Origin of the sequence: Billgrantia sulfidoxydans (assembly GCF_017868775.1) — a bacterium.
GTDB classification, from domain to species: domain Bacteria; phylum Pseudomonadota; class Gammaproteobacteria; order Pseudomonadales; family Halomonadaceae; genus Halomonas; species Halomonas sulfidoxydans.
Window position 1 is genome coordinate 893,779 of sequence record NZ_CP053381.1, and the last position, 109,602, is coordinate 1,003,380.

General features: G+C 66.9%; 104 protein-coding genes and 8 tRNA genes (2 of these 112 cut by a window edge). 71 read left to right on the plus strand and 41 right to left on the minus strand.

All coding sequences use genetic code 11. The annotated features are described in order from the left end of the window. A protein-coding gene (gene plsB, locus HNO51_RS04285) for a glycerol-3-phosphate 1-O-acyltransferase PlsB (RefSeq protein ID WP_209538576.1) crosses the window boundary here: on the minus strand, window positions 1-794 show its start. Its footprint begins 1,648 nt before the window's first position; the window shows 794 of its 2,442 coding nt (coding positions 1-794); its start codon is at window positions 792-794; its stop codon lies beyond the left edge, outside the window. Between the two features lie 123 nt (window positions 795-917). Here plsB and HNO51_RS04290 point away from each other — a divergent pair, with 123 nt between their 5' ends. After that, complete coding sequence (locus tag HNO51_RS04290) at window positions 918-2,039, plus strand: phospholipase D-like domain-containing protein (protein WP_209538577.1); 1,122 nt, start codon at window positions 918-920, stop codon at window positions 2,037-2,039. Between the two features lie 133 nt (window positions 2,040-2,172). On the opposite strand, the gene HNO51_RS04295 is transcribed toward HNO51_RS04290, so the two are convergent. Beyond that, a complete protein-coding gene (locus HNO51_RS04295) occupies window positions 2,173-2,817 on the minus strand; it encodes a YecA/YgfB family protein (RefSeq protein WP_197449791.1) in 645 nt (214 codons plus the stop codon). Between the two features lie 84 nt (window positions 2,818-2,901). Here HNO51_RS04295 and HNO51_RS04300 point away from each other — a divergent pair, with 84 nt between their 5' ends. Both HNO51_RS04300 and acs read left to right on the plus strand, forming a co-directional pair. Further along, window positions 2,902-3,471 carry a SprT family zinc-dependent metalloprotease gene (locus HNO51_RS04300; RefSeq protein WP_197449792.1) on the plus strand — a complete coding sequence of 190 codons (570 nt, stop codon included), beginning with the start codon at window positions 2,902-2,904 and terminating at the stop codon, window positions 3,469-3,471. A 151-nt stretch (window positions 3,472-3,622) separates the two neighbouring features. Further along, complete coding sequence (gene acs, locus HNO51_RS04305; RefSeq protein ID WP_197449793.1) at window positions 3,623-5,569, plus strand: acetate--CoA ligase; 1,947 nt, start codon at window positions 3,623-3,625, stop codon at window positions 5,567-5,569. 60 nt (window positions 5,570-5,629) lie between these two features. Here the strand turns inward: acs and ku (HNO51_RS04310) are convergent, their stop codons facing one another. From ku (HNO51_RS04310) to ligD, 4 genes are read right to left on the minus strand one after another with little or no spacing between them, the layout of a single operon-like run. Beyond that, on the minus strand, window positions 5,630-6,832 hold the full coding sequence (gene ku, locus HNO51_RS04310; protein WP_209538578.1) for a non-homologous end joining protein Ku: 1,203 nt from the start codon (window positions 6,830-6,832) through the stop codon (window positions 5,630-5,632). Next, window positions 6,825-7,604 (minus strand): non-homologous end joining protein Ku, encoded by a 780-nt coding sequence (gene ku / locus HNO51_RS04315; protein WP_242597202.1) that lies wholly within the window; start codon window positions 7,602-7,604, stop codon window positions 6,825-6,827. The genes ku (HNO51_RS04310) and ku (HNO51_RS04315) overlap by 8 nt, the downstream gene beginning before the upstream one ends. Continuing rightward, complete coding sequence (locus tag HNO51_RS04320) at window positions 7,601-7,804, minus strand: hypothetical protein (protein ID WP_197449795.1); 204 nt, start codon at window positions 7,802-7,804, stop codon at window positions 7,601-7,603. The genes ku (HNO51_RS04315) and HNO51_RS04320 overlap by 4 nt, the downstream gene beginning before the upstream one ends. A gap of 32 nt (window positions 7,805-7,836) precedes the next feature. Then, window positions 7,837-10,389: a DNA ligase D gene (gene ligD / locus HNO51_RS04325; protein ID WP_209538579.1), complete on the minus strand. Its 2,553-nt coding sequence runs from the start codon at window positions 10,387-10,389 to the stop codon at window positions 7,837-7,839. A gap of 295 nt (window positions 10,390-10,684) precedes the next feature. On the opposite strand from ligD, the gene HNO51_RS04330 reads away from it, so the two are divergent. Both HNO51_RS04330 and HNO51_RS04335 read left to right on the plus strand, forming a co-directional pair. Continuing rightward, window positions 10,685-11,974 carry an ATP-grasp domain-containing protein gene (locus HNO51_RS04330; RefSeq protein ID WP_197449797.1) on the plus strand — a complete coding sequence of 430 codons (1,290 nt, stop codon included), beginning with the start codon at window positions 10,685-10,687 and terminating at the stop codon, window positions 11,972-11,974. A 17-nt stretch (window positions 11,975-11,991) separates the two neighbouring features. After that, window positions 11,992-14,034 (plus strand): CocE/NonD family hydrolase, encoded by a 2,043-nt coding sequence (locus HNO51_RS04335; protein ID WP_209538580.1) that lies wholly within the window; start codon window positions 11,992-11,994, stop codon window positions 14,032-14,034. 200 nt (window positions 14,035-14,234) lie between these two features. Here the strand turns inward: HNO51_RS04335 and HNO51_RS04340 are convergent, their stop codons facing one another. Next, window positions 14,235-14,753 (minus strand): ferritin-like domain-containing protein, encoded by a 519-nt coding sequence (locus HNO51_RS04340; protein ID WP_209538581.1) that lies wholly within the window; start codon window positions 14,751-14,753, stop codon window positions 14,235-14,237. 195 nt (window positions 14,754-14,948) lie between these two features. Beyond that, a complete protein-coding gene (locus HNO51_RS21240) occupies window positions 14,949-15,236 on the minus strand; it encodes a con-10 family general stress protein (protein ID WP_197449800.1) in 288 nt (95 codons plus the stop codon). 322 nt (window positions 15,237-15,558) lie between these two features. On the opposite strand from HNO51_RS21240, the gene HNO51_RS04350 reads away from it, so the two are divergent. Then, complete coding sequence (locus HNO51_RS04350) at window positions 15,559-16,221, plus strand: LuxR C-terminal-related transcriptional regulator (RefSeq protein WP_197449801.1); 663 nt, start codon at window positions 15,559-15,561, stop codon at window positions 16,219-16,221. A gap of 147 nt (window positions 16,222-16,368) precedes the next feature. Here HNO51_RS04350 and HNO51_RS04355 read toward each other — a convergent pair whose 3' ends face one another. From HNO51_RS04355 to HNO51_RS04370, 4 genes are all read right to left on the minus strand, one after another. After that, on the minus strand, window positions 16,369-20,316 hold the full coding sequence (locus tag HNO51_RS04355) for a hybrid sensor histidine kinase/response regulator (protein ID WP_209538582.1): 3,948 nt from the start codon (window positions 20,314-20,316) through the stop codon (window positions 16,369-16,371). 92 nt (window positions 20,317-20,408) lie between these two features. Further along, on the minus strand, window positions 20,409-20,924 hold the full coding sequence (locus HNO51_RS04360) for a hypothetical protein (protein WP_209538583.1): 516 nt from the start codon (window positions 20,922-20,924) through the stop codon (window positions 20,409-20,411). A gap of 94 nt (window positions 20,925-21,018) precedes the next feature. Further along, entirely contained in the window at window positions 21,019-22,800 is a 1,782-nt protein-coding gene (locus HNO51_RS04365; RefSeq protein WP_209538584.1) for a sodium:solute symporter family protein, read from the minus strand. Window positions 22,801-22,806: 6 nt separating this feature from the next. Further along, the gene (locus tag HNO51_RS04370; RefSeq protein WP_197449805.1) at window positions 22,807-23,067 is read right to left on the minus strand and encodes a DUF4212 domain-containing protein; all 261 of its coding nucleotides are present in this window, start codon (window positions 23,065-23,067) and stop codon (window positions 22,807-22,809) included. Window positions 23,068-23,762: 695 nt separating this feature from the next. On the opposite strand from HNO51_RS04370, the gene HNO51_RS04375 reads away from it, so the two are divergent. From HNO51_RS04375 to ttcA, 3 genes are all read left to right on the plus strand, one after another. After that, window positions 23,763-25,583: a DUF294 nucleotidyltransferase-like domain-containing protein gene (locus tag HNO51_RS04375; protein WP_209538585.1), complete on the plus strand. Its 1,821-nt coding sequence runs from the start codon at window positions 23,763-23,765 to the stop codon at window positions 25,581-25,583. 41 nt (window positions 25,584-25,624) lie between these two features. Continuing rightward, a complete protein-coding gene (locus HNO51_RS04380; RefSeq protein ID WP_197449807.1) occupies window positions 25,625-26,254 on the plus strand; it encodes a 3'-5' exonuclease in 630 nt (209 codons plus the stop codon). Between the two features lie 84 nt (window positions 26,255-26,338). Then, window positions 26,339-27,271, plus strand: a complete 933-nt coding sequence (gene ttcA, locus HNO51_RS04385) for a tRNA 2-thiocytidine(32) synthetase TtcA (protein WP_209538586.1) — start codon at window positions 26,339-26,341, stop codon at window positions 27,269-27,271. A 91-nt stretch (window positions 27,272-27,362) separates the two neighbouring features. Here the strand turns inward: ttcA and fnr are convergent, their stop codons facing one another. The 11 genes from fnr to ccoN form a co-directional block, all read right to left on the minus strand. Continuing rightward, on the minus strand, window positions 27,363-28,109 hold the full coding sequence (gene fnr / locus HNO51_RS04390; RefSeq protein ID WP_197449809.1) for a fumarate/nitrate reduction transcriptional regulator Fnr: 747 nt from the start codon (window positions 28,107-28,109) through the stop codon (window positions 27,363-27,365). Window positions 28,110-28,228: 119 nt separating this feature from the next. After that, window positions 28,229-29,644 carry an oxygen-independent coproporphyrinogen III oxidase gene (gene hemN, locus HNO51_RS04395; RefSeq protein ID WP_242597203.1) on the minus strand — a complete coding sequence of 472 codons (1,416 nt, stop codon included), beginning with the start codon at window positions 29,642-29,644 and terminating at the stop codon, window positions 28,229-28,231. Window positions 29,645-29,747: 103 nt separating this feature from the next. After that, the gene (locus HNO51_RS04400) at window positions 29,748-30,449 is read right to left on the minus strand and encodes a sulfite exporter TauE/SafE family protein (protein ID WP_197449810.1); all 702 of its coding nucleotides are present in this window, start codon (window positions 30,447-30,449) and stop codon (window positions 29,748-29,750) included. Further along, entirely contained in the window at window positions 30,449-30,682 is a 234-nt protein-coding gene (gene ccoS / locus HNO51_RS04405; RefSeq protein ID WP_209538587.1) for a cbb3-type cytochrome oxidase assembly protein CcoS, read from the minus strand. The genes HNO51_RS04400 and ccoS overlap by 1 nt, the downstream gene beginning before the upstream one ends. After that, window positions 30,679-33,168, minus strand: coding sequence for a heavy metal translocating P-type ATPase (locus tag HNO51_RS04410; protein ID WP_209538588.1), 2,490 nt, complete (start codon window positions 33,166-33,168; stop codon window positions 30,679-30,681). The genes ccoS and HNO51_RS04410 overlap by 4 nt, the downstream gene beginning before the upstream one ends. 20 nt (window positions 33,169-33,188) lie before the next feature. Beyond that, a complete protein-coding gene (locus HNO51_RS04415) occupies window positions 33,189-33,698 on the minus strand; it encodes a FixH family protein (protein ID WP_422674251.1) in 510 nt (169 codons plus the stop codon). 5 nt (window positions 33,699-33,703) lie between these two features. Further along, window positions 33,704-35,143 carry a cytochrome c oxidase accessory protein CcoG gene (ccoG, locus tag HNO51_RS04420; RefSeq protein WP_209538590.1) on the minus strand — a complete coding sequence of 480 codons (1,440 nt, stop codon included), beginning with the start codon at window positions 35,141-35,143 and terminating at the stop codon, window positions 33,704-33,706. Window positions 35,144-35,272: 129 nt separating this feature from the next. Then, on the minus strand, window positions 35,273-36,202 hold the full coding sequence (ccoP, locus tag HNO51_RS04425) for a cytochrome-c oxidase, cbb3-type subunit III (protein ID WP_197449815.1): 930 nt from the start codon (window positions 36,200-36,202) through the stop codon (window positions 35,273-35,275). After that, complete coding sequence (locus HNO51_RS04430) at window positions 36,199-36,438, minus strand: cbb3-type cytochrome oxidase subunit 3 (protein WP_197449816.1); 240 nt, start codon at window positions 36,436-36,438, stop codon at window positions 36,199-36,201. The genes ccoP and HNO51_RS04430 overlap by 4 nt, the downstream gene beginning before the upstream one ends. Window positions 36,439-36,440: 2 nt before the next feature. Continuing rightward, complete coding sequence (ccoO, locus tag HNO51_RS04435; RefSeq protein WP_197449817.1) at window positions 36,441-37,049, minus strand: cytochrome-c oxidase, cbb3-type subunit II; 609 nt, start codon at window positions 37,047-37,049, stop codon at window positions 36,441-36,443. A 22-nt stretch (window positions 37,050-37,071) separates the two neighbouring features. Further along, entirely contained in the window at window positions 37,072-38,499 is a 1,428-nt protein-coding gene (ccoN, locus tag HNO51_RS04440) for a cytochrome-c oxidase, cbb3-type subunit I (RefSeq protein WP_197449818.1), read from the minus strand. A 277-nt stretch (window positions 38,500-38,776) separates the two neighbouring features. On the opposite strand from ccoN, the gene HNO51_RS04445 reads away from it, so the two are divergent. The 8 genes from HNO51_RS04445 (at window position 38,777) to HNO51_RS04480 (ending at window position 42,958) form a co-directional block, all read left to right on the plus strand. Next, entirely contained in the window at window positions 38,777-39,394 is a 618-nt protein-coding gene (locus HNO51_RS04445; RefSeq protein WP_338035281.1) for an alpha/beta family hydrolase, read from the plus strand. 128 nt (window positions 39,395-39,522) lie between these two features. Next, window positions 39,523-39,598: transfer RNA gene (locus tag HNO51_RS04450), tRNA-Val, on the plus strand. Between the two features lie 54 nt (window positions 39,599-39,652). Next, a tRNA-Asp gene (locus tag HNO51_RS04455) sits at window positions 39,653-39,729 on the plus strand. A gap of 29 nt (window positions 39,730-39,758) precedes the next feature. Then, a tRNA-Asp gene (locus HNO51_RS04460) sits at window positions 39,759-39,835 on the plus strand. Between the two features lie 46 nt (window positions 39,836-39,881). Continuing rightward, window positions 39,882-39,958: transfer RNA gene (locus HNO51_RS04465), tRNA-Val, on the plus strand. Between the two features lie 3 nt (window positions 39,959-39,961). Beyond that, window positions 39,962-40,038 (plus strand) — tRNA-Asp (locus HNO51_RS04470). A gap of 289 nt (window positions 40,039-40,327) precedes the next feature. Continuing rightward, on the plus strand, window positions 40,328-42,271 hold the full coding sequence (locus HNO51_RS04475; RefSeq protein ID WP_479688692.1) for an FAD-dependent oxidoreductase: 1,944 nt from the start codon (window positions 40,328-40,330) through the stop codon (window positions 42,269-42,271). An 87-nt stretch (window positions 42,272-42,358) separates the two neighbouring features. Then, the gene (locus tag HNO51_RS04480) at window positions 42,359-42,958 is read left to right on the plus strand and encodes an exopolysaccharide biosynthesis protein (protein ID WP_242597204.1); all 600 of its coding nucleotides are present in this window, start codon (window positions 42,359-42,361) and stop codon (window positions 42,956-42,958) included. On the opposite strand, the gene HNO51_RS04485 is transcribed toward HNO51_RS04480, so the two are convergent. Continuing rightward, the gene (locus HNO51_RS04485) at window positions 42,955-43,587 is read right to left on the minus strand and encodes an SCO family protein (protein ID WP_242597205.1); all 633 of its coding nucleotides are present in this window, start codon (window positions 43,585-43,587) and stop codon (window positions 42,955-42,957) included. The two genes, HNO51_RS04480 and HNO51_RS04485, sit on opposite strands and share 4 nt — an antisense overlap. Then, window positions 43,584-44,447, minus strand: a complete 864-nt coding sequence (locus HNO51_RS04490) for a cytochrome c oxidase assembly protein (RefSeq protein WP_197449820.1) — start codon at window positions 44,445-44,447, stop codon at window positions 43,584-43,586. The genes HNO51_RS04485 and HNO51_RS04490 overlap by 4 nt, the downstream gene beginning before the upstream one ends. Before the next feature lie 399 nt (window positions 44,448-44,846). Here HNO51_RS04490 and coxB (HNO51_RS04495) point away from each other — a divergent pair, with 399 nt between their 5' ends. From coxB (HNO51_RS04495) to HNO51_RS04575, 17 genes are all read left to right on the plus strand, one after another. Further along, on the plus strand, window positions 44,847-45,860 hold the full coding sequence (coxB, locus tag HNO51_RS04495) for a cytochrome c oxidase subunit II (RefSeq protein WP_209538593.1): 1,014 nt from the start codon (window positions 44,847-44,849) through the stop codon (window positions 45,858-45,860). Continuing rightward, the gene (ctaD, locus tag HNO51_RS04500) at window positions 45,857-47,767 is read left to right on the plus strand and encodes a cytochrome c oxidase subunit I (RefSeq protein WP_209538594.1); all 1,911 of its coding nucleotides are present in this window, start codon (window positions 45,857-45,859) and stop codon (window positions 47,765-47,767) included. The genes coxB (HNO51_RS04495) and ctaD (HNO51_RS04500) overlap by 4 nt, the downstream gene beginning before the upstream one ends. After that, on the plus strand, window positions 47,767-48,378 hold the full coding sequence (locus HNO51_RS04505) for a cytochrome c oxidase subunit 3 (protein WP_197449823.1): 612 nt from the start codon (window positions 47,767-47,769) through the stop codon (window positions 48,376-48,378). Before ctaD (HNO51_RS04500) ends, HNO51_RS04505 begins: the two co-directional genes overlap by 1 nt. After that, window positions 48,368-48,736: a hypothetical protein gene (locus tag HNO51_RS04510; RefSeq protein WP_197449824.1), complete on the plus strand. Its 369-nt coding sequence runs from the start codon at window positions 48,368-48,370 to the stop codon at window positions 48,734-48,736. The genes HNO51_RS04505 and HNO51_RS04510 overlap by 11 nt, the downstream gene beginning before the upstream one ends. Continuing rightward, window positions 48,733-49,092 carry a c-type cytochrome gene (locus HNO51_RS04515; RefSeq protein WP_209538595.1) on the plus strand — a complete coding sequence of 120 codons (360 nt, stop codon included), beginning with the start codon at window positions 48,733-48,735 and terminating at the stop codon, window positions 49,090-49,092. The genes HNO51_RS04510 and HNO51_RS04515 overlap by 4 nt, the downstream gene beginning before the upstream one ends. Next, window positions 49,089-49,985 (plus strand): c-type cytochrome, encoded by an 897-nt coding sequence (locus HNO51_RS04520; RefSeq protein WP_197449826.1) that lies wholly within the window; start codon window positions 49,089-49,091, stop codon window positions 49,983-49,985. Before HNO51_RS04515 ends, HNO51_RS04520 begins: the two co-directional genes overlap by 4 nt. A 177-nt stretch (window positions 49,986-50,162) precedes the next feature. After that, on the plus strand, window positions 50,163-50,510 hold the full coding sequence (locus HNO51_RS04525) for an NADH-quinone oxidoreductase subunit A (RefSeq protein WP_197449827.1): 348 nt from the start codon (window positions 50,163-50,165) through the stop codon (window positions 50,508-50,510). Then, the gene (locus HNO51_RS04530) at window positions 50,507-51,814 is read left to right on the plus strand and encodes an NADH-quinone oxidoreductase subunit D-related protein (RefSeq protein ID WP_209538596.1); all 1,308 of its coding nucleotides are present in this window, start codon (window positions 50,507-50,509) and stop codon (window positions 51,812-51,814) included. The genes HNO51_RS04525 and HNO51_RS04530 overlap by 4 nt, the downstream gene beginning before the upstream one ends. Then, the gene (locus tag HNO51_RS04535) at window positions 51,811-52,737 is read left to right on the plus strand and encodes an NADH-quinone oxidoreductase subunit H (protein WP_197449829.1); all 927 of its coding nucleotides are present in this window, start codon (window positions 51,811-51,813) and stop codon (window positions 52,735-52,737) included. Before HNO51_RS04530 ends, HNO51_RS04535 begins: the two co-directional genes overlap by 4 nt. A 19-nt stretch (window positions 52,738-52,756) precedes the next feature. After that, on the plus strand, window positions 52,757-53,389 hold the full coding sequence (locus HNO51_RS04540; protein WP_197449830.1) for an NADH-quinone oxidoreductase subunit J family protein: 633 nt from the start codon (window positions 52,757-52,759) through the stop codon (window positions 53,387-53,389). Between the two features lie 45 nt (window positions 53,390-53,434). Beyond that, a complete protein-coding gene (gene nuoK / locus HNO51_RS04545) occupies window positions 53,435-53,740 on the plus strand; it encodes an NADH-quinone oxidoreductase subunit NuoK (RefSeq protein ID WP_167111567.1) in 306 nt (101 codons plus the stop codon). Further along, the gene (locus HNO51_RS04550) at window positions 53,737-55,728 is read left to right on the plus strand and encodes an NADH-quinone oxidoreductase subunit 5 family protein (protein WP_209538597.1); all 1,992 of its coding nucleotides are present in this window, start codon (window positions 53,737-53,739) and stop codon (window positions 55,726-55,728) included. The genes nuoK and HNO51_RS04550 overlap by 4 nt, the downstream gene beginning before the upstream one ends. Further along, complete coding sequence (locus HNO51_RS04555; protein WP_242597248.1) at window positions 55,728-57,212, plus strand: complex I subunit 4 family protein; 1,485 nt, start codon at window positions 55,728-55,730, stop codon at window positions 57,210-57,212. Before HNO51_RS04550 ends, HNO51_RS04555 begins: the two co-directional genes overlap by 1 nt. Next, window positions 57,212-58,618: an NADH-quinone oxidoreductase subunit N gene (locus HNO51_RS04560; protein ID WP_209538599.1), complete on the plus strand. Its 1,407-nt coding sequence runs from the start codon at window positions 57,212-57,214 to the stop codon at window positions 58,616-58,618. The genes HNO51_RS04555 and HNO51_RS04560 overlap by 1 nt, the downstream gene beginning before the upstream one ends. 308 nt (window positions 58,619-58,926) lie before the next feature. Next, entirely contained in the window at window positions 58,927-60,849 is a 1,923-nt protein-coding gene (locus tag HNO51_RS04565; protein WP_197449834.1) for a PrkA family serine protein kinase, read from the plus strand. A gap of 23 nt (window positions 60,850-60,872) precedes the next feature. Continuing rightward, window positions 60,873-62,156 (plus strand): YeaH/YhbH family protein, encoded by a 1,284-nt coding sequence (locus HNO51_RS04570; RefSeq protein ID WP_209538600.1) that lies wholly within the window; start codon window positions 60,873-60,875, stop codon window positions 62,154-62,156. A gap of 17 nt (window positions 62,157-62,173) precedes the next feature. Then, window positions 62,174-63,730: a SpoVR family protein gene (locus HNO51_RS04575; protein ID WP_197449836.1), complete on the plus strand. Its 1,557-nt coding sequence runs from the start codon at window positions 62,174-62,176 to the stop codon at window positions 63,728-63,730. 28 nt (window positions 63,731-63,758) lie between these two features. On the opposite strand, the gene HNO51_RS04580 is transcribed toward HNO51_RS04575, so the two are convergent. Further along, window positions 63,759-64,094, minus strand: a complete 336-nt coding sequence (locus tag HNO51_RS04580) for a high-potential iron-sulfur protein (protein WP_422674252.1) — start codon at window positions 64,092-64,094, stop codon at window positions 63,759-63,761. 333 nt (window positions 64,095-64,427) lie between these two features. Between HNO51_RS04580 and HNO51_RS04585 the strand changes: the two genes are divergently transcribed. Next, window positions 64,428-64,850, plus strand: coding sequence for a CopD family protein (locus tag HNO51_RS04585; protein WP_197449837.1), 423 nt, complete (start codon window positions 64,428-64,430; stop codon window positions 64,848-64,850). Window positions 64,851-64,895: 45 nt separating this feature from the next. On the opposite strand, the gene HNO51_RS04590 is transcribed toward HNO51_RS04585, so the two are convergent. Beyond that, complete coding sequence (locus HNO51_RS04590) at window positions 64,896-65,360, minus strand: DUF2231 domain-containing protein (protein ID WP_197449838.1); 465 nt, start codon at window positions 65,358-65,360, stop codon at window positions 64,896-64,898. Between the two features lie 135 nt (window positions 65,361-65,495). Here HNO51_RS04590 and coxB (HNO51_RS04595) point away from each other — a divergent pair, with 135 nt between their 5' ends. The 5 genes from coxB (HNO51_RS04595) to HNO51_RS04615 all read left to right on the plus strand — a co-directional run bounded on the left by coxB (HNO51_RS04595) (window position 65,496) and on the right by HNO51_RS04615 (window position 70,693). Further along, on the plus strand, window positions 65,496-66,452 hold the full coding sequence (gene coxB / locus HNO51_RS04595; RefSeq protein ID WP_234283582.1) for a cytochrome c oxidase subunit II: 957 nt from the start codon (window positions 65,496-65,498) through the stop codon (window positions 66,450-66,452). Further along, entirely contained in the window at window positions 66,449-68,980 is a 2,532-nt protein-coding gene (gene ctaD / locus HNO51_RS04600; protein WP_197449840.1) for a cytochrome c oxidase subunit I, read from the plus strand. Before coxB (HNO51_RS04595) ends, ctaD (HNO51_RS04600) begins: the two co-directional genes overlap by 4 nt. Further along, a complete protein-coding gene (locus tag HNO51_RS04605; protein ID WP_197449841.1) occupies window positions 68,977-69,327 on the plus strand; it encodes a hypothetical protein in 351 nt (116 codons plus the stop codon). Before ctaD (HNO51_RS04600) ends, HNO51_RS04605 begins: the two co-directional genes overlap by 4 nt. A gap of 129 nt (window positions 69,328-69,456) precedes the next feature. Further along, window positions 69,457-69,732, plus strand: a complete 276-nt coding sequence (locus HNO51_RS04610; protein ID WP_043510462.1) for an Lrp/AsnC family transcriptional regulator — start codon at window positions 69,457-69,459, stop codon at window positions 69,730-69,732. Window positions 69,733-69,808: 76 nt separating this feature from the next. Beyond that, entirely contained in the window at window positions 69,809-70,693 is an 885-nt protein-coding gene (locus HNO51_RS04615) for a DNA/RNA non-specific endonuclease (RefSeq protein ID WP_209538602.1), read from the plus strand. Window positions 70,694-70,815: 122 nt separating this feature from the next. Here HNO51_RS04615 and HNO51_RS04620 read toward each other — a convergent pair. The 3 genes from HNO51_RS04620 to HNO51_RS04630 form a co-directional block, all read right to left on the minus strand. Then, window positions 70,816-70,902: transfer RNA gene (locus tag HNO51_RS04620), tRNA-Leu, on the minus strand. Between the two features lie 45 nt (window positions 70,903-70,947). Beyond that, window positions 70,948-71,034 (minus strand) — tRNA-Leu (locus tag HNO51_RS04625). Between the two features lie 68 nt (window positions 71,035-71,102). Then, window positions 71,103-71,189 (minus strand) — tRNA-Leu (locus HNO51_RS04630). Window positions 71,190-71,466: 277 nt separating this feature from the next. Here HNO51_RS04630 and rnr point away from each other — a divergent pair. The 11 genes from rnr (at window position 71,467) to hemH (ending at window position 82,228) form a co-directional block, all read left to right on the plus strand. Then, window positions 71,467-73,866, plus strand: coding sequence for a ribonuclease R (gene rnr, locus HNO51_RS04635; RefSeq protein WP_209538603.1), 2,400 nt, complete (start codon window positions 71,467-71,469; stop codon window positions 73,864-73,866). Then, entirely contained in the window at window positions 73,866-74,693 is an 828-nt protein-coding gene (gene rlmB, locus HNO51_RS04640) for a 23S rRNA (guanosine(2251)-2'-O)-methyltransferase RlmB (protein WP_242597206.1), read from the plus strand. The genes rnr and rlmB overlap by 1 nt, the downstream gene beginning before the upstream one ends. A 175-nt stretch (window positions 74,694-74,868) precedes the next feature. Further along, entirely contained in the window at window positions 74,869-75,249 is a 381-nt protein-coding gene (rpsF, locus tag HNO51_RS04645; RefSeq protein WP_197449844.1) for a 30S ribosomal protein S6, read from the plus strand. A 24-nt stretch (window positions 75,250-75,273) separates the two neighbouring features. Continuing rightward, window positions 75,274-75,501, plus strand: a complete 228-nt coding sequence (gene rpsR, locus HNO51_RS04650) for a 30S ribosomal protein S18 (protein WP_010629658.1) — start codon at window positions 75,274-75,276, stop codon at window positions 75,499-75,501. A gap of 11 nt (window positions 75,502-75,512) precedes the next feature. Continuing rightward, the gene (locus tag HNO51_RS04655) at window positions 75,513-76,367 is read left to right on the plus strand and encodes a YybS family protein (protein ID WP_197449845.1); all 855 of its coding nucleotides are present in this window, start codon (window positions 75,513-75,515) and stop codon (window positions 76,365-76,367) included. A gap of 15 nt (window positions 76,368-76,382) precedes the next feature. After that, window positions 76,383-76,829, plus strand: coding sequence for a 50S ribosomal protein L9 (gene rplI / locus HNO51_RS04660; RefSeq protein WP_197449846.1), 447 nt, complete (start codon window positions 76,383-76,385; stop codon window positions 76,827-76,829). A gap of 318 nt (window positions 76,830-77,147) precedes the next feature. Further along, window positions 77,148-78,647: a carbohydrate porin gene (locus HNO51_RS04665; protein ID WP_197449847.1), complete on the plus strand. Its 1,500-nt coding sequence runs from the start codon at window positions 77,148-77,150 to the stop codon at window positions 78,645-78,647. 162 nt (window positions 78,648-78,809) lie between these two features. After that, window positions 78,810-80,198, plus strand: coding sequence for a replicative DNA helicase (gene dnaB / locus HNO51_RS04670; RefSeq protein ID WP_197449848.1), 1,389 nt, complete (start codon window positions 78,810-78,812; stop codon window positions 80,196-80,198). Between the two features lie 74 nt (window positions 80,199-80,272). Further along, window positions 80,273-80,566, plus strand: coding sequence for a hypothetical protein (locus HNO51_RS04675; RefSeq protein ID WP_111413247.1), 294 nt, complete (start codon window positions 80,273-80,275; stop codon window positions 80,564-80,566). A 152-nt stretch (window positions 80,567-80,718) separates the two neighbouring features. Continuing rightward, a complete protein-coding gene (locus tag HNO51_RS04680; protein WP_197449849.1) occupies window positions 80,719-81,021 on the plus strand; it encodes a DUF6482 family protein in 303 nt (100 codons plus the stop codon). Between the two features lie 133 nt (window positions 81,022-81,154). Continuing rightward, window positions 81,155-82,228: a ferrochelatase gene (gene hemH / locus HNO51_RS04685; protein ID WP_209538604.1), complete on the plus strand. Its 1,074-nt coding sequence runs from the start codon at window positions 81,155-81,157 to the stop codon at window positions 82,226-82,228. Between the two features lie 13 nt (window positions 82,229-82,241). Here hemH and HNO51_RS04690 read toward each other — a convergent pair whose 3' ends face one another. Genes HNO51_RS04690 through HNO51_RS04715 form a run of 6 tightly spaced genes read right to left on the minus strand, consistent with a single transcriptional unit; the run spans window position 82,242 to window position 88,077 of the window. Next, complete coding sequence (locus HNO51_RS04690; RefSeq protein ID WP_197449851.1) at window positions 82,242-82,634, minus strand: Na+/H+ antiporter subunit G; 393 nt, start codon at window positions 82,632-82,634, stop codon at window positions 82,242-82,244. 8 nt (window positions 82,635-82,642) lie between these two features. Continuing rightward, window positions 82,643-82,912 carry a K+/H+ antiporter subunit F gene (locus HNO51_RS04695; protein ID WP_111413250.1) on the minus strand — a complete coding sequence of 90 codons (270 nt, stop codon included), beginning with the start codon at window positions 82,910-82,912 and terminating at the stop codon, window positions 82,643-82,645. Continuing rightward, window positions 82,906-83,403, minus strand: a complete 498-nt coding sequence (locus HNO51_RS04700) for a Na+/H+ antiporter subunit E (RefSeq protein WP_197449852.1) — start codon at window positions 83,401-83,403, stop codon at window positions 82,906-82,908. The genes HNO51_RS04695 and HNO51_RS04700 overlap by 7 nt, the downstream gene beginning before the upstream one ends. Beyond that, a complete protein-coding gene (locus tag HNO51_RS04705) occupies window positions 83,400-84,905 on the minus strand; it encodes a monovalent cation/H+ antiporter subunit D (protein ID WP_197449853.1) in 1,506 nt (501 codons plus the stop codon). The genes HNO51_RS04700 and HNO51_RS04705 overlap by 4 nt, the downstream gene beginning before the upstream one ends. Continuing rightward, window positions 84,902-85,246 (minus strand): Na+/H+ antiporter subunit C, encoded by a 345-nt coding sequence (locus HNO51_RS04710; protein ID WP_197449854.1) that lies wholly within the window; start codon window positions 85,244-85,246, stop codon window positions 84,902-84,904. Before HNO51_RS04710 ends, HNO51_RS04705 begins: the two co-directional genes overlap by 4 nt. Further along, complete coding sequence (locus HNO51_RS04715; protein ID WP_209538605.1) at window positions 85,246-88,077, minus strand: monovalent cation/H+ antiporter subunit A; 2,832 nt, start codon at window positions 88,075-88,077, stop codon at window positions 85,246-85,248. The genes HNO51_RS04710 and HNO51_RS04715 overlap by 1 nt, the downstream gene beginning before the upstream one ends. Before the next feature lie 257 nt (window positions 88,078-88,334). Between HNO51_RS04715 and HNO51_RS04720 the strand changes: the two genes are divergently transcribed. The 8 genes from HNO51_RS04720 to HNO51_RS04755 all read left to right on the plus strand — a co-directional run bounded on the left by HNO51_RS04720 (window position 88,335) and on the right by HNO51_RS04755 (window position 95,507). Beyond that, window positions 88,335-90,662 carry a putative monovalent cation/H+ antiporter subunit A gene (locus HNO51_RS04720; RefSeq protein ID WP_209538606.1) on the plus strand — a complete coding sequence of 776 codons (2,328 nt, stop codon included), beginning with the start codon at window positions 88,335-88,337 and terminating at the stop codon, window positions 90,660-90,662. Then, window positions 90,655-91,086, plus strand: a complete 432-nt coding sequence (locus HNO51_RS04725; protein WP_197449857.1) for a Na+/H+ antiporter subunit B — start codon at window positions 90,655-90,657, stop codon at window positions 91,084-91,086. Before HNO51_RS04720 ends, HNO51_RS04725 begins: the two co-directional genes overlap by 8 nt. A gap of 15 nt (window positions 91,087-91,101) precedes the next feature. Beyond that, window positions 91,102-91,449, plus strand: a complete 348-nt coding sequence (locus HNO51_RS04730) for a Na+/H+ antiporter subunit C (protein ID WP_197449858.1) — start codon at window positions 91,102-91,104, stop codon at window positions 91,447-91,449. After that, window positions 91,446-92,963 carry a Na+/H+ antiporter subunit D gene (locus tag HNO51_RS04735; RefSeq protein ID WP_209538607.1) on the plus strand — a complete coding sequence of 506 codons (1,518 nt, stop codon included), beginning with the start codon at window positions 91,446-91,448 and terminating at the stop codon, window positions 92,961-92,963. The genes HNO51_RS04730 and HNO51_RS04735 overlap by 4 nt, the downstream gene beginning before the upstream one ends. After that, the gene (locus tag HNO51_RS04740) at window positions 92,960-93,433 is read left to right on the plus strand and encodes a Na+/H+ antiporter subunit E (protein WP_197449860.1); all 474 of its coding nucleotides are present in this window, start codon (window positions 92,960-92,962) and stop codon (window positions 93,431-93,433) included. Before HNO51_RS04735 ends, HNO51_RS04740 begins: the two co-directional genes overlap by 4 nt. 16 nt (window positions 93,434-93,449) lie before the next feature. Then, window positions 93,450-93,719 carry a monovalent cation/H+ antiporter complex subunit F gene (locus HNO51_RS04745; protein WP_197449861.1) on the plus strand — a complete coding sequence of 90 codons (270 nt, stop codon included), beginning with the start codon at window positions 93,450-93,452 and terminating at the stop codon, window positions 93,717-93,719. Next, window positions 93,712-94,116: a monovalent cation/H(+) antiporter subunit G gene (gene mnhG, locus HNO51_RS04750; protein ID WP_209538608.1), complete on the plus strand. Its 405-nt coding sequence runs from the start codon at window positions 93,712-93,714 to the stop codon at window positions 94,114-94,116. Before HNO51_RS04745 ends, mnhG begins: the two co-directional genes overlap by 8 nt. 110 nt (window positions 94,117-94,226) lie before the next feature. Continuing rightward, window positions 94,227-95,507: a lytic murein transglycosylase gene (locus HNO51_RS04755; RefSeq protein WP_209538609.1), complete on the plus strand. Its 1,281-nt coding sequence runs from the start codon at window positions 94,227-94,229 to the stop codon at window positions 95,505-95,507. Between the two features lie 39 nt (window positions 95,508-95,546). Here the strand turns inward: HNO51_RS04755 and HNO51_RS04760 are convergent, their stop codons facing one another. Beyond that, window positions 95,547-96,140 carry a hypothetical protein gene (locus HNO51_RS04760; protein ID WP_197449864.1) on the minus strand — a complete coding sequence of 198 codons (594 nt, stop codon included), beginning with the start codon at window positions 96,138-96,140 and terminating at the stop codon, window positions 95,547-95,549. Between the two features lie 183 nt (window positions 96,141-96,323). Between HNO51_RS04760 and rloA3 the strand changes: the two genes are divergently transcribed. Next, complete coding sequence (gene rloA3 / locus HNO51_RS04765) at window positions 96,324-96,878, plus strand: retropepsin-like aspartic peptidase RloA3 (protein ID WP_209539167.1); 555 nt, start codon at window positions 96,324-96,326, stop codon at window positions 96,876-96,878. Window positions 96,879-96,890: 12 nt separating this feature from the next. Here rloA3 and HNO51_RS04770 read toward each other — a convergent pair whose 3' ends face one another. Further along, the gene (locus tag HNO51_RS04770; RefSeq protein WP_209538610.1) at window positions 96,891-97,604 is read right to left on the minus strand and encodes a 16S rRNA (uracil(1498)-N(3))-methyltransferase; all 714 of its coding nucleotides are present in this window, start codon (window positions 97,602-97,604) and stop codon (window positions 96,891-96,893) included. Between the two features lie 94 nt (window positions 97,605-97,698). Here HNO51_RS04770 and phaR point away from each other — a divergent pair, with 94 nt between their 5' ends. From phaR to HNO51_RS04805, 7 genes are all read left to right on the plus strand, one after another. Continuing rightward, window positions 97,699-98,181, plus strand: coding sequence for a polyhydroxyalkanoate synthesis repressor PhaR (phaR, locus tag HNO51_RS04775; protein ID WP_197449866.1), 483 nt, complete (start codon window positions 97,699-97,701; stop codon window positions 98,179-98,181). Window positions 98,182-98,317: 136 nt separating this feature from the next. After that, complete coding sequence (gene purD, locus HNO51_RS04780; protein WP_197449867.1) at window positions 98,318-99,613, plus strand: phosphoribosylamine--glycine ligase; 1,296 nt, start codon at window positions 98,318-98,320, stop codon at window positions 99,611-99,613. Window positions 99,614-99,663: 50 nt separating this feature from the next. Then, window positions 99,664-100,104: an acyl-CoA thioesterase gene (locus HNO51_RS04785; RefSeq protein WP_197449868.1), complete on the plus strand. Its 441-nt coding sequence runs from the start codon at window positions 99,664-99,666 to the stop codon at window positions 100,102-100,104. After that, window positions 100,104-100,976, plus strand: a complete 873-nt coding sequence (locus HNO51_RS04790) for a phosphoribulokinase (protein ID WP_197449869.1) — start codon at window positions 100,104-100,106, stop codon at window positions 100,974-100,976. Before HNO51_RS04785 ends, HNO51_RS04790 begins: the two co-directional genes overlap by 1 nt. 44 nt (window positions 100,977-101,020) lie before the next feature. Next, window positions 101,021-101,365 (plus strand): histidine triad nucleotide-binding protein, encoded by a 345-nt coding sequence (locus HNO51_RS04795; protein ID WP_197449870.1) that lies wholly within the window; start codon window positions 101,021-101,023, stop codon window positions 101,363-101,365. Window positions 101,366-101,506: 141 nt separating this feature from the next. Further along, a complete protein-coding gene (gene coq7 / locus HNO51_RS04800) occupies window positions 101,507-102,151 on the plus strand; it encodes a 2-polyprenyl-3-methyl-6-methoxy-1,4-benzoquinone monooxygenase (protein WP_197449871.1) in 645 nt (214 codons plus the stop codon). A gap of 9 nt (window positions 102,152-102,160) precedes the next feature. Then, complete coding sequence (locus HNO51_RS04805) at window positions 102,161-102,766, plus strand: DNA-3-methyladenine glycosylase family protein (RefSeq protein ID WP_197449872.1); 606 nt, start codon at window positions 102,161-102,163, stop codon at window positions 102,764-102,766. A gap of 69 nt (window positions 102,767-102,835) precedes the next feature. Here HNO51_RS04805 and HNO51_RS04810 read toward each other — a convergent pair whose 3' ends face one another. From HNO51_RS04810 to HNO51_RS04820, 3 genes are read right to left on the minus strand one after another with little or no spacing between them, the layout of a single operon-like run. Further along, complete coding sequence (locus HNO51_RS04810) at window positions 102,836-103,255, minus strand: OsmC family protein (RefSeq protein ID WP_197449873.1); 420 nt, start codon at window positions 103,253-103,255, stop codon at window positions 102,836-102,838. A 60-nt stretch (window positions 103,256-103,315) separates the two neighbouring features. Continuing rightward, window positions 103,316-103,981 (minus strand): N-acetylmuramate alpha-1-phosphate uridylyltransferase MurU, encoded by a 666-nt coding sequence (gene murU, locus HNO51_RS04815; protein ID WP_197449874.1) that lies wholly within the window; start codon window positions 103,979-103,981, stop codon window positions 103,316-103,318. Further along, entirely contained in the window at window positions 103,978-105,018 is a 1,041-nt protein-coding gene (locus HNO51_RS04820; protein WP_209538611.1) for an aminoglycoside phosphotransferase family protein, read from the minus strand. The genes murU and HNO51_RS04820 overlap by 4 nt, the downstream gene beginning before the upstream one ends. Window positions 105,019-105,155: 137 nt before the next feature. Here HNO51_RS04820 and HNO51_RS04825 point away from each other — a divergent pair, with 137 nt between their 5' ends. The 4 genes in view from HNO51_RS04825 to rsmA are tightly spaced (at most 49 nt apart) and all read left to right on the plus strand, a layout consistent with a single transcriptional unit that may run on beyond the window. Continuing rightward, window positions 105,156-107,579, plus strand: a complete 2,424-nt coding sequence (locus HNO51_RS04825) for an LPS-assembly protein LptD (RefSeq protein WP_209538612.1) — start codon at window positions 105,156-105,158, stop codon at window positions 107,577-107,579. A gap of 49 nt (window positions 107,580-107,628) precedes the next feature. Continuing rightward, window positions 107,629-108,297, plus strand: coding sequence for a SurA N-terminal domain-containing protein (locus HNO51_RS04830; protein ID WP_197449877.1), 669 nt, complete (start codon window positions 107,629-107,631; stop codon window positions 108,295-108,297). 5 nt (window positions 108,298-108,302) lie between these two features. Further along, the gene (pdxA, locus tag HNO51_RS04835) at window positions 108,303-109,358 is read left to right on the plus strand and encodes a 4-hydroxythreonine-4-phosphate dehydrogenase PdxA (protein WP_209538613.1); all 1,056 of its coding nucleotides are present in this window, start codon (window positions 108,303-108,305) and stop codon (window positions 109,356-109,358) included. A gap of 24 nt (window positions 109,359-109,382) precedes the next feature. Continuing rightward, window positions 109,383-109,602: the beginning of a 16S rRNA (adenine(1518)-N(6)/adenine(1519)-N(6))-dimethyltransferase RsmA gene (rsmA, locus tag HNO51_RS04840; RefSeq protein WP_209538614.1), read on the plus strand. The gene runs 593 nt beyond the window's last position; 220 of the gene's 813 nt are visible here — the first part of the coding sequence; the start codon lies at window positions 109,383-109,385; its stop codon lies beyond the right edge, outside the window.

Here is a 109,602-nt window from a genome sequence, read left to right on the forward strand (position 1 = left end):
GGATAGGTCATGTTCGAGGCGATCTCGCGGCCGTAGCGCAGGGCGCGCCGCTGGAGCCGCTGCGGGGAGCGCTTCTCGGCCGGCGCCAGCTCGCCGATCACCCGACGCACCTCGGGGCTCGCCGCCACGCCCTCGATCAAGGTACGGCGGTGCGAGAGGTCGGGGCCAAGCACGCGCGTGCGCATGCGCCGGAAATGAACGCGCAGCAGGCGTGCGCTCTTGCGATTGGCCACGGCGGGGCCTCGCGCGTCCAGCAGGTCGCGAAGCTTGAGCGGCGCGCCGAAGTGCACCTCCACGCTCTTGCCATTGACCAGCACCGACAGCGCTCGGCGCAGGCGCCCGGTCAACTGCCAGCTGTCGGCCGCCAGCAGATGCCAGAAGCCGAAGCGCTTGCCCGGCGCGCGCCCCCAGAACACGCTCACCGGAACGAGCTGGATATCGGCCTCGGGGTGCTCGGCGAGGTACTCCAGCGCCTGGCGGAAGGGCGCCTCCAGGGCGCGCCTGTGCTGCCATAGCCGGCGCTGCCTGGCGGGCAGTGCGACACTGGCCGGCAGCTCGCGATCCTCCAGGCGGATTCTGCCGCGTGACGGCGGAAGCCCATGGCGCTGGCACAGCACGTCGAGCAACAGGGCGTCGGAGAGCGCCGGGTGGGGCAGCACGTAGAGGGTGGGGTGGGCAGGGTCGAGGGGCAGGTCGCCGGGGTCGGGTTCGATGAGGCGGGTCTCGACCCAGGCCTTGATCAAGCCCTTCCAAGGGGCGTGAAGTGCAGCGAGCAGAGTCTGGGCTAGGGCCATCCGATTGCCTCGAGGTCGAATCGAGGGGCCAGTATAGCCATGGCGCCAGGCTCGGGTCAGGTGCTTTCCCTCGACGGGCAAACGTGCGTCAATCACGGCAGGCAAGGAGACGGGAGGCGTGCCATGCATGGCATGTGGCGGGACGGCAATCGGTTCGAGCTGCTGGCGGAGTCGTCGTGCTTCCTGCCGGCGATGTTCACGGCCATGGAGCGGGCGCGCCGTTCGATCCTCGTCGAACTCTACCTGATGGAGTCGGGAGAGCTGGCCACGACGCTGATCGATACGCTGTGCCGTGCCGCGACGCGCGGCGTGACGGTCGCGCTGATGCTGGATGCCTATGGCTCCATGGGGCTGGGCGGCGAGGATCGACGCCGCCTGGAGCAGGCCGGCGTGGCGCTGCGGCTGTTCAACCCGCTGGGGCTGCACTCGCTGGCACGCAACCTGACCCGTGACCATCGCAAGCTGGTGGTGGTCGACGGCGCCGTCGCCTTCACCGGCGGCTTCGGCGCGGTCGATGAGTTCCTGAAAGCCTGGTACGAGGTGGCGGTGCGTATCGAGGGGCCGGTCGTTGCCGATTGGGTACGGCTGTTCTCGCGGGTATGGGATTCGCCGATGACGCGTGGCGCCGGCGATGCGGCTCTGGTACGCCACCTCCAGCTCGAGTTCCACCCACACGAGGACTACCACGCCATGCGTGGCCGCGTGGTGTGGGGGCAGGGCTATCGCTACCAGGCCATCCGCCACTCGCTGTATGGCCGGGTGTCGTCGGCCCAGCGTCGCATCTGGCTGTGCACGCCCTATTTCGTGCCCACCTTCAGCCTGCGCATGCGGTTGGCCCGTGCGGCTCGCCGCGGCGTCGACGTACGCCTGCTGCTGCCCGGCCAAGGCCACGACCACCCCTGGGTGCGCTATGCCGGCCAGCGCTTCTACCGGCGCCTGCTGCGCGCCGGCGTGCGCATCTTCGAGTTCCAGCCCACCTTCATTCACGCCAAGTTCTCGCTGGTCGACCAGTGGTCGAGCCTGGGCTCGTGCAACTTCGACCACTGGAGCCTGCACTGGAACCTGGAAGCCAACCAGGAGGTGGAGGATACCCGCTTCGCCGGCGAGGTGGCGGCGCTGTTCGAGCGCAACTTCACCGCCAGCCACGAGATCACCTACCAGGCCTGGGTGCGGCGCCCGCGCTGGCAGCGCTTCAAGGAGTGGCTGTTCGGCAGCTTCGATGCCTGGCTGACGCGGCTGCGCTAGCCACGAGCCACGAGCCACGAGCTAAACTTCTGCCCGAAGCCCGAAGCCCGAAGCCCGAAGCCCGAAGCCCGAAGCCCGAAGCCCGAAGCCCGAAGCCCGAAGCCCGAAGCCCGAAGCCCGAAGCCGGGAACGCTTACCGCTTGCCCTTGCCTCGGCCCGCGGGTTTCTTCTTGCGCGGCACCGGCTTGGGTGTCTCGGGCGGTACCCGATAGTGCAGGTAGAGGTCCAGCACCAGGTCGGGCAGCTGGGCGGCCAGCGACTCCAGGCGCGCGGTGTCCGCCGTCATGTCGGCCATGTCCGGCTCGTCGTCGAACAGGCCGGAGAGCGCCATGAACGGCAGCAGCAGGGTGGCGACCGTCTCCTCGTCCTGCTCGAACCAGGCGGCCTCGTCGAGGAACACCCCCTCCATGAAGCCGGCGCACCAGTCGCCGATGGGCGTCTCCTCCGGGACCGAGCCGTCCAGGGTGAGTTCGAAGGGCAGCTCGGGCAGGCCGCCCTGCTCCAGGGTGTCGATGGCGTTGCCGCGAAGTTTCTCCAGCAGGCCCAGTATCTCGCTGCGCTCGGCGTCGTCGGTAAAGCTCGGCTCGCCGTGGAACAGCTCGGCCACCCAGGCAGCGGCCTCGATCTCGCGTGGCGCCACGGCCAGGGCGACGAGAAAACCATGGGCCGAGATCAGGTCCAGAGCATCGGGATCGACGCGCTCGGAGTCGAGAAACTCATCGAGGCGCTCGAGTTCGTCGTCCTCGAGCAGGGGCTGGGGCAGGGGCGTATCGGACATCGGGCCTCTCGCATGGCATCGTGAAGGCGGAACGTGGCCGCGCTGGGCTGGACAGCGCCGTGGCGGGACGTCATTTTAGCACCCATGAAACGACCTGCGCTCTCCGATCCCTGCCCCGAGTGGCTGGCAAGTCTCGACGATGCCGCGCTACACCACGCCCTGCTGGAGCGGGTGGAGGTGGCCTGGCAGCTGTGTCGCGACTACCATCCCAGGCTGCCCCGGCCCGGGGTCTGGTGCGACCTGCGTGGCAAGTGCGCCGGCCAGGCCCACTACGGCCGTGGCGGGCTGCGCTTCAACCCGGTGCTGTACCGCGAGAACCGCCATGCCTTTCTCAGCGAGGTGGTGCCCCACGAGATGGCTCACTGGCTGGTCCGGCACCTGAGCGATGGTCATCGGGCCAAGCCCCACGGGCGCGAGTGGCGCACCGTGATGACACGGCTGTTCGGGCTCGAGCCGCGGGTGACCCATCGCTTCGATGTCGAACGCGCGAGCCCCACGCCTTATCGCTATCATTGTGGCTGCCAGGAGCACTTCTTCACTTCACGTCGTCACTCGCTGGCGCGCAATGGACGCCGCTACCGCTGTTTGTCGTGTGCTCAGACCTTGGTCTATCAGCCCTTTGTAGAGCATGGAAAAGTTACTACAAATGTATGATTCATAAAGAAAAAATCGTGATACCAAGGTCTAAGAGTTAGGCCCGCTTCGACGGTATATGCTGAAGGGCGAATCTGATGCCGGCGCAATCCATAACAAGGCAGCCGGTAACATCCACCGAGAGGGTGCATCTCCTGGAAGAGGCTAGCCAATGACCGATCAGAAAGTCTATCCGGTACGCGACGACATCGCCGCCAATGCCTGGATCGATCGTGACAAGTATCAGGCCCTGTACAAGCAGTCCGTCGACGACCCCGAGGGGTTCTGGGCCGAGCAGGCCAAGCGCATCGACTGGTTCAAGGCGCCGACGAAGATCAAGCATACCTCCTACGATCCGCATAACGTCGACATTCGCTGGTTCGAGGACGGCACCCTGAACGCCAGCGTGAGCTGCCTCGACAGGCACCTGGAGACACGCGGCGACCAGACCGCGATCATCTGGGAAGGCGACGATCCCAAGGATTCCAAGCACGTCAGCTACCGCGAGCTGTATACCAAGACCTGCCAGCTGGCCAACGCACTCAAGGAGCTCGGCGTTCGCAAGGGCGACGTGGTCACCCTCTACATGCCGATGATCCCAGAGGCGGCGGTGGCCATGCTGGCCTGCGCCCGCATCGGCGCCGTGCACTCGGTGGTGTTCGGCGGCTTCTCCCCCGATGCCCTGGCCCAGCGCATCATCGGCGCCGACTCCAAGCTCGTCATCACCGCCGACGAGTCGGTGCGCGGTGGCAAGCAGGTGCCGCTCAAGGACAACGTCGATGCCGCCCTGACCCGCAAGGGCACCGAGGTGTGCGAGAACGTGCTGGTGGTCAAGCGCACCGGTGGCGAGATCGAGTGGAGGGAGGGCCGCGACCTCTGGTACCACGACCTGGTCGACAAGCAGGCGACCGACTGCCCGGCCGAGGAGATGAACGCCGAGGATCCGCTGTTCATCCTCTACACCTCCGGCTCCACCGGCGCGCCCAAGGGGCTCAAGCACACCACCGGCGGCTACCTGGTCTACGCCAGCCTGACCCACCAGTATATCTTCGACTATCAGGACGGCGAGGTGTACTGGTGCACCGCCGACGTGGGCTGGGTCACCGGCCACAGCTACATCGTCTACGGCCCGCTGGCCAACGGCGCCGTCACGCTGATGTTCGAGGGCGTGCCGAGCTACCCGACCCACGGCCGCATGGGCGAGATCGTCGACAAGCACAAGGTCAACATCCTCTACACCGCACCGACCGCCATCCGCGCACTGATGGCGCACGGCGACGACGTGATGAACTCGAGCAAGCGCGACACGCTGCGCGTGATGGGCTCGGTGGGCGAGCCGATCAACCCCGAGGCGTGGGAGTGGTACTACCGCGTGATCGGCAACTCCCAGTGTCCGATCGTCGACACCTGGTGGCAGACCGAGACCGGCGGCATCATGATTTCGCCGCTGCCGGGCGCCATCGACCTCAAGCCGGGCTCGGCCACGCTGCCGTTCTTCGGCGTACAGCCGGCACTGCTCGACAGCGAGGGCAACGAGCTGAAAGGCGCCGTGGACGGCAACCTGGTGATCAGCGACTCCTGGCCCGGTCAGGCGCGTTCGATCTGGGGCGACCACGAGCGTTTCGTGCAGACCTACTTCTCCACCTACAAGGGCTACTACTTCACCGGTGACGGCTGCCGCCGCGACGAGGACGGCTACTACTGGATCACCGGCCGCGTCGACGACGTGCTCAACGTCTCCGGCCACCGCATGGGCACCGCCGAGATCGAGTCCTCGCTGGTGGCCCACGAAGCCGTGGCCGAGGCCGCCGTGGTGGGCTTCCCGCACGACATCAAGGGCCAGGGCATCTACATCTACGTGACCCTGACCGATGGCGTCGAGCCCAGCGACGAGCTCAAAAAGGAGCTGACCCAGTGGGTGCGCAAGGACATCGGGCCGATCGCCTCGCCGGACGTCATCCAGTGGGCGCCGGGTCTGCCCAAGACCCGCTCGGGCAAGATCATGCGCCGTATCCTGCGCAAGATCGCCGCCAACGAGACCGATGGACTGGGCGATACCAGCACCCTGGCCGATCCGAGCGTGGTGGATGACCTCATCGAGAATCGCGCCAACCGCTGATTTGTCCAGCGTCCCATTGCTAGAAACGACCTCGCCGGCCTTCGGGCCGGCTTTTTCGTCTCAGCCTGCGCTGGCGATGGCCTTGGCCAGCTCGGCCTTGCTCATGCGGCTGCGGCCGGGCACGTCGAGCTGCTGGGCGCGCTCGTAGAGCTCGTCGCGGGAGAGGCTTTCCAACTCGGCCAGCTCGGCGGGCCGACGCTTGCCGCGTGGTGCCGCCTTGCCGTCGCTCTCTCCGGCGGCCCTCTTGCCCGCGCCGCGCTGGCCTGAGGGGCGCTTCTTGGTCTCGCTGCGCTTGGCCGCCGGCTTGCCGCGCCCATCCGGCTGGCCCTTGCCGGTGTCTTCGCGCCTATCCTGGCCGGGCGGGCGCCCTTCGGCGAGGCTCTGCTTGAGCACCTGCATCAGGTCGATCACTTCGCCGCCCTGTTCCGGCTCGACATCGGGCGCGTCCTCCTCGCCCAGGGCGATCACGTCCTCGCCGCGCTCGAGCTTCTCTTCGGCACGCGCGACGATGCGCTGGCTCTGCCGGTCCTGTAGCGCTTCGCGTTCGAGATCCTCCTCGCTCAGTGCCTCGATGGCCTGTTGCATCGCCTTCACTCTGCTCTTGTCGACCTTGGAAGGCTCGGGCAGGTCGATGTCGTCCGGGGTGCGCAGCTCTTCGGCGAAGCGCAGCGTCTCGGCGCGCAGGATGCCTTTCTCGGCAATGATCGCCACCAGATACTCCTTGCCGCGCATGACGAAGGTGGCGATACCGGCGCGCCCGGTGGCCTCCATGCTTTGCGCCAGCAGACGGTAGGCCTTGGTCACGCCCTTGTCGGGGGTCATGAAATAGGCGCGTTCGAAGTACATCGGGTCGATCTCGTCGAGGCCGACGAAGCGCTTGAGATCGATCTCCTGGGACTTCTCCGGCGCCAGCGAATCGAGCTCGCGATCCTCCACCACCACGAATTCGTTCTTCTCGACCTCGTAGCCGCGGATCAGCTCGTCGTAGTCGAGCACGCGCTCCTCCTTCTCGCAGAAGTAGCGCCGCGCCAGCGGTGTGCCGTCGCGGTCGACCATGCGCAGCGACACCGGCTTGGGGCGGTTGGCCGGGTAGAGGTTGACCGGCAGGCTGACCAGACCGAAGGTGATGGTGCCCGACCACAGCGGGCGCGGGCCGCTGGCGTGGAAGCGTTTGTTCTCCTCGCCCTGGGCCGATTCGTCCTTTTCCTTCGTGCGGCGCTTGTCCTTCGGCGTGGGCTTGGTTTTCGATTTCGGGCTAGGCACGCTTGCGCTCCTTCTTGAGGCTGGCCTCGAGCGCCTTGGAGAGATCGTCGGAAGCTTCGCGCCGGCGAATCGGGGTGACCTTGACGCGCTTGCCGCGCCGCTTGGCCTCGATCAGCTCCAGCACCCGCTCGCGATACTCGTCGTGGTATGCCTCGGGGTCGAACTCCGCCTCCAGCATGCCGATCAGCTGGCGTGCCATGTCGAGTTCCTTGGCGTCGAGTGCCTTGCCCTTGGGGGGCTCCAGTGCGTCGACCGGTACCACCTGCTCCTCGTGGCGCAGCGACATCAGCATCGGTACGCCGCGATGCAGACGCAGGGCGCCGACATAGCTCTTCTTGCGCATGACCCAGCGTGCCAGGCCCTCCTTGCCGCTGTTGCCCAGCGCCTCGGCCAGGGCGAAATAGAGCGACTCGCTGCCATCCGGGCCGAGGAAGTAGGGCCGGTCGTACCAGCGGTGGTCGATCACCTGCGGCGGCATGAAGCGGATCACCTCGATATCGCGGCCCGAGTCCGGCTCCAGCGCCTCGAGTTCCTGCTTGTCGAACACCACCAGGCTGCCCTCGTCGGTGCGATAGGCGCGGCGGGTCTCGGCGTGAGGCACGATCTCCTCGGTGTCGGGATTGACCATGGCCTGCTTGACCGGTGAGCGGTCCTTCTCGTGCAGCAGACGGAAGTGCACGCTGCGATCCTGCACCGCGGAGTAGAGCTTGACCGGTACCTCCACGTCACCGAAGCGGATCACGCCTTTCCACATCGCCCGTGCCGCCATCATCGCTTCTCCTTCTGGTAGGCATCTTCCTCATGACATTCGGGGCACAGCGTCTCGCGGCTCTCGTAGCGTGTCTCGACGCAGACCGGACAGATCGGCCGGTCGCAGTAGATGCAGTGGTAACCCGCCTCATAGTGAAAGGTGCGCAGGCAGAACTGACAGGTCTCGGGGCCGGACTCCATCCACCACGGCGCATCGCTCATCTCGTTCCTCCGGGTCGTGATCCAGGCCGTCGTCACTTCACGCCCACGGCCTTGAGCAACTGGGTATCCAGCGGGCGCGCCGCCTCGTCGAACCCCGCCCAGGGGTCCTCGCCCAGCGCCGAGAGCCGCCGCCGCAGGTTCCCGACGTTGTAGCGGTCGGCGCGTAGCGCGGCGTTGAGCTCGTCCCAGCGGATCGGTACCGCCACCGGGGCGTTCCTGCGTGCGCGCACGGTATAAGAGGCCACCGCCGTGGCGCCGCGGCCGTTGCGCAGGTAGTCGATGAAAATACGCCCTTCGCGCTTGGCCTTGGACATGTTGGTGGTCAGCCGCTTGGGGTCGTCCTTGGCATGCGCTTCGGCCACTCCCTTGGCGAAGGCCTTGGCTTGCTCCCACTCGGCGCTGGGTTCGAGCGGCACCACCAGGTGCAAGCCCTTGCCGCCGGTGGTGCGCAGGAAGGGCGTCAGCCCCAGCGACTCGAGGCGCTCCCGCAGGGTGCCGGCGACGCGCAGGATCTCCTTCCAGGCGACGCCTTCGTCGGGGTCGAGGTCGAATACCAGCCCGTCGGGCTGTTCCAGGTGATCGATGCGGCTGCCCCAGGGGTGGATCTCCAGCGCACCGGCCTGCACCAGGCCGATCAGGTCGGCGGCCGTTTCGACGTAGACGTACTCGGCGCTGCCCTGCTTTTCGGGCACGTCGAGACGCGGCACGCTGGCGGGAATGGCGCGGCGCGGGTGCTTCTGGAAGAAGCATTCGTCGTTGCGCCCTTGGGGGCAGCGCACCAATGACAGCGGCCGGCGGGCCAGGTGGGGCAGCACCCACTCGTGGATCTGCTCGTAGAAACGCGCCAGGTCGAGCTTGGTCAGGCCCTGCTCGGGAAACAGCACCCGCTCGGGGTGGGTGAGGCGTACGCCGAGCAGTGAGGTCTCGTCCCTGCGCTTGCGGGTGGCTGGCTTGCCCAGGCTGTCGTGCTCTTCCGGCGTGCCTTCGGTGGCCATCTCCTTGGTCGGGGTCATGCGGATCTCCTCCGGGTTGCGATCCTCGCGCAGGCCGCGAAAGGCCGGGTGGCGCAGGCGGCCGTCGCGGGTGCGTTCGGTGAACTCCACCTCGATCACCAGTTCGGGGCGTACCCAGTGCACCGAGCGACCGTCCGGCACGCTGCCGTGGAAGGGCGAACGCTTCACCTCGAGTGCCTGCAGGGTGGCGCTCAGCCGCTCCAGCAGGCGGTTGTTGAAGCCGGTGCCGACGCGGCCGGCGTAGACCAGTCCCTGCCTGCCGTAGGCGCCCATCAGCAGTGAGCCGAAGCCGCTGCGCGAGCCGCCGGGGTCGGTATAGCCGCCGACGACGAACTCCTCGTGGCTGACGCACTTGACCTTCAACCAGTCGCGGCTGCGCTTCTGCTGGTAGCGGCTGTCGGCGCGCTTGCAGATGATGCCCTCGAGACCCATCTGACAGGCGCGTTCGTGGAAGGCCCTGCCGTGGGTCTCGAGATGGTCGGAGTAGCGAATCGTGCCGTTTTCCATGTCGGCGGCGTCGAGCAGTGCCGCCAGGGTGCGCTTGCGCTCGAGCAGCGGCACGCCGGCCAGGTCGTAGCCTGACAGATAGGGCAGGTCGAACACCTGATAGACCAGGGCAGCGGTGCGGCCGCTGGACAGCGCCTCCTGCAGGTCGCCGAAGCGGCTGACCCCGTCCTTGCCCATGGCCACCACCTCGCCGTCGAGCAGCGCCGAATCCACCGGCAGCGGCTCGAGCACCCGGGCGATCTCGGGGAAGCGGTGGGTCCAGTCCTTGCCGTTGCGGGTGATCAGGCGCACCTCGCCCTGGTCGATACGCGCGAGCAGACGATAGCCGTCGAGCTTGATCTCGTGGATCCACTCGCCCTGAGCCGGCACCTCGCGGGCCAGGGTGGCAAGCTGCGGTTTCACCTCGCGCGGCAGCTTCGCCCGCCGGGCACCGTCGAGGCCGCTGGGGTCGGGTGGGGCAAGCGTGGCCTCACCCGCATCGTCGGACGAACCCCAGGTGTTATCGCGATCCTCGGCGATCTCGCGCATGCTGCGCCCGCTGGCGACGCTCGCGTCAAGTTCCACCGTGAGCGAATCCTCCATGCGCGCCTTGTCGTCGTGGCGCTTGATCATCAGCCAGTTGCGCCCGTGCTTGTCCTGGCGCTTGCCGCTCATGCGGGTCAGCGTCCAACTGCCCTTGAGCCGCTCACCGTCCAGTTCGATGTCGATTCGATCCGGCTTGGGCTTGCCCTTGAGCTGCCAGGTGCCGCGGTCCCATAGCATAACGGTGCCGCCGCCGTAGGCCTTCTGGGGGATGACCCCCTCGAACTCGCCATACTCCAGCGGGTGGTCCTCCACCTCGACGGCCAGGCGCTTCTCGCCGGGCTCGAGGCTCGGCCCCTTGGGCAGGGCCCAGCTCCTGAGCACGCCCTCCTGCTCCAGGCGCAGGTCGAAGTGGTCGTGGCTCGCCGCATGCTTGTGCATCACGTAGAGATTGCCCGCGGCGGCTTCGCTTCGCGCCTCGCCGGCGGGCTCGCGCGTCCGCGTGAAGTCGCGCTTGCGGCGGTACTCCTCGAGTCGTTCCATCGGCTCCATCCTTGGCCGCTGACGCTCAGGCAAAAGGCCTCGCCTCTCAGCCTAGCCCCGCTTGGCGCGGGGGCCAAATCCGTGGCACGCCGCCGCGGCGTTTCCCGGTCTCACCGGCCCGATTCGCCAGCAAGTCATTGGCCTTTGCGTGCCGTTTTGTTTCCCGGGGTTTGGAAGGGTAAAGAATCGTCTTCCTCATGGAACCTTGGGCGGCGGCTACTTATCTTGAGAAGTGTATGGAACACAGGAAAGCCACTGACTGGCTCTCCCTCGCAACTGTCATGGAGATAGACGGATGAAGCGGAATATCTTTGTCGTGGCGCTGGAAGACCAGCAGCGCCAGGAGCTGGAAACTCTACGGCATTCGGAAAAGGTCAAGGTGCACAGCCTGTTGTCGGTCAAGGAGGCTGTCGAGTCGCCCAACTTTTCGTTCAATGCCCTGTTGGATGAGGCACGTAGCAAGCTCGAGTCGTTTTATGGCTCCGTAGACGCCATTGTGGCCCAGTGGGACTTTCCCACGAGTGTGATGGTCCCGATCCTGTGCCGGGAGTACGACATCCCCTCGCCTTCGGTGGAGAGCGTGCTCAAGTGCGAACACAAGTACTGGAGCCGGCTCGAGCAGCAGAAGGTCGTTCCCGAAGTGGTACCGGAATTTTGTGGCGTCGATCCGTTCGCGGAGGACCCGCTCTCTCAGGTCTCTCTGAAGTACCCGTTCTGGATCAAGCCGGTCAAGGCGTTCTCCTCGCACCTGGGGTTCAAGATCGAGAACGACGAGCAGTTTCATGCAGCCATCAAGGAGATTCGCGAAGGCATCCGTCAGCTGGGCGACCCCTTCAACGAGGCGCTGAATCATGCCGAGTTGCCCCCGGAAATCCAGCACATGGACGGCAATTCCTGTATCGCCGAGCAACTCGTCGCAGGCGTGCAGGGCGCTCCGGAGGGGACCGTTTATCGCGGTGAATTCAACGTGCACGGCATCATTTCCCAGCCCAGCACGGAGATGAGCGATGCGCCTTACGACCGTATCGAATACCCCAGCCACCTGCCGGAGCCCGTCCACCGTCAGATGATCGAGGTCTCCAGGAAGTTTCTCGAGCATATCGGCTACGACAATGGCTGCTTCAACGCCGAGTTCCTCTGGGATGAGTCGCAAGACAAGCTGTGGCTGATCGAGGTCAACACGCGTATCTCCCAGTCCCACAGCGAGATATTCATCATGGTCGACGGCATGTCGAACCATGAGGTGGCCGTCGATATCGCGCTGGGTGAGCGGCCCTCCCTGGCCAACCGCCTGGGCGAGCATGCCGTCGCCGCCAAGTGCTTCATCCCCTACAAGCACGAGGATGGTATCGTCCGGCGAGTTCCGAGCCGTGAGGAGATCGAGGCGCTTGCCGATCGCTTTCCCGGGACCAAGGTGCGGATCGATGTGCAGCCGGGCGATCGATTGGGCGAGCTGATGCACCAGGACAGCTTTAGCTACCGCCTGGGAACCCTCTATGTTGCGGGTGAGGATCACGAACAGGTCGATCAGCGCTACAAGGCTTGCCTGGAGGCGCTCCAGTTCGAGATCGAACCCATTCAATGAACCCGAAAGGAGGAACCGTGAGTGTCGTAGACTCGTTTCCCTACCAGGTTCGCGAGATAGAGAACGTCTTCATCCCGATGCGTGACGGGGCTCAGCTGGCAGCCAGGATCTGGCTGCCGGAGGAGGCCGAGCGCACGCCGCTGCCGGCAATCATGGAGTACATCCCCTACCGCAAGCGCGATATCACCCGCGGGCGGGATGCCGCCAACCATGCCTACCTGGCCGGACACGGCTATGTCTGTGTCCGGGTCGACATGCGCGGCAGCGGCGATTCGGACGGCGTGCTCACCGACGAGTACACCCAGCAGGAACAGGAGGATGGCGTCGATGCCATCGCCTGGCTCGCCGAGCAGCCCTGGTGCGACGGCAATGTCGGCATGATGGGTATCTCCTGGGGTGGCTTCAACAGCCTGCAGGTGGCGGCCAAGCAGCCGCCGGCGCTCAAGGCGATCATCAGCATCTGCTCGAGCGACGATCTCTATGCCGACAACATGCACTACATGGGCGGCTGCCTGCTCGGCGACAACCTGTCCGAGGCGACCGTGATGTTCGCCTTCAATACCCTGCCGCCAGACCCTCAGATCGTCGGCAACCGCTGGCGCGACATGTGGTTCGACCGCATGGAGAACAGCGGGCTGTGGCTCGAGCAGTGGATCGAGCACCAGCGTCGCAGCGCCTATTGGTCCACCAGCTCGGTCAACGAGTACTACTCGGCGATCCAGTGTCCGGTCTATGCCATTGGCGGCTGGGCAGACGGCTTCACCAATACCGTGCTGCGCCTAATGCAGCATCTGGAAGTGCCGCGCAAAGGATTGATCGGGCCCTGGGGCCACAAGTACCCCCATCAGGGTATCCCCGGGCCGGCCATCGGCTTTCTACAGGAATCGCTGCGCTGGTGGGATTACTGGCTCAAGGGCAAGGACACCGGCATCATGGACGAACCCATGCTGCGTGCCTGGGAGCAACACAGCGTGCCGCCGGACACCTCGTACGACGAGCGTCCCGGCCGCTGGATAGGTGAGGCGAGCTGGCCGTCCGACAATATCAGCATGCGGCGCTACGGCCTGGGTCCCTATACCATCGCCATGGGCGAGGGGCATGGCGGCCCCCATCAGCAGGAGGGGCATGAAAGCGCGCTGGCGCTGCAGTCTCCCATCAGCGTGGGGCAGTCGGCGGGCAAATGGTGCTCCTATGCCGCCACGCCGGACCTGCCTGGCGACCAGCGCGAGGAGGATGGCGGTTCGTTGATTTTCAGCAGCCGCCAGCTGGCCGAGCCGCTCGAGATCTTCGGCATGCCGATGGTGGAGTTCGAGCTCTCCTGCGACAAGCCGCAGGCGATGCTGGCCGTGCGTCTCTCCGACGTGGCGCCGGATGGCAAGTCGACCCGCGTCACCTATGGCCTGCTCAACCTGTCGCATCGTGACAGCGACGCCGATCCCGAGCCGCTGGTGCCGCATCGGCGCTATCGGGTGCGCATCCCGATGAACGGCATCGCCCAGTGCTTTCCGGTTGGTCACCAGCTGCGCCTGTCGGTCTCGACCTCCTACTGGCCGCTGGCCTGGCTGCCGCCGGAGCCGGCCCAGGTGGACATCTACCCGGACAGCTGCGCGCTGGTGTTGCCGGAGCGAACGCCGGGCGAGGAGGATACGCGGCTGCCCGACTTCGACGAGCCCGAGGAGGCCCCGCCGCTGGAGACCCATACCTTCTCCGCCAGCGAGCACAACTGGTTGCTGCATCGCGACCTGGCGACCAAGGAGTCGACCCTGGAAGTCATCAACGACCAGGGGCACTTCCGCATCGAGGACATCGGTACCGAGGTGCGCCGCAGTACTCGGGAGTGGTACAGCACCGTCAACGACGACTTCACCTCGGCGCGCGGCGAGACCTATACCGAGCGCTCCTTCAAGCGCGACGACTGGAACGTGGAAATCTACACGCGCAGCATCCTGAGCTGCGACGAGAGCAATTTCTTCGTCCACGCTCAGCTCGATGCCTATGAAGACGACTACCGGGTCTTTTCCAAGAACTGGGAGAAGGTGATTCCCCGCGATCACATGTAGGGCCATGGCCTGCGAATAGCGCCGTCCCCTCGCGGGGCGGCGCTGTTGGCGTGGCGCTGCTGCTGCGACCGCCACGCTGGTCTCGAGTCCCTCACTGGCGCCAGGCGCGCTTGCGACAAATGCCACAAAAAACCCCGGCGGAGCGCCGGGGAAGCGAGGGGCCTACGGAGGGGCATTCGCGATGTGTCAGGAAACGGTGCTCAGGTCTTGGCGCGCAGGTCGCCGTCCTCCGAGCGCTCCAGGAACTGGCGCGTGGTCGCGTCGAGATGCTGGCCGAGCCATTCGGCCATGGCTTCCTCTTCCCTGAGGATATCCTCGCAGATGCGGGCAATTTCCGGCTTGGAGGCCTTCTCCGCCGCCTGGATCAACGCCTTGTAGCTGGCGATTTCGAAATGCTCGAAGGCGTAGCTGGCGAGGCCGCCCTTGACCACTTCGTCACTGGCCATCATGCCGCCCATGGCCTGGCCGAAGGCTGTCAGCTTGCCGCCGAGGTCCTTCACGGTGGACAGGTCGCTACCGAGCAGCGAGATGCACTGTTCGATCTTCTCCGCCTGGCCGCGTGTCTCGCTCAGGTGTTGCTCGATGCGTGCCTTGAGCTGTGGGTAGTGCTCCAGGCGGCTGGCCTGGGCTTCCAGCATCTTCTCCGCCTGCTTCTCCATGGCATGTGCATCGCGCAGCCAGTCTTCCAGGTGCTTGGGAGTCTGCGGTTCGGTGCCCATGGGCTGTCTCCTTGCGGTTGCGATCGGTGAGGTAGCCGAGCACTTGTACGGGCCGAATCGGCTCCGGATCGCCGGAACCAGGCCCGACGTGACCCGGGCCGATGCCTGTCGGCGACCGTTCAGTGAGTGAGAAGAAGCTGCCGGAGAACACGCTCCGGCAGCTTGGGTGGGTCAAGGCGTTCGCGAGAACGGCATTCAGCTGTTCTTGCCGCCCTTGCGCCCCGCCTCGGAGGCCTTCTGACGATCGTTGGCGAAGTTGCCACCGCTGTGCTGGCCGCCTTTCTGGCCGGCCTGGGAGGCCTTCTGCGGGTCATTGGCGAAGTTGCCACCGCTGTGCTGGCCGCCTTTCTGGCCGGCCTGGGAGGCCTTCTGTGGGTCGTTGGCGAAGTTGCCGCTGCTACGCTGACCACCCTTGTGGCCGGCTTCTGAGGCCTTCTTGGGATCGTTGGCGAAGTTTCCGGGATTCTGGTTGCGCTGTGCCATGGTAATCTCCTTGAATCCTTTCCGCATGAGCATTCATGCATGTACTTCCATTTACCGGGAATCCGGCACTGCTGGCGTTTGCCATCGTCTTTGAAGATAGAAGCCGCTTTTAACGCTCATCAAGGGGGTTGCTGTTTCCAAGTGAAAAGAAAGTTGTCCCGGTTCGCTTGCGGTTCCCTCGCCGCCGGCGTTGGCCAAAGCGTTGTCGACAACATGCTTCATTCGCTTGGGAAGCGCCTTGGCATGGGGTAACATGCGGTGAACAGTTAAGAGCCCAAGTGGCGGCCCCAGGCCCCGAGCTCGAGGAACCGGAGGAGAATCCATGGCCTTTGCCCAGAAATTCATCGTTGCCGATGACCATCCGCTGTTCCGTGCAGCGCTGACGCAGGCACTGCGCCAGCTGGCGCCCCAGGCCGAGATCGTCGAGTCCGACACCATGGAGGCCACCTGCGAGGTCGTCACGCGCCACCCCGATGCCGACCTGATTCTGCTCGACCTGCATATGCCGGGTGCCCATGGTTTTTCGGGCCTGATCCAGCTGCGTGGCCAGACCCCCGACATTCCGGTGGCGGTGGTGTCCGGCAGCGACGAACCCCATGTGGTGCGTCGTGCCATCGATTACGGGGCCTCGGGCTTCATCCCCAAGTCCTCTTCGTTGCAGCTGATCGCCGAGGCGGTGGGCGAGATCCTCGACGGCGAGGTGTGGCTGCCCCAGGAGCTGGCCGATGCCCTGGGCGATGCCAACGAGGAGGAGACCCGCTTCGCCGAGGCCATCGCCTCGCTGACGCCGCAGCAGTTCCGTGTGCTCAACATGCTCACCGAAGGCCTGCTCAACAAGCAGATCGCCTATGAGCTGAACGTCTCCGAGGCCACCATCAAGGCCCATGTCACCGCTATTCTGCGCAAGCTGGGCGTGCACTCACGCACCCAGGCGGTCATCGCGGCGCAGAAGCTCGAGGTGGAGCCGCCCAAGGTCGAATCCTAGCTTCGAGCTTCGAGCTTCGAGCTTCGAGCTTCGAGCTTCGAGCTTCGAGCTTCGAGCTTCGAGCGAGGGGCCCACGATCATGTCGTGGGCCCCTCGTGTTTTGCATGCTGCCCGTGGCCCGTGGCCCGTGGCCCGTGGCCCGTTGCGTTAGGCGCTGGGCGCCCGGCTGGCCTGCAGCGTACGGGTCAGCAGGGCACGCAGCGCGGCGGGGCGCACCGGCTTCTGCAGCAGGTGGTAGCCGCTGCGGCGAATCTCCTCGGCGACCTCCTCGGTGCGATCGGCGGTGATCACGATGCCCGGCACCGCGCCCTGCAGCCGTTCGCTGAGCGCCTCCAGCGCCATCAGGCCGGTGACCTCGTTGTCGAGGTGGTAGTCGGCGAGTATCGCATCCGGCTCGCCGTCGAGGTTGCGCAGCACCGACTTGGCCCCGCCGATGGTGGTGGCGGTGTAGACCTCGCAGCCCCACCCCGACAGCATGGCGCGCATGCCCTCGAGGATCAGCGTCTCGTTGTCGATGCACAGGATGCGGGTCCCCGCCAGCTTGTTGCCCACGCGGCGCGGCGAGGCGGCTTCCTCGGCACGCTCGGCGGCGCTGCGCGGCGCCACGACCGGCACGCTGACCGAGAACATGGTGCCGACGCCTTCCCGCGAGAAGACCTTGATCGGATGGTCGAGCACGCGACTCATGCGATCGGCGATCGACAGCCCCAGGCCCAGGCCCTTCTCGCTCTCCTTGTGCCGTGTGGCCTGGTCCAGACGGCGGAACTCCTGGAAGATCTCGGCCTGCTTGGACTCGGGAATGCCCGGGCCCGAGTCCCACACCTCGATGGTCAGCCGCGAGCTGCGGCGACGGCAGCCCAGCAGCACCCGGCCCTCCTGGGTGTAGCGCAGCGCATTGGAGAGGAAGTTCTGCACGATTCGGCGCAGCATCTGCGGGTCGCTGTCGACCCATTGCCGGGTCGGCACCACCACCAGGTCGAGGCCGCGATCCTCGGCCATCACCTCGAACTCGGCGCGCAGCGGCTGGAAGATGTCGGCCAGGGCGAAATGACTGCGTCGCGGGGTGAGGGCGCCGGCATCGAGCTTGGAAATGTCGAGCAGGGTGCCGAGCAGTTCCTCGGCCGCCTGCAGCGAATTGTCGATGTGGCCGATGGTGCGCTTCATGTCGTCGGCGTCCATCTCGTGAGACAGCGCCGAGGTGAACAAACGGGCGGCGTTCAACGGCTGCAGCAGGTCGTGGCTGGCGGCGGCGAGGAAGCGCGTCTTGGAGGCGTTGGCGTCCTCCGCCACCTGCTTGGCCTGGCGCAGGGCCTGCTCGGCCTCGGCGCGCACGCGGTTCTCCTGGCGCAGGGCGGTGTTGGCCTCGGATAGCGCCTGGGTGCGCTCGCGCACGCGCTCCTCCAGGGTCTCGTTGGTCTCCTTCAAGGCGATCTCCGCCAGGCGCCGCTCGGTGATGTCCTGGTAGAGCGCAAAGAAGCCGAGGATGGCGCCGCTATCGCCGAAGTGCGGGGTGTAGGTCACCAGCATGTAGCGCAGGTCGTCGGCGATACGCATCGACACTTCGAAGCTGACCCGCTCGCCGGCCAGGGCGCGGCGGATCCAAGGGTCGCGCTCGCGGGCCATCTGCTCGCTGATGACGGTCTCGAGGGGCTTGCCGATGACCTCGTTGCGGTCGATGCCGAAGGCCTGCTCGTAGGCGCGGTTGGTGAAGAGGTAGCGGCACTCCTTGTCGAAGTAGGCGATCAGTGCCGGCACGTTGTCGGTGTAGATGCGGATATTGTTCTCCGAGCGGATCAACGCCTCTTCGATGCGCTTCTGCTGGGTGATGTCCTGGTAGGTGTAGACGAAGCCGCCTCCCGGCATGGGGTTGCCCTGGACCTCCAGCACGCTGCCATCCTGGCGGTAGCGCACGTAGCGGTGGGGCTGGCCGTCGCGGATATTGTCGATCAGCAGTTGGACGTGTTCCTCGGGGTCGCCGGGACCGTACTCGCCGTTATGGGCGTTGTAGCGGAAGATCTTGTCCATCGGCGCGCCTACCCGGATCAGGTGATCGGGAAAGCGGAACAGCTCCAGGTAGCGCTGGTTCCACACCACCAGGCGCATGTTCTGGTCGACCACGCTGATGCCCTGGTTGATGTTCTCGATGGTGGCCTGCAGCAGGGCACGGTTGAACTCCAGCACCTGGGAGGCCTCGTCGACGATCGAGATCACGTCCGAGATGCCGATGCCGCGCCCCTGCAGCGCCGAGTTGACCACGATGCGCGCCGAGGAGGCGCCGAGCACCGAGGCCAGGAAGCGTTCGGTGAACTGGATCACGTCGATGGAGGCGCGGTTGCCGTCCTCCAGCGGTTTGCCGGTGCGCCGCGCGTAGTCGTCGAAGGCGCGAGTCACCTGGCCGGCGGCGAGGAACCGCTCGCACAGCACCTTGAGATCGCCGACGGTGGTGGCGCCGGTCCAGGGGCGGTTGACCGAGGTCTGGCGGGTCTCGACGCTGTCGACGAACAGCGAGGCCTGGATGCGCTCGACCACCCGCTGCGAGGTGATCTGCGAGACGAAGATGTAGCAGAACAGGTTGACCCCGAGCGAGAGCATCACCCCATGGGTGAAGGAGTCGCCGAAATTGAGCCCGAACAGCGCGGTCGGGGTCAGCCAGGGATGGTCGAAGGGGCCGCCAACGAGCCACTCGGCCGGTAGCACGCCGGCCTGGATCATGCCCGGCATCAGCAGGCTGTAAGCCCAGATGGCGAACCCGGCGTTCATGCCCACCACCACGCCGAGGCGGTTGCCGCGCTTCCAGTAGAGCCCACCGAGCAGGGCCGGGGCGAACTGGGCCGCCGCGGCGAAGGAGAGCATGCCGATCGAGGCCAGCGAGGTGAACTCGCCGATCAGGCGGTAGAAGCCGTAGGCCAGCGCCAGGATCACCCCGATGGTGATGCGCCGTGCCTGGAGCACCAGGCGACCGTAATCGCGCGGACGGGCATCCAGCCAGCGCAGGCGGAACAGCAGCGGGATCACGATCTCGTTGGAGATCATGATCGAGACCGCCACCGTGGCCACGATCACCATGCCGGTGGCGGCGGAGAAGCCGCCGATGTAGGTGAGCAGGGTCAGCCACTGCTGGCCGGCGGCCATCGGCAGCGCCAGCACGAAGGTGTCGGGTTCCACCGAGCCGTCGGGGAACAGGGCCAGGCCGGCGGCGGCGATGGGCAGGATGAAGAAGGCGAAGGCCACCAGATAGAGCGGGAACAGCCAGCGCGCCTTGGCAGCATCATTGGGGTGGGTGTTCTCCACCACGGCGACGTGGAACTGGCGTGGCAGGCAGAAGATCGCCAGCATCGCCAGCAGCGTCTGGGCCCAGAAGCCGCGGCCGAAATCCTGGTCGGCGAGCTGACGCTGCAGCTCCATCTGGGTGTCGGCGATGGCCATCAGCTCGCCGAGGCCATCGAACATGCCCCAGGTGACGTAGGCGCCCAGGATCAGGAAGGCCAGCAGCTTGACCATCGACTCGAAGGCGACGGCGTGGATCAGCCCCTCGTGGTGCTCGGTGGCGTCGGTGTGGCGGGTACCGAACAGAATGGCGAAGGCGGCCATCACGATGGCCACGAAGAAGGCCGTATCGCCGAAGAGCGGGGTGTGGGTGATGTCCGCTGCTTCCGTCAGCACGGCGAACGAGGTCGACACGGCCTTCAACTGCAGGGCGATGTAGGGCAGCGTGCCGATCAGCGCGACCAGGCTGGCGAAGGCGGCCAGGGACTGCGCCTTGCCGTAGCGCGAGGCGATGAAGTCGGCAATCGAGGTGACGTTCTGCCGCTTGGCCACGCGGATCATCTTGGCCAGTATCGGCCAGAACAGCAGGAAGGTGAGGATCGGGCCGACGTAGATGCTGGCGAAGGACCAGCCCGCGGTGGCGGCTTGGCCGACCGCACCGTAGAAGCTCCAGGAGGTACAGTAGATGGCCAGCGCCAGGATGTAGATGACCGGGCGCTGGCGGCTGGCGCCGCGCCGACGCGCGTTGCGGTCTCCCAGCCAGGCGATGCCGAACAGGATGGCGATGTAGAGCAGTGAAACGGCGATCAGCAGCCAACCGGCAAACATGTTTCCTCCCCCCGGCATGTGCCGACCATTCTAAAGGGATATCGGCCCGAGGACACTCGGGCCGAGGGGTGGCGTTGGCCGGCTGCGGCGATTCACTCGGCGGCGCAGACTGCCCGATAGAGGCCGGACTCACGGTCCAGCTCGCGCAGGGCATCGATCTGCGGCTGGCGGCTACCGTTGATGAGCGGCACCAGTTCGGCCGAGGAGCAGTTCATCAGGTACGGCTGGTGCTCCAGGCGGTCCACATAGTCTTTCTCGAAGCGATACAGAATGAACTCGACCAACGGGTGGTCGTCGGTCTGGCGTCGCTCCATGCTGCTGTGATCGACCACGCTGAAGCCGACCGTCAGGGGGACGGCGTAGGTCCACGGGCGCCAGAACATCCGGTCCTGCTTGGTTTCGACCACCTGCGCCGTCGCCGGCAGCTGATCGCGCTTGTGCTCATACCAGCTGTACTCATGGTTGATCTGATAGCCAAGGATGCCGAGGCCGGCAAAGACCGGGACGATCCAGCGGGGCAGCCGCTTGCCGCTCAGGGTGCGCAGCAGAAGTCCGATGCCCGCGGCGCCCAGTCCGGCGAAGACCGCCGCGATCAAGTGCCAAATCATGTTGGGAGCTTCCTGACAGCCATCGGGCTTCCCGAAGGAAGCCCGATGGGGGATGGGTTCCGGCGCCGGGACGACGCCGGGGTAGGATTATGACTCAGTGGTCGACCGCCATGCCAGCTCCCTTGGGATAGCGAACGCTCTCCACCAGGTCCTGGATCTCCTGGGGCGGCTCCTGGGTGGCCTTGGAGAGGGCGAAGGCCACGGCGAAGTTGATCATTGCACCCACCGCACCGATGGAGAGCGGCGAGATACCCAGCACCCAGTTGTCCGGGGTGTCCGGCAGGTTGTTGGTGCCGGGGATGAAGAACCAGCCCTTGTAGATGAAGATGTAGACCACGGTGAAGATCAGACCGGCCAGCATGCCGCCGATGGCACCGACGTTGTTCACCCGCTTGGAGAAGATGCCCATCATCAGCGCCGGGAACAGCGAGGCGGCGGCGATACCGAAGGCCAGTGCCACCACCTGGGCGGCGAAACCTGGCGGGTTGGCCCCGAGGTAGGTGGCCACCACGATGGCAACGGACATGGAGATTCGCGCCGCCAGCAGCTCGCCCTTCTCGGAGATGTTGGGATTGATCGAGCCCTTGATCAGGTCGTGACTGATCGCCGAGGAGATGGCCAGCAGCAGACCCGCGGCCGTCGACAGGGCAGCCGCCAGACCGCCCGCGGCGATCAAGCCGATGACCCAGCCGGGCAGGTTGGCGATCTCCGGGTTGGCCAGTACCAGGATGTCGTTGTTGACGGTCAGCTCGTTGCCTTCCCAACCGCGGTCGGCGAAGTCGGCGCTGCCGTTGTAGAACTGGATGCGACCATCGTCGTTCCTGTCCTCGAAGGAGATCAGGCCGGTCTCCTCCCAGGTGCGGATCCAGTCGGGACGATCCTCATAGAGGATGGGGTTGGTAGCGGCTTCCTCCATGTTCCCGACCTGTCCGGCCATTTCCGGGTAGATGGTGGTGGCGAGGTTCAGTCGCGCCATGGAGGCCACGGCGGGAGCGGTCAGGTAGAGAAGGCCGATGAAGACCAGGGCCCAGCCGGCGGACCAGCGAGCGTCGGCTACCTTCGGCACGGTGAAGAAGCGGATGATGACGTGGGGCAGACCGGCGGTACCGATCATCAGCGTCAGGGTGAACAGCACCATGTTGAGCTTGTTGTCCACGTCCGCCGTGTACTCGTTGAAGCCCAGTGCGGTGACCACTTCGTTGAGCTTGGTCAGCAGCGGTACGCCGGATTCGACATGACTGGAGAACAGGCCCAGCGGCGGGATCGGGTTGTTGGTCAGCTCCAGGGAGATGAACACCGCCGGAATGGTGTAGGCGACGATGAGCACGATGTACTGTGCCACCTGGGTGTAGGTGATGCCCTTCATGCCGCCGAGTACCGCGTAGAAGAAGACCACTACCGCCGCGATGATCAGGCCGGTGGTGGCGTCGACCTCCAGGAAGCGCGAGAAGGCCACGCCGGCCCCCGCCATCTGGCCGATGACGTAGGTCACCGAGGCCACGATCAGGCAGATGACCGCGACCAGTCGGGCCTGCTTGCTGTAGAAGCGGTCACCGATGAATTCGGGCACGGTGAACTTGCCGAACTTGCGCAGGTAGGGCGCGAGCAGCATGGCCAGCAGTACGTAACCACCGGTCCAGCCCATCAGGAACGTCGAGTTGGCGTAGCCGCCGGCGGCGATGAGGCCCGCCATGGAAATGAACGAAGCGGCCGACATCCAATCGGCGCCGATCGCCATGCCGTTGGTGACGGGGTGAACCCCGCCCCCGGCAACATAGAAGTCTTTGGTCGAGCCCGCCTTCGCCCATATCGCGATGCCGATGTAGATCGCAAACGAGCCTCCGACGAAGAGGACGTTGATGGCAAATTGACTCATGCTGGCTTACTCCCCGAGGCCGAACTGCTGGTCGAGCCGATTCATCTTCCAGGCATAGAAGAAGATCAGCACGATGAAGGTCAGGATGGATCCCTGTTGGGCAAACCAGAAGCCCAGGTCGGTACCGCCGACAGGAATACCTGACAGCAGGGGGCGAAACAGGATGGCGCAGCCGTAGGAGACGAATGCCCAGACGATCATACAGCCGGTTATCAGGCGTAGGTTCGCCTTCCAATATGCAGTCGCGTTGGATTTGTCATCTGCCATAGTGATGCTCTCCACTTGTTGTTAAGGTTGGGAAGTCGCCAAGAGAGTTGTTACCAAGGTCATCAGGGGGAGGCACCAAGCGAGTCGAGCGGTTAGTCGATGACGCCAGCCAGCGCCTGTTGATCCCATGATCCCTGCGGACGAGCCGCACTTCCCACCACGTCTGGTCATCTATCACCGAGCCGCGTTAATTAGGCGCTTTTTCCCCGATGGCTCATTGGCAATAGTGGTCAATAAAACAGAAAAATAAAATCCCAGACTTTCGTATCATGAGCAAACTATAATGCTCTTATCTTCATTTTAATTCTTTAAGATCAATGGGTTGGTTTCTTGTTGCATGGCGGGTGCGGTGGTGCTCCCTTTGGTGATAGGACGATTGTCTAGCCTTGGACTTTTGTCTATGCCTTTCGCCTGTAAGACCAATGTCTAGTTCTAGTGGCAAGCTTTCGAAAGCCGTTCTCTTTGACGTTGGTCTAGGTTATGTCTGGAAAGTCGGGACTGTTATTCTGCCTCGGTAAGACCGGTTCGATGCGAATGGCGTTGAGCGGGGCGAGGTGTTTCTACAAGTTCGGGCGACAGGGACGTACATGCCCAGGATGGGTGCTCCCTTGGTACCGCGACCTGCCAGCCAGGCCTCACTTTCCGACTCGTTCGAGCGCTGACGGCGATGACGGCCGCACCACGAGGGTTACCACATGGTCGATGTCGATCTTACTCAGCCCCCGTTCTCCTTTTTGAATGAAGAGGGGCGTGAGCGTGTGCGTCATGGCATTGACCTGGCCTACTTCGATCGCGACGAGATCATTCTGGAGACCGGCCAGCCCGGGGAGTATGTGTTCCTCATCCACAAGGGCGAGGTGGCCGAGCTGGATACCACCCAGCCGGGAGCCCGCGAGCGGATCGGCCATTACACGGCAGGCGACCTGTTCGGCGCCATCAGTATTCTCAACGGCAAGAGTCGCTATCGCTTCCGTGCCGAGCAGGAGTGCCTCTGTTACCTGATGCCGAAGGCGCTGTTCCTGCAGCTATGCGACGATTACCCCGCCTTCGCCGAGTTCTTTCGTCAGACCCTGGCCCACAAGACGCGCCTGCTGACCGAGCAGCGCGCCGAGGGCGGGGTGACCATGGCCGGCTTCATGCTGGCCAAGGTCAGCGAGTGCATGCGGCCGCCGCTGTGCATGGGGGCGGAGGCGACCATTGCAGAAGCGGTGGCCAGGCTGCACGAGAGCCACGCCGACAGTCTGCTGGTGGAGAGCGAGCAGGGCGCAGGCATGGTCACCAAGACCGACCTGCTCGAAGCGCTGGTGCTGCAGGGGCGCGAGAAGCAGAGCCCGCTGCGGGACATCGCGCATTTCGCGCTGGTCACGGTGCGCCCCGATCAATACCTGTTCGAGGTGCTGGTGACGATGACCCGCCACAAGGTGGAGCGAGTGGTTGTCCTCGAGCGGGAATCTCCTGTCGGCGTGGTCGAGCTGACCGATGTGCTGAGCTATTTCTCCAGCCGCAGTTACGTCGTCAGCCTGCAGGTGGAGCAGGCCGATAGTCTCGATGCCCTGTTTCGTGCCAGCCGTCGGACCCCCGAACTGGTCAAGGCGCTCATGGCGCAAGGCGTCAAGCTGCGCTTCGCCATGGGCCTGCTGGCGGCACTCAACGGGCGCATCATGTCCAAGGCGTGGGGTTTCTTGATCGACGAGCGCTATCACCAGGAGAGCTGCCTGATGGTGATGGGCAGCGAAGGGCGTGGCGAGCAGATCCTCAAGACCGACCAGGACAATGGCCTGATCCTGGCCGATGGTCTCGAATGGCCCGAGGTGGGCGAGCAGATGCAGCGCCTCACCGAGACGCTGATCGAGCTGGGCTACCCGCCTTGTCCGGGCAACATCATGGTCAACAATCCCGAGTGGGTGGGCTCCGTCAGCCAGTGGCGCGAGCGCATTGCCCGCTGGGCTCGGAGACGCGATGGCGATAGCCTGATGAAGCTCGCCATCATGCTCGACTCCCATGCGGTAGCCGGCAACCCGGCGCTGCTCGAGCGGGTTCGCGAAGCGCTGTTCGAGGAGTGCTCGCGTGACGAACTCCTGCTCTCCTATTTCGCCCGCACGGCGCTGCGCTTCTCCACGCCGCTGACCCTGTTTGGCTCACTCAAGAAGCCCCAGCACGGCATCGACATCAAGAAAGGCGGCATATTTCCCATCGTGCATGGGGTGCGCACCATGGCGCTGGAGCGGCGTATCAAGCCCACCTCCACGCTGGAGCGCCTCGAGGCCTTGGCGGCGGATGGCAGGCTGGAGGAGCGCGTCGCCGAAGATCTGGCCGAGGCGCTGTCGCTATTCACCGAGCTGCGCTTGAAACAGCAGCTCGAACGTCTCGATGGTGACGGCGACGGCAAGAGCCCGGACCGCGTCGTGGTCCAGCAGCTGTCATCGCTGGAGCGCGACCTGCTGCGCGAAGCGCTGCATATCGTCAAGGACTTCAAACAGAGCCTGTCGCAACGCTATCACCTCGAGTATTCCTGAGGGCGCTAGCGGCTGGGCAGGTAGGTACAGAGGAGGTAGGCATGTTTCGAGCGCTGCGCCGGGCCCACGATCGTCGGCGTCATGCGGGTGGCGAGTATGGCTGGCTGTTCCGCCCCTACACCGGGGATGAACTCGTCGCCATCGACTGTGAGACCACCGGGGTCGATACGCGTACTGCCGAGCCCGTCTCCATCGGTGCGGTCAAGGTCCGCGGCGACAGGGTGCTGACCAGCGAGTCGCTCGACCTGCGCCTCCGGCGCCCCGCCACGCTGACCGGCGATTCCATCCGCGTGCATGGCCTGCGCGGCGTCGACCTGGACGACGGCATCGGCCTGGATGAGGCCCTGGCAACCCTGCTCGACTTCATCGGCAACCGCCCGCTGCTGGGCTGGCGCCTCGACTTCGACCTGGCCATTCTCAACCGCCAGCTACGGCCGCGCTTCGGCTTCGACCTGCCCAACAGCGGCATCGACGTGGCGCAGTTGTATCACCGCCAGCAGCGGCGCAGCGTGATGGAGCCCGAGCCGCGTGCGCAGCGCTTCGAGGCGGTGGCCGAGGCGCTCGGCGTGCCGGTCATGGGGCGTCACACCGCGCTGGGCGATGCCGTGACCACGGCGCTGATGTACCTGCGCCTGGAGCGGGCGGGGATGCAGGACCGCCGCGAGGCGTGAGTCGCTCCACGGCGTCGCCTCCGGGCGGCGTCGATGGTAGGATGTGCGGCCTCACCCACCGTTCGCTCTGGCAGTGCCCCGACCATGCAAGACGCCGTCACCTTCGACCCCCGTGCCGTTGCCGATCTCGATACTCCTCAGCAGCAGAGAGAGGCGGAGCCCCCGCTGGAGCAGCTCGACGCCAAAGGGCGGCGTGAGTTCAACAAGTTGCAGAAGCGCCTGCGTCGCCAGGTGGGCAACGCCATCATCGACTACGGCATGATCCACGAGGGCGATCGGGTCATGGTCTGCCTGTCGGGCGGCAAGGATAGCTATTCCCTGCTCGAGATCCTGCGCAACCTGCAGCGCAATGCGCCGGTAAACTTCTCGCTGGTCGCGGTCAACCTCGACCAGAAGCAGCCGGGCTTTCCCGAGCATGTGCTGCCCGAGTATCTCGAGACCACCGGCGTCGAGTACTACATTCTCGAGCGCGACACCTACTCGGTGGTGAAGGAGAAGACGCCGGAGGGCAAGACCACCTGCGCGCTCTGCTCACGCCTGCGGCGCGGCTCGCTCTACGGCTTCGCCGAGGAGATCGGTGCCACCAAGGTGGCCCTGGGACACCACCGCGAGGACATCCTCGAGACGCTGTTCCTCAACATGTTCTATGGCGGCAGCCTCAAGGCGATGCCGCCCAAGCTGCTCTCCGACGACGGCAAGAACATCGTCATTCGACCGCTGGCCTACTGCCGCGAGGCCGATATCGCCGAGTTCGCAAGGCTGATGGCTTTCCCCATCATTCCCTGCAACCTGTGCGGCTCCCAGCCGAACCAGCAGCGCCAGGTGGTCAAGGAGATGCTGGCCGAGTGGGAGCGCAAGCACCCGGGACGCATCGAATCGATGTTCAAGGCGGTGACCAACGTGGCGCCGTCGCAGCTCGCCGACCGCGAGCTGTTCGACTTCGAGGGGCTCGAGGCCAAGCAGGTCCGGCTGCGCGAGCGGCGCATCGATGCCCTGAACGTTTCCAACGATAGCTGAGTCGCGTCCGGTGGCGAATCGAAGAGGCCCGCCTGGCTAGCCAGGCGGGCCTCTTCTCGTTTCGGGGTCAGCGCGCGTGGGATCGACCGCTTCAGTGGTCGTCGTGGGCCTGGGCCACCAGCGCCTCGAGGTTGAGGATGTTGACCTCGCGACCGGAGACCTCGACCAGCCCCTGCTGCTGGAAACGCCCGAGAATGCGGCTGACCGTTTCCACGGCCAGGCCCAGGTAGTTGCCGATATCGGCCCGCGACATGGAGAGGCGGAAGCTGTAGGGCGAGTAGCCGCGGCGGCGGAAGCGATCCGACAGGCTCGAGAAGAAGCTGGCCAGGCGCTGATCAGCGGTCTTGCGCGACAGCAGGCGCATCATCTTGCGGTCGTCGCGCAGCTCCTTGCTCATGCTGCGGTAGAGCTGGCCGCGCAGCTCCGGCAGCTGCTCGGAGAGCTGGTCGAGCCGGTCGAAGGGGATCTCGCACACGGTGGTGGTCTCGAGCGCGATCACGCTACCGGGGTAGAGCTGCTCGTCGATCCCGTCGAGGCCGACCAGTTCGCTGGGCAGGTAGAAGTTGGTGACCTGGTCCTCGCCCGAGCCCTCGGTGGTGACCTGCTTGAGGCTGCCGGAGCGCACCGCGAAGACGCTGCTGAAGGCACTGCCCTGGCGGAACAGCGATTCGCCCTTCTTCAGCGGCGAGCGGCGCCGGATGATGGCGTCGAACTGTTCCATGTCCTCGAGTTCCAGAGCGAGGGGCAGGCACAGCGAACTCAGGCTGCAGTTCTGGCAACGGGTTTCATGCAGCAGCGAACGCCGCTTGCCGAGCGCATTGGCTGCGTTGACCGGCATGCTCCACCTCCTTGATCGTCGTCATGGAGGCATTATGGAACATTAATGAAGCAGGTGAAATGCCCCTTGCGACCTTTGGCCGCAATTCGATTAGGCCGCCTCGAGCGATTGCGCCCCGCTCAGACGATGCGCGAGAACTCCGGACCAGGCTGCGGCGGCAGCCGGGCATCGAAGGCCATGGCGAGGTGCCGGATCAACAGCCGGCCGATGGGGGTGGCAATGAGCCGGTGCCCCTCCAGGGAGACCAGACCGTCACGCTGGAGCGCTTCCAGGCGCGACAGGGCGCCGGCCAGGTAGCGCGGCGCCTCGATGCCGAAGGTCTCGCTCAGCTCGTCGAGGTCGAGCGCCATGTCACACATCAGGCGCTCGATCGCATGCCGCCTGACCCGGTCATCGAAGGTCAGCCGGATACCCCGCGCGGTAGGCAGACGGCTGGCATCGAGGGCCGCTTCGTAGTCGGCGAGGCGGGTATGGTTCTGGGCATAGACGTCATCGATGCAGGAGATGGCCGAGACCCCGAGGCCCACCAGGTCGCACTGGGCATGGCTCGAGTAGCCCTGGAAGTTGCGCTGCAGGGTACCCTCGCGTTGGGCAATCACCAGGCTGTCGCTGGCGCGGGCAAAGTGATCCATGCCGATGTGCACGTAGCCGGCGCCGGTCAGCATGGCGATGGTGGTGCGCAGTATCGCCAGCTTCTCCTCGGGCCCGGGGAGGTCTTCGGCGCGAATGCGGCGCTGCGCCGTGAAGCGCTCGGGCATGTGGGCATAGTTGAAGACCGAGATTCGCGCCGGCGCCATGGCGATGACCTGCTCCAGCGTGGCGGCGAAGCTGTCCCGGGTCTGCAGCGGCAGCCCGTAGATCAAGTCCAGGTTGAGCGAGCGAAAGCCGAGCCGGTCGGCCTCGTCGAGCAGCGCCTCGGTGAGGATGCGCGGCTGGATGCGGTTGATGGCCCGCTGCACCCGCGGGTCGAGGTCCTGAACGCCGAGGCTCAGGCGATTGAAGCCCAGCGCCTGCAGGTGGCGCAGGGTGAAGACGTCGGCCTCGCGCGGGTCGATCTCGATGGCGTAGTCGCGGTCGCGGGCGCTGGAGAGGCCGAAGCGGGCGTCGAGGCGATCGATCAGGTCGCTCATCTGGTCGAGGCTGAGAAAGCTCGGCGTGCCGCCGCCCCAGTGCAGCTGGGCGACTTCGCGACGCGTATCGAGGTATGGCCTGAGCAGCACCATTTCCCTGTCCAGTCGCGAGATGTAGGGCTCCGCGACCCTGGCGTTCTTGGTGGCGATCTTGTGGCAGGAGCAGTAGTGGCAGGCCTTGCGACAGAAGGGAATGTGCACGTAGAGCGACAGCGGCCTGCCGTCGGCGTTGCTGCGAGCCAGGGCCGCCTGATAGGCCTGTTCGCCGAAGTCGTCACGGAACGAATAGAGGGTGGGATACGACGAATAGCGCGGGCCGTGGGTATCGTAGCGCCTCAGCAGGGCCTCGTCCCAGGCGAAAGGATCGGCCATCGCTCGATGCACGGACATCGCGGGAACGGACATGATGGCACTCCGAAAGGCTAACATGGACACAATGTAGCGGTACGCTGGCCCAAGCGGATTGAGCTGCGTCAAACGAAGTGAAGGTCGTGTCTCGGCCGCGCGTTCAGTGGCCTGGCGCTCCATGCGGCAACAGGTTCGCCACCTGCCACAGGGCGAAGGCGATGATCGCGAGGGCGGCCAGGGTGCGGGTCGCCGGGTGGCGGATCAGCGTGCCGAGCTGACGCGCAGCGAAGCCGGTGACCAGCAGCGCGGGCAGGGTGCCGAGGCCGAAGGCCGCCATCAGCGCCGCCCCGCGCCAAGGGTCGGCCGTGGCCAGGCTCCAGGCCAGCATCGAGTAGACCAGCCCGCAGGGCAGCCAGCCCCATACCGCGCCGAGGCCAATGGCCTGGGGGATCCTGACCACCGGCATCAGCCGCTTGCCGACCGGCTCCAGATGGCGCCACAGGTGGCGGCCCAGAGCCTCCACCTTGAGCAGCCCCTTCCACCAGTTGGCGATATACAGCGCCATCAGGATCAGCATGACGGCGGCGAGCAGCTGCAGGCCGATGCGTGCCCCCGGGGTCAGCGCCACCAGGGTGCCGAGCGAGGCGACCAGGGCGCCGGCGGCCGTGTAGCTGGCGATGCGACCCAGGTTGTAGCCGAGCAGCAGCCCCGAGAGCCGGGCCGGACTGCGCATGCTGGGCGGCACGGCGAAGGTCAGCGCGCTCATGATGCCGCCGCACATGCCGATGCAGTGGGCGCCGCCGAGCAAGCCGAAGACGAAGGCCGCCAGCAGCGGCGGCAGGCCGAGTCCGGTGGGATCCATCAGCGCTCCGCCGGGCCGTCGTCACCCTCGCTGGCCGGCTTGCGCCGGCCGGCCTGGCGCCGCCGTTCGCGCTCTTCCGGCGTCAGGTCGTTGTCGTCCTCGTCGAACAGGATGCGGTGGGCCGGCCCTTCGAGATCCTCGAACTGATCGTTCTTCACCGCCCAGAAGAAGGCCCATACGGCCAGGCCGAGCAGGATCAGCGAGAGCGGGATGAGCAGGTAGAGAATGGTCATGCATTCACCATTTGGGCGTCGCGGTCTGGGGGCTGGCTGGGGCGCAGGCGGAAGCGGTTGAGGCGCAGTGCGTTGCCCACCACCACCAGCGAGCTGCCGGACATGCCCAGCGCCGCGACCCAGGGCGGTACGACGCCGATGGCGGCCAGCGGCAGCGCCGAGAAGTTGTAGCACACCGACCAGATCATGTTCTGGCGCATGATCCGGCGGGTGGCACGGGCGATCTCGATCGCCTCGACGATACGCATCAGGCGCGGGCTCAGCAATACCGCATCGGCGCTGGTGCGGGCCAGGTCGGTGGCGCCGTTCATGGCGATAGACACGTCGGCGCCGGCGAGCACCGGCACGTCGTTGATGCCGTCGCCGATCATCGCGACCTTCTCGCCGGCCGCCTGGCACGCCCGGATGCGCTCGAGCTTGCCCTCGGGGCTGACGCCGGCGTGCCAGGTCTCGAGTCCCAACTGGCCGGCCAGGCGGCGTACCGCCTCGCGGGTATCGCCGGAGAGCAGTTCGACGCGTATGCCTCGCGCCATCAGCTCGGCGATGGCCTGCTCGGCATCGTCGCGCAGTCGGTCGCGCAGGGCGAACCAGGCGCGCGGCTCGCCGCCCTCGCTGAGCAGCAGCCACTGGCCGTCATCCGGCGCCGTGAGGGCGTGGCCGGGGGCGGCGAAGTCGGCGCGCCCCAAGCGCCAGCGCTGGCCGTCGAGCGTGCCCTCGACGCCCTGGCCGGTACGGCTGCTCCTGTCGCTTGCGTCCACCGTCGCCTCGCGCCAGGGGCGGAAGGCGCGGGCGATGGGATGCTCCGAGTGGGCCTCCAGCGCCGCGCCGATCACCCTGGCGCGCCCGGCCGAAAGCCCGCCGAGCGGGCGGGTGTCGACCAACTGCATCTCGCCGCAGGTCAGGGTGCCGGTCTTGTCGAAGATCACCCGGTCGACCTGGGACAGCGACTCGATGGCGTCGGCGCGGGTGATTAGCACCCCGCGCCGGCGCAGCTGGCCGTGGCCCGCGGTGAGCGCGGTGGGTGTGGCCAGCGCCAGGGCGCAGGGACAGGTCACCACCAGCACCGAGAGTGTCACCCACAGCATGCGGCTGGGGTCGATGAACCACCAGGCGGTTGACACGCAGGCGGTCACCACCAGCAGGCGCAGCACGAACAGGTGCGACATGCGCGCGGCCATCTGGGCCAGCCGCGGGCGGCTGGCGAAGGCGCGGTCGGTGAGATCGACGATGCCGGCCACCCGCGCCTCCTTGCCGGCGTGGGTGACGCGCACCACCAGCGGACTCTCGATGTTCTGGCTGCCGCCGGTGACGCTGTCGCCGATGCGCCGGGTCACCGGCAGGTACTCGCCGGTGAGCATCGACTCGTCGAGGCTCGACTCGCCCTCCTCGATCACGCCGTCAGCGGGCACGCCGTGGCCCGGCTTGACCACGACGCGGTCGCCGGCGGCGAGTTCGCTGGCAGGCAGGATGCGCTCCTCGCCGTCGGCCTCGAGGCGCACCGCGGAGAGCGGCAGGGCGCCGGTCAGGGCGTTGCCGGTATGCCCGCTGCGCCGCCGTGCGCGGGCCTCGACGTAGCGGCCGAAGAGCAGGAAAAAGGTGAACATCGCGACCGAGTCGAAATAGACCTCGCCGCTGCCCGAGAGCACGGCATAGCCGCTGGCCAGGTAGGCGCCGCCGATGGCGATCGAGACCGGCACGTCCATGCCCAGCACACGCGCACGCAGGTCGCGCGCGGCGTTGCGGAAGAAGGGCACCGCGGAGAAGAACACCACCGGCGTGGCCAGGGCGAACGACAGCCAGTGGAACAGTGCGAGGAAGTCCTCGCTGATCTCGCCGGGGCCGGCTGCGTAGATGGGAATCGAGAACATCATCACCTGGGCCATGCCCACCGCGGCCACGATCAGCCGGCGGATGTTCATGCGCTCCTCGAACTGCAGCCGCTGCTGGGCGGCATCCGGTTCGTAGGGCTGGGCAGCGTAGCCGATGGCGGCCATCTCGGCGAGGAGCCGCGACAGCTTGAGCCGCGCCGGGTCCCAGGCTACTCGCACGCGATGATGGGTAAGGTTGACGGCGCTGGCGGTCACGCCCTCCAGGGCGTTGAGGCGATGCTCGATCAACCAGGCGCAGGCGGCGCAGGTGATGCCGTCCACCGCCAGCGTCGCATGGACCTCACCGTCGTCGCCCTCGGCATGCACGAACTGGCGCTGCAGGCCCGGGTCGTCGAACACCGCCCAGGTCTCGGCCTTGACCGCCTGGCGCTCGTCGGGGCGCTCCGGCAGCTCGGTGCGGAATCGGTAGTAGCTGGCGAGCCCGCCGTCGACGATGGCGTGGGCCACCGCCTCGCAGCCGGGGCAGCACAGGGGGTGGGTCGCCTCGTCGAGGGTGATCGACCAGGGGGCCTGGGCGGGCACCTGGCTACCGCAGTGGTAGCAGCTCTGGCTGGGCTCCGCCTGGCCGGCGGTCGGGCTCGTGTCGTTATGCGTCAAGGGTCGTCACTACGCTCGTGTCAGCTGCGCCGCTCGACGCCGGGCGTGAGGCTGAAGCTCTCCTCGCTGGGAAAGCGAGCCTCTCCCACCAGGCGCCACTCGGGCGATTCGGTGCCGGGCTGCAGCTGCAGGTACCAGCGATGGCGCAGGTTGTCGGGCGCCTGGCCCAGGTAGCGGCCGTCGCGCACGTGCTCCAGCGTCAGGTCCTGGTCGCGGTCGTCCTGGGTGGGGAAGATCAACCGCAGGTGGAGCCGCTCGGGGCGGTCGTCGCCGTCGAGCTGGACGATGATGTCGCTGGTCAGCGGGTCGATGCGCAACTCGGCGTCGAGGTTCAGCTCGTTGGCGCGTTGCTGCTTGGCCAGCACCATGTTGATGGCGCGACCGTGCTCGTAGTAATCCTCCTGGACCATGCCGTCGAAGGAGCGTACCGAGAGCACGGCGAAGGTCGAGCTGACGCCGATCGCCGAGAACAGCAGGCCGAGCAGGAACCATGGCCAGAACTGCTTGTACCAGGGGGTGGGGGAGGTCATGTCGGTCATCTCCGGATATTGCCGATGAAGCGGGCCTCGCGCTCGAGCGCGATGCGCTCGTCGTGCTGCGATTGCAGCAGCAGCTCGATCGGGTGGCTGGGCAGCTCCAGCACGGCGGGGTCGGCGGTGACCTGCACGGCGAACAGCCGCGAGCTGCCGGCCGGTACCTGTAGCGTCTCGGTGTCGAGTTCGAGGCCGGGCAGGCCGCGAGCCGCGAGCTGGTAGTCGTGGTCCCGGTCGTCGAGGTTGCGCACGGTCAAGGTATAGACGTTGCTGATACGCCCGTCACGGGTCATCTGGTAGAGCTGGCCGCGCTCGCGCTCCACTTCGAAGTTGAGCGGCGTGCGGTCGCCCAGCGTCCAGGCGAACAGGCCGATCATCACCATCAGGGCGGCGAAGTAGCCGAGCAGGCGGGGACGCAGGATATGGGACCGTTTTGCCTGCAGGGCGTTCTCGGTGGTGTAGCGGATCAGCCCGCGTGGATAGCTCATGCGATCCATCACGCTGTCGCAGGCATCGATGCAGGCGGCGCAGGTGATGCACTCGTACTGCAGGCCGTCGCGAATGTCGATGCCGGTGGGGCAGACCTGTACGCACAGGTCGCAGTCGATGCAGTCGCCGTGGCCGGCTTCGCGGGCCTCGGCGTGGCTCAGGCTCCTCTTGCGCGACCCGCGGGGTTCGCCGCGGGCGGCGTCGTAGGAGACGATCAGGGTGTCGGCGTCGAACATCACCGACTGGAAGCGCGCATAGGGACACATGTAGATGCACACCTGTTCGCGCAGCCAGCCGGCGTTGAGGTAGGTGAAGACCAGGAAGAAGCCGACCCAGAAGTAGGACCAGCCATGGGCCTCGAGGGTGGGCAGTTCGGCGACCAGCGCGCGAATCGGCGTGAAGTAGCCGACGAAGGTGACACCGGTGGCCAGCGCAATGGCCAGCCAAATGGCGTGCTTGGCCCCCTTGCGCCAGGCCTTGTCGAGGCTCATGGGTTCGCGGTCGAGCTTGATGCGGCGGTTGCGCGAACCCTCCAGGCGATGCTCCACCCAGATGTAGAGGAAGGTCCACACGCTCTGGGGGCAGGTGTAGCCGCACCAGACGCGTCCGGCGAACACGGTGATGAAGAACAGGCCGAAGGCGCAGATGATCAGCAGCCACGACAGCAGCACGAACTCCTGCGGGTAGAAGGTGGCGGCGAAGATATGGAACTCACGCCCGGGCAGGTCGAACCAGATCAGCGGGCGATCGCCCCAGGTCAGCCAGGGCAGGCCGAAGAAGGCCAGCATCAACAGCCAATTCGCCGCGCGGCGTACCCGCTGGAAGAACCCCTTGATCTCGCGCACGTAGATGTGACGCCGGCTGGCGTACATGTCGTGCTGGACCGTCGCCTGGGGCGTGTGGTGGCCCACGATTTCCGGGGTCACGTCTCGAGTGGGAATCTTGTCGCTCATGTCGGACTCGCGGCGGGCCGCGCTGGCCCGCAAGGGGAAGGCAATGAAGAGGGCTTCATTGTATCGGGAGCCCGTCGCGTGGCGGGGCAGTGCGACGGTGGGTCGCACTGCCCGCCCGGGCGGGAGCCGTCAGTCGCGTAGTCGCAGGCTGTAGATGTAAGCGGCGACCAGGTGGACGCGCTCTGCACCGATGTAGGCCTCCTGGGCCGGCATGTGGCCGTTGCGGCCGTTACGCAGGGTCTGGCGCACCGAGTCGGCAACGCTCTGACCGGGCGCCTGGTAGAGCCAGGTGTCGTTGGTCAGGTTGGGCGCGCCAAGGGCCTGGTTGCCGGTACCGTCGGGTCCGTGGCAGGCCGCGCACACCGAGGTGAAGACCGCCGAGCCCAGCTCGGCGCGCTCGGCGTCGTGCTCCAGGCCGGAGAGTGCCAGCACATGGTTGGCGACGTTCTCGATGTTCTCCTCGCCGAGCTGTTGCCAGGAGGGCATCAGGCCGTTGCGCCCGCGTACCAGGGTGGTCTGGATCTGCTCCGGCTCGCCGCCATACAGCCAGTCGTCGTCGGTCAGGTTGGGGAAGCCGTAGCCGCCCTGGGCGTTGGCGCCATGGCACACCGCGCAGTTGTTGAGGAAGATCCGCTCGGCGACCTGCATGGCCTCGGCATCCTGGGCCAGCTCGGGAATCGGGATCTCCTCGTACTGGGCGAAGATCGGCGTGAAGCGCTCTTCCGCCTGGGCGACCTCCTCCTCCCATTGCCCCTCCTGGGTCCAGCCGAGCAGGCCGGCGAAGTTGCCAAGCCCGGGGTAGAGCAGCAGATAGCCGAGCGAGAACACCACGGTGGCGACATACAGCTGGAACCACCAGCGCGGGAGCGGGTTGTCGTACTCCTCGATCTCGTCCGCGGCATGGCCGGTGGTTTCCACGTTGCCGTCGGCATCGGGCACCTTGTCGGTCTTGCGGTTGGCATACAGGATCCAGAAGGCGAAGGCGATGGAGCCCAGCGTTATCAAGATGATCCAGGCGCTCCAGAACCCGGAAAGGGAGTCATCCCATAGATTGCTCATGCGTTTTCGTCTCCCCTGTCTTTACGGGAATCGGCTTCGCCTGCCTGCTCGCGGAGCGAGCCCTGCTGCGAGGCGCTGCGGTCTCGGTTCGATTGTTCGTCTTCATCGGCGAAGGGCAGCTGGGCCGCTTCGTCGAAGTCCGGCTTGCGCCGCCGGGAATAGGCCCACCAGACGATGCCGAGGAAGGCGATGATCAGCAGACCGGTGATGATGCCGCGAAAGGTACCGGTATCCATGATCAGCGCGTGCCCTCGAGCACGGTCCCCAGCTGCTGCAGGTAGGCGACCAGGGCCGTGATCTCCTGCTGGCCGCGTACCTCGCGGGTGGCACCCTCGATCTCCTCGTCGGTGTAGGGCACGCCGAGGCTGCGCAGGACTTCCATCTTGCGCGGGGTGTCCTTGCCGTCGAGGGTGCGCTCGAACAGCCAGGGGTACGCCGGCATGACCGACTCCGGCACCACGTCGCGCGGGTTGTACATGTGGGCGCGATGCCAGTCGTCGCTGTAGCGGCCGCCGACGCGGGCCAGGTCCGGCCCGGTGCGCTTGGAGCCCCACAGGAAGTTGTGCTCGTAGACCGACTCGCCGGCCACGCTGTAGTGACCGTAACGCTCGGTCTCGGCACGGAACGGGCGCACCATCTGTGAGTGACAGCCCACGCAGCCCTCGCGACGATAGATGTCACGCCCCTCCAACTCCAGAGCGGAGAGGGGGCGCAGGCCATCGACCGGCTCCGTGGTCTGCTTCTGGAAGAACAGCGGAACGATCTCGGCCAGGCCGCCGAAGCTGATCACCACCAGAATCAGCACGGCAAGCAGGCCAACGTTCTTTTCGACGATCTCGTGTTTCATTGGTGTCGGTTTCCCCGGTTACTCAGGCAGACTGCGGAATCGGCTGCTGGCTGGCGGCTTCACTGCGCTTGACGGTCATGAAGACGTTGTAGGCCATGATCAGCATGCCGGTGACCCAGAACAGGCCGCCGATCAGGCGCACGATGTAGCCCGGTCCGCTGGCCTCGACGGCCTCGACGAAGGTGTACATCAGCGTGCCGTCCGGGTTGATGGCGCGCCACATCAGGCCCTGCAGGATGCCGTTGACCCACATCGAGGCGATGTAGAGGACGGTGCCGATGGTGGCCAGCCAGAAGTGCACGGCGATCAGCCCGACCGAGTGCATCTCAGTGCGGCCGAACAGGCGCGGAATCAGGTGGTACATGGAGCCGATGGTGATCATCGCCACCCAGCCCAGGGCGCCGGCGTGGACGTGGCCGATGGTCCAGTCGGTGTAGTGGGACAGCGCGTTGACCGTCTTCACCGCCATCATCGGCCCCTCGAAGGTCGACATGCCGTAGAACGACAGGGCCACGACCAGGAAGCGCAGGGTCGGGTCGGTGCGCAGCTTATGCCAGGCGCCGGAGAGGGTCATCATGCCGTTGATCATGCCGCCCCAGGAGGGCGCCAGCAGGATGATCGACATCACCATGCCCAGCGACTGCGCCCAGTTGGGCAGGGCGGTGTAGTGCAGGTGGTGTGGGCCGGCCCACATGTAGATCATGATCAGCGCCCAGAAGTGGACGATCGACAGGCGATAGGAGTAGACCGGGCGCTCGGCCTGCTTGGGCACGAAGTAGTACATCATGCCGAGGAAGCCGGCGGTCAGGAAGAAGCCCACCGCGTTGTGGCCGTACCACCACTGCACCATGGCGTCGATGGCGCCGGCGTAGATCGAGGTGGAGTACATCCACGACACCGGGATCGCCGCGTTGTTGACGATGTGCAGCACCGCCACGGTCAGGATGAAGGCGGCGAAGAACCAGTTGGCCACGTAGATGTGGGAGGTCTTGCGCTGCTTGATGGTCATCAGGAAGACGATGGCATAGCTGACCCAGACCACGGCGATCAGGATGTTGATCGGCCACTCGAGCTCGGCGTACTCCTTGGTGGTGGTATAGCCCAGCGGCAGCGTGACGACCGCCGACAGGATCACTGCCTGCCAGCCCCAGAAGGTGAAGGCGGCCAGGCGGTCGCAGAACAGCCGCGTCTGGCAGGTGCGCTGCACCACGTAATAGGAGGTGGCCATCAGCGCGGAGCCGCCGAAGGCGAAGATGACTGCGTTGGTGTGCAGCGGGCGCAGGCGGCCGAAGCTCGTCCAGGGCAGATCGAGGTTGAGTTGCGGCCAGACCAGTTGTGCGGCAAGGATGACACCGAGGAGCATGCCCACGATGCCCCACACCACTGTCATGATCGCGAACTGCCGAACTACCTTGTAGTTGTAGGTCGGATGCTCTAGTGCTGTGCTCATGTCAGGTTCCCGTCGAACGCGAATCGAGAGCTCGCGGTGGCGCAGGCCACGGCAAGATTCCCGGTTGAGGGTGATGCAGGTTAGAAAGCAGGGCGGATTCTAGCGCAGCCGCCTGACAGACTGAACCAAGGATACAAGCGAAACTCGTATAGGAAATTGACGTGTGTCCAACTTTGCACGATTAAGTGCGGTTCCCATTGAGGTAGTTCAGAGGCATGTACAGGGCGGCGTACGACAGCCCGGGCGCTGGTTTGTCGAAGGGCTCGGCCCGCTGGAAGTGCGCGGTGACGGCAGCGTCGGGCGCCTGCTGATCGCCCATGGCGCGGGGGCTGGACAGCATTCTCTTTACATGAATCAATTGCGAGGTGCGCTCGCCGAGCAGGGCGTGCAGACCCTTGCCATCGAGTTCGCCTACCTGCAGCGTGCCGAGCGCGAGGGCCGACGAATCCCGCCGCCACCCATCGACCGCTTGGTAGAAGAATTATCGCGCTGGTGCGACATTCTGACACATCCTCATGGAGGTACCCCCTGGCTTGGCGGCAAGTCCATGGGCGGGCGTGTGGCCAGCCTGCTGGCGGCACGTGAAAAGGCCGCCGGCCTGGTACTGTGCGGCTACCCCTTCCATCCGCCGCGCCGGCCTGATCGCCTGCGCCTCGCGCACTGGCCCGACATCGACTGCCCCACCCTGGTGGTGCAGGGCAGCCGCGACCCGTTTGGCACTTGCGAGGAGGTCGAGGCCTATTCGCTGGGCGAGCGGGCATGCGTCCACTGGCTGGAAGATGGCGACCACGACTGGAAGCCGCGGCGGCGATCGGGGCGTACCCAGGCGAAACTGATCGAGGAGGGGGCGGCCGCGATCGCCGCTTTCATGAAAGCGCATCGGGTGCCACAGTGAGCAATGACACGAACGACGCGGGCTTGAGCCATTTACGTCTCGAGAAAACGTGCTGCCGAGGCCGTTTTGCACGGCCAGGGCATTGACAACCAAGCCGATCCCTGTAGAATTCAGCGCCACGTGACCAGGGGTGGTTAGCTCAGCTGGGAGAGCACCAGCCTTACAAGCTGGGGGTCACAGGTTCGAACCCTGTACCACCCACCATCGCGCCCGGACACGGGCGATGGCGAGATCCTGAACACGTAGGAAGCATGCAGCGGACCGGTAGTTCAGTCGGTTAGAATGCCGGCCTGTCACGCCGGAGGTCGCGGGTTCGAGTCCCGTCCGGTCCGCCATCGTTTCCGTCGCTGGTGTCATCTGTCGTGGACCGGTAGTTCAGTCGGTTAGAATGCCGGCCTGTCACGCCGGAGGTCGCGGGTTCGAGTCCCGTCCGGTCCGCCATGATGTCCCGGCCTGCAAGTCCTCATCGCAGCAGTGCGATATGCGTGGGTGATTAGCTCAGTTGGTTAGAGCACCAGCCTCACATGCTGGGGGTCACTGGTTCGAGTCCGGTATCACCCACCACGCGGACCGGTAGTTCAGTCGGTTAGAATGCCGGCCTGTCACGCCGGAGGTCGCGGGTTCGAGTCCCGTCCGGTCCGCCATTTCGATTTCAGGCCCCGAGCCCAGGCTCGGGGCCTTTTCGTATCGTCTATACTCCCTCCGTCTCGCCTTCGCCCGATGGGCACGAGCTGCGGCGTCTCCTGTCGCGAGAGCCCAGCGCACTTCGCCTTTGGGCGAAAGCGTCGCTTTTCCTTTGCGCCTGTCGTCCGGCTATCATACAGTTGTTTGAAATTATCGTGACTCGACCCCAAGGAGGAGTTCGGCGTGCGCTATCCTCATCTCTTTCGTCCGCTCGAGGTGGGCCATCTGACCCTGCCCAACCGCGTGCTGATGGGCTCCATGCATACCAACCTCGAGGAGGCGCCCAATGGTTTCGCGCGCCTGGCGGCCTTCTATGCCGAGCGTGCCCGTGAAGGCGTGGGACTGATCGTGACCGGCGGCATCGCCCCCAACCCCGAAGGGGCGGTGTTCCAGGGCGCGGCCACGCTGGAGCGGGCCGAGCAGGTGGCCGATCATCGCGGCGTGGTCGAGGCGGTGCATGCCGAGGGCGGGCGCATTTGCCTGCAGATCCTGCATGCCGGGCGCTACGCCTACTCGCCCGAGCTGGTCGCACCGTCGCCGCTGCAGGCGCCGATCAACCCGTTCGTGCCGCGCGAACTCAGCGACGCGGACGTCGAACGCCAGATCGCCGACTACGTACGCTGCGCCTCCCTGGCCCGCGAGGCTGGCTACGACGGCGTCGAGGTGATGGGCTCCGAGGGGTACCTGATCAATCAGTTCCTGTGCCTGCGCACCAACCAGCGCGACGACCGCTGGGGCGGCTCGCTCGAGAACCGCATGCGCTTCGCGGTCGAGATCGTGTCGCGGATCCGCGCGGCGGTGGGCGACGACTTCCTGATCCTCTTCCGCCTGTCGATGATCGACTTGGTGGAGGAGGGCAGCACCTGGGAGGAGGTCGTGACGCTGGGGCGTGCCATCGAATCCGCCGGCGCCAGCCTGATCAACACCGGCATCGGCTGGCACGAGGCGCGCGTGCCCACCATCGTCACCAGCGTGCCGCGGGCGGCCTTCACCGAGGTCACCCGACGCATGAAGGCCGAGCTCGCCATCCCGCTGATCACCACCAATCGCATCAACATGCCCGAGGTGGCGGAGCGGGTGCTCGCCGAGGGGCACGCCGACATGGTCTCCATGGCGCGCCCCTTCCTCGCCGATCCGGCCTGGGTGAGCAAGGCGGCTGAAGGACGCGACGACGAGATCAACACCTGCATCGCCTGCAACCAGGCGTGCCTCGATCACACCTTCCAGGGCAAGCTCACCTCCTGCCTGGTCAACCCCCGGGCATGTCACGAGACCGAGCTCGTCATCGAACCGGCCGAGACGCCGCGTGACGTCGCCGTGGTCGGCGGCGGCCCGGCCGGCATGGCGGCGGCACTCACCGCCGCCCAGCGCGGCCACCGGGTGGTGCTGTTCGAGCGCACCGGCGAGCTGGGCGGCCAGTTCAACCTGGCGCGCAAGATCCCGGGCAAGGAGGAGTTCGACGAGACGCTGCGCTACTTCAAGGTGATGCTCGACAAGCATGGCGTCACGCTGAAGCTCGGCAGCGAACCCGACGTGCAGGTCCTGCGCGGCTTCGACGCGGTGATCCTGGCCAGCGGCGTGCGCCCGCGCCGGCTCGACCTGCCGGGCATCGAGCATCCCAAGGTAATGAGCTATCCCATGGCGATCCTGCATCCCGAGCGGGTCGGGCGGCGGGTGGCGATCATCGGCGCCGGCGGCATCGGCTTCGACGTGGCGGAGCTGCTCACCCACGTGGGGCATCCTTCGCTGGACCGCGAGGCCTGGTGCGCCGAATGGGGCGTGGACCTCGGCGTTGCCGAGCGCGGCGGCCTCCGCCCGCCCGAGCGCCCCGACACACCGCGCCAGGTCTTCCTGCTGCAGCGCAAGCACTCCAAGCCCGGCAAGGGGCTGGGCAAGTCGACCGGCTGGGTGCACCGGGCGTCGCTGCGCCATCGCGGCGTCGAGGCCCTGGCCGGCTGCGAGTACGTCGGCATCGACGACGAGGGCCTGCACATTCGCCACCACGAGGAGCCGCGCCTGCTCGAGGTCGACAGCGTGGTGATCTGCGCCGGACAGGATCCGGTCCGCGAGCTGCTCGAGCCGCTCCGGGAGGCCGGCGTGGCGGTGCACCTGATCGGTGGCGCCGACGAAGCCGCCGAGCTCGATGCCAAGCGCGCCATCGACCAGGGTACGCGGGTGGCGGCGGGGCTGTGAACGGCCGTCGGGGCGAGGCGGGTGGCGAAGTCGGCGCGGATGGGCGACCCTGGGGCCAGGGGGAAAGCCGACGACAGGGAGGTGCGAGTGACCCAGCCCGACGAGCCTCACGACCTGGAACAGATGCTCGACCGCTTCAAGCGTGCCGGGGGTGACGAAGGTGCCGGCCTGGTCAGCCTCGGCGACCTGCTCGACGAGGTCGGCCGTCGCTCCTTTGCCCCCCTGCTGCTGGTGCCCGGCATCATCACCCTGATGCCGGTGGTCGGGGACATTCCCGGCGTTCCCACCCTGATGGCCCTGTTGGTCCTGCTGGTGGCCGTACAGCTGCTGTTTAGAGCGCACCACTTCTGGATCCCGGGGTTCCTGTTGAATCGATCCGTCTCCAGGCAGAAGCTCGACAAGGCGATCGGCTGGAGCCGTCGGCCCGCGCGCTGGGTGGACAAGTGGCTCAAGCCGCGGCTGACCTTCCTGACCCACGGCGCCGGAATCGTCGCCGTTGCCCTGGCCTGCATCCTCATTGCCCTGGCCATGCCGCCGATGGAGGTGGTGCCGTTCACCGCCAACGGTGCTGGCTTCGCCCTCACGCTATTCGGCCTGTCCCTGATGGCTCACGATGGGCTCCTGGCCGCCGTGGCGTTCGCCGTGACGCTCGCCACCCTGGTCTTCGTCTACCTGGGGCTTTTCTAGCCCTTGGCCAGGAGCCGGCGCAGGTCGCTCACCACCGCCTCCCTGGCGTCGTCCTGGCGAATGAGCAGCTGTGCCTCGCCGTGGCGATCGAAGGCGAAGATCGCGCTGGGGTGGGACACCGTGTAGCGTCCCCCGTCGTCCTTCTCGCCATAGCCGTAGGTCACCCGGTAGCGGCGGGTCAGGGCATCCAGCTCCTCCTTGCTGCCGGTGAGGCCGACGAACTCGGGGCCGAAATTCGCCGTGTACTCGCGCAGGGCCTCGGCATCGTCGCGGGCCGGATCCACCGAAACGAACAGCACTCGCAGGTCGTCGCGCGCCTCCTCGCCGAGCTCGTCGAGGATCGAGTCGAGGTGCGCCATGGTGGCCGGGCAGACGTCGTGGCACTGCGTGAAACCTAAGAACAGCAGCGTCGTGTCGCCGCGAAAGGCCTGCGCCTCGACCCGCTCCCCCGACTCGCTTGTGAGCTCGAACGCCAGGGGCGGCATGAGACCGGCGATGTCCTTGGTCTGCCAGCCCGGGTCGGAGCAGCCCATCAGCACGCTGCCCAGCGCGAGCAGCCCCGCCAGAACCCGGGTGCGGCGCAGCGGGGGACGGCTTGGCGAGTCGGGGCGGGGCGTCGTGGGTCTCATGGCTGGGGGACTCCTTCTGGCTGTTCCGGTTGGCCCGGGCGCGCGTCGCCCTTGCCGGATAGAATGGCGCGAATCACGATCAGCACACCTGCCACGCTCATCATCGAGGCGGGGATCCAGGTGATCAGCCCGCCCAGTTGCTGGTCGGTCAGTGGCGCGATGGGCCAGGCGCGACCGCAGACGGCATAGACGTCGAACAGCACGTTCTCGCTGAAGGTGAGGTAGGCCCCCAGCAGGATTTGCGGCGGAATCACCAGCAGCAGGGCCAGGATGCGCATGCCGTACCCCAGCCCGCCCTGGCGCGGCGTGCGTGGGTCGAGCACCAGCCACCAGAACAGCAGGCCGTCGAGCAGCATGCTCCAGTTCATCACCTGGTAGCGTTGGCGGCTGAGCATGGCATCGAAATGGACCTCGGGGATGAGCCAGAAGTAGATCAGCCCGACGAACAGCAGGGGGGCGACTGCCGGATGCTGCAGCAGACGGTAGATCGGCCGCAGGAGCCGGGCTGCCGCGGCCCGCCCCGGGAGGTGGCGAAGGCGATTCGGCATGCCGGCCGCCAGGACCGGCAGCGGCGCGGCCAGGGCGATCAGGAACGGCGCTGCATGATGCAGCACCAGGTGCTGGGCGCGATGGATGAAGAACATGTACTGCGAGAGGTAATCGAAGTGGGTCTGCGTCACCGCATAGATCGCGCCGACGCCCAGCAGATAGGCGAGTGCACGCCAGGTCCCCGCTGCCTGCCGCCGATGTCGCTGCAGGCCGCGCAGGTACAGGCCCGCCGCAAGCAGGCAGGCGGCGCTCCACGACAGGGAAAACTCCCAGGGCTGCAAGACGCCCATGATGCGCTCGAACTCGAGCATTTGCCTTCCTTTGCCTTCCTTTGCCGAGGCGGCGGCAGTCGCCGTCTGGAAGTGTGTCCTCCAGCATAGCGAACTTGACCGGCCAGGAAACACCCGGGCGACAGCGCCGGAGGGATGCTCTGCCATCGCTTCGTGTGAAGGAGCGCATTGCTGCGGAAGGCGTAAGGATCGGTGGCCACGCTCGGCAGCGACGAGCAGGCCGCGCCATCCTGTACTAGGGTGAAGGCGAAACAGGGTCGACGCGCCGGCTCTGATCCGGTATCGGCGCTGGCGACGCTTTCTCGCTGCCTCGCCGGAACCGAGCCGTCTGAACGCGCCCCACGGCGCGTCTATCGGATCTTGCATGGAATGCGCCGCGGTAGCGTTTCGCGCACGCATCAGCAATGGATTGTCACGCCAATGCCCCTCAGCAAGTACGTTCGCTCAACAGGGCTGGCCGGGGCCGCCGCTCCGCTTCTGTCTGCCTGCGAAGGCCCCCAGTCGGCCCTCGACCCGGCGGGCTCGGCCGCCGCGCTGATCGCCAGGCTGTGGTGGCCGACGCTGTTCGTCGCCGCCCTGGTCACGCTGCTGGTGCTGACGCTGCTGGCCGTGGCCGTGCTGCGTGCCCGTCGCAAGCAGGCCGCGCTGCCGCTGAACGCCAGGCAGAGTCGCAACCTGATGATCGCCGGCGGCATTCTCCTGCCGTTGGCGGCAACGATTCCCTTCGCTCTCTCGAGCTTCTCCATCGGCCGAGTGATCGAGGCCCCCGTGCCCGACGATGCCATGACCGTGGAGGTCATCGGCAAGCAGTGGTGGTGGGAGGTGCACTACCTGGACGAGACGGGCGAGCGCATCGCCACGACCGCCAACGAGATCCACGTGCCCGTCGGCGAGCCGGTCCGCTTCCTGCTCAAGTCGGACAACGTCATTCACAGCTTCTGGGTGCCCAACCTGAAGGGCAAGACGGACATGATGCCGGGGCGCACCAACGTCACCGCGATGACGGCGGACGAGCCCGGCGTCTATCGCGGCCAGTGCGCGGAGTACTGCGGCACGCAGCATGCGCTGATGGCCTTCCTGCTGGTGGCCGAGGCGCCGGAAGCGTTCGATGCCTGGCTGGAGGGCCAGCGCCGGTCAGCGATGGAACCGGAGACGGGTGCGCAAGCCCAAGGGCGCGACGTGTTTCTCGATGCCGGCTGCGCCGGCTGCCACACCATCCGCGGCACGCCGGCCGACGGCGATCTAGGCCCCGATCTGACTCATCTTGCCGGTCGGCGCACGCTGGCCGGCGCCACGGTGCCCAACCGAATCGGACACCTCGGCGGCTGGATCACCGACCCGCAGCACGTCAAGCCGGGCAGCAGGATGCCGCCGAGCGACCTGACACCGGAGGAGCTCAAGACCTTGCTCGATTACCTGGAGAGCCTGGAATGACGCTCGAGACACCCGCCACCCCCCACGACAGGATCGATTCGGCGGAGCAGGCCACGCAGCTGGAGCGCACCTGGCATTCGCCCGGCGGGTTGCTTGGCTGGTTCACCCACGTCAACCAGCGCATGATCGGCAAGCGCTTCATCATTACCGCCTTCATCTTCTTCCTGCTGGCGGGGATTCTCGGCATCCTGATTCGCCTGCAGCTGGCCGGCCCCGAGCAGCAGTTCATCGGGCCGGAGCTCTACAACCAGTTCTTCACCATGCACGGCACGGTAATGATGTTCTTCTTCGCCATTCCGGTGATGGAGGGCTTCGCCATCTACTTCGTGCCGCTGATGGTGGGCACGCGCGACATGGCCTTTCCCCGGCTCAACGCCTTCGGCTATTACGTCTATCTGATCGGCGGGATCGTGCTGTTCGGCTCACTGCTGCTGAGCATGGCGCCCAACGCCGGCTGGTTCAACTACGTGCCGCTGTCGAGCAAGCTCTACTCGCCCGGCTACGGGGTCGACGTCTGGACGACCATGATCACCTTCATCGAGGTCTCGGCGCTGACCGCGGCGGTGGAGCTGATCGTCACCACGCTGCGGATGCGCGCGCCGGGCATGTCGCTGAATCGCATGCCGCTGTTCGTCTGGGCGGCGCTGGTGATGTCGTTCATGATCGTCTTCGCCATGCCGGCGGTGATCGTCAGCAGTACGCTGCTGATCCTCGACCGGCTGGTGGACACCCAGTTCTTCATCGTCGAGGGCGGCGGCGAGCCGCTGCTGTGGCAGCACCTGTTCTGGTACTTCGGTCATCCCGAGGTCTACATCATCCTGGTGCCGGCACTGGGCATGATCTCGACGATCATCATTACCTTTACCCGACGGCCGATCTACGGCTACACGGCACTGGTGCTGTCGGTGGTGGCCATCGGCTTCGTCAGCTTCGGCCTGTGGGTGCACCACATGTTCACCACCGGCCTGCCCCAGCTCGGCATGAGTTTCTTCACCGCTGCCAGCGTCACCATCGCCATCCCCAGCGGGGTGCAGATCTTCTGCTGGATCGCCTCGCTGTGGGGCGCCAGGATCCGCTTCGCCACGCCGATGCTGTGGGTGCTGGGATTCTTCGCCATCTTCGTCATCGGCGGGCTGACCGGCGTCATGGTGGCCTCCATTCCCTTCGACACCCAGGTGCACGACACCTTCTTCCTGGTTGCCCACTTCCACTACGTGCTGATCGGCGGGGCGGTCTTCCCGCTGATCGGCGCGACCTATTACTGGTGGCCCAAGATCACCGGCCGCATGATGAGCGAAACGGCCGGCAAGTGGAGCTTCTGGCTGGCTTTCATCGGCTTCAACGTGACCTTCTTTCCCATGCATCAGCTGGGGCTCGAAGGCATGCCGCGGCGCATCTACACCTATGTCGAGGAGATGGGCTGGGGCGATCTCAACCTGCTGGCGACGATCGGCTCCCTGGTGCTGGCGACGGGCTTCGGCGTCACGCTGATCAATGCCATCTGGAGCGTGCTGCGCGGCCGGCGGGCCGAGCCGAACCCCTGGGGCGCGCCGACCCTGGAGTGGGCGGCGGACTCGCCGCCGGCCTCCTACAATTTTCGCCATATCCCCGTGGTTGAGAGCCGCTGGCCGCTGTGGGACTGGGAGCAGGCGGGCGAACGTGCCGTCGTCACCGGCCTGCGTCATGACCGTCGCGAGGTGGTGCTCACCAGCGTCCTCGATGCCAAACCCGTGGGCGTGCAGGTGCTGCCCGCCCCGACCATCTGGCCGTTCGTCTCGGCCGTGGCCGCCTCGATGGGGTTCATCGGCATCATCTTCCATCCGATCTTCTTCGTGATCGCCTTCTTCCTGGTGGCCTTCACCCTGGTGGCCTGGTTCTGGCCACGCCGACCCTGGAGGGACGATTGATGAAAGTCGTGCAGGGGTTCGACGTCTCGGACATGACCCGTTTCAACCCCGACCAGCGCGCGCCATTGTGGTGGGGCATTCTCGGCCTGATCACGATCGAGTCGGCGGTGGTACTGACCTTCTGCGTCAGCTACATGTACTTGGCGGCCTACGCCGACACCTGGCCGCCGCGCGGCGAGTCGGCCCCGCCCATGCTGTGGCCGAGCATCAACCTGGGGCTGCTGATGCTGAGCAGCCTCACCATGTACCTGGCCGGACGCGCCATCAAGCGCGGCAACCAGCGCGGGCTGGCCATCGGCGTCACCGCCAGCGTGCTGCTGGCGACGACGGTGCTGGTGCTGCGCTCGCTGGAACTCATGGCCTACGAGTTCAGTTGGAAGGATCACGCCTACGGTTCGATCGTCTGGACCATCTCCGGCTTTCACTACGTTCACGTGACGTCGATCGTCTTCGGCAGTGCGGTAGTCGCCATCCTGGCCTGGCGCGGCTATTTCACCCGGCAGCGACAGATCGGCGTCGTGGTGGATACCAACTACTGGTATTTCGTCTGCTTCGCCTGGATTCCCTTTTATCTACTCTTGTACTGGGGGCCGCGCGTCTATGGCCAGTGAACCGGATCGCGGCGTGCTGCTGCACCCCCTGATGTTGTGGCTCGGCTGGGTGATCGGTCCCGCTGCCTGGGCGCTTCACCTGCTGGGCAGTTACCTGCTGGTGGCCCGGGCCTGCGAGAACGGCGTCATGTGGATGCTGCACGCCACGACCCTGGTCACCTTGTTGCTGAGCCTGGCCGGCGCTGCGATGGCCTGGCGACAGTGGGGCCGCGCCGGGCGGCACTGGCCGGGCTCCGGCGATGGCGAGGCGGGGCGCATGCGCTTCATGGCGGTCATGGGGCTGCTCATCAGCGCGTTGTCCGCGCTGCTCGTCGTGGCCGAAGGTGTGCCCAACTTCTTTCTGGGGCCGTGCCTATGACAGCGAGAACTGTGCTCCTCTTGCTGCCGCTGCTCATCGCCAGCGGCTGCAGCAGTGACGAAGCCGAGCCACCGCCGGGCGACCCGGAAGTGGGCCAGGCGGCGATCCGTGAGTACGGCTGCGGCAGCTGTCATGTCATCCCCGGCATCGGCGGAGCAGATGGCCGCACGGGGCCGTCGCTCGAGCGCATCGCCAGGCGTGTCTACCTGGCTGGCGTATTGCCCAACACGCCCGACGACATGGTGCGCTGGATTCGCGAGCCGGAAGCGGTCGACCCGCGCACGGCCATGCCGAACATGGGTGTCGGCGAGAGTGACGCCCGAAATATCACCGCCTACCTGTACACGCTCAAATGAACGATCAGGAACGCCAAGACTCCGTCCGTAGGATCCGCAAGCGGATCGAAATCCATGTCGGCCTCGCTATCGCGGCGCTGGTCGTCGCCATGGGAGTGGGCGCGGCCGGCTTCGTCTATTGGGGCGCTTATAACGTCTCGGCGCTGCAGCAGCATACCGAGCCCGTCTTCACCCTGCTCAACCTGGCGCTGGACCGCTCCATCCGCCAGCGAGCCGAGGAGATCGAGGTCCCGTCGTTGACGCCGGACATGGCCGAGGAGGGGCGACGCCTCTACCAGGCCCGCTGCGTGCAGTGCCATGGCGCGCCCGGCGTGGGCCGCGACGATGTCGGCAAGGGCATGACGCCGGTGCCGCCCAACCTGGCGCATACGGCGAAGGCCAAGAGCGCCGCCGAGCTCTTCTGGCCCATCAAGCACGGCATCAAGATGACCGGCATGCCGAGCTGGCAGTTCAAGTTCACCGACGAGCAGATCTGGACCATCGTCGCCTTCATCATGCAGATGCCGGAGATGTCCCCGGCCGATTACCAGGCGCTGCGCGGTGGTGATGCGCGCGAGCCGCCGCGCGACGTGACGACCGTGAGCGCCTCCGCTCCGGCACGTGCCGCCGCGGAACCCGATCCCGCCCGCGGCAAGCTGGCCCTGTATGGCTATGCCTGCATCGCCTGTCATCGTATTCCGGGCACGGTGGGACCGCATTCTGACGTCGGCCCGCCGCTCGCGGGCATCGGCGGGCGTCGCTATATCGCCGGGGTGCTGGCCAACACGCCCGAGAACATGGTGCACTGGCTGCGCCACCCCACCGAGGTGGATCCGCTCACTGCCATGCCGGACCTGGACGTGACGGAGCAGGATGCCCTGGACATGGCGGCCTATCTGGAGACGCTGAAATAGGTCTGCGGGCACCACGTTCGCAGCGATCCTGGACGCACCACCGGGTGAGTGGCGTTTGTTCCTGCCGGTGGCCGCAACTACGCTGTGTCAAGGGGCGCCCGGGCCTGATATTCGCTCAAGGAGAGGCAAGGTCCGCGTATACACACTGGGCTTTTGAACGCAACGCGAGGGATTCGCATGGCGCTGCTCACCCTGACAACCGTCCTGTTGACGACCTTGGGCCTTGGATGTCTGCTGCAATGGCTGCCGGCCCGTGGACAGCCAAAGCCGACCTACCCCCAGCGGGCACCTTTTCTCGGTGGCGGCAGCCCCGATACGCATGCCTGGAACCGCTATCACATTCGCTACTACCCCATGACGCTGCTGCTGATCGCCTTCGAGATGGAGATGATGTTCATGTATCCATGGGCGGTGGTATTCGTCGAGAAGGGGGCCACGGCGGTCATGGAAATGGGCATGTTCCTGGCCATCCTGGCGGTGGGCATCGTCTACGCCTGGCGTGAGGGGGTGTTCCGGTGGCAGTGAGCTGGCAACGTCGCCTGGCGGCTCGCGCGCCGGCGGCCGTCTTCCTTGCCGAGGCGGCGCGTATCGGCCCGGTGCGCGAAACGCTTGCGCTCGTGCCCGGTATTCGTCTCGTCGACACGCCTCGCCATGCCAGCGTGCTGCTGGTGGCGGGCGTTATCCCGACCGGCTGGCGCGACGACCTGCGCCGTATCCACGATCAGTTGCCCGCCCCGTTCGCCAGCGTGTGGTGTCGTTGCGAGCCATTCGAGGCACTGCGCAACCCCATACGTATCGATGTCGTCGAGGCGTTGCCCCAGGGCGTGGTCGAGACGCATCGCGAGCTGATGCTGGGCAAGCGCGACAGTGCGCCCCGGCTGCTACCGGACGAGCCGCCGAATCCCTGGGAGGGGCTCGGCGACGATGGCCATGGCGGCGAGGGCATGATGGGCGGCACGCCCTACGGTCGGCCCATGGCCATGAACATGCAGGACGATCGTCGCGATGGCCTGACGCTGGATACGCTGACCTTCCGGCTGGGGCCGTTTCATTCCGCGTTGCCGCCGGGTCTTCAGGCCGAGGTCAGCCTGCAGGGTGATCTGGTGCAGGCCTGGACGGTCACGCGCAAGCCCTTCGCCGGCGTCGTCGAACCGATCTTTCATGCGGCTCGCCAGTCGTCGGTGCCGATCGCCGAGCTCGAGCTCGCTCGCGCCCGTCATCACCTGCACCGGCTTTACCGGGGGCTGTGGTTGGCAGGCTGGCCGACAATGGCGGAACGGGCCCTGCGCCTGGCCGAAAAGCTGGGTCCGAACAGCGATGTTGCGGGCCTGCGCCGCGAGCTGGAGCGCGGGGGGCTGTGGCGGCTGGCGCTGCCCGAGCCTGGTCGCGGCGTGCTGGACGAAGCGCAGGCGCGGCAGCTCGGTGGTCCGGCGGCCCGCGCGGCGGGCATCGATGCGGACCTGCGCAGCGAGGATGCCAGCTACCGTCGGCTCGGTTTTGCACCGACCTGCCGAGAAGCGGGCGATACGGCGGCTCGCTGGCGGCAGTGGCTCGACGAGATCGAGCAGTCCCTGTCGCTGGCCGGCCGGGCCGCCCGTTACGACCTGAAGACCGCCGAGACCGCTGCCGTCGAGACCCCGCGCGGCCCTTGGGCCGAGGGCTTCCCTCACGATATGAGCGACCTGCTGGGTGAGGTGCTCCCGGAACTGGAGTGGGGCGAAGCGCTGCTGACCCTGGCCAGCCTGGACGTCGCTGCCCTTGATCCGCTCCCCCTCGCTAACGACTGGCGGACCGGCTTCGCCGAGGCGAAACGGGAGGGGAGTCCATGATCCTCGATCAGTTGATCCTGCCGTGGCTGCTGGCCTGGCTGATGGCTGGCCTGGGCGCCTATCTCGTGGCCGTGCTCGACCGTTGGATGGCGACGGGCTCGACCCAGGCGGGAAGCGTTTGGCTCGCTCCCCTGGCCAGCGCCGCCTGGCTGTTGACGCAGCAGGCCACGACCACCGAGGCACCGGACGCAGGTGCCTGGCGGTTGGCGCCGGCGCTCTACCTGGCCCTGGCCGCCACGGGGCTGGCACTGGTGCCGTGGTCGCCGACGCTGGTCGGGGTCGACCTGGCGACCAGCCTGGTGCTGTGGGGCAGCCTGGAGGCGCTGGCCACGGTGGTGATCTTTTTGCATGGGTGGTCGGCCAATTCTCACCTGGCGTTGATCGGCGCCTACCGCTACGTCGCCTTGGGGATCTCCTACCTGCTGGTCAGCATGTTCGTGCTGATCGGCGTGGCGCTGCCGGCCGAGTCGCTGCGCTGGACCGAGGTGGTCGCAGCGCAGGAGTCGCTCTGGCACGTGGTGTCCCAGCCGCTGGGGCTGCCGCTGTTCCTGGTGGTGGGGCTGGGTCTGACCTTCTGGGGACCGCTCGACCTGGCCGACTCGACGGATCTCTCGACGGGCACCGCGGTCGAGCGTTCGGGCCCGCCGCGTCTGGTGTGGGCGCTGGCGCGCGCCGCCATGCTGGTGGCCTTCAGTGCGATTGCCGCCACCGCCTTCCTCGGTGGCTGGATGGGTCCCTGGCTGCCGGGGCCGGCCTGGCTGCTGCTCAAGAGCCTGGCGGTACTGGTGGTGCTGCTATGGCTGGGGCGTCGGCTGCCCAGGCTCGCTCCCGAGCGCTGCCTGACGCTGATGTGGGTGGTGCTGCTGCCGCTCTCCTTCGTCGACCTGATCTGGGCCGGGGCGGTGGCCCTGTGGATGGCCTGAGTGAGGCCAGGGAGCCGACATGACGCCAAGTCTCGCTACGCATATTGCCTTTGTGGTGCTGGCGGCGCTGGCCGTGCTCAGCGGCTGGCGGGTGTTCTGCACCGATTCGATGGTGCGGGCGTCGTTCTTCCTGTTGCTGTCGTTCATCGCCGTAGGCGGGATCATGATCCTGCTCACCGCCGAGTACCTGGGGGTGGCGATGTTCTTCATGATGGCCGTCGAGATGATGGTCATGGCGCTGTTCATGGTCATGTTCATGATGAACCCGGCCGGCCTCAATCCGATGAAGATGGTGCACCAGGAGAGAGTTGCCATCGTCGCCGGTGTCGCTGTCTTCGGCGTGCTCTCGGCGGTGGCCGTGCTCGGCGATTTTCCCGATATGCCGCTGCCGGCGGAGCATGCGCCGGTGATCTCGCTGGGCCGTGAGCTGCTCGGCGATTCGATGCTGGTCTTCGAGACCGCCGGCGTGGTGCTGCTGACCACCATGGTCGGCGTGGTGGTGCTGTCGAGCCGACGTGGCCGCTATGGCCGCGCCGACGAGGGCTCGGTACCGCCCGGGCTCGAGCCCGGCGGCGAGCCGGCAGGCCGGCCAAAGGAGAGCGAAGAGGAAAAAGGAGAAGAGGGCGGCCACGCCCACCAACACCACCATTAGCGATGACGCGGTGGAACGACGCGTAACACAGGCCAGGAGGGCGACATGACACTCACCACGCTACTCGTTCTTGCAGCGGCGCTGATCGGCATCGGCTTCTATGGGGCGCTGTCGCAGCAATCGTTCGTGATGCTGATGATGGGCCTCGAACTGATGCTCAACGGGGCGATGTTGGCGGCCGTGGCCTTCTGGGCCTATAGCGGCGCCGGTGCCCCCGAAGGGCAGCTGTTGACCATCGTGATCATGGCAGTCATGGCGATCGAGATGGCGCTCGGCTTCGCCCTGGTGGTGGCGGTGTTCCGCGCCAAGCAGGCCGACACGACCGAAGCCCTGAGCGAGTTGAAGCAATGACGCTCTGGGCCGTACCGCTGACGCCGTGGTTGCTGTCGCTGCTGCTTTACGGGGCCGGGCGGCGATTCGGGCCGCTGGCTCTCGGGCTCTCGGCGGGGGTGGCGCTATTGCTGACTCTTGCCGTGACGGGGCTTTCGCTGAACGCCGGGGTAGTGGCGAGCTATCGCTGGAGCGAGTCCCTGACGCTGGGGCTGGAACGCTCCCTGGCAGGCGACGTTTTCGCCTGGCTGGTACCGCTGGTGGCATTGCCGGTGACGCTCTATGCCGCGATCCATGTCAGACAGGCGCCGCACCGCCTGGTGGCCCTGCTGCTGGCCTTTGTTGGCGCCATGCAACTGTTGGTGCTGGCCAGTGACCTGCTGACCCTGCTGGTAGCCTGGGAGCTGGTCGGGGCCTGTTCCTGGGGCTTGATCCTGCATCGCTGGCAGGAGGAGGGCATCCCGAGCCAGGCGATGCACGCCTTCCTCGCCACCCGGCTGGGCGACCTGGGGCTGTATGTTGCCGCAGGGGCGCTGTTCGCCGGCACCGGCGGTTTCGGCTATGCCGCCCTCGACGATCTCTCGGGTGGGCTGTTGCACGTCGCCGTGGCCGGCATCGTACTGGCGGCGGCGGCCAAGTCAGCACAGCTGCCGTTCAGTGCTTGGTTGTTTGCCGCCATGGCCGGGCCGGTGCCGGCCTCGGCCCTGCTGCATTCGGCGACCATGGTCGCCGCCGGAACCTTCCTGCTCGCTCGGCTGGCGCCGCAGCTCGAGCAGGCCGCCTGGTTTTCGCCCCTGGTGATTTTCCTGGGGCTGGCCACGGCGCTGACAGGCGGCCTGGTGGCGAGCTGCCAGGGCCACGCCAAGCGGCTGCTGGCCGCTTCCACGTCGGCGCAGTATGGGCTGATGTGGGTCGCCGTGGGGGCGGGCTTCCCCGGTGTGGCACTGCTGCACGCCGTCACCCATGCCTGCCTCAAAGCGGGGCTGTTCCTGGTCGCGGGGCTGGCCGAACGGCGCGTCGACAGCTACCGGCTGGCGGACATGCGACTGGGGCGACAGCTGCCGGGCGTGGCGGGGGCGAGCCTGGTGCTGTGCCTGGCGCTGGCCGGCGTGGCGCCGCTGGGGGCGGCCTGGAGCAAGGAGCAGATCGCCTCCGCCGCCGTCGATATCTCGCCCTGGCTGGCGCTGTTTGTGGCCATCGCCGGCGGGCTCAGTGCGCTCTATGCCACCCGCTTCCAGCGGCTGGCCTTCGGTCGCTCGCCACGGCGACTCGTCTCGGGCCGGCCGCCGGCCGGGGCGGAGCGAATTTCGCTGGCGGGGCTGGCGCTTGCCACGCTGATGCTCTCGCTGCTGTGGTGGCGGCCGTTCTCCGAGTCGATCGCGGCGAACTTGGGGGTCGTGCTGCCCAAGGAGCATGCGTGGCTGATGGTGGTGTCGCTGGCGCTGGTGGCGCTGGGCATTGGCATGGGGCTGTGGTTAACCCGTGGGAGCCCGCGTGAGGCGGAACCGGCCTGGCAACCGGTCCTGGCCGACTGGTTCGGCCTGCCGACGTTGCATAGCGGCGTGGGATTGGGTGTCATGCGGTTCGCCCGGGCCCTGGCTCGCTTTGACGATCGGGTATTCGACTTGCCATTGACCCGCCTGGCGCAAGGTGCCAGTGCCGGTGCAAGTGGCCTGGCGCGTGGCGACGACGCCCTGCTGGCCGTGCCTATCAACCAGCTGGCAAAAGGCATTCACGCAACCGCACGAGGCTTGGCGCGCGGAGACGATCGGGTCGTCGACTCCGGCTTGATGATCACCGCGCGCTGCGCGCAGTGGCTGGCCGACGTCAACACTCGGCGCGGCGAATGGCTGGCCGACGGCCTGCCCAGTGCGCTGGCACAGGGGGTAGAGGCCGGCGGGCGCTGGGCCCGGGCGACGCAGTCCGGCCAGACCCACCACTACTACACCGCCATGGCCGCCGGCCTCGGTACGTTCTTCCTGCTGCTGCTGATAGGAGCCTCGATGTGATGCTGACCGTCGCGCTGTTCGCTCCCCTGCTGGGCGCTCTCCCGCTTGCCTTGAATTCGCGCTGGAGTGCCGCTCAGGCGCGCTGGATCGCCGTGGTAGCATCCGGCGCCTCGTTGCTGGCGCTGGCGCTGGCCTGGCTGACGTTCGATCCGGCCGGTCCGCTGTTCCAGCATGTCGACGAGGTGCAGTGGGTGCCGTCGCTGGGCATGGCCTACCGGGTTGGCGTCGATGGTATCGCCCTGGCCGTGGCGACCATGAGTGCGGTGCTGTTCGTTGCCGCCGTCGTCTATCCCTTCGATACCCGGGGGGAGGCGCGCCAGTACTATGCCTGGCTATTGTTCCTGCACGGCGTGTCGCTAGGGGTCTTCCTGGCCCTCGATCTGCTGATGTTCTATGTCTGCTTCGATCTCACTCTGGTGGGCATGTACTTTCTGATCGGGCGCTGGGGTCACGGCGACCCCCAGCTCGCCGCCTTCAAGTTCTTCCTCTATACCTTTGCCGGCTCGCTGGCACTGCTGCTTGGCATCATCGGGCTCTATCTCGCTCTCGAGACGCCGACATTCGACATGCGCGCCATCATCGAGCAGCAGCCGCTGGCGGGCAGGGGCACCTATGCCAGCCTGGTATTTCTGGCGATGATGGTGGGGCTGGCGGTCAAGACCCCGCTGGTGCCGGTGCATACCTGGCTGCCCCAGGCCCACGTCGATGCGCCAGGGCCGGCCTCGGCGATTCTTGCCGGGGTACTGCTCAAGATGGGTACCTACGGCATGATCCGGCTGCCGCTGGCCATGCTCGGCGAGACCTTCTCCCGTTTCGCCCTGCCGGTGGCAGTGCTGGCGCTGGTGGCGATTCTCTACGGTGCCCTGGTGGCGCTGGGGCAGACCAACCTCAAGCGGCGTATCGCCTATACCTCGATCAACCACATGGGCTACACCGTGCTGGGGATTGCCGTGGCCGCTTCGCTGATAGGCGGGCATGACGAAGCACGGCGGCTGGCGCTGACCGGTGCCACGGTGGAGATGGTTGCCCACGGCCTGATTACCGGCTCGCTGTTCCTGATCAGCGGCTCGCTGTGGCAGCGTTCGGGGGATTATGCCATGGCGCGTTATGGTGGCCTGGCTCGCCGGGCGCCGCAGCTGACCGCATTGACCGTGCTGGCCGCCTTCGCCAGTCTCGGCATGCCGGGGCTGGCCGGCTTCGTCGCCGAGTTTCAGGTGTTTACCGGCACCTTCGCCGTCTATCCCTGGCTGGCGGTGCTGGGGGTGCTGGGCATCGTGATCACCGCGGCGCTGTTCCTCGACCTGCTGTGGCGGCTGTTCTTCGGCCGGCTGCCCGAGCACCTGGCACATTTCCCCGACCTCAACCGGATCGAAATCGGGGTGCTCGGTGTGCTGGCACTGGGGGTCGTGGCGATCGGTGTGGCGCCACACTTCCTGCTCGAGGTGGTTGAGGCCTCGGCGAGCCTGCTGGCCGGAGGACGCTGATGCCCGTGGCGGACCTGACCCCCGAACTGGCGCTGCTGATCGGGGCGGTGATGATCGTGTTGGGTGCCGCCTTCCTGCCGCACGCCCGCCAGGGCTGGCTGGCCGGTGCGGCTCTGGTGACGCTGACGATCGCCCTGGGTGCCGTCGTCGTGCAGTGGCCGGCAGCGCCTTCGCTAACGTTCTCTGGGGTGTGGATCCTGGATGCACCGGCCTCGCTGGCCAAGCTCGTCATTCTGGGTAGCGGCGCACTTGCCGTGGCGATGTCGCCCGACTGGATGCGCAGCGACCCGCGGCATGGCGAGTACTATGCGCTGTGCCTGTTCGCGCTGCTGGGCGCCGTGGTCATGGCGGCGGCTGGCGACAGCATGGAGCTGCTGCTCGGCGTGCTGCTCTCCTCGGCGGCGAGCTACCCGCTGGTGGCCTACCACCGCGGGTTCGCGCCGGCGCTGGAAGCGGGCATGAAGTACTTCCTGATCGGCGCTCTGGCCAATGCGCTGCTGTGTGTCGGGGTGGTCATGCTGTTCGGCCTGGTCGGTGACACCGACTACCGCGTCCTGGCCGCGTTTCTTGCCCAGAGCGACCGGCTGGTGCTCAGTGTGGCCGTGGGCTGCGTGATCCTGGGGCTTGCCTTCAAGCTGGCGGCGTTTCCGGCGCATGCCTGGATGCCGGATGTCGCCCAGGCGGCCCCGGCGCCGGTTGCGGCGATGCTCAGCGTGGCGCCCAAGGTAGGAGCGGCGCTGGCGCTGGCGCGTCTGGTGGCGCTGTTGCCGGGAGAGCAGGGGCTCTGGCTGGTAGCGCTGGTCTCGGCGGTCACCATGACCCTGGGCAACCTGGCGGCGCTTCGCCAGGTCGACGTTCGCCGGCTGCTGGGCTGGTCATCGGTCTCCCAGTCCGGGTATGCGTTGATGGCGGTGGCCGTGATCGGGCGCGCCGAGGGTGCCGTGTCGGCATTGCTTGTCTTCCTCGTCGCCTATGCGCTGGCCAACCTGGCCGCCTTCGCCGTGGTCACTCATCTGCGCGGACGCACCGACCTTGCCGATTATCGCGGCCTGGCCAGGGCGCAACCCTTGGCGGCTGTGGTGCTGATCGTTGCCATGCTGTCACTGGTGGGCATTCCGCCGCTGGTGGGTTTCTTCGGCAAGTTCCTGCTGTTCGAGGCTACGCTGGCGGCCGACCATGCCTGGCTGGCCATAGTCGCGGCGCTCAATACCCTGGTTTCGCTGTACTACTACCTGCGAGTGGCTGCCGTCATGGTCTTTACGCGCCCAACCGGGCCCGTCGCGGTGTTGGGGGGGCATTCAAGGCTCGCCATGCTGGCAGGGGGCGTGGGAATCGTGGCGTCAGCCCTGCTCATGGAGCTCCTCCTGGGGGCGTCAGGCGTAGTCATGCTCCCCCTGCCGTCCTGACACCTCGGAGACAGGGGGCGGGGCTGGCGGCGAGAATGGGAGCGCAGGGAGGTCCTCCTCATGCGATCCGGCTGGCGAGACGAGGCAGAGCGGGGGCGGCGGGGAGCCCTGCGCTGCCTGCGTCCAAGCAGCGTTTAATTATCGCCATGCGCTGATCGAACCCTTGGCACGCCCTGCGTTCTCATGATTATCCTTACCTTGCGTTGATTCTTTGCCACCCACTCTGCCCCGAAGTGTCTAGGCTGATGAGTAACCCACGGTGGTCATACGGATCGATGGCCAGGGGGTAAGGCAAACAGGAGGCTTCGATGAGCATCTTCGATCATGTGCAGAACCGCTTCTCTCGTGTCCAGCAGGAGGAAATGAGCCTGCAGGAGTACCTGGAGCTGTGTCGTGAGGACCCCATGGCCTACGCCAGCGCCGCCGAGCGGATGCTGAAGGCCATCGGCGAACCCGAGGTGATAGACACCGCCAAGGATCCGCGGCTCTCCCGAATCTTTTCCAACAAGGTGATTCGCCGCTATCCGGCCTTCTCCGAGTTCTACGGCATGGAGGAGGCGATCGAGCAGATCGTGGCCTACTTCCGCCACGCCGCGCAGGGGCTCGAGGAGCGCAAGCAGATCCTTTATCTGCTGGGCCCGGTGGGCGGCGGCAAGTCGTCGCTGGCCGAGCGGCTCAAGCTGTTGATGGAGCGAATCCCGTTCTATGCCATCAAGGGCTCGCCGGTCTTCGAGTCGCCGCTGGGGCTGTTCTCGCCGGAGGAGGACGGTGAGCTGCTCGAGAAGGAGTACGGCATTCCGCGGCGCTACGTGAAGAGCGTGATGTCGCCCTGGGCGGCCAAGCGGCTCAAGGAGTACGGTGGCGACATCTCGCAGTTCAAGGTGGTGCGCCTGTATCCCTCGCGGCTCAACCAGATCGCCATCTCCAAGACCGAGCCGGGCGACGAGAACAACCAGGACATCTCCTCGCTGGTGGGCAAGGTCGACATCCGCCAGCTCGAGCTCTACTCCCAGGACGACCCGGATGCCTACAGCTTCTCCGGGGGGCTGTGCAAGGCCAATCAGGGGCTGATGGAGTTCATCGAGATGTTCAAGGCACCCATCAAGGTGCTGCATCCGCTGCTGACCGCGACCCAGGAGGGCAACTACAACCCCACCGAGGGCATGGGGGCGATCCCCTTCGACGGCATCGTGCTGGCCCACTCCAACGAGAGCGAGTGGCAGGCGTTCCGCAACAACCGCAACAACGAGGCGTTCCTCGATCGCGTCTACATCGTCAAGGTGCCGTACTGCCTGCGCGTGACCGAGGAGATCAACATCTACAAGAAGCTGCTCGAGCACTCTTCGCTGGCCGAAGCGCCCTGCGCGCCGGACACGCTGCGCATGCTGGCACAGTTCTCGGTGTTGTCGCGCCTCAAGGAGCCGGAGAACTCCAGCATCTATTCGAAGATGCGCGTCTACGACGGCGAGAACCTCAAGGACACCGACCCCAAGGCCAAGTCGATCCAGGAGTATCGCGATGCAGCGGGGGTCGACGAAGGCATGGACGGGCTCTCCACCCGCTTCGCCTTCAAGATCCTGTCGAAGGTGTTCAACTTCGACAACCACGAGATCGCCGCCAACCCGGTCCACCTGCTCTACGTGCTGGAGCAGCGCCTCGAGCAGGAGCACCTGCCGAAGGAGACCTTCGAGCGCTACCTGCGCTACATCAAGGAGTTCATGGCGCCGCGCTACGTCGACTTCATCGGCAAGGAGATCCAGACCGCGTATCTCGAATCCTACTCCGAGTACGGTCAGAACATCTTCGATCGCTACGTCACCTACGCCGACTTCTGGATCCAGGACCAGGAGTACCGCGATCCGGAGACCGGCGAGCTGTTCAACCGTCAGGCGCTCAACGAGGAGCTGGAGAAGATCGAAAAGCCGGCCGGCATCTCCAACCCCAAGGACTTCCGCCACGAGGTGGTCAACTTCGTGCTGCGGGCGCGGGCCCAGAACAACGGCATGAACCCCAGCTGGCAGTCCTACGAGAAGCTGCGCGGCGTGATCGAGCACAAGATGTTCGCCAACACCGAGGAGCTGCTGCCAGTGATCTCCTTCAACGCCAAGGCCTCCACGGCCGACCAGAAGAAGCACGAGGACTTCGTGGCCCGCATGAAGGAGCGTGGCTATACCGAGAAGCAGGTGCGGCTGCTCTCGGAGTGGTATCTGCGGGTGCGTAAATCGCAATAACCGGCGCGAGCCAGGAGGTCGGCATGACCTATTTCATCGATCGACGCGCCAACGCCAAGAACAAGAGCGCCGTGAACCGCCAGCGCTTCCTCGATCGCTACCGGACGCACATCAAGCGTTCGGTCGAGGAGGCCGTCAACCGCCGTTCGATCACCGACATGGAGCGTGGCGAGAAGGTCTCGATTCCGACTCGCGACATCTCGGAGCCGGTGTTCCAGCACGGCCCGGGCGGCAAGCGCACCATCGTCAGCCCCGGCAACAAGGAGTTCGTCGAGGGAGATCGCCTGCGCCGCCCCAGCGGGGGCGGCGGAGGAGATGGCTCCGGCGAGGGCGGGGCCTCCAACCAGGGCGAGGGCATGGATGAGTTCGCCTTCAGCCTGACCCGAGAAGAGTTCCTCGACTTCGTCTTCGATGGCCTGGAACTGCCGCACCTGGAGCGCAAGGCGCTCAAGGACCTGGACGAAGTGAAGCCGGTGCGCGCCGGGGTGACCCGCGATGGCGTGCCGGCGCGGATCAACATCGTGCGCTCCATGCGCGAGGCCTATGCCCGGCGCATCGCCATGCGCGCGCCCCTGCGCCGCGCGCTGCGCGCTGCACAGGAGGCGCTGGACGAGGAGGAGCGCAAGGACCCGGTGCTGCGCAACCCATCTCGCATCGCCGAACTCAAGGCCGAGATCGAGCGCCTCGAGAAGCGGCTCGAGGCGGTGCCCTTCATCGACACCTACGACCTGCGCTACAACAACCTGATCAACCAGCCGCAACCCTCGAGCAAGGCGGTGATGTTCTGCGTCATGGACGTCTCGGGCTCCATGACCCAGGCCCACAAGGACATCGCCAAGCGTTTCTTCCTGCTGTTGTACCTGTTCCTCGAGCGCAACTACGAGAAGGTCGAGCTGGTCTTCGTGCGCCACCACACCGCGGCCAAGGAGGTCGACGAAGAGGAGTTCTTCTACTCCCGGGAGACCGGCGGCACCATCGTCTCCAGTGCCCTGACCCTGGTCGACGAGATCATCACCCGGCGCTATCCGCCGACCCAGTGGAACCTCTACGTGGCCCAGGCCTCGGACGGCGACAACTGGGACGACGACTCGGTGAACTGCCGCGAACGGCTGATGAAGTCGCTGATGCCGCGCCTGCAGTACTACACCTACGTGGAGATCACCCCCCATGCCCACCAGGCGCTGTGGGAGGAGTACGAGACCGTGGCCGCCGAGTTCCCCGACCGCTTCGCCATGCGCCAGATCGTCGAGGCGGGCGATATCTATCCGGTGTTCCGCGAGCTGTTCAAGCGCCGTGCCGCCCATTGACGCGACGAGGAGGCATCATGACCCGACGCAAGCCGATCGCCACCGGTTCCGACTGGAACTTCGAGATCCTCGAGGCGTATGAGCACGAGCTGGCCAGGCTGGCCGACGAGTATCGGCTGGACACCTATCCCAACCAGATCGAGATCATCACCACCGAGCAGATGATGGATGCCTATGCCAGCGTGGGGATGCCGGTGGGCTATCATCACTGGTCGTTCGGTAAGCAGTTCCTGGCGGTCGAGCAGGCCTACCGGCGTGGCCAGATGGGGCTGGCCTACGAACTGGTGATCAACTCCGACCCCTGCATCGCCTATCTCATGGAGGAGAATACGCTGATGATGCAGGTGCTGGTGATGGCACACGCCTGCTATGGCCACAACTCCTTCTTCAAGGGCAACTACCTGTTCCGCACCTGGACCGACGCCAGCTCGATCGTCGATTACCTGGTCTTTGCCCGCAAGTACGTGGCCGAGTGCGAGGAGCGTCACGGCGTGACCGCCGTCGAGCAGCTGCTCGACGCCTGCCACGCGCTGCAGAACTACGGCGTCGACCGCTACAAGCGGCCGTCGCCGATCTCCGCCGAGGAGGAGGTGCGGCGCCAGGCGGAGCGCGAGGAGTACCTCCAGGCTCAGGTCAACACGCTATGGCGCACGATTCCCGGGCGTCAGCGGGCCGATGCCCTGCCCAGCGACCTGGACAGCGAGGAGGACCCCCTGGGGCTGCATGGGGGAGGGCGCTATCCTCCCGAGCCGCAGGAGAACCTGCTCTACTTCCTCGAGAAGAACGCGCCGCTGCTGGCGCCCTGGCAGCGCGAGATCGTGCGGATCGTGCGCAAGCTGGCGCAGTACTTCTATCCCCAGCGCCAGACCCAGGTGATGAACGAGGGCTGGGCCTCCTTCTGGCACTACACCCTGATGAACCGGCTCTACGACGAGGGCCTGGTGGACGAGGGGCTGATGCTGGAGTTCCTGCAGTCGCACACCGCGGTGGTCAGCCAGCCCGGCTTCGATAGCCCTTTCTACAGCGGCATCAACCCCTATGCGCTGGGTTTCGCCATGTTCAGCGACATCCGGCGCATGTGCGAGAACCCCACCGACGAGGATCGCGAGTGGTTCCCCGACACCGCGGGCAGCGACTGGCTCGAGGCGGTGCACTTCGCCATGCGCAACTTCAAGGACGAATCCTTCATCCAGCAGTTCCTGTCACCCAAGGTGATGCGCGACCTCAAGCTGTTCAGCATCGTCGACGACGACCAGGAGGAGATGCTCGAGGTCACCGCCATCCACGACGAGCGAGGCTATCGCCGGATCCGCGAGGCGCTGGCGCAGCAATATGCGCTGTCGCTGCGCGAGCCGAACATCCAGGTCTACGAGGCCAACATCCGTGGCAATCGCTCCCTCACCCTGCATCATGTGCAGGACAGCCGGCGTCCGATGGGCCGCAGCGTCTACCCGGTGATCCGCCACCTGCACCAGCTCTGGGGCTTCCCGGTGCGGCTGGAGTCGCTCTCGGAGGACGGGGCGGTGGTAAGACGCTACCAGTGGCCGTTACCCGACGAGGAAGGCAAGGAGTAGCCTGAGGGTTGGCGGGCCATGGGCCCGCTCACTCCCTGGTAACCCAGGACTGGCACCAGCCGCCGGGTTCGACGCTGTTCTGGGGAAAGAGCTGGCAGCCTTCGCCGCGGCGCTGGAAGAACATGCAGTTACTGCAGGTTTCGCCCTCCTCGTAGGCGGGGTGATCGCTGGCCTGCTCGGCCGCTTCGACGTAGTTCAGCGCCTGTGCCTGCTCGTCGCTGGGGTCGAGCCTCGGCAGGTCCTGGGCATAGGCTTGACGCGAGAGGACACCGATCCCCAACGGCAGGGCAGCGACACCCAGCAACCCACTGCGAAGAAACGTTCGTCGGCTCTGTCGTTTGGCCATGCAAGGTTTTTCGGCCATGGAAAGGTCTCCTGCTTCGACACGGTCCTATGAGAGGAAGAATACCCGTTTCAGGCCAGGCTGGCGCCAGGGTTGCTGCCGGCATGCACCAACCGCTCATCTGACCCGGTGAGAGGCCTGAAGTTCTGGTGTCAAGCAGGGAACACCTTTTCTATCCGGGTCGCAATTGCCGAATGTATCGCAGCGTTGCCGTCCGGTGTCGGTCGGTTTCGGAAAGCCGGGCGCGCCAGCGGCGTGGCCCCGTCGAGGTGGACGCATCAGCGGCGGTAAACCTGGCCCCGCTGCCCTACATTGGTTAGGGTGGGTTCACACTGCTGCTGCAAGGATGCCGTTATGCCGTGGATCAAGATCCTGCACATCGCCACGCTGCTGTGCTGGTGTGCGGCGCTGCTCTATCTGCCGGCTCTGCTGCTGGCAAGCGCCAGGGCGCGTGGAGGAGAGGCCACCTTCGACGTGCCTGCTCCGGCTCTGCTGCGCTTCTTCTTCACCCATGTCGCCACCCCCTTCGCCCTGCTGGCGATCATGAGCGGCACGCTGCTGTTCATCGTCGGGCGGTTGACCGGCGGATGGCTGGTGCTGAAGTTGATGGCGGTGAGCGGCATGGTGCTGTGCCATGTCCTGTGCGGTGCCCTGATCGTGCGACTGGAGCAGGAGCAGTATCGATTCCTGGCACCTGCCAGCGGGCTGCTCGCTGCCACCTCCGCGGCGCTGATGCTCACCGTGCTGGTGCTGGTGCTGAGCAAGCCATTCGACTGAGGCATGACAAGGAGAGTCACGATGCCGGATCCCACCCAGTCTGCCTCACTTGTCGTCGATCTCGACGCCCACCGCCTTCTCGTAGACCAGCGTGCCGCCAAGGGCGCCGGTGAGGCCGACCAGGACAGCGGTGAGGAGGGACAGGGCGATGGCCCAGGGCAGCAGGTCGGCGGCGTCCAGGTAGCGCCACAGCCAGTTGAGCGAGGCCAGAGACAGCATCATCACCGCCACGATGGCGTGACACCAGCCGAGAAGCTTGCGTCGGATCCGATAGATCGTGACAAGGTCGATCAGGCCCACGGTGCTGGCGATCCAGCCACTCAGTGCGCCGATACCGGCCAACCACAGGCTCGCCTCGGCCCAGAATGGGTTTCCGGAATAGAGGTAGGCGGCATCGCTGCCGACCAGCAGCAGCAGGCAGGCGACGGGAAAGTGCACCAGGGTCGGATGCATGGGGTGGCCGAAGATGGCAATGCGGCTATTGATGGTGCGGATCGGTTGGTCGGCCATGTTCGCGTCCTTTGCGATCGGTTCAGGGCTCTCCCTGGCATTCAACGCCCTGGCCGGCATCGGGTCAACTGCCCGGGCCGGCCCCCTTGGTGGACCCTGTGGCTGCCAGGCCTGCTGGCCGGCTGCGGCGGCGAGATGTCGATCCTGGACGCCGCGGGGTCGGCCGCTCGCCAGCAGTTCTGGATCTGGTGGGCCATGCTGGGCGTCGCCGTCGCCGTCTCGCTCGGGGTCTATGCGCTGTGGTTCTACACCTTCCGTCGCCGCGAGCCGCCGCCCCGCACGCCGCGCGAGGAGCGGCGCATCATGCTGCGCTGGGTGCTGGGCGGCGGCATTGCGCTGCCGGTGGCCAGCATCATAGCGCTGCTGGTGTTCGCCGCACCTACCGGCCGCGGCATGCTGCCGCTCCCGGATGACGGCGCCGAGCGCATCGAGGTGATCGCCCACCAGTGGTGGTGGGAGGTGCGCTATCCCGGCGAGGAGGGGGAGCGCGACGTGGTCACCGCCAACCGCCTGGTGATGCCGGCCGGCGAGCCCGTCGACTTCCGCCTCACCAGCACCGACGTCATCCATGCCTTCTGGATACCGCGCCTGGGCGGCAAGCGCGACATGATCCCCGGGCGGTACAGCAGCGTTCGCCTCGAGGCCGACTCGCCTGGGGTGTTCGGGGCGCAGTGCGCCGAATACTGCGGTGCGCAGCACACCCACATGCTGCTTCACGTCGAGGCGCTGGAGCGCGGCGACTACGATGCCTGGCTCGCCGAGCGGCGCCCGCCGCCGGGACCCGGCGAAGGCTTCGCCGAGGCGAAGGAAGCCTTCGGCGAGCACTGCGCGGCCTGTCACACGGTGGGGGGATTCGCCGAGGAACTCGTCGACGACGACCTGGAGCACGACATTCGCGGCCCCGACCTCAGCGACATCGGCTCCCGCCCGACGCTGGGGGCCGGCGTGCTGCCCATGGAGGAGGGCGCCATCGCCTACTGGCTGCAGCACCACCAGACGCTCAAGCCCGGCAACAGGATGCCGGCCCATGACCATATCGATACCGAGACGTTGCAGGCGATCGGTGCCTGGCTGGAGACGTTGGAACCATGAGTGATGCCAAGGACGCTACCCTGACTCCCGAGGTTCGCCGCCTGCACAAGGGCATGGCCGAGGTCTGGGCCAATCCGCGCGGCCTGGGTGCTCTCACCGTGGTCAACCATACCAGCGTCGGGCTGCGTTTCATGGTCACCGGGGCGGCGTTCTTCCTGATCGGCGGGCTGTTGGCAATGTTGATCCGCACCCAGCTCGCCTTCCCCGACAACGACTTCATGTCGCACGAGATCTACAACCAGGTCTTCACCATGCACGGCACGGTGATGATGTTCCTGTTCGCCATTCCCATCCTCGAAGGGGTGGCGATCTACCTGATCCCCAAGATGATCGGTGCGCGCGACCTGGTCTGCCCGCGGCTCTCCGCCTTCGGCTATTTCTGCTACCTGTTCGGCGGCATCATCCTGGTCTCGAGCCTGCTGTTCGAGATGGCGCCGGCCAGCGGCTGGTTCATGTACACCCCGCTCAGCAGCGGCGACTACTCGCCCGGGCGCGGCTCGGACTTCTGGCTGCTCGGCATCACCTTCGTCGAGATCTCGGCGCTCTCGGCCGGGGTGGAGCTGGTGGTGTCGATCCTGCGCACGCGCACCGAAGGCATGGCGCTGCACAAGATGCCGCTGTTCGCCTGGTACATCCTGGCCATGGCGCTGATGATCGTGGTCGGCTTCCCGCCGCTGATCCTCGGCAGCATCCTGCTCGAACTGGAGCGCGCCACCGGCATGCCGTTCTTCGATGTGGCCGGCGGCGGTGACCCGGTGCTGTGGGCGCACCTGTTCTGGCTGTTCGGCCACCCCGAGGTCTATATCATCTTCCTGCCGGGGGCGGGCATCGTCTCGACCCTGATCCCGGTCTTCGCCCGGCGCCCCATCGTCGGCTATGGCTGGGTGGTGGCGGCCATCGCCATCATGGGCTTCGTCAGCTTCGGCCTGTGGGTGCATCACATGTTCACGCTGGGCATCCCGCAGCTGGCGCTGGCCTTCTTCTCGGCGGCGAGCATGCTGGTGGCGATTCCTACCGGCATCCAGATCTTCGTCTGGCTCTCCACGCTGTGGCTGGGGCGGCCGGTGATGTCACTGCCGATGCTGTGGGTCGCCGGTTTCCTGGTGATCTTCGTGCTGGGCGGGCTCACCGGCGTGATGCTGGCGCTGGTGCCGTTCAACTGGCAGGTCCACGACACCCACTTCGTGGTCGCCCACATGCACTACGTGCTGGTGGGCGGCATGCTGTTCCCGCTGATCGCCGGGCTTTACTACTGGCTGCCGCTGATCTCGGGGCGGATGCCCTCCGCGCGGCTGGGCAAGTGGAGCTTCTGGCTGATCTTCCTCGGCTTCAACACCACCTTCCTGGTCATGCACTGGACGGGGCTGTTGGGCATGCGCCGGCGCGTGTTCACCTACGACACCACCATGGGATGGGACATTTACAACCTGATCTCTTCCGTTGGCGGGTTCATGATGTCCGCCGGCGTGGCGCTGCTGATCCTCGACGTGGCGCTGCATTTCCGCTTCGGCAGGAGGGCGCCGCAGAACCCCTGGAACGCCGACGGCCTTGAGTGGGCCATGCCCAAGCCGCCGACACCCTACAACTTCGTCAGCCTGCCACGGCTGGAGACGCGCCACCCGCTGTGGGAGGACCCGGCACTGCCACGTACCATCGTCGAGGGGCGCCACGGCCTCGGCACCATCGACCACGGCCGGCGCGAGACCTGGGGCAGCGACCCCCTGACCGGCAAGCTGCGCGAGGTCGTCCATCTACCCACCAACTCCTGGTGGCCGTTCTTCGCCGCCCTGGCGCTGGCGGTGGTCTGCCTCTGCCTGCTGGCCAGGCTCTATCCGCTGGCGGGTATCGCCACGCTGGTGGCCGGCGTGTTCCTGCTGCGCTGGTCATGGGAGAACGGGGCTCACCCCAGGGCCGCTCCCGATGCCAGGGTGGCCCCCGGTCAGCCGCCGCTGCATTCGCGCACCATGAACGGCCCCGGGGTCTGGGCCATGTCGGTCTCGCACCTGGCCAACGGCTCGTTCTACCTCTCGCTGCTGTTCGGCTGGTTCTACCTGTGGACCGTGGCGCCCGAGTGGCAGATGCCGGCAACGTCGCCGCTCTCGTTGCCGCTGCTGGTGGGGGCGGGCCTCGCCCTGACGCTGGGAGGCGTGTGGCTAGCCAAGCTGGTACGCCGGCTGCGTCGGGGCAACGACTCGGGGCTTGGCGGTGGCATGTACCTGGCCGCCGGGCTCGGTGCACTGCAGTCGGCGCTGCTCGGCCTGGCGATCTGGCAGGCACCGCTGGCGCCTGGCGAAACCGCCCACGATGCCACTCTGCTGGTGGCGCTGGTCTACGTCCTGATCCATGCGCTGCTGGGGGCGCTGCTGTGCCTGCTGCAGGGGCTGCGGGTCGGCTATGGCTACGTTGGCGCCGAGGCCCCCATGGAGCCGGTAGTGGTGCTGCGCCTGTGGTACTACAACCTGGTCGTCTACTGGTCCCTGCTCGTCGCCCTCTGGCTGCTGCCGACGGTATTGGGAGGGGCGTCATGAAGCGCTTGCTGAGACTGACTCATCCGATTCACCTGGTCAGTGGCCTCACCATCTGGGCCGTCTGGTTCGTGGCGATCTACGCCGGGCTCTCGGTGGCCTGCTCGGTGGCGCCCCCCGACCCCGGACGCGACATGCTGACCGGCATCAATCTCGCTGTCGGGGTGGCCACGCTCGCCACCACCGCGCTGCTGCTGTGGTTGAGCTGGGCCAGCGTGGCGGCGGGGCGCAGGGCGGAGCGGCGGCGCGAGTGCTACTTTGCCTATCTGTCGGCCGGGGTCTTCCTGTTCTCGGCGGGCGGCACCCTGTTCGTCGGCTACCCGGTGGTCTTCCTGCCGCCCTGCGTCTAGCCGGCGCGAAGCATGCGCCGGGCCAGGGCGCGATTCAGCCGACGCCGGTGGCCTGCTATACTCGCGCCAGGTCGCGGCGAATGCCTGCCGCGGTGGAACCCGACTGGGGGCAAGACGAGGGAGAGCCTGATGCAGAATGCCGTGATCCTGATCAATACCGACAAGGGCCAGGTCAAGGCGGTGGCCGAGCGGCTCGCCGATGTCGAGGGAATCAGCGAAGTCTACTCCACCTGTGGCCGCTACGACCTGGTGGCGATCGCCCGCACCCGTGACTTCGAGAGCCTGGCCGAGCTGGTCACCGAGCGCCTCAATGCCGTCGAGGGTATTCGCGACACCGAGACCCTCAATGCCATGCAGGTGCACTCCCGGCACGACCTTGAGACCATGTTTTCGCTGGGTTGGTAGCCTGGCGCCTTTCCCATACTGACCGAACCTGCCGCTGCCGCCATGTGTCGGCAGCGGCGCCCCCTTGGATCGATCCATGGCCCTAGCACGTTCCCGCAGCCGGCGCCGCCGCACCTCGCTGCCACGCTGGCGCTCTCGCGTCCGCCAGTTCGCCGTCACCCTCGTCTTTGTCGCGGTCGGCAGCGGCCTGTGGTACGCCCAGGAGCAGGAGTACCGCGACCAGCTGAGCTGGATGGGGGTGCCCGCCTGGGAAAGCCCGACGCCGCTGAGCGTGCACCGCGTGCTGCGCAACGACGGCTTCCTGGTCGGCTGGTCCGACGTGCGGGTCAACCCGCTGTGGGTGAGCTACCTGCTGCATGAGGTGGAGGACCCTCGCGCCGGCCCCCGGTCCGAGTTTCGCCAGGATTGGCGCACCCTGTGGCCGATCGGGGCCGACAGCTACTTCGGCAGCGGCTACGACCGCGGCCACCTGGCGCCGAACTACGCCATCGCCGCGGTGCATGGGCGGCGTGCCCAGGAGCAATCGTTCCTGATGAGCAATATCTCGCCCCAACGGCCGGATCTCAATCGGCGGCTCTGGCAGCGCCTCGAGGAGGTGGTGATCGACCACTTCGTGCCGCGCTTCGGCGTGGTGCAGGTGATCACAGGCCCGATCTTCCCCGAGCGCTTCCTCGACAACGTCACCAACCGGGTGGGGCTGGTCGAGGTTCCCGAGGCTTTCTTCAAGATCGTCGTGGTGCCGGCAGAGACGCCGCGGGCGCTGGCCTTCATCATGCCCCAGGAGGTGCGTGGCGACGAACCGCTGGACGACTACCTTGTGAGCATCGACGAAGTGGAGGCGCGCACGGGGTTGAATTTCTTCCCGCGCCTGCCCGAGGCGGTCGCCGAAGCGCTGGAGGGAGAGGTGGTGGCCGAGGGGTGGGCATTAGAGGAGGTGGCGCGCCTTCCTTCTCGTTATTAAAAAGTCGCTGCGCGAGCGAATCGCAGGCACAAAAAAACCGCGATTGGTCGCGGTTCTTTTCATTCATCGATTCGCTCTGGCGATGTGTCAGCCTGCATGACGCAATCCGCTCGTAAGAGCGGTGGTGCCCAGGAGAGGACTTGAACCTCCACGTCCGTAAGGACACTAGCACCTGAAGCTAGCGCGTCTACCAATTCCGCCACCTGGGCGCATCATGCCGTTGTCGTTATCGCCGCGTGTCCGCGTGTCTGGGATGGTGCCCAGGAGAGGACTTGAACCTCCACGTCCGTAAGGACACTAGCACCTGAAGCTAGCGCGTCTACCAATTCCGCCACCTGGGCGAACACGAGCGATTCGAGCTGACAAAGAGCGGGGCTGCCCGGCCCAGCCATCGTTCCGAAGAAGGCGATGGTGCCCAGAAGAGGACTTGAACCTCCACGTCCGTAAGGACACTAGCACCTGAAGCTAGCGCGTCTACCAATTCCGCCATCTGGGCAGGCGACGCGTATCTTACCCAATTTATGGCCCAATGCAAGAGCGACGGGCGAAATTCGCCCCGCGCCGGGCGGTTCGGACGGTGTCGGGGCGGCGTTCGTCGGGTCTGCTCCGGGTGGGTCGTGTTGCCGGAGGCTGCCGCCATGGTTGGGCCGAGCCGGCACCGGCGCTATACTGCGGGGCATGACAAACGACTCCATTAGCAAGACCCTACGCCCGCGGCCTCTCTCCCGCGCCCTTCCCGGAACGCTGCCCCCGTTGCCAAGGATGCCCCACGCATGACCCATTGGACGCTCAGCGACGACCCCCATGCCAGCCGCGAGGCCCACAAGTACGACAAGCCGGCGCCAAGCCGCGAGTACCTGCTGGCGCGCCTGGAAGCGTATGGCAAGCCGATCACCCACGAGAAGATGAGTCGCCTGCTGGGCCTCGAGGACGAGGAGCTGCAGGAGGCGGTGCGCCGCCGGCTGGCGGCCATGGAGCGCGACGGCCAGGTGCTGCGCAACCGCGCCGGCGCCTATGCCTTGATCGACAAGCTCGACCTGATCAAGGGCAAGGTGCTGGGGCATCGCGACGGCTTCGGTTTCGTGCTGCGCGACGACGGCAAGAAGCCAGACCTGGTGCTGCCGCCGAGGCAGATGCGCCGGGTCTTCCATGGCGACTACGTGCTGGTGCGCATCAGCGGGCGCGACCGCCGCGGCCGTGACGAGGCGACCATCGCCGAGGTGCTGTCGCGCAATACCCAGACCATCGTCGGGGTCTATCGCGAGAACACCTCCGAGTTCGGCGTGCTGATTCCCGAGAACCCGCGCATCACCCAGGAAGTGATCGTCCCGCATAGCGCCTGCGGTGGGGCGCGCGACGGCCAGGTGGTGTCGGCCAGGATCGTGCAGCAGCCCGAGACCCGGGTGCAGCCGGTGGGAGAGGTGGTCGAGGTGCTCGGCGAGCGCATGGATCCGGGCATGGAAATCGACATTGCCATCCGCAGCTACGAGATCCCGGCCGAGTTTCCCCCCGAGGTCCACGATCAGATCGCCGGGATGTCCGCCGAGGTGGCCGAGCAGGACAAGCAGCATCGCATCGACTTGCGTCACCTGCCGCTGGTGACCATCGACGGCGAGGACGCCAAGGATTTCGACGACGCGGTATACGCCTGGAAGACCAAGTCCGGGAGCTGGAAGCTGCTCGTCGCTATTGCCGACGTCTCCCACTACGTGCGTCCGGGCAGTGCGCTCGACCAGGAGGCGATACGCCGCGGCAACTCGGTCTACTTCCCCGGGCAGGTGGTGCCGATGTTGCCCGAGCTGCTCTCCAACGGGCTGTGCTCGCTCAATCCGCACGTCGACCGCCTGGCCATGGTTTGCGAGATGAATATCTCCAAGAGCGGGACGATCAGCCGCTATCACTTCTACGAGGCGGTGTTCCAGTCGCATGCCCGGCTCACCTACAACAAGGTGGCGGCGATTCTCGACGACGACGATCCCGAGGGCGATGCGCTGCGCCTCGAGTATCGCGAGCTGGTCAAGCCGCTCAAGGAGCTGCACCAGCTCTACAAGGTGCTGCGCCAGGCTCGCGAGGAGCGGGGTGCCATCGACTTCGAGACCACCGAAACGGCGATCGTCTTCAACGAGGAGCGCAAGATCGAGAAGATCGTGCCGCGCACCCGCAACGATGCCCACAAGCTCATCGAGGAGTGCATGCTGGCGGCCAACGTGGCCACCGCGCGCTTCCTCGACAAGCACGACCTGCCGGCGCTCTACCGCATCCACGAGCGGCCCGCGCCGGAGCGCCTCGACAAGCTGCGCCTGTTCCTCAACGAGCTGGGGCTCTCGGTGGGCGGCGGCGACGAGCCCACGCCGCAGGACTACCAGGCCCTGGCCGAGGCGATCCGCGGTCGCCCGGACGCCGACGTGATCCAGACCGTGATGCTGCGCTCGATGAGCCAGGCGGTCTATTCGCCGCACAACGAAGGGCACTTCGGCCTGGCTTATCCGGCCTACGCCCATTTCACCTCGCCGATTCGCCGCTACCCCGACCTGCTGGTGCACCGGGCGATCCGCTCGGTGATCCGCGGGCCGCGCCAGACCAACACAGTGCTGCGCGCCGAGGGGGGGCCGGTGGAGCCACCCAGCAAGTGGTGCCCCTACACCTTCGAGCAGATGCTCGAGCTCGGCGAGCACTGCTCGATGACCGAGCGCCGCGCCGACGACGCCACCCGCGACGTGGAGGACTGGCTCAAGTGCGAGTTCATGTCCGACAAGCTCGGCGAGGTCTATGAAGGCACCATCGCCTCGGTGACCCAGTTCGGTATCTTCGTGCGCCTCGACGAGGTCTATGTCGAGGGGCTGGTGCACGTCACCTCGCTGCCCTCCGACTATTACCACTACGAGCCCGAGAAGCACCGCCTCAAGGGCGAACGCACCGGCATGAGCTACCGCCTGGGTGACGGCGTCACGGTCCAGGTGGCGCGCGTGGACCTGAACGATCGCAAGATCGATTTCGCCCTCGAGGACGAGAAGCCGCGGCCCAGGCGCGAGCCGCGCAAGCGGCGCGGGGCAGGCGAGGCGACCGTTTCCCCTGAGCCCGGCGTCGGCAAGGCCCAGGCCGATGACAAGGGTGGCAAGGGCAGGGGTGGCAAGCGACGTCGTGGCCCGCGCAAGCCGAAGGCGCGTAGCTGATGGCGCAGGGACGCAAGGAGCCGCGGCGCGACAGCGGCCGCAAGAGAGCGCCGCGCCGCCCATCCAGCCTGCCAGGCGGACTCGACGCGGTGTTTGGCGTGCACGCGGTGCGTGCCCTGCTGGCGCGCGGCGAAGTGCCCCGGGTGCTGTGGGTCCAGGAGGGCGAGGCGCAGCAGCGTCTCGTCGAGCTGATCGACCAGGCTCGCCGTGGCGGGGCGCGAATCGAGCCGCACCCGCGCGAGGAACTGGACCGCCTGGCCCAGGAGGCGTCGCACCAGGGTATCGTCGCCTTCGCCGCGCCGCTCGCCTTCGAGAGCGAGGCGGCGCTGTGGTTCAAGCTCGAGGCCTGGCCTCACGGGGCACCGCCGCTGCTGCTGGTCCTCGATGGGGTCACCGACGTGCACAACTTTGGCGCCTGCCTGCGCAGTGCCGATGCCGCCGGCGTGCATGGCGTGATCGTGCCCAAGGACAAGTCGGCGCCGCTCAACGCCACGGTGCGCAAGGTGGCCTGCGGGGCCGCCGAGGGCGTGCCGGTCTATCAGGTGACCAACCTGGCTCGTGCCCTGGCCCGGCTCAAGGAGTTCGGCGTATGGATCACCGGCACTGCCGGCGAGGCCGAGGCCATGCTCTTCGAGGCCGAGTTCACCGGCCCCACGGCGCTGGTGATGGGCGCCGAGGGCAAGGGCATGCGCCGCCTGACTCGCGAGGCCTGCGACGGCCTGGTCAAGCTGCCCATGGCCGGCAGCGTCACCAGCCTCAATGTCTCGGTGGCCACCGGGATCTGCCTGTTCGAGGCGGTGCGCCAGCGTCGCGGTGTCGGCGACTGAGCCGCGAACCGCCTTCCTGTCTTGCAAGTGGCGGCTCGGATCACTAGAATGCAGGCGCCCGTTCCTGCGTGAGCGGGCATTGCCATTTTCGACTATCACCTCCTTGCTTCCCTTGAGTGCCGGTCCGGTATGGAGCGGGCGCCACGCGGAAGCTGCCAACCCGAAAGGAGATCCCATGCGTCATTACGAGATCGTGTTCATGGTCCACCCGGACCAGAGCGAGCAAGTGCCGTCCATGGTCGAGCGTTACTCCAGCATCGTCACCGAGAGCGGTGGCACCGTGCATCGCCTGGAGGACTGGGGCCGTCGTCACCTGGCCTACCCGATCAACAAGATCCACAAGGCTCACTACGTGCTGATGAACGTCGAGTGCAGCGGCGAGACCCTCGAGGAGATCGAGAACATCTTCCGCTTCAACGACGCCATCATTCGCAGCCTGGTGGTGCGCTGCAAGGAAGCCATCACCGAAGCTTCGCCGATGATGAAGCCGGCAGACGACAAGCGTGCGCGTCGCGAAGAGAAGCCGCGCGCCGAAGAAACTGCCGAAGCCAACTGATCGCACGTACCGAGGAGTCTTTACATGGCACGCTTTTTCCGCCGTCGCAAGTTCTGCCGTTTCACCGCTGAAGGCGTGAAGCAGATCGACTACAAGGATCTGGATACGCTCAAGGCCTACATCACCGAAACCGGCAAGATCGTACCCAGCCGCATCACCGGTACCAAGGCCCGTTACCAGCGTCAGCTGGCTACCGCCATCAAGCGCGCGCGCTACCTGGCTCTGCTGCCTTACACCGACAGCCACCAGTAAGCCGCGACTCGATGTTGCCGATTGCCCGATGGCTGATGCGCGGCACGCCCTACGCCGCAGGCGGGGCGGCGCTGGCAGCGTTCGTGCCCTGGCTGTTCTGGCTGAGCGGCGCCATCGTGGCCCTGGTCACGCTACGCCGCGGCCTGTCGCCGGCGTTGCCGGTGCTGGTGGCGGCAGCCATCCCCACCGGCTGGTGGTGGACCCAGGGCGATGCCATCCCGCTGGCCAGCGTGCTGCTGGTGGCGTTGATGGCGGTGGTGCTGCGCTCCCGCATGCGCTGGAGCGAGGCGCTGATCGTCGGCACCCTGGCTACGGCGGCGTTGATCCAGCTCGGCGTCTTCGTGCCGCCGGGCGGCACCGGGCCGCTGCTGGAGCAGCTGCGCCAGGGCTCGGACGAGATCGACCGCATGCTGGCCGAGCTGGTGCGACAGGGCTACGACACCGAAGAGCTGGCGTCGCTGCTGATCGGTGGCATTACCGGCCTGGTCGTGCTGATTGCCGCCATCGGCTGCCTGGCACTGGCACGGGCGTGGCAGGCGGGGCTCTACAACCCCGGCGGCTTTCGCCAGGAGTTCCATGCGCTGCGCCTGGCGCCGCGCGAACTCGCGCTGCTGGTACTGTTCGGCGTGGTGGGCATGGTGCTGGACCTGCCGTCGCTCTCCATGCTGGTCTGGGTGCCGCTGCTGGTGGCCGGAATGGCACTGGTGCACGGCTTCATCGGGATGAAGGGTATGAACGGGCTGTGGCTGATCGCCTTCTACGTACTGCTGATCACCACCTGGCCCATGATTCTGATAGTGCTGCTGGTGGCCTTCATCGACGTGTTCGTGGATTTCCGCGGCCGTCTGGCCCCTCGCAGCGACTGACAAGAGGTTAACGAGATGGAAGTCATTCTGCTCGACAACATTGGCAAGCTGGGTGGCCTGGGTGACAAGGTGACCGTGAAGCCCGGCTATGGTCGTAACTACCTGGTGCCCTACGGCCTCGCCGTGCCGGCCACCAAGGGCAATGTGGAAGCCTTCGAGGCGCAGCGCGCCGAGCTCGAGGCCCAGGCCGCCGAGCGCAAGGCGATCGCCGAGTCCCGCGCCGCCCAGCTGGCCGAAATCGAGCTGTCGCTGGTGGCCAAGGCCGGTGACGAAGGCAAGCTGTTCGGCTCCATCGGCCCGCGCGACCTGGCCGAGGCGCTGGGGCAGGCTGGCATCGAAGTCGCCAAGAGCGAAGTTCGCATGCCCGAAGGCCCGATTCGCCAGACCGGCGAATACGACATCGACCTGCACCTGCACGCCGAAGTCGACGCCACCGTTCGCGTGGTCGTCGTGGCCGAGTAAGCCGCCGAGTCAGCTTCTAGCTGGCTCAGCAGCGACGCCAAGGGGCGCGGGAGTTTTCCCGCGCCCCTTGTTCGTTTGTCCCGGCTTTGCTGCCCCCGGATTTCGACTTAGACATTGGTAGTAATATTACGGTTTACCTTTGCGCCACGACTCTTAAACGATTAAGTTTTGCCTGGGTCGGGAGCGTTGCGCTTCAGGCCAGGGGAGCAGGGCTGGCAGGCAGCGTCGTGAAGCCTGTCTGAATCGATATAGTGCCGTGTCTCGCCCGTTCTCCTTGTGAAAACAAACGAACATACAAACATAAAAGGAACAACTGCGATGAAGACCGCCTTGCTACGAACCCCACTCGTCGCTGCCGTGGCCGTGGCCAGCTTCGGCATGGTGGGGCATGCCGCCGCCGATACCGCCGACCTGGAACAGCGTCTGCTCGAACTCGAGAATCGCATCGCCGCCGCCGAGCAGCGTGCCAGCGCCGCCGAGCAGCGCGCCGAGCTCGCCGAGGCCCAGGCCGAGGGGCGGCTCTCCGCCGAGGAGGTGGAGGAGCGCCTGGCCAAGGTCGAGCGCCAGGCCAGCGGCGAGGAGGGCTTCTCGTTCAACGTCTACGCCCGCTCGGGGCTGCTGCTGGGCGAGGATCGCAAGAGTATCGAGGGTGGCCCCTACGTGACGCCGGCCGGCGGGCTGGGCGGGGCCGTGGGGCGCCTGGGCAACGAGCCGGATACCTACGCCGAGGCGATCCTCAACTATCGCATGCAGTTCGACAACGGCGCCAAGGCGCTCTACCGCACCATGCTGGCCAGCGGCACCGAGACCAGCAACGACTGGGACGACGACTCCAACCTCAACGTGCGCCAGGTCTTCGCCGAGTTCAGCGACCTGCCGAGCTTCACCGGGGCCTTCGAGAACGCCTCGATCTGGGCCGGCAAGCGCTTCGACCGCGACAACTTCGACATCCACTGGCTCGACAGTGACATCATCTTCCTCGCCGGTACCGGCGCCGGTATCTACGACATGCAGTTGGCCGACAACTGGCGCTCCCACTTCTCGCTTTACGGGCGCAGCTTCAGCGACTTCCCCGTCGATAGCGAGAATCCCGACGATACCGGCTCCACCGATAGCCTGATCGTCACCTCCAATAACTACTTCGGCAACTGGCAGTGGATGGTCAACGGCCTGTCGGCGGCCGACAATGAAGAGCGTGACATCGACGAGGGACAGACTGCTGCCGACAGCGGCTTCCATACTATGGTGGCCTATCACGGCGACAGCTTCTTCGGCCTGGGCGAGGGCAACTTCAAGGCTGCGGTACTGCACGGCCAGGGGCTGGGCGCTCAGGTCAAGGGGCTCGGCAGCGACGGCGATCTCACCGACGACGCCACCGCGACGCGCCTGGCCCTTTATGGGACCACCTACGTGGCGCCGAAGTGGCGTGTGGCCCCGGCGATCCTCGCCGAGACCAGCGAGGACCGCTACGTCGAGGGCGACCAGTACGACTGGGCCACCGTCAACGTGCGCCTGGCCAACGAGCTGACCGAGAACTTCGAGATGCAGTACGAGGCCAGCTACCAGTGGATGGACCTCGACCCCCGCGGTCGCGGCGGCAACAGCGCGGTGGATGGCGACTACACCAAGTTCACCATCGCGCCGACCTTCAAGCCCCAGGTGGGCGGCTTCTGGCAGCGCCCCGAGATTCGCCTGTTCGCTTCCTGGAGTGACTGGGACGAGGAGCTCAACGATTACAGCGGCGACGACGCCTTCGGCAGCGACGGCTTCACCGGCGGCCAGTGGAGCTTCGGCGTGCAGACGGAGGTCTGGTTCTAGGTTCCCAGTGCGGCCCGGCCGCGGCCGGGCCACTGCTCGCGCACGGTTTCGATCCCTTGCCGCGACCGCTTTCGGTCGCGGTTTTTGTCGTTTCGAAAGGTAGGGTGGACCCCGGCCATCGGGTAGAATGGCACGGCCCGTCCTCATCAAGGTTACCGCACCATGAACGACACGCTCGAGCTCGATCAGGAAACCGCTGCGCTCAAGGTGCCGCCGCATTCGCTTGAGGCGGAGCAGTCGGTGCTGGGCGGCCTGATGCTCGACAACCAGGCCTGGGACAACGTGGCCGACCGGCTGGTGGCGGACGACTTCTACCGCTACGAGCATCGCCTGGTCTTCAACGCCATGATCGGCCTGGCCGAGGCGGGCAAGCCGCTCGACGTGGTCACGCTTTCCGAGGCGCTGGAAAGGCGCGACCAGCTCGATACCGTCGGCGGGCTCGCCTCTCTGGCCGAGTTGGCGCGCAGTACTCCCTCGGCGAGCAACATCCGCGCCTACGCCGACATCGTTCGCGAGCGGGCTACCCTGCGCAAGTTGATTCGCGCGGCCAGCCAGATCGCCGACGGTGCCTTCAGCCCCCAGGGCCGGCCGGCCGACGAACTGCTCGACGAGGCCGAGCGGCTGGTGTTCCAGATCGGCGAGGAGCGACCCAAGTCGGGCGGTCCCATCGGCATGAGCGAACTGCTGGCCAAGGCAGTGGACCGCATCGACGAGCTGTTCAACATGAAGGGCGAGATGACGGGGCTCTCCACCGGCTTCCGCGACCTCGACGAGATGACCTCGGGGCTGCAGCCCTCGGATCTGGTGATCATTGCCGGGCGCCCCTCCATGGGCAAGACCACCTTCGCCATGAACCTGGTCGAGCATGCGGTGATCTCGAGCGACAAGCCGGTCATGGTGTTCTCCATGGAGATGCCGGCGGATGCGCTGATGCTGCGCATGCTGTCGTCGCTGGGACGCATCGACCAGACCCGGGTGCGGACCGGCCAGCTCGAGGACGAGGACTGGCCGCGGCTGACCTCGGCGGTGAACCTGCTCAAGGACAAGCAGCTGTTCATCGACGACACCGCGGCGCTGTCGCCCAACGAGATGCGTTCGCGGATGCGTCGCCTGGTGCGCGAGCACGGCAACCTGGCGCTGGTGATGATCGATTACCTGCAGCTGATGCAGATACCCGGCTTCTCCGAGAACCGTACCGGCGAGATCTCCGAGATCTCGCGCTCGCTCAAGGGGCTGGCCAAGGAGTTCGGTTGTCCGGTGATCGCGCTTTCTCAGCTCAACCGCTCGCTGGAGCAGCGCCCCAACAAGCGGCCGGTGATGTCGGACCTGCGTGAGTCGGGCGCCATCGAGCAGGACGCCGACGTGATCGCCTTCGTCTACCGCGACGAGGTCTACAATCCCGACAATCCCGACAACCAGGGCCTGGCCGAGCTGATCATCGGCAAGCAGCGTAACGGCCCCATCGGTACGGTGCACATGGCCTTCATCGGCAAGTACACTCGCTTCGAGGACCTGGCACCGGACAGTTACGGTGAGGCATTCGGCGAATGACCTCGCGGCGGTTGAGCCTCGTCCCCGGCCCCGTATAATGCCGAGCCCCCGACAGTCGATTTCGAGGAGTGACCATGGCAGGCGGATTTCGGCGCGGCAAGCGCCAGCGCACCCCCAAACTGGAAGCGCGCGGCGAGCTTCAGTCGCTGGAGCGTGAGGGACCCTTCAAGGAGTGGCTGGGCATGCCGGACCTCTATCGCTTCCACCTGGTCGTCGACGGCGAGGCCTACAGCTACCAGACCGAGGATGCCGAACTGGCCGTGGCCGTGGGCGACCGCGTGGTGTTTCGCTACAAGGAGACCAAGGCGGGCAAATGGGTCGACCGCAACTCGCTGGCCAAAGCAATCGATCCTTCCGACTATCGATAGCTGACGCTGCGGCGGGTGTCGGGAACCCTCCCGAGGCCGGCACTGTCATAAAAACAATACGCCAGCGTCATGCAGAACACATCGGGCACAGTCATGCTGTGCCCGACGCATATCCGCAGGCACGAGGATCATTCCAGAACATGGAGGGAGCCATGGAATTCGAACAGCTCAAACATTTCGTCACCCGTCACGACAACTTCGAGGTGCGCGTCATCACCCATGCCGGCAGCCACTGCTACCAGGTGGAACTCGAGGATGTGGAAGGGAGGCGTCATCTTCTCACCCGTCGCGGCAAGCCCACGGTGTTTCGCTCGTTGGAGGACGTCTATCTCGAGCTGCAGCGCGCCGGCATCCATCGCGCCTTTCTGGTCCAGCACGTGCCGCAGGACGAGGTGATCGGCCGTGGGGCCCACTACCGCGATCCGTTGACCTCACGCATGCCGCTCGTGTTCTAGCGCCTGGCCCGTTGCGGGCCACTACCTTAATCCAAGTTATACAAATTGCTTTCATAGTATAACTTCATGCCTCGTGCGCTCCTCGCCTGATACAATGGCCGCTCCTTTTCTCTCACCCAGAGGAGCGCAGCGCATGGCCGCATCGCAAGTGCAACCGAGTTCGACGCAACGTCAATGCCCTGCGCATGCTCCGGCGGGGCATCCCGCGGTTCCCGCACCCAAGGTGGGCGTCGTGCTGGCAAACTTGGGCACGCCGGACGCGACCAACTACTGGTCGATGCGTCGCTACCTCAGTGAGTTCCTCTCCGACAAGCGGGTCGTCGACTACCCGAGCTGGAAGTGGCAGCCGCTGCTGCAGCTGATCATCCTGACCCGGCGTCCGTTCAAATCGGGGGAGGCCTACCGCAGCATCTGGAACAACGAGAAGGACGAGAGCCCGCTGCTGACCATCACCCGGGAGCAGACCCTCAAGCTGGCCGAGGCGTTCCGGCAACGTCATGGCGACCGGGTGCTGGTGGACTTCTGCATGCGCTACGGCAACCCCTCGACGCAGAGTGTGCTGCATCGGCTGCAGGCCGAGGGCTGCGAGCGCATCCTGTTCTTCCCGCTCTATCCGCAGTACGCCTCACCGACCACCGCCACCGCTAATGACCAGGCCTTCCGCGCGCTGATGAAGCTGAAGTGGCAGCCGGCCATTCGCACCGTGCCGGCCTACTTCGAGCATCCGTCCTACCTCGAGGCGCTGGCCAGCTCGGTGCGCGAGGCGTACGCTGCCGCCGACTCGCCCCCCGAGGTGCTGGTGGCCTCCTATCACGGCGTGCCCAAGCGCTTCCTGCTCGAGGGCGACCCCTACCACTGCCAATGCCAGAAGACCACGCGGCTGCTGCGTGAACGCCTCGGTTGGTCCGAGGGGACGATCCAGACCGCCTTCCAGTCGCAGTTCGGCCCCGAGGAGTGGGTCGGGCCGCAGACCGTCGACCATGTCGCCGAGCTGGCGCGCCAGGGCAGGAAGCACATCGCAGTGGTTTCCCCGGCGTTCGCCTCCGACTGTGTGGAAACGCTGGAGGAGATTAACGAGGAGATCCGCGACAGCTTCCTCGCCGCCGGCGGCGAGCGCTTCACCTACGTGCCCTGCCTCAACGAGCGCGACGACCATATCGCCGCGCTGCTGGCCATCGCCGAGAACGAACTGGCCGGCTGGCTGTAGCCGCCGGCCCGCTTCAGCCGTGGCCGCGGTCGGGGTGGGGCACGGGCTTGTCGCCGATCTCCTCGGGGCGCAGCTCGGGTGGGCGCCCGCCGGTCTCGTCGATGTGCTTGAGCTGCATGTGCAGCCCGGTCTTGGCCAGCAGGTGGGCGCTCACCGGGGCGGTGATGAACAGGAACAGCGTGATCAGCATCTCCTGGATGTCGGGCTTGCCCTGGGTGACCCAGAAGTAGAGCATCGAGGCGATCAGCATGCAGCCGATGCCCAGGGTGGTGGCCTTGGTGGGGCCATGCAGGCGCATGTAGAAGTCGCGCAGGTGGGCCATGCCCAGCGAGCCGATGAAGGCGAAGACGCCGCCGGCGACGAGAAAGAAGGCGATCACGCCTTCGAGGATCACGTACAGGGTCATGGGGCCTCCTATTCGATGATGTCGCCGCGCAGCAGGTACTTGCACACCGCCACGGTGCTGATGAAGCCGAGCATGGCGATCAGCAGTGCCGACTCGAAGTAGGTCTTGGTATTGAGCCACAGCCCCATCAGTACGATCAGGGCGATGGAATTGATGTACATGGTGTCCAGCGCCAGGATCCGGTCGGGCATGTCCGGCCCCACGGCGAGCCGGTAGACGTTCAGCAGCAGGGCCAGCACCACCAGTGTCAGGCTGATCGTCAACGCGATATCTAGCATTCGTAGATCTCCTTCAGCGGCTGCTCGTAACGCTCTCGGATATGGGCGATCAGGGCGGCCTCGTCCTTGGCATTCAGGGCATGGATCAGCAGGGTCCTGCCGTCCATGCGCAGGTTGGCCGAGACCGTGCCAGGCGTCAGGCTGATGGTGTTGGCCAGCAGGGTGATGGTGAAGCGGTCCTTCAGCATCAGCGGGTACTCCACGAAATGCGGATGCAGGCGGCGGCGGGGGTTGATGATCAGCCAGGCGACCTCGATGTTGGCGATCAGGATGTCGCCCAGCACGCGCAGCACGAAGCGCAGCAGCAGCCAGGGCTTGGCGATGTGCGGCTGGGCGTCCCAGAAGCGGTGGGTCGCCAGCGGGATCGTCACCGCCAGGAAGCTGCCCAGCAGCAGGTGGCCGAAGGCCAGGCTGCGTACCAGCAGCAGCCAGACCACGAGCAGCAGCAGCGACAGCAGCGGCGTTGGCAGCCAGGGGCGAGGCTTGATCATGGGGCGTCTCCGGCGGTGGGCAGCAGCGCATCGATCACGCGCTGGGGGTCGGCGAGCTGGGCGGCGGTGGCTTCGGTGTAGTCGCTGACCGGGCCGGCCAGTATCACCAGCAGCGGCGAGGCGGCCAGCAGCCAGGTCACGCCGAACCACTTGCGCCAGGTCAGCGCTTCCCCGGACGGCTCGCCCTGGCTGCGCCAGAACAGCGTGGAGCCGGCGCGGGAGAGCGCGACCAGCGAGCACAGCCCGGTGAGCAGCAGCGTCGGCCACAGCCAGGGGCGCTGCCCGCCCTCGGCGGCGGCCAGCAGCAGCGCCTTGCCGATGGCGCCGGAGAGCGGCGGCAGGCCGGCCACAGAGACGGCACCGAGGAAGAACAGCCCGGCGAGCCAGCCACCCTGCTGCAGCGGGCGGCCGCGTACCAGGCGGGTGCCGGCCTTGCCACGCTGCTGGCCGATCAGCTCGGCCAGCAGGAACAGCCCGCCGGTGATCAGGGTGGTATGGATCAGGTAGTAGAGCAGTGCGGAGACCGCCCGCGGCGAGCCCATGCCGATGCCGGCGAGCAGGGTACCCACCGAGACCAGCACCAGGTAGGCCACCAGCAGGCGCAGGTCGCGCGCTGCCAGCACGCCGACGCCGGCCGCAACCAGGGTCGCCAGCGATAGCCACCAGACCCAGGCCTGTTCCAGGTTGGCCAAGGGCCCCGCGGCCTCGCCGAAGATCAGTGAATAGACGCGCAGGATGGCATAGACGCCCACCTTGGTCATGATGGCGAACAGGGCCGCCACCGGTGCCGGGGCGGCGGCATAAGTGCGCGGCAGCCAGAAGTAGAGCGGCAGCATGGCGGCCTTGAGCCCGAACACCACCAGCAGCATCAGCCCGCCGGCGGTGACCAGGCCGGCCCGCTCGGCGGGCAGCTCGGCAAGGCGCGCCGCCATGTCGGCCATGTTCAGGGTGCCGGTAGCGCCGTAGAGCACGCCCACGGCGATCAGGAACAGCGCGGAGCCGGCCAGGTTGAGCACCACGTAATGCACGCCGGCCTGGATGCGCGCCTTGCCGCCGCCGTGCAGCAGGAGGGCATAGGAGGCCAGCAGCAGCACCTCGAAGAAGACGAACAGGTTGAACAGGTCGCCAGTCAGGAAGGCGCCGTTGATGCCCATCAACTGCCACTGGAACAGGCCGTGAAAGTTGCTGCCGCGCTCGTCGTCGCCATCGCAGGCGAAGACCACGGCGCCCAGCGCCAGGACGGCGGTGAGCAGCACCATCAGCGCCGACAGGCGATCGAGCACCAGCACGATGCCGAAGGGGGGCTGCCAGTCGCCCAGCGCGTAGTAGGTCACTTCGCCGCTCGCGGCCTGGCCGACCAGGGCGATGCCGACCAGCACCAGCAGCGCGGTGCTGCCGACGCCGGCCAGGCGCTTCAGCCGGGTGCCGCCCTGGCGGCGATAGAGCAGCAGGATGCCGACCACCAGCGGCAGCACGATGGGCAGTACGATGAGATGCATCATCGGCTGCGCTCCTCATCGTCATGCGAGCGGCCGTCGACATGGTCGTTGCCGACCTCGCTGCGAGCACGCATCGCCAGGATCACCACGAAGGCGGTCATGGCGAAGCCGATGACGATGGCGGTGAGTACCAGCGCCTGCGGCAGCGGGTCGGCGTAGTCCCCCGCGCCATCGACGATGGCGGCGCCGTCGGTGGTCAGCCCGCCCATCGAGAACAGGAAGAGGTTCACCGCGTAGGAGAGCAGGGTCAGGCCGACGACCACCGGAAAGGTGCGCCCGCGCAGGGTCAGGTAGAGCCCGCAGGCGGTCAACACGCCGGTGGTGATGGCGTAGAGGCTTTCCATCAGGAGGTCTCCTTGCTGGGGCGCGGGTTGGAGTCGGTGAAGCTCTCGGCGGGCTCCTTGGCCGGCCGGTGGGGCGTGGTGACCTTGCCCAGGTTGGCGAGGATCATCAGGGTGGCGCCGACCACGGCGAGATAGACGCCGAGGTCGAAGAGCAGTGCCGTGGCCAGTTCGAACTTGCCTACCAGCGGCAGGCTGAAGTAGCCGAAGGCCGAGGTCAGGAAGGGGTAGCCGAACAGCCAGCTGCCCAGCCCGGTCAGCGTGGCGATGCCGACCCCGGCGACGGCCACCGGCTGGTAGGGGAAGTCGAGCCGCTCCTGCGCCCATTCCACGCCGCGCGCCATGTAGAGCAGGATCAACGCCACGGCGGTGATCAGGCCGGCGATGAAACCGCCGCCGGGCAGGTTGTGGCCGCGCAGGAAGATGAAGGCCGACACCAGCAGGGCCAGCGGCAGCAGCGCCATGGAGATCGAGGTGAGGATCGCCGGGTAGCGATCCGGCGACCACACGCGCCCCTCGCCGTCGCTGTGCGGCATGAACAGGCGCAGGCGATTGAGCAGCTTGAAGATGGCCAGGCCCGCCAGGGCCAGCACGGTGATCTCGCCCAGGGTATCGAAGCCGCGGAAGTCGACCAGGATGACGTTGACTACGTTGTGGCCGCCGCCGCCGGGCACGCTGTTGTCGACAAAGAAGCCGGCAATGGAGGCGTTGTCGCGGGTCAGCACGGCGTAGTTGAGGCTGGCCACCACCAGGCCGAGGGAGCCGGCCAGGACGATATCGCGCAGGCTGCGGCGGTGCGAGGACTCCGGCGGTGTCTTCTGCGGCAGGAAGAACAGCGCCAGCATCAGCAGGATCATGGTGACCACTTCCACCGAGAGCTGGGTCAGGGCCAGGTCGGGGGCCGAGAAGCGGGCGAAGGTCAGCGACACCACCAGGCCCACCACCGACAGCAGCAGCAACGAGATCAGACGATAGCGGTGCGTGACCGCCGTGCCGATACCGCCGAACAGCAGCAGGCCGGCGCCCAGCAGCAGAATGCCATCGAGGGGCTGGTTGCCCTTCTCCCCGGTGAGGCCGGTCATTTCGGCGAGCCCCAGCGCACCGACGATCAGGGTGGCGAGGAGCAGCCAGCTCATATAACGCTGCAGCGAAGCCCCGTCGAACCAGGCCAGGCCGGCTTCGGCGGCGTTGCCCAGGCGCTGCAGCGCGGCTTCGAACACCAGGCGGGCGTCGATGGGGTGAAAGGTGCGCACGAAGCGCTGCAGGTCGGCGTGGCGCCAGTAGGTGGCGACACCCGCGGCCAGGGCGACCAGGCTCATGACCAGCGGCAGGTTGAAGCCGTGCCAGATCGCCAGATGAAACTCGAGCGGCTCGCCCAGCGCCGCCTGTACGGCCGGGACGAGGATGCCTTCGGCCAGCACCGGGGCGAGCCCCACCGCCACGCACAGTACGACCAGCAGCTCCACGGGCGCGCGCATCAGGCGCGGCGGCTCGTGGGGGGCCTTGGGCAGCGGTTGCTGGGCGGGCTTGAAGAAGACCGCATGGACCAGACGCAGGGAGTAGGCGACCGAGAGAATGCCGCCCAGCGTGGCCAGCGCCGGCAGCAGCCAGCTCAGCCCGCCGAGAACGGGGGTGGCCAGGGTCTCGGTGAAGAACATCTCCTTGGAGAGAAAGCCGTTGAGCAGCGGGACGCCGGCCATGGCGGCGGCGGCCAGGGTGGTCAGCAGGGTGGTCACCGGCATGGCACGGCGCAGTCCGCCCAGGCGGCCGAGTTCTCGGGTGCCGGTCTCGTGGTCGACGATGCCGGCACTCATGAACAGCGCCGCCTTGAAGGTGGCGTGGTTGATGATATGGAACAGCGCCGCGAGCACGGCCATGGGGCTGCCGATACCCAGCAGCATGGTGATCAGGCCCAGGTGGCTCACGGTGGAGAAGGCCAGGATCCCCTTGAGATCGGTCTTGAGCAACGCAAACCAGGCCCCGTAGAGCAGGGTGGCGGCACCCACCAGTGATACCGTCACCGACCACAGGCCGCTGTCGGCGATGGCCGGGTGCAGGCGTGCCATCAGGAAGATGCCCGCCTTGACCATGGTGGCGGAGTGCAGGTAGGCCGAGACCGGCGTCGGCGCGGCCATGGCGTGGGGCAGCCAGAACTGGAACGGGAACTGGGCCGACTTGGTGAACGCCCCCAGCAGCACCAGCACGAGCATCAGTGGGTAGCGCGGATCGGCGACGATGACGTCGCCGCTGGCGAGCACGAGGTCCATGGAGAAGCCGCCGGCCATGTCGCCGAGCAGCAGCAGCCCGGCGAGCAGGGCGAGGCCGCCGGCGCCGGTCACGGTCAGCGCCATTCGCGCGCCCTTGCGCGCCTCGCTCTGGTGGGACCAGTAGCCGATCAGCAGAAACGAGGAGATGCTGGTCAGCTCCCAGTAGAGCCACAGCAGGATCAGGTTGTCGGCCATGACGATGCCGACCATCGAGGCCATGAACAGGATCAGATAGGCGTAGAAGCGCCCGAAGGGTTCCTCGGGCGCGAGGTAGAAGTGCGCATAGAGCAGGATCAGCAGGCCGATGCCGAGGATCAGCAGGTTGAACAGCAGCGACAGCCCATCCAGCCGGAAGGCCAGCTCGAGGCCCAGCGCGGGCAGCCACTCCAGCGCGAAGCGCAGCGGTTCGTCAGCCGCCAGCGCCGGCCAGTGGCCCAGCGCCAGAAGGAGGGCGATGGCCGGTGGCACGGCGGTGGCCAGCGTACAGAAGCGGCGGCCTCGGTGCGCGCTGAGCATGGGCATCAGCATGCCCAGCAGCGGTAGCAGGGGTATCCACAACAGTGTCATCGTTTGCTCGTCCTGCGCGGGTCCGTGAGGAGAGGGGCATAGTTTGCCTACGGGACGGGAGGACGCAAGCATCAAGCGTTTGTTTCCCGTCCTTGGGCCAGAACGTCCCTATAATGCCGCCTCCCGCTACGTCAAAGCAAAGCGGGTGCGTCCGCGGCTCCTTGCCATTCAATACCTTGTCTCTATAAAGTGGTTGCGTCGAACCGATGGGAGCGATGCCTGCGCGTGGCTCCGTCCACTGACTGGGAGGGCGCCGTATGCAGCTGGCCGTGCTGGGTGGCTTCGTGGTGGCGGGGATGGCCCCGCTGCTGCACCGCTGGTTCGGCGATCGAACGCCGCTGGTGATGGCGCTGCTGCCGGCCTCCCTGGCGGCCTGGCTGCTCGGGCAGTGGCCGGCCATCGCAGCGGGCGAGGTGTTGCTGCTCGAATGGGCCTGGGTCCCCGGGCTCGACATCTCGCTGAGTTTCCTCATCGACGGCCTGGCCTGGCTGTTCGCCCTGCTGATCACGGGAATCGGTGCGCTGGTGCTGGTCTACACCGGCGACTATCTGCGCGGTCATCGCGACCTGCCACGCTTCCTGGTCGTGCTCACCGCCTTCATGATGTCGATGCTCGGCCTGGTGCTGGCCGACAACCTGGTGACCCTGTTCGTTTTCTGGGAGCTCACCAGCATCACTTCCTTCCTGCTGATCGGCTTCAACCACGGCGACCTGTCGGCGCGCAAGGCGGCCCAGCAGGGGCTCTACGTCACCGTCGGCGGCGGGTTGGCGCTGCTCGCCGGCTTCGTCATGCTGGCCATGGCCGGGGGCAGCTGGTCGCTGGCCGAGCTGACGACCCGGGGCGATGAGCTGCGCGACCATGCCCTCTATCCGCCGTTGCTGGCGTGCCTGCTGATCGGCGCCTTCACCAAGTCGGCCCAGTTCCCGTTTCACTTCTGGCTGCCCAGCGCGATGGCCGCGCCGACGCCGGTCTCGGCCTACCTGCACTCCGCCACCATGGTCAAGGCGGGGGTCTATCTGTTGGCCCGGCTGCATCCGGCCCTCGGCGGTACCGACGCCTGGACGCTCAGCCTGTCGCTGGTGGGTGCCTTCACCATGGCCACGGGTGCCTTCCTGGCGATCCACCACACCAACCTCAAGAAGCTGCTGGCCTACTCGACGGTCATGGCGCTGGGCACCCTGACCATGCTGCTGGGGCTGGGTACGCCTGCGGCGCTGGTGGCGTTCGTGACCTTCCTGCTGGCGCATTCGCTGTACAAGGGGGCGCTGTTCATGGTGGCCGGCATCCTCGATCACGAGACCGGCACCAAGGATGTCACCCACATGGGCGGGCTGCGCCGGGTGATGCCGCGCACCGCCGTGGTCGCCGCCGTGGCCGCGCTGTCGCTGGCCGGCATGCCGCCGCTGCTGGGCTTCGTCGGCAAGGAGCTGATGCTCGAGTCGGCGCTGGCCGCCACGCACTTCCGTGTGATCATCGTCGGGCTGACGTTCGTGGCCGCCTTCCTGACCTTGGCGGTGGCGGCCATCGTCGCCCTGCGACCGTTCCATGGCGCCTGGCGGCGCACGCCGCGCTCACCCCACGAGGCGCCGCCGGGCATGCTGGTGGGGCCGGCCCTGCTGGCCGCGCTGTCGCTGCTGCTTGGCCTGGTGCCGGGGCGGCTCGACGCGCTAGTCGCCTCGACGGTCGCCGGGCTCGGCGCCGTCGATCACGAGGTGCACCTGGCGCTCTGGCACGGCATCAACCTGCCACTGCTGCTGTCGTTGGCCAGCCTGGCGCTGGGGCTGGCGGTGTGGCACCGCTGGGATCGCCTGCGAGCCCGTCTGGCCCGCCTCAGGCCGCTCATGGCGCGTGGGCCCGAAGCCGGCTATGAGGCGCTGATGGCGGGCCTGGTGGCGGGCGCCGAGTGGCAGACCCGCATGCTGCAGAACGGCCATATCCGCAACTACCTGGTCGTGACGCTGCTGACGCTGCTCGGGCTGGTCGGCCACGCGCTGTTCTTCCGCCATGCGCCGAGCCTCGACGTGCCCGTCGAGGCCTACCTGCACGAGGCCGTGGTCGCCGGCCTGATGGTGGCCGGGGCGGTAGCCGCCTGCGTGATGCGCTCGCGCCTGGCGGCGGTCGCCGCGGTGGGCATCATGGGCTTCTCCATCGCCCTGGTGTTCGTCCTGTTCAGCGCCCCGGACCTGGCCATCACCCAACTGCTGGTCGAGACCCTGACGGTGATCCTGCTGGTGCTGGTACTGTTCCGGCTGCCGCGCTTCGCCACCCTGTCGACGCCCACCGAGCGCGCCCGCGACGTCGTCGTGGCGGGGCTGAGCGGGCTGATGATCACGCTGCTGATGCTCTCGGTGCTGGCCGGCGAGCGGCTGCCGCGCATCTCCGACTACCTGATCGCCAACAGCCAGCCGCAGGGCCACGGCCACAACATCGTCAACGTCATCCTGGTCGACTTCCGCGCCCTGGATACCCTGGGCGAGATGTTCGTGCTGGCCCTGGCGGCCATCGGCGTGCTGGCCATGCTGCGCTTCCACGCCGGCGATCACGAGGTTGGGCGCAGCTCGACGCGGGAGCATGGCGATGGTTAGATCCGGTACCCTGATCCTCAGCGTGGCGGCCCGCCTGCTGCTGCCGCTGCAGCTGCTGTTCTCGCTGTTCCTGCTGCTGCGCGGCCACGACGAGCCGGGTGGCGGCTTCATCGCCGGGCTGGTGGCGTCCGGTGCCTTCGCGCTCTATCTGTTCGCCTACGGCGGACGGGCCATGCACGCCATGCTCAAGGTCTCACCGCGCGACCTGATCGGCGTCGGTTTGACGCTCGGCGTGCTCTCGACCCTGCCGGCGCTGTGGCAGGGCGAGCCATTCTTCACCGCCCAGTGGTGGACGATTCCGCTGATCGACTTCAAGGCATCGACGCCGCTGCTGTTCGACATCGGGGTCTATCTGGTGGTGCTCGGCTCCGTGCTGACCGCCATCACCGCCCTGGTGGACAACGACCGCGAAGACGATGCCTGACATCGAGGAGGCGCCATGGAACCCCTGCTAGCCGTTGCCATCGGTATCCTGTTCGCCGCGGCGATCTACATGATGCTGCGCCGTTCCATCGTCAAGCTGGTGATCGGGCTGATGCTGCTCTCCAATGCTGCCAACCTGCTGATCTTCGTCTCCGCGGGCCTGACCCGCGGCGGGCCGCCGCTGGTACCGCAGGGCCTGGATGCGCCGCCGGCAGCCGTGGCCGACCCGCTGCCGCAGGCACTGGTGCTCACCGCCATCGTGATCGCCTTCGGCGTGCTGTCGTTTGCCGTGGTGCTGGTGCGCCGCGCCTGGGAGATCGTGCGCGCCGACGACCTCGACCGCATGAGGGATACCGACACGTGAACCTTCAGCTCGCGCTCCCGATCCTGATCCCGCTGCTCGCCGGGGCGGTGTCGCTGCTGTTCTGGCGCTCACGCCTGATGCAGCGGATGATCGCCGTGGCCGGTACCGGGCTGCTGCTGGTGGCCAGCGTGTGGTTGCTGGCGTCGGTCAGTCGGGGCGGCATCCTGGTGCTGCAAGTGGGCAACTGGCCGGCACCCTTCGGCATCAGCCTGGTGGCCGATCTGCTCGGCGCCATCATGGTGGTGCTGACCGGTATCATCGGCTTCGCGGTGGCGCTCTACTCGCTGGCCACCACCGGCCGCGGCCACGAGGCCTACGGCTACTTCCCGCTGATGCACCTGCTGCTGGCCGGGGTGGCGGGCGCCTTTCTCACCGGCGACATCTTCAACCTCTACGTCTGGTTCGAGGTGATGCTGGTGGCCTCCTTCGCGCTGCTGATACTGGGCAGCGAGAAGGCGCAGATGGAGGGGGCGATCAAGTACGTCACCCTCAACCTGCTGTCGTCGGTGATCTTCCTGGTGGCCGTGGGGCTACTCTACGGCATGGTCGGCACGCTCAACATGGCCGATATCGCCCGGCGCCTGGCGAGCCTGGAGGATACCGGCATGGTCGATGTGCTGGCGATGATGTTCATGGTCGCCTTCGGCATCAAGGCGGCCGCCTTCCCGCTGTTCTTCTGGCTGCCGGCCTCCTACCACACGCCGCCGGTGGCGGTGTCGGCGCTGTTCGCCGGGCTGCTGACCAAGGTCGGCGTCTATGCGCTGTTCCGGGTGTTCACGCTGATCTTCCACCACAGCCCGGGCTATACCCACGAGATCCTGCTGTGGGGCGCGGGGCTCACCATGCTCTCGGGGGTGCTGGGGGCGGCGGCCCAGTTCGAGTTCCGCCGCATCCTGTCGTTCCACATCGTCAGCCAGATCGGCTACATGATCCTGGGCCTGGCGCTGTTCACGCCGCTGGCCATCCTCGGCGGCGTGTTCTACATCGCCCACCACATCCTGGTGAAGACCAACCTGTTCCTGGTCAGCGGCATCGTCCATCGCCTGCAGGGCAGCTACCGCCTCAAGCGCCTGGGCGGGCTCTATCGCAGCCACCCCTGGCTCGCCGTGCTGTTCCTGATCCCGGCGCTGTCGCTGGCGGGGATGCCGCCGCTGTCGGGCTTCTTCGCCAAGTTCATCGTGATCCGCGCCGGCATCGAGGCCGAAGCCTACGGCGTGACCGCCATCGCCCTGCTGGTGGGGCTGCTCACGCTCTACTCGATGATCAAGATCTGGTCCGAGGTGTTCTGGAAGACGGCGCCCGACGGCGACGAGGCCGACGCCCAGGCGGCGGTGGGCCAGCGTGAGCTGTGGCTGATGTCGCTGCCGGCGGTGGGCCTGGCGCTGTGCACGCTGTTGATCGGCCTGAACGCCGGCCCCCTGTATGCCCTGGCCGAGGCCTCGGCGGGAGAATTGCTCGCCCCCGAGCGCTACATCGAAGCGGTGCTGGGGCCGCGCGGGGAGGGCGGGCCATGATCGGGGCCGCCTGGAACCTGCTGCTGGGTGTCGCCTGGGTGGTGCTGACCGGCGACTTCAGCGGCCGCAACCTGCTCGCGGGTCTGACCTTCGGCTACCTGGTGCTGGCGCTGATCCAGCCCCAGGTGCCGGCGCTGGCGGGATATGCCCAGCGCCTGCCGCGGCTGATCCGCTTCGTCGGGTTCTTCTTCAAGGAGCTGCTGCTGGCCAACCTCAAGGTCGCCTTCGATGTCGTCACGCCGCCCTGGTACATGCGGCCCGGCGTGATCGCCATGCCGCTCAAGGCACGCAGCGAGTTCGAGATCGCCCTGGTGGCCAACCTGATCTCGCTGACGCCGGGTACCCTGAGCCTGGACGTCTCCGATGACCGCCGGGTGCTCTACATCCACGCCATGTTCCTCGACGACGAGGCCGAGCTGCGCCGCAACCTGGCGGAGCTCGAGCGCCGCGCGCTGGAACTGTTCCACTGAGCCGAGGAGGAGAACCGTGTCGATCGTGATCCTGGCGAGTCTGGTACTCATGACCCTGGCGCTGTGCCTGGCCTTCGTGCGCCTCTATCTCGGCCCCAGCCTGCCGGATCGGGTGGTGGCGCTGGAGCTCTTCTCGTCGATGATCGTCGGCATCATCGGGGTGGTGGCGATTGCCACCGACGTGCCGAGCCTGCTGGACGTGGCCATCGTCATGGCACTGATGGCGTTCATGGCGGCCATCGGTTTCGCGCGCTTCCTCGAGCGCGGGGGGCCGCGCGATGATTGAGATGCTCAAGGGCAGCCTGATCCTGGTCGGCGCCATCTTCATGTTCCTGGCCGCACTCGGTCTGGTACGCCTGCCCGACCTGCTCACGCGCATGCATGCCACCACCAAGGCGGCTACCCTCGGCGCCTCGCTGATCATGCTGGCGGTGGCGCTGCACTTCGGCGAGGTGGCGGTGGTGGCGCGGGCGCTCGGGGTGATCCTGTTCATCATGATGACGGCGCCGGTGGCGGCCCACGTGATCGGCCGTGCCGGCTACTTCGTTGGCTCCAGGCTGTGGCACGGTACGGTCAAGGACGAGCTGCGGCCCAACTACGATCCGCTCACCCACGAGCTCAAGAGCGGCCTGGAAACGGAGGCCAACGCCGTGCACCAGCCGCGCGAGAACGACCCCAAGTGACCTGGGCCGTGGTCCGTTACCGGGACGACGCTTCCCGGGCGCCACGGGGTTGGCTGGCGGGCGCTTCTGGGCGATGATCGTTGGCCATCGAAGTAAAGGAATACACCGTCATGATCCGTTCTCTCTTTCCCGCCACCGCCCTGCTTCTGCTGCTGGCCGGCTGCCAGTCCGGCCCGGTACAGGACGTGGCGGCCGACGAGCGCCAGCCGGAGGCTGCCGCGAGCGAGACTGCCCCACCCGAGCTGGCCCCCAGCGAGGCCGAGCGCCCCCCGGCGGACTTCCAGGCCTGGCTGCGCGATTTCCGCCGTCAGGCCCGCGCCGAGGGGATCGGTGAGGCGACCCTGGCACGGGCGTTGGACGGCCTGCGCTATCGGCCCCGCGTGATCGAGCTCGACCGTTCGCAGCCGGAATTCGTGCGCCCCATCTGGCAATATCTGGACAGCGCCGTCTCCCAGGCCCGCGTCAGCGAAGGGCGGGCCAGGCTCGCCGAGCATCGCGAAACGGCCCGCCGGATGGAACAGCGCTACGAGGTGCCGGCCGAGGTCGTGGTGGCGATCTGGGGCATCGAGAGCAACTACGGCGGCAACTTCGGCGACTTTTCCACGCTCGAGGCGCTGGCGACCCTGGCCTTCGACGGGCGCCGGCGCGACTTCGCCCGCGGCGAGCTGCTGGCCGCGCTGCGCATCCTCGAGGCCGGCGACATTTCTCCGGAGCGCATGATCGGCTCCTGGGCCGGTGCCATGGGTCATACCCAGTTCATTCCCTCCAGCTTCGAGTCCTATGCCGTGGATGGCGACGGCGACGGGCGTCGCGACATCTGGGGCAGTATCCCGGACGTGATGGCCTCCACCGCCAACTACCTGGCACGCGCCGGCTGGCAGTCCGGCCAGCCCTGGGGGGTGGAGGTGCGCCTGCCGGACGGCTTCGACTATGCCCAGACCGAGCTCACCACGCAGCGTTCGAGCCGCGAGTGGGCGCAGCAGGGCGTGAGTCGCCGCGGTGGTGGCAGCCTGCCCGACTTCGCGCAGGCGGCGGTGATCGCGCCGGCGGGGGCGCACGGGCCGGCCTTCCTGGTGGGTCCCAACTATCGCGCCATCCTGCGCTACAACAATGCCACCAGCTATGCCCTGGCGGTGGGCACGTTATCCGACAGGATCGCCGGGCGCGAGGGGGTTCGGGCCGAGTGGCCGCGCGACGTGCAGCCGCTGTCGCGCAGCCAGGTGCGCGAGCTGCAGCAGGCCCTGAACGCGCGCGGCTTCGACGTCGGCGCCCCGGATGGCGTCATGGGGCCGAACACGCGGCGCGGGCTGCGCGAATTCCAGCGCAGCATCGGTGTCACGCCGGATGGTTTCGCCACCCTGAGCTTGCTCGAGCGGCTCCAGCGCCGCTGATACATCGGCCGGGCTCGGCGCGGAGCCCGGCAGCGAGGGTCAGCCGTCGCTATCGCGGGTCCACTCGTCGAGGGTCTCGCTGATGCGCCGGCCGGCCCGCTCGGCGCCCTCTTGGGTACGCTCCCAGGCGTTCTCGGCGCCTTCGCCGATGCGGTCAAGCCCCTGTCGGGTACGGTGCCAGGCGCTCTCGGCCCCCTCGCCGGTACTGTCCCAGGCCTCGCGGGCGCGCTCTCGGGCGGTGTTCATCCACTCCCGGTCGTAGCGAGGCATGGCGTCGAGTGCCTCGGTGTCGGTCTCGACGATAATGTCGTGCTGGGTCTCGCCATTCTCGTTGAAGTTGACCAGGCGATAGTGCTGGTTGGTGATGACCACGGTGTCGCCGTCCAGACCCACCGAGTCGTGGGTGTCGACCACGATGGCTTGCACCTTCCTGTCGTCACCGAGGAGGATATCGACCACTTCGCTGGGCTCGCTGGCCGGGGCGCTCTCGAAATGCACCTCGGCATCGAGGATGTCACGGGTCGAGTAGAGACCCTGAGGGTCGAACTGGGCCTGAGCGCCGGTACCGAGCCCGGCGAGGAACAGGCCGGCCGAGGCGGCCAGGATCGTCCTTGCAGTGCGTGTCTGTGTCATCGTTTTGCCCTCCTTATCCTTGGTGACACGGGTAGTGTAGTAAACGTAACGGCTGGGTTCAGGCACGTGGAACCGGCGTGGCGAACCGGGGTCCATGAAGGGTTGACCGAGAAGGGAGGTATGATCATGACCATCAAGTGGCCGGCTGTGTACCGCCAGGCGTGTCGTTTTCCCCTGCGCGGTATGGCCATGACAGCGGCGCTGATCGTGGCCGTGTCGATGCCGGCCGTGGCCGAGGAAGGGGCGGTCTTCGGCTGGGTCGAGAAGAGTACCCTCGAGCCCTGGGGCGTGGAGGTCAAGGCCAAGCTGGACAGCGGCGCGCTGACCTCCTCGCTCGATGCCCGCGACATCGAGCGCTTCGACAAGGAGGGCGAGGAGTGGGTGCGCTTCCGGCTCAAGCTGGAGGACGAAGCGAATGGCGAGACCTTCACCGAATGGCTGGAGCTGCCGCTCTACCGCAGCCTCAAGCTGCGCGGCGCCGGCGGCGTCGATCGTCGCCCCGTGGTGCTGATGAAGATCTGCATGGGCGACACCGTCTTTGAAGAGCAGTTCAGCCTGCGCGATCGTGGCGACATGAACTATCCGCTGCTGCTCGGGCGGCGCACCATCGGACATCTCGGGCTGCTGGACGTGCGCGAAACCTTCCTGAACGAGCCGGAGTGCGGCGAGGACGCCCCGGTGGTGGAGCATGATCCCGACGAGGACGACGCCACCGATCAGGTCGCCATGACCGAGTGACGAACTTCGCCGCTAGAAGAGGCGTGCCAACAGGGCGACGACCGCCGTCTCCACCCGCAGGATACGCGGCCCCAGGTGGATTCCCTCGCAGCCGGCGTCGAGCAGGCGCTCCACTTCGTAGGGAATGAAGCCACCCTCGGGGCCGATCAGCAGCGCGACGGGCTCGCCCAGCCCCGTCGGGCACGCCTGTGGCATGCCGGGGTGCGCCACCAGGCCACGCCGGCCCTCGAGCAGGATCGGCAGGTTCTCCTCGACGAAGGGGCGAAAGCCCTTGGCCAGGTTCACCTCGGGCATCACCGTATCCCGTGCCTGTTCGAGCCCCAGCACCAGATGCTCGTGGATCTTGACCGGATCGAGCTCGGGCGACTGCCAGTAGCTCTTCTCCACCCGCCGGGTATGCAGCAGCGTGATCTGCTTAACGCCCATGGCCGTCACGTGCTCGAGGCTGCGGGCCAGCATGCGCGGGCGCGGCAGGGCGAGCACGAGATGTACCGGCAGCGCCGGCGGGGGAGGCGTGTCGAGCCCGTCGAGGGTGAAGCGGGCCTCGTCATCGTTGAGCCGCGTGAGCTCACCGCGGCCGATGCCGCCCCCCGCCACGCCAAGGGTCAGGCGGTCCCCCACGCGGGCGCGGTGCACCTCCTTCAGGTGGCGCAGGCGGCGCGGATCGCGCAGGCACGCCAGGCGCTCGTCGCGGATCTCCTCGGGGGTCAGCAGGATCAGGTTCATCGGGCCTCGTTGGTCGCTTCGATTTGCAAGGGCGGTGGCGCGGTGCACAATAGCAGCCAAGGGCAGTTTTGCCTTTCCAACAAGGAGTGCCATCGTGCGCGTGATTCGCAAGTATGCCAACCGTAGGCTCTATGATACCCAACAGAGCCGCTATGTGACGCTCGAGGATCTGCGACGCCTGGTTCTCGACGAGGAGCCGTTCCGGGTCGAGGATGCCAAGAGCGGGGAGGACCTGACCCGCACCATCCTGCTGTCGATCATCATCGAGCAGGAGCAGGCCGATGGCGAGGCCGAGGTGTTCTCCAACGACCTGTTGGCCCAGTTCATCCGCGTCTACGACATGGCACAGCCGCTGCCGCTGGCCCGCTACCTCGAGCAGGGCACCCAACTGATGCTCGAGCAGCAGAAGCGCATGCAGGACCAGTGGCAGCAGGCCATGCGCCACTCGCCGATGGAACTGATGCGCGAGATGGCCGAGGAAAACATGCGTTTCTGGCAGCAGGCGATCGGCCAGAACCAGCCCGGCAAGCCGGAGCCGAAGGAGAAGACCGGCAAGAACGACGACAGCGACAAGTAAGGGCATTTTGCCACCCATTCCGAGCGAAGCAGCGTAGCAGGCGGCTTTCTGCCATAATGCCGCGACGTCTTCCCAGCAGAACACCAGGCCCGTCCACTCGCGGGCCTGCGCAGCAAGAGACAGGAAAAGCAAGCGGATGAAGGTTCTGATCATCGGCGGCGGTGGCCGCGAACACGCCCTGGCCTGGAAGGTCGGCCAGTCGTCCCGCGTCGAGCGGGTCTTCGTGGCACCCGGTAACGCCGGCACGGCCCGTGAGCCGGGCCTGACCAACGTGGCCATCGAGGCGACCGAGCTGGAGCGTCTGCTGGCGTTCGCCCGCGACGAGGATGTCGCGCTGACCATCGTCGGTCCCGAGGCGCCGCTGGTCGAGGGCGTGGTCGACCGCTTCCGCGAGGCCGGCCTGGCCATCTTCGGCCCCACCCGGGGCGCCGCCCAGCTCGAGGGATCGAAGTCCTTCACCAAGGATTTCCTGGCGCGTCACGCCATCCCCACGGCCGCCTACCGCACCTTCACCGAGGTCGAGCCGGCGCTGGCCTATCTCGCCGAGCAGGGCGCGCCGATCGTGATCAAGGCCGACGGCCTGGCCGCCGGCAAGGGCGTGATAGTGGCCATGACCCTGGCCGAGGCCGAGGCGGCGGTGCGCGACATGCTCGAGGCCAACGCCTTCGGCGATGCCGGGGCCCGCGTGGTGATCGAGGAGTTTCTCGAGGGCGAAGAGGCCAGCTTCATTGTCATGGTCGATGGCACCACGGTGCTGCCGATGGCCACCAGCCAGGACCACAAGCGTGCCCTGGACGGGGATGCAGGCCCCAACACCGGCGGCATGGGGGCCTACTCGCCCGCGCCGGTGGTCACCGAGAGCGTGCACGAACGCATCATGCAGCAGGTGATCATGCCAACCGTGCACGGCATGGCGGCCGAGGGTCTCCCTTACAGCGGCTTCCTCTACGCCGGGCTGATGATCGACGCCGAGGGCAATCCCAAGGTCATCGAATACAATTGCCGCTTCGGCGATCCCGAGACCCAGCCGATCATGCTGCGCCTGCAGTCCGACCTGGCCGAGCTGTGCCTGGCCGGCGCACGCGGCGAGCTGGCCGGCCACACCTGCGAATGGGATTCCCATGCCGCCGTCGGCGTGGTGATGGCCGCGGGCGGCTACCCCGGTAGCTACCGCAAGGGCGACGTCATCGAGGGGCTCGATGCCGCTGCTGCGACCGGCTGCAAGGTGTTCCATGCCGGCACCGCCGAGGACGCCCAGGGGCGGGTGGTGACCAGCGGTGGCCGGGTGCTGTGCGTCACCGCGCTGGGCCAGGGGGTGTCCCAGGCCCGTGACCTGGCCTATCAGGGCGTGGCGGAGATCCGCTGGGAAGGCGCCCAGTGCCGTCGCGACATCGCCTATCGGGCGATCGCCCGGGAGCGCCAGGCCGGTTGAGCCACAGCCAGGCGGCCGCATCACACGATAACAAGCGTCAGGGAGTGGGCATGGAGCGAGTCAAGCTGGAGTTTCCCGAGTCCGCTATCGTGCACCGGCAGCCGCTGTCGGTGCGCATCACCGACATGAACTACGGCCGGCACCTGGGCCACGATACCCTGGTGTCGCTGCTCCACGAGGCGCGCACCCAGGCATTCGGCGCGCTCGGCCTGAGCGAATGGGATATGGGGGGCTACCCCAGCGTGGTGGCCGACCTCGCCGTGCAGTACCAGTCCGAGGCGCGCTGGCCGGATGCCCTGGTGGTGGAGACCGCCTTGCCGGCGCCCACCGGCAAGGCGATCGCCGTCTATCACCGGGTGCGCCACGCCGAGGGCGGCCGGCCGGTGGCGACGGCGCGCCTCAACGTCGTCCTGATCGATCCGGCCCAGGGCCGCAGCGTGGCCATTCCCGCCGCCGTGCAGCAGGCCATCGCCGGAGCGGAGAACGCCTGATGTCGCGCGAATATCCGATCATCGCCGTGACCGGCTCCTCAGGCGCCGGTACCACCACGGTGAAGCGTACCTTCGAGCGCATGTTCGCCCGCGAGGACGTGCATGCCGCCTTCGTCGACGGCGATGCCTTTCATCGCTATACCCGCGAGGAGCTGGCGCGCATCTTCCGTGAGGAGCCCGAGCGCAAGGACCAGCTCTCCCACTTCGCCGTGGAGGCCAACCTGCTCGACCGCCTCGAGGTACTGTTCCAGGAGTACGGCGAGCACGGCACCGGCACCTACCGGCACTATATCCACGCCGAGGACAAGCAGATGATCGAGGCCGGCCACCAGGTCGGCACCTTCACCGAATGGCAGCCGCTGCCCTGCGGCACCGACCTGCTGTTCTACGAGGGGCTGCACGGTGGGCTGGTGACGGCGGAGCACGACATCGCCCGCCATGTCGACCTGCTGGTGGGCGTGGCGCCGACCATGAACCTCGAGTGGATCCAGAAGATCGACCGCGATATCAAGCTGCGCGGCTACTCCCAGGAGGCGGTGATCGACACCATCCTGGGCCGCATGAACGACTACGTGCGCTACATCCAGCCGCAGTTCTCGCGCACCCACATCAACTTTCAGCGCGTGCCCACGGTGGACACCTCCAACCCCTTCGAGGTGCAGGACATCCCCAACGACGCCGAGTCGTTCGTGGTGATCCGCTTCCGCGACCCCTCGACGGTGGACTTCCCGTGGCTGCTGGCGATGATCCAGGATTCGTTCATGAGTCGCCCGCATACGCTGGTGGTACCGGGGGCGCGCATGTCGCTGGCCATCGAGCTGATCCTGGCCCCGCTGGTGCGCCACCTGCTGGCCCAGCGCCGCTTCCGCTGAGGGAGCGCAGGATTCGACCCGCTGATCGATAGGAGTTCGAGCCGATGCAAGACTGCCTGTTCTGCAAGATCGTCAAGCGCGAGATCCCGGCCGACATCGTCTACGAGGACGATCAGGTGCTGGCGTTCAACGACATCAACCCCCAGGCCCCGACGCATATCCTGATCATTCCCAAGCAGCACATCGCCACGCTCAACGACATCGAGGAACACGATCAGGCCCTGGTCGGCAAGTTGCCGCGTGTCGCCGCGAGGTTGGCCGAGGAGCACGGCTTCGCCGAGGCCGGCTATCGCGTGGTGATGAACTGCAATGACCAGGGCGGCCAGACGGTCTATCATATTCATATGCACCTGATGGGCGGTCGACGCTTTACTTGGCCGGCTGGCTAGCCGGCGCTATGCGGAGCAAGCCGCGCGCGTCGAGGCGTGCGACGCATCAGGTGCACCCAATGACCGACGCCACCCCAGTGCGGGTGGCGTTGCCGTGACTGCCGGCCGCTTCCGGCTTGCCGCGAACAGGAAGAGGGTGAGATGAACCGCCACTACTCCCATGCCGACAACCTGGTCCATCAGTTCGATACGGTATTGCGTACCCTGGTGCCGCATGCGGCCGTTGCCTCGCGCCCCTCGCCGGCCACCGCGGATGTCCGGGACGAGGACATGACCGCCGACGAACGGCGTCACGCCGCGGGGCTGATGCGGGTCAACCACACTGGCGAGGTGTGTGCCCAGGCGCTCTACCAGGGCCAAGGCTGCACCGCCAAGCTGCCCGAGGTGCGCAGCCAGATGGAGCACTCAGCACAGGAGGAGATCGACCACCTGGCGTGGTGCGACGATCGGCTGCAGGAGCTCGACAGCCACACCAGCGTGCTCAATCCGCTGTTCTATGCCGCCTCCTTCGGCCTCGGGGCGGTGGCCGGCGCCATCGGCGACCGCATCAGCCTGGGCTTCGTCGCCGCCACCGAGGAGCAGGTGGGCAAGCACCTGGAGGAGCACATGGTCAAGCTGCCCGCGGGTGACCGCCGCTCGCGTGCCGTGCTGCGCCAGATGGCCATCGACGAGGCGCACCACGCCCAGCTGGCGCTCGAAGCCGGCGGGGCGCGCTTCCCGGCGCCGGTCAAGTTCGGCATGTCGCTGATGTCGAAGGTGATGACCAAGAGCGTCTATCGGATCTGAGTGACGGGCATGTCCGAGGAGATCCATCTGCGTTTCGTCGAAGTCGCTCGCGAGCTGAGCCCCGGTCTGGCCGATGCCTTCGAGCGCGGAGGGCCGGTCACGCTCCGGGCCGACGACAGCCGACCGCTGGCCGAGCGCCTGTGTCGCTCGATCGCGGGGCAGCAGCTGTCGGTGAAGGCGGCGCGCTCGATCTGGACGCGAGTCGTCGATGCCGCCGGCGACGCGCCGCTGATGGCGTTCCTCAGCGAGCCGAACCAGGACACGCTGCGCGGCTGTGGCCTCTCCGCTGCCAAGACGCGGGCGCTGTGCCTGATCGCCGAGGAAGCCAGGGCCGGGCGGCTCGAGGCCGATGAGTTGCGCCGTCTGGACCATGCCGAGCGCTCACGGCGGTTGACCGCGCTCTGGGGGGTGGGCCAGTGGACCGCCGACATGATCTCCATCTTCTACTTCGGCGAGCCCGACGTCTGGCCCGAGGGCGACGTGGCGGCGCGCAAGACCCTCGCGCGCCTCACCAGCCCTCGGCGCAAGACGCTGCGCACCGCGGCACGCTTCGCTCCCTACCGCTCGCACCTGGCGCTCTACCTGTGGCGCCACGTCGATGCGCCGCCCGTGTAGCCGCTGCGACGAGACGCAAAAGGCCCGCATGCGCGGGCCTTTTCTGTTCGGGGCGGTGAGTCCGACAGGTCAGTCGTCGACGATGCTGTAGGAGTGGGTGACCTCGACGCCGCCCTTGGCCAGCATGATCGAGGCGCTGCAGTATTTCTCCGCCGAGAGTTCCACCGCGCGCTTGACCTGGCTCTCCTTGAGATTGTGCCCGCTGACGGTGAAGTGGACGTGGATGCGGGTGAATACGGACGGCACCGCGTCGGCGCGCTCGGCCTCGACGGTGGCCACGCAGTCGGTCACCCCGGCGCGCGACTTCTCGAGGATCTCCAGCACGTCGAAGGAGGTGCAGGCGCCCATGCCCATCAGCAGCATCTCCATCGGGCGCGGCCCGGTATTGCGTCCGCCGTGATCGGGCGGGCCGTCGATCACCACGCTGTGACCACTTCCGGATTCGGCGACGAACTGGCGGCCATCGGTCCACTTGACGCTGGCTTTCATGAGCAGGGTTTCCTTATCGAAGCGTTCATGCGGGCAGCTTACCACTGTGCGGCGCGTGACTCAGCCTTGGCGCAGTTCCCGATCCAGCTCGACCAGACGCTCGGGCGTGCCCACGTCGACCCAGCGGCCGCGGTGATGGGTACCCCCGACGCGTCCGGCGTTCATCGCCTCGCGCAGCAGCGGGGCCAGGGGAAACTCGCCAGGCGGTCGTTCGGCTACCAGCGCCGGGTCGATCAGGCTGAGGCCGGAGAAGGTCAGGCGCGGCTCGCCGCTGGCGTGTACCCGGCCGGCGGAATCGAGGTGAAAATCCCCCTCCGGATGATGCGGCGGGTTGGCGACCAGCACCAGGTGGGCCAGGTCGTCGCCGAGCGGCGGCAGGACAGCGGGATCGAAGGCGCACCAGACGTCGCCGTTGACCAGCAGGAAGGGGGCGCCGCCCAGCAGCGGCAGCGCCTGGCGGATGCCGCCGCCGGTCTCCAGCGGGGTCGCCTCGCGGCTCCAGGCGATGCGGACGCCGTAGGCGTCGCCGTCGCCCAGCGCCTCGACGATCTGTTCGGCGCGATAGCTGACGTTGATCACCACCTCGCGAATACCCGCGGCCGCCAGTCGCTCCAGGTGGTGCGCGATCAGCGGCTTGCCGGCCACCGGCAGTAGCGGCTTGGGGCAGTGGTCGGTCAACGGCCGCATGCGCTTGCCAAGGCCGGCGGCGAGAATCATCGCCTTCATGTCGTCTCCGGATCGGCACGGCCCGCCAGACGGCGCTCCAGGGCGGGGCGGAAGGTGTCGGCGAGCCAGCGCTGGAAGGGCTCGTGCTCAGGCAGCGCGACGAGGCTTGCCTCGAGGTGGGCGAGGAAGTGCGGTAGGCGCTCGAGGTAGCCGGTGCGGCCATCGCGCAGGGTCAGGCGGCAGAAGATGCCGAGCACCTTGAGGGCACGCTGGGCGGCCATGGCCTGCACCTGGCGCTGGAAGGTCCCGCTCGTGGTGGCACCGGGCAGCCGGCCGTCGGCAATCGCCCGCTGGCGGAAGGCCTCGACCCAGGCGGCGAAGCGCGGCGCCGGGAAGCGGCAGTAGCGGCCGCGCAGCAGCGAGATCAGGTCGTAGCTGAGGGGGCCGGCCACGGCGTCCTGGAAGTCGATCAGGTAGAGCCGCTCGTCCTGCACCATCAGGTTCATGGCGTCGAAGTCGCGGTGCACCGCAACCACCGGCTGGGCCAGGGCGGAGTCGATCAATGCCCTTCGCAGTTCGAGCCAGCCGGGCGGCGGGGCCAGGCCGAGCCAGCGCCCGAGGCACCACTCGGGGAATAGGTCCAGCTCGCGGCCAAGCAGGGCGGCATCGTAGGCCGGCAGCGCGTCGGGAGCGGCGCGGTTCTGCAATTCATGGATCAGATCCATGGCGCGCTCGTGCCAGGCCAGGGTGTCGGCGTGCGCGTTACCGGCGAAGCGCTCCTGCAGCGGCGTATCGCCGAGGTCGTCGAGCTCGAGGAAGCCCGCCTCCAGATCCACTGCATGCAGCGCCGGCACCGGCAGCCCGCCGGCCCGCCAACGCCGGGCGATCTCGACGAAGGGGCGGCTGTCCTCCTGGGCAGGGGGGGCGTCCATCAGCATGCGCGTGCGGCCGTCGGGCAGGCGCAGGCGGAAGTAACGGCGAAAGCTGGCGTCGCCCGCGGCCAGGCGCAGGTCGAGCGCCGCGTCGGGCAGGCAGTGCTGGGCTGCCGCCCAGCGGCGCAGGGCGTCGAATCGCGTCGCGGTGTCGGCCGAGGTCATGCTGGCTCCTTGTTGTGCCGGGCGTTGCCGGTTGACGCTCGTGGGGCGCCGCCGCATGCTGAGCGGTCAGTCGCATACGACAGGCTGGGTGCGGTCTGTATAATACCGATTCTCTTCGCCAAGGACATCGAGGGACCATGGGCAAGCGACATGCAGGCGCGGCGTTGGCCGGCCTGATCACATCCGGCCTGACGTTTGGCGTGCCACAGGCGATGGCGCTCGAGCCGCTGCCGGCCTGGCAGCTCGACTGGCGACCATGGGCCGACGACCGTCCCGCCGAGGCGCTGTGCCGCGGCGTCTACGTGATGCCGGCATACCGCCTGCCCGCTACCGACGAACCCGGCCAGGTTCGCTCCGAATCCGACAGCGCCTACTACGGCGAAGAGGGCGAGACCATCCTCGGTGGCGAGGTGATCCTGCGGCGCGGCGACAGCCAGCTCGAATCGCCGCGCGTGAACGTGCCGGCCGCGCGTGACCGGGCCTACGCCGAGGGTCCCCTGGCGCTGCGCGATCTCAACCTGCTGGTACGCGGCGAGGCCGGCGAGGTGTCGCTGAACAGCGATGCCGCCAGCATCGATGCGGCCCACTTCGTGGTGCACGACCAGCATCTGCGCGGCGATGCGCTGCAGCTGGAACGGCTCGAGGATGGCCGTTACCGGCTCACCTCGGCGAGCTTCACCACCTGCGACCCGGGCAGCAACCTGTGGCAGCTGGTCACCGGCGACCTGGTGCTCGACCGCGAGAGCGGCTTCGGCACCGCGCGTCACGCCCGCCTCGAGATGGGCAACGTCCCGGTGTTCTACTGGCCCTGGGTGCGTTTTCCCATCGACGATCGCCGCCACACCGGCTTCCTGTGGCCGGCACTGGGGTTGTCCAGCGACAGTCTCGATTACGCCCAGCCGTTCTACTGGAACATCGCGCCCAACCATGACGCCACCATCACGCCGCGCTGGATCAGCGACCACGGCCTGCTGCTCGCCGGCGAGTATCGCTACCTCTTTCCTAGCGATGCCGGGCAGATCGAAGGCGCCTATCTCGGCAGCGACGGCGGCGGTGCCGATGGGGGCACGCGTCGCTACGAGGGGGAGGAGCGCTGGTACGTCGATTACCGCCACAGCGGACGCTTCGACGCGCGCACGAACTACGCCCTGCGCTACGGTGCAGCCAGCGACGGACGCTACTTCGACGATTTCGGCAGTGTCTTCGGCGACGACCCCAACAACATGCCCCGCCTGGCACAGATCGATTATCGGGGTGATGTCTGGAACCTCGACGCGCGTGCCCAAGGCTACCAGAAGCTGGACGATCCGCTGCTCGATCGCAAGAAACCCTTCTATCGCCTGCCCAGCCTGGCTGCCAACGCACGCTGGTCGCAGTCGGGCGGGTGGTACCAGCAGTGGCGCTCCAACGTCACCTACTTCTGGCGCGATGTGGATCGCAACCGGGTCCCGCTGCGCGAAGCGGCGGTCGGGTCCCGCCTGCACCTCTCGCCGGTCACCGGCTGGCGCTTCGACGAGACATGGGGGCACCTGGAGCCGCGGGTGGAGTGGCTCTATACCGCCTACGACCTCGACTACGGCGAGCGCCAGACCGAGCGCGACACCGCGCTGCAGCGTGCGGTACCGGTCGCCTCGGTGGATGGCAGCCTGGTGTTCGAGCGCGAACTCGAGCTCGGCGGGCGCGAGTATCGCCAGACCCTCGAGCCGCGGCTCAACTACGCCTATGTGCCGGCCCGCGACCAGAGCGAGTTTCCCGAGTTCGACAGCGACGAGCGCGCCTTCTCGTGGAATCAGCTCTGGTCGCCCCATCGCTTCTCGGGGTCCGATCGCGTCGGCGACCTCAACCGCCTCTCCTATGGGGTCAGCAGCCGCTTCCTCGAGGACGCCGGCGGCCGCGAGCGCTTCTCGCTCGGCATGGGGCAGGCGGTCTATTTCGACGACCGCACCATCGACATGGCCGGCGACCCCGACACCCTGCCTCCGCCGGGTGCCGACGGCGGGGAGCGCCTCTACCAGGCGACGCGGGATCGCTCGCCGGTGGTCACGCGGCTCGACTGGCGCCTTTCCGATCGCTGGAGCACGCGCTACGAGTGGCTCTACGACGAGCAGCGCAGCCGCACCGAGCGGAGCAGCGTAGGCGTCGCCTATCGCGATCCGCGTGGGCACGTATTGAACCTTGCCTATCGCTGGCAACTCGAAGGGTTCGACCCTTCGGGAGAAGACGAGGATCGCCTGGGCTACGATCGCGAGGAGTATGATCTCTCCTTCGCCTATCGGGTCAACCCGAGGATCGATCTCATCGGCCGCTTCCTGTACGACCACACCAACCGCCGCAGCCTGGACCAGGTGGCCGGCGTGCAGTGGAACGATTGCTGCTATGGCGTGCAGCTGGTATGGCGCGAGTGGGTCGAGGACAGCGACACCGCCAACACCATCGAGGACGACACCACCGAACGCGGCATCTTCCTGCGCTTCGTGTTCAAGGGACTGGGCGGGGTCGGCGGCGATGCCGGCGACTATTTCGAGCGTGCCATCCCGGGCTACCGCAGCACGGCGTTCTGACGGGATCGGGACGCCACACTAGTGAGATATCATGAGAGGAAAGAGAGACATGCGGAAAACGCCTATCGCCATTCTGGGCGCCCTGGGCCTGGCCCTGTGCCTGGGCGCCGTGCCGCTGGCGGCACTGGCCCAGGAGCAGGACTTCCAGCCGGTGCAGCGGCAGTCACTGGATCGCATCGTGGCCGTGGTGAATCAGCAGGCCATCATGCAGAGCCAGCTCGAGGAGCGCATGGCGCAGGCGCGCAGCCAGCTTGCCGCCCAGGGACAGGGACTGCCGCCCGAAGCGATGCTGCGTGAGCACGTGCTCGAGCAGGTCATCCTCGAGGAGATCCAGCTGCAGATGGCGGCGGATGCCGGGCTCAGCGTCGACGATACCGCCCTCAACCGTCAGATCCGCGAAATTGCCGAGAGCAACGGCATGACCCTCGACCAGTTCGCCGATGCGCTGGAAGCCGACGGCCTGAGCATGTCGACCGTGCGCGAGGAGATTCGGCGCGAGATGCTGCTGCGCGAGCTGCACCAGCGCCAGGTGGGCGGCCGGGTCAACGTCAGCAACCGCGAGGTCGAGCGCTTCATTGAGCAGCAGGGCGGCAACGTGAGCCGCGAGCAGGCGCGCCAGATGGTATTCCAGCGCAAGGCCAACGAGGCCCTGGACGCCTGGCTCCAGGAGATCCGTGCCGAGGCCTTCGTCGACAACCGACTCGCCAGCGGCGGCTGAGCGCCATGCGGCTTCCCGCTCCCGTATTGGCCGTGACCAGCGGTGAGCCCGCCGGTATCGGCCCCGAGTTGACCCTGCAGCTGGCGCTGGAGAAAGCTCCTTCGGCCAGGATCGTGGCGGTGGGCGATCCGGCACTGCTGGGCGAGCGTGCCGAGCGGCTCGGCCTCGACGTCGAGCTGCACGCGTTGGCGCCGGGCGAGCCGGTGCCGGCAGCGCGCCTGGGCGTGCTACCGGTATGGCCGGTGGCGCTGCGTGAGCCGAGCCGGCCGGGCGAGCTCGCCGTGGCCAACGCCGGCTACGTGCTCGAGACCCTCGACGTGGCGATCGCGGCCTGCCGCGAGCGGCAGGCCGATGCCATGGTCACCGCGCCGCTGCACAAGGGGGTGATCCTTGATGCCGGTCACGCCGGTTTCCGCGGCCACACCGAGTACCTGCGCGACGCCTGCGGCGCCGACGAGGTGGTGATGATGCTGGCCAGCGACAGCGCCCTGCATGCCGGACAGCCCGGCTGGCAAGGCAACGCGGCGCTGCGGGTGGCCCTGGCCACCACGCACCTGCCGCTGCGCGAGGTGGCCGACGCGATCACTGCAACGAGCCTCGAACGCATCCTGCGCATCCTGCACGCGGACCTGGTGCGCTGGTTCGGCGTCACGGCCCCGCGCATCGCCGTGTGCGGCCTCAATCCACACGCGGGGGAGGGCGGCCACTTGGGCCGCGAGGAGATCGAGGTGATCGCCCCCTGCCTCGAACGCCTGCGCCATGAAGGCTTCGCGCTTGACGGACCATTGCCGGCCGATACCCTGTTCACGCCGCGACATCTCGTCGGCGTCGATGCCGTGCTGGCGATGTATCATGACCAGGGCCTGCCGGTGCTCAAGTATGCCGGCTTCGGCCGAGCCGCCAACGTCACCCTGGGATTGCCGATCATACGCACCTCGGTGGATCACGGCACCGCGCTGGATCTGGCCGGCCGTGGCCTGGCCGATGCGGGCAGCCTGCGGGTCGCCGTGGCGCTGGCCGCCGAGATGGCCCGCCGCGGCTCGATCGCGGCCGCTTCCTGACGAACGACAGACAAGGACACTTGCATGGCATCGCGCCCGCCGGTTCATCGCGCTCGCAAGCGCTTCGGCCAGAACTTCCTGCGTGACCCCGGCATCATTTCGCGCATCGTGCGCGCCATCGCCCCGCGTCCCGGCGACCGGCTGGTCGAGATCGGCCCCGGCCAGGGCGCCCTGACCGAGCCGCTGATCGAGGCGGCGGGCGGCCACCTCGAGGTGATCGAGCTGGACCGGGACCTGGTCCCGG

What these genes read in the sequence shown, in the direction of transcription:
- HNO51_RS04290 (WP_209538577.1), top strand. Translation starts at nt 918, where the DNA reads ATGCATGGCATGTGGCGGGACGGCAATCGGTTCGAGCTGCTGGCGGAG.
- HNO51_RS04295 (WP_197449791.1), bottom strand. Translation starts at nt 2,817, where the DNA reads ATGTCCGATACGCCCCTGCCCCAGCCCCTGCTCGAGGACGACGAACTC.
- HNO51_RS04300 (WP_197449792.1), top strand. Translation starts at nt 2,902, where the DNA reads ATGAAACGACCTGCGCTCTCCGATCCCTGCCCCGAGTGGCTGGCAAGT.
- acs (WP_197449793.1), top strand. Translation starts at nt 3,623, where the DNA reads ATGACCGATCAGAAAGTCTATCCGGTACGCGACGACATCGCCGCCAAT.
- ku (WP_242597202.1), bottom strand. Translation starts at nt 7,604, where the DNA reads ATGATGGCGGCACGGGCGATGTGGAAAGGCGTGATCCGCTTCGGTGAC.
- HNO51_RS04320 (WP_197449795.1), bottom strand. Translation starts at nt 7,804, where the DNA reads ATGAGCGATGCGCCGTGGTGGATGGAGTCCGGCCCCGAGACCTGTCAG.
- ligD (WP_209538579.1), bottom strand. Translation starts at nt 10,389, where the DNA reads ATGGAACGACTCGAGGAGTACCGCCGCAAGCGCGACTTCACGCGGACG.
- HNO51_RS04330 (WP_197449797.1), top strand. Translation starts at nt 10,685, where the DNA reads ATGAAGCGGAATATCTTTGTCGTGGCGCTGGAAGACCAGCAGCGCCAG.
- HNO51_RS04340 (WP_209538581.1), bottom strand. Translation starts at nt 14,753, where the DNA reads ATGGGCACCGAACCGCAGACTCCCAAGCACCTGGAAGACTGGCTGCGC.
- HNO51_RS21240 (WP_197449800.1), bottom strand. Translation starts at nt 15,236, where the DNA reads ATGGCACAGCGCAACCAGAATCCCGGAAACTTCGCCAACGATCCCAAG.
- HNO51_RS04350 (WP_197449801.1), top strand. Translation starts at nt 15,559, where the DNA reads ATGGCCTTTGCCCAGAAATTCATCGTTGCCGATGACCATCCGCTGTTC.
- HNO51_RS04355 (WP_209538582.1), bottom strand. Translation starts at nt 20,316, where the DNA reads ATGTTTGCCGGTTGGCTGCTGATCGCCGTTTCACTGCTCTACATCGCC.
- HNO51_RS04360 (WP_209538583.1), bottom strand. Translation starts at nt 20,924, where the DNA reads ATGATTTGGCACTTGATCGCGGCGGTCTTCGCCGGACTGGGCGCCGCG.
- HNO51_RS04365 (WP_209538584.1), bottom strand. Translation starts at nt 22,800, where the DNA reads ATGAGTCAATTTGCCATCAACGTCCTCTTCGTCGGAGGCTCGTTTGCG.
- HNO51_RS04370 (WP_197449805.1), bottom strand. Translation starts at nt 23,067, where the DNA reads ATGGCAGATGACAAATCCAACGCGACTGCATATTGGAAGGCGAACCTA.
- HNO51_RS04375 (WP_209538585.1), top strand. Translation starts at nt 23,763, where the DNA reads ATGGTCGATGTCGATCTTACTCAGCCCCCGTTCTCCTTTTTGAATGAA.
- HNO51_RS04380 (WP_197449807.1), top strand. Translation starts at nt 25,625, where the DNA reads ATGTTTCGAGCGCTGCGCCGGGCCCACGATCGTCGGCGTCATGCGGGT.
- ttcA (WP_209538586.1), top strand. Translation starts at nt 26,339, where the DNA reads ATGCAAGACGCCGTCACCTTCGACCCCCGTGCCGTTGCCGATCTCGAT.
- fnr (WP_197449809.1), bottom strand. Translation starts at nt 28,109, where the DNA reads ATGCCGGTCAACGCAGCCAATGCGCTCGGCAAGCGGCGTTCGCTGCTG.
- hemN (WP_242597203.1), bottom strand. Translation starts at nt 29,644, where the DNA reads ATGTCCGTTCCCGCGATGTCCGTGCATCGAGCGATGGCCGATCCTTTC.
- HNO51_RS04400 (WP_197449810.1), bottom strand. Translation starts at nt 30,449, where the DNA reads ATGGATCCCACCGGACTCGGCCTGCCGCCGCTGCTGGCGGCCTTCGTC.
- ccoS (WP_209538587.1), bottom strand. Translation starts at nt 30,682, where the DNA reads ATGACCATTCTCTACCTGCTCATCCCGCTCTCGCTGATCCTGCTCGGC.
- HNO51_RS04415 (WP_422674251.1), bottom strand. Translation starts at nt 33,698, where the DNA reads ATGACCTCCCCCACCCCCTGGTACAAGCAGTTCTGGCCATGGTTCCTG.
- ccoG (WP_209538590.1), bottom strand. Translation starts at nt 35,143, where the DNA reads ATGAGCGACAAGATTCCCACTCGAGACGTGACCCCGGAAATCGTGGGC.
- ccoP (WP_197449815.1), bottom strand. Translation starts at nt 36,202, where the DNA reads ATGAGCAATCTATGGGATGACTCCCTTTCCGGGTTCTGGAGCGCCTGG.
- HNO51_RS04430 (WP_197449816.1), bottom strand. Translation starts at nt 36,438, where the DNA reads ATGGATACCGGTACCTTTCGCGGCATCATCACCGGTCTGCTGATCATC.
- ccoO (WP_197449817.1), bottom strand. Translation starts at nt 37,049, where the DNA reads ATGAAACACGAGATCGTCGAAAAGAACGTTGGCCTGCTTGCCGTGCTG.
- ccoN (WP_197449818.1), bottom strand. Translation starts at nt 38,499, where the DNA reads ATGAGCACAGCACTAGAGCATCCGACCTACAACTACAAGGTAGTTCGG.
- HNO51_RS04475 (WP_479688692.1), top strand. Translation starts at nt 40,328, where the DNA reads ATGGGCTCCATGCATACCAACCTCGAGGAGGCGCCCAATGGTTTCGCG.
- HNO51_RS04485 (WP_242597205.1), bottom strand. Translation starts at nt 43,587, where the DNA reads ATGAGACCCACGACGCCCCGCCCCGACTCGCCAAGCCGTCCCCCGCTG.
- HNO51_RS04490 (WP_197449820.1), bottom strand. Translation starts at nt 44,447, where the DNA reads ATGCTCGAGTTCGAGCGCATCATGGGCGTCTTGCAGCCCTGGGAGTTT.
- coxB (WP_209538593.1), top strand. Translation starts at nt 44,847, where the DNA reads ATGCCCCTCAGCAAGTACGTTCGCTCAACAGGGCTGGCCGGGGCCGCC.
- ctaD (WP_209538594.1), top strand. Translation starts at nt 45,857, where the DNA reads ATGACGCTCGAGACACCCGCCACCCCCCACGACAGGATCGATTCGGCG.
- HNO51_RS04505 (WP_197449823.1), top strand. Translation starts at nt 47,767, where the DNA reads ATGAAAGTCGTGCAGGGGTTCGACGTCTCGGACATGACCCGTTTCAAC.
- HNO51_RS04510 (WP_197449824.1), top strand. Translation starts at nt 48,368, where the DNA reads ATGGCCAGTGAACCGGATCGCGGCGTGCTGCTGCACCCCCTGATGTTG.
- HNO51_RS04515 (WP_209538595.1), top strand. Translation starts at nt 48,733, where the DNA reads ATGACAGCGAGAACTGTGCTCCTCTTGCTGCCGCTGCTCATCGCCAGC.
- HNO51_RS04520 (WP_197449826.1), top strand. Translation starts at nt 49,089, where the DNA reads ATGAACGATCAGGAACGCCAAGACTCCGTCCGTAGGATCCGCAAGCGG.
- HNO51_RS04525 (WP_197449827.1), top strand. Translation starts at nt 50,163, where the DNA reads ATGGCGCTGCTCACCCTGACAACCGTCCTGTTGACGACCTTGGGCCTT.
- HNO51_RS04535 (WP_197449829.1), top strand. Translation starts at nt 51,811, where the DNA reads ATGATCCTCGATCAGTTGATCCTGCCGTGGCTGCTGGCCTGGCTGATG.
- HNO51_RS04540 (WP_197449830.1), top strand. Translation starts at nt 52,757, where the DNA reads ATGACGCCAAGTCTCGCTACGCATATTGCCTTTGTGGTGCTGGCGGCG.
- nuoK (WP_167111567.1), top strand. Translation starts at nt 53,435, where the DNA reads ATGACACTCACCACGCTACTCGTTCTTGCAGCGGCGCTGATCGGCATC.
- HNO51_RS04550 (WP_209538597.1), top strand. Translation starts at nt 53,737, where the DNA reads ATGACGCTCTGGGCCGTACCGCTGACGCCGTGGTTGCTGTCGCTGCTG.
- HNO51_RS04555 (WP_242597248.1), top strand. Translation starts at nt 55,728, where the DNA reads ATGCTGACCGTCGCGCTGTTCGCTCCCCTGCTGGGCGCTCTCCCGCTT.
- HNO51_RS04560 (WP_209538599.1), top strand. Translation starts at nt 57,212, where the DNA reads ATGCCCGTGGCGGACCTGACCCCCGAACTGGCGCTGCTGATCGGGGCG.
- HNO51_RS04565 (WP_197449834.1), top strand. Translation starts at nt 58,927, where the DNA reads ATGAGCATCTTCGATCATGTGCAGAACCGCTTCTCTCGTGTCCAGCAG.
- HNO51_RS04570 (WP_209538600.1), top strand. Translation starts at nt 60,873, where the DNA reads ATGACCTATTTCATCGATCGACGCGCCAACGCCAAGAACAAGAGCGCC.
- HNO51_RS04575 (WP_197449836.1), top strand. Translation starts at nt 62,174, where the DNA reads ATGACCCGACGCAAGCCGATCGCCACCGGTTCCGACTGGAACTTCGAG.
- HNO51_RS04580 (WP_422674252.1), bottom strand. Translation starts at nt 64,094, where the DNA reads ATGGCCGAAAAACCTTGCATGGCCAAACGACAGAGCCGACGAACGTTT.
- HNO51_RS04585 (WP_197449837.1), top strand. Translation starts at nt 64,428, where the DNA reads ATGCCGTGGATCAAGATCCTGCACATCGCCACGCTGCTGTGCTGGTGT.
- HNO51_RS04590 (WP_197449838.1), bottom strand. Translation starts at nt 65,360, where the DNA reads ATGGCCGACCAACCGATCCGCACCATCAATAGCCGCATTGCCATCTTC.
- coxB (WP_234283582.1), top strand. Translation starts at nt 65,496, where the DNA reads ATGTCGATCCTGGACGCCGCGGGGTCGGCCGCTCGCCAGCAGTTCTGG.
- ctaD (WP_197449840.1), top strand. Translation starts at nt 66,449, where the DNA reads ATGAGTGATGCCAAGGACGCTACCCTGACTCCCGAGGTTCGCCGCCTG.
- HNO51_RS04605 (WP_197449841.1), top strand. Translation starts at nt 68,977, where the DNA reads ATGAAGCGCTTGCTGAGACTGACTCATCCGATTCACCTGGTCAGTGGC.
- HNO51_RS04610 (WP_043510462.1), top strand. Translation starts at nt 69,457, where the DNA reads ATGCAGAATGCCGTGATCCTGATCAATACCGACAAGGGCCAGGTCAAG.
- HNO51_RS04615 (WP_209538602.1), top strand. Translation starts at nt 69,809, where the DNA reads ATGGCCCTAGCACGTTCCCGCAGCCGGCGCCGCCGCACCTCGCTGCCA.
- rnr (WP_209538603.1), top strand. Translation starts at nt 71,467, where the DNA reads ATGACCCATTGGACGCTCAGCGACGACCCCCATGCCAGCCGCGAGGCC.
- rlmB (WP_242597206.1), top strand. Translation starts at nt 73,866, where the DNA reads ATGGCGCAGGGACGCAAGGAGCCGCGGCGCGACAGCGGCCGCAAGAGA.
- rpsF (WP_197449844.1), top strand. Translation starts at nt 74,869, where the DNA reads ATGCGTCATTACGAGATCGTGTTCATGGTCCACCCGGACCAGAGCGAG.
- rpsR (WP_010629658.1), top strand. Translation starts at nt 75,274, where the DNA reads ATGGCACGCTTTTTCCGCCGTCGCAAGTTCTGCCGTTTCACCGCTGAA.
- HNO51_RS04655 (WP_197449845.1), top strand. Translation starts at nt 75,513, where the DNA reads ATGTTGCCGATTGCCCGATGGCTGATGCGCGGCACGCCCTACGCCGCA.
- rplI (WP_197449846.1), top strand. Translation starts at nt 76,383, where the DNA reads ATGGAAGTCATTCTGCTCGACAACATTGGCAAGCTGGGTGGCCTGGGT.
- HNO51_RS04665 (WP_197449847.1), top strand. Translation starts at nt 77,148, where the DNA reads ATGAAGACCGCCTTGCTACGAACCCCACTCGTCGCTGCCGTGGCCGTG.
- dnaB (WP_197449848.1), top strand. Translation starts at nt 78,810, where the DNA reads ATGAACGACACGCTCGAGCTCGATCAGGAAACCGCTGCGCTCAAGGTG.
- HNO51_RS04675 (WP_111413247.1), top strand. Translation starts at nt 80,273, where the DNA reads ATGGCAGGCGGATTTCGGCGCGGCAAGCGCCAGCGCACCCCCAAACTG.
- HNO51_RS04680 (WP_197449849.1), top strand. Translation starts at nt 80,719, where the DNA reads ATGGAATTCGAACAGCTCAAACATTTCGTCACCCGTCACGACAACTTC.
- hemH (WP_209538604.1), top strand. Translation starts at nt 81,155, where the DNA reads ATGGCCGCATCGCAAGTGCAACCGAGTTCGACGCAACGTCAATGCCCT.
- HNO51_RS04690 (WP_197449851.1), bottom strand. Translation starts at nt 82,634, where the DNA reads ATGACCCTGTACGTGATCCTCGAAGGCGTGATCGCCTTCTTTCTCGTC.
- HNO51_RS04695 (WP_111413250.1), bottom strand. Translation starts at nt 82,912, where the DNA reads ATGCTAGATATCGCGTTGACGATCAGCCTGACACTGGTGGTGCTGGCC.
- HNO51_RS04700 (WP_197449852.1), bottom strand. Translation starts at nt 83,403, where the DNA reads ATGATCAAGCCTCGCCCCTGGCTGCCAACGCCGCTGCTGTCGCTGCTG.
- HNO51_RS04705 (WP_197449853.1), bottom strand. Translation starts at nt 84,905, where the DNA reads ATGATGCATCTCATCGTACTGCCCATCGTGCTGCCGCTGGTGGTCGGC.
- HNO51_RS04710 (WP_197449854.1), bottom strand. Translation starts at nt 85,246, where the DNA reads ATGGAAAGCCTCTACGCCATCACCACCGGCGTGTTGACCGCCTGCGGG.
- HNO51_RS04715 (WP_209538605.1), bottom strand. Translation starts at nt 88,077, where the DNA reads ATGACACTGTTGTGGATACCCCTGCTACCGCTGCTGGGCATGCTGATG.
- HNO51_RS04720 (WP_209538606.1), top strand. Translation starts at nt 88,335, where the DNA reads ATGCAGCTGGCCGTGCTGGGTGGCTTCGTGGTGGCGGGGATGGCCCCG.
- HNO51_RS04725 (WP_197449857.1), top strand. Translation starts at nt 90,655, where the DNA reads ATGGTTAGATCCGGTACCCTGATCCTCAGCGTGGCGGCCCGCCTGCTG.
- HNO51_RS04730 (WP_197449858.1), top strand. Translation starts at nt 91,102, where the DNA reads ATGGAACCCCTGCTAGCCGTTGCCATCGGTATCCTGTTCGCCGCGGCG.
- HNO51_RS04740 (WP_197449860.1), top strand. Translation starts at nt 92,960, where the DNA reads ATGATCGGGGCCGCCTGGAACCTGCTGCTGGGTGTCGCCTGGGTGGTG.
- mnhG (WP_209538608.1), top strand. Translation starts at nt 93,712, where the DNA reads ATGATTGAGATGCTCAAGGGCAGCCTGATCCTGGTCGGCGCCATCTTC.
- HNO51_RS04755 (WP_209538609.1), top strand. Translation starts at nt 94,227, where the DNA reads ATGATCCGTTCTCTCTTTCCCGCCACCGCCCTGCTTCTGCTGCTGGCC.
- HNO51_RS04760 (WP_197449864.1), bottom strand. Translation starts at nt 96,140, where the DNA reads ATGACACAGACACGCACTGCAAGGACGATCCTGGCCGCCTCGGCCGGC.
- rloA3 (WP_209539167.1), top strand. Translation starts at nt 96,324, where the DNA reads ATGGCCATGACAGCGGCGCTGATCGTGGCCGTGTCGATGCCGGCCGTG.
- HNO51_RS04770 (WP_209538610.1), bottom strand. Translation starts at nt 97,604, where the DNA reads ATGAACCTGATCCTGCTGACCCCCGAGGAGATCCGCGACGAGCGCCTG.
- purD (WP_197449867.1), top strand. Translation starts at nt 98,318, where the DNA reads ATGAAGGTTCTGATCATCGGCGGCGGTGGCCGCGAACACGCCCTGGCC.
- HNO51_RS04785 (WP_197449868.1), top strand. Translation starts at nt 99,664, where the DNA reads ATGGAGCGAGTCAAGCTGGAGTTTCCCGAGTCCGCTATCGTGCACCGG.
- HNO51_RS04790 (WP_197449869.1), top strand. Translation starts at nt 100,104, where the DNA reads ATGTCGCGCGAATATCCGATCATCGCCGTGACCGGCTCCTCAGGCGCC.
- HNO51_RS04795 (WP_197449870.1), top strand. Translation starts at nt 101,021, where the DNA reads ATGCAAGACTGCCTGTTCTGCAAGATCGTCAAGCGCGAGATCCCGGCC.
- coq7 (WP_197449871.1), top strand. Translation starts at nt 101,507, where the DNA reads ATGAACCGCCACTACTCCCATGCCGACAACCTGGTCCATCAGTTCGAT.
- HNO51_RS04805 (WP_197449872.1), top strand. Translation starts at nt 102,161, where the DNA reads ATGTCCGAGGAGATCCATCTGCGTTTCGTCGAAGTCGCTCGCGAGCTG.
- HNO51_RS04810 (WP_197449873.1), bottom strand. Translation starts at nt 103,255, where the DNA reads ATGAAAGCCAGCGTCAAGTGGACCGATGGCCGCCAGTTCGTCGCCGAA.
- murU (WP_197449874.1), bottom strand. Translation starts at nt 103,981, where the DNA reads ATGAAGGCGATGATTCTCGCCGCCGGCCTTGGCAAGCGCATGCGGCCG.
- HNO51_RS04820 (WP_209538611.1), bottom strand. Translation starts at nt 105,018, where the DNA reads ATGACCTCGGCCGACACCGCGACGCGATTCGACGCCCTGCGCCGCTGG.
- HNO51_RS04825 (WP_209538612.1), top strand. Translation starts at nt 105,156, where the DNA reads ATGGGCAAGCGACATGCAGGCGCGGCGTTGGCCGGCCTGATCACATCC.
- HNO51_RS04830 (WP_197449877.1), top strand. Translation starts at nt 107,629, where the DNA reads ATGCGGAAAACGCCTATCGCCATTCTGGGCGCCCTGGGCCTGGCCCTG.
- pdxA (WP_209538613.1), top strand. Translation starts at nt 108,303, where the DNA reads ATGCGGCTTCCCGCTCCCGTATTGGCCGTGACCAGCGGTGAGCCCGCC.